Here is a 108,668-nt window from a genome sequence, read left to right on the forward strand (position 1 = left end):
CGCCCTCATTGCCGCAGGTGTTGCCTGGCTCGGGGCCACCAGTCAGTCCCGCGAGGCGAATCGTCGTGACCGTGTCACGAACAGAATCGAGGCGCTCGCAGGCATCCAAGCCGCCGTGCTCCTGATCATACGAACCGGTGTCACTCTCCGCCACGTAGAGGACAACGCAGAGAACCGACAGGCGTACACACTTGCCATCGGCGCCGCCTTGGTCGACAAGATTCGGCTCATTGCCCTCGGTGGCTACGACACGGTCGAGCACGCCGCGGACGAGGTCATGACAGCTGTCACTGCACTGACCAATTCGCCCGACGACGCACCATCGACCGACGAGGTGAGCGACAAGTTGGCCAGTCTGACCACAGCCATCGCCGACGCGGTCCGGAAAGAAGACGGCAAGAAGCGATAGCCTTTTGCCGCCATGCGGTCAACAAATAGTGCCATATACGCCACCGTACTGGATTTGCGATAGCACCGGTGCTACTATTTCATATGGCCAACGTGGGCAAGATTGAAACCAAGATGCGGGAGTCCGCCGCGAACGTGGCGTACAGCGACCTCGTCAAGGTGTGCGACCGCCACTTCGGCGAACCTCGTCAGGGCGGCACTAGCCACGCCGTCTACCGGACCCCATGGGCTGGCGACCCTCGCGTAAACATCCAGAAAGGCCGAGACGGCAAGGCCAAGGCCTATCAGGTCAAACAGGTACTCGCGGCCATCGCAAAACTGAAGGGAGATAAGTGATGTCGAACCACTACACCTACCGGGCTGAATGGTCGACCGAGGATAATGAGTACGTCGGCCTGGTCGCTGAGTTCCCAAGCCTGTCCTGGCTTGCCGAAACCGCCGCCGAGGCGGTCGCTGGCGCAGTAGATCTCGTCGACGGCATCCTCGCGGACATGGCAGAGACCGGCGAAACCCCGCCCGCACCGTTCGCCGAACGGCGCTACAGCGGCAACCTGTCTTTCCGCACGAGCCCCGCCCAACACCGCGCCTTGGCCATCGAAGCTGCCGAGCAAGGCGTCTCCGTCAACCAGCTCCTGGTCTACAAGACCGCGGGCGCAGGCGCAGCAGTAGCGGCCGCCGCCGTGCCACCGGAACCGGCGAAGCCGGATGTCACATTCCCTGGCGGGTACACCGTGCCGGCCGCCGTGGTGGAACACGTCGTTCGGACGGTACCTCGAGTCCCGGTTGCGGGTATTAGCTGGAAAGACCTGCCGGAGTCTGTTCAATCGGCAATCTCCGCGCAGATCGAAGGGATTGGCGCTGTCGCGCTCAAGGCCGGTGGGTCTCACATCCCTAGCTTCGACTTCGATTTCGACCTGTTGCCTGCGAACTTCGCAGAGACGGCGGCCGCATCCCATGGCATGAAGGAAGCGCTTCGGGTTGCGCTCGAACACTCGAGCTTCGCAGAGACCTTCCAGAAGATCATGAGCGATACCCGAGAGTCGCTGAAATGCCACGATGAGTAACCCTGACGCCAGAATGCGGCGAGACGGTCCCAATTGGGCCGTCCCGCCGCATTCGGTTTGCGCTACTTGCTGCCGACCTCAATCCGGCCGCCAGGCAAATAACCGTTCGCCGCGCCAATCGTCAGCGCATAGGCGTTGGCCAGCTTCTCGATGGTCGTCGCGTTGCCCGTCGACTTCGCCTCCGCGGCGATCGATTTGAGCAACGCAAGCTTCGCGGCCTGCCCTGCTTCCTGAATCTGGTCGGACACAGTCGCTTCCTCTGATGCCACGGGTGTGGCCCCCTTCCACTTCGCTCATGTCACCGCAGAGATGCGCGGTGCCGTCAGACCGTACAGCCGAAACGGTGCAAGCTGGCAGGGATTCCACAGGAATGCTCGGGCACGGTCGACTAGAGAGAAGCACTACACCCAGCGATGTACGAAGGGGCCGTACGTACGGGCCGCTCTGGATAAATGGGCTGGTCAGGCGGGGTGATGGCCCAATGTACGGGGAAAGTACGGAATCTGACCCCATCGACGACCTGACCAGCCCTGTTTGTGCAGGTCAGCGTCTAGTAAGCCATGAACAGAATCATTTCCCGGTCGTACTCGCGACCGGGGTGCTGCTCGGCGAGATGGGTCTGCGCCTTCTCGACCAGATCGTCCTCGTCGCTACCGGAGATCGCCTCGCCGCAGGGGCAATTCAAGTGTGTCTTAGCCATACACATCACCTTCGCATACGCATGATGGTCGGTATGGAGATTTACGACGTCATGCGCACGACCGGGGCCGTCCGTAAGTTCAGCGGCGAGCCCCTGTCCGACGAAGTGCTCGAACGGATCCTCGACAACGCCCGCTTCGCCCCGAGTGGCGGCAACCGGCAGGGCGCGCGGGTGATCGCGGTGCGTGACGTCGAGACGCGCAAGAAACTGGGCGAGCTCTCCAAGCCCGGCGCCAGGCAGTACGTCGCACAGATCGCCGCCGGCGAAGGCCCCTGGAACCCGTTGCGGCCCTGCGGCGTTGACCCCGCCGTCGTCGAGGCCACTCCCGTCCCCGACGGCATGGTCACCGGCACCCTGCTGGGCGCCGAGGTCGTCCTCGTGGTGTGTCTGGACCTGGGCGTGGCCGCGGCGTTCGATCAGCACCTGGATCGCATCGGCGTGATCAGCGGGGCGTCGATCTACCCGTTCGTCTGGGGCATCCTGCTCGCCGCCCGCAACGAGGGCTTCGGCGGCGTGTTGACGACCATGGTGGTGGCGCAGGAGCCCGCGGTGCGCGAACTGCTCGGCATCCCGGACAACTACGCGGTGGCGTGCATGCTGCCACTGGGCAAGCCCGTCAAGCAGGTGACGAAGCTGACCCGCCGTCCGGTGTCGGAGTTCACCACCCGGGACCGGTTCGACGGCCCGGCGCTCTAGAACCTGGCGTTGATCCTGTGCTTACGGCGTCAGCTACTCGACAAAAGTCACCGTGAGCGCGGAGTCAACGCTCAGGCCTTGGCCGCTTTGGCCGCTGCCTTCATCTGCTTCTTGTAAGCGCGGACCTGGTCCAGTGAGCCCTTGTCGACGACGTCGGCGACGGACATGTGCGTGCCCTGCTTGCCGTAGTCGCCGGCCGCGGTGCGCCAGCCCTCGGGCGTGACGCCGTACTGCTTGCCCAGCAGCGCCAGGAAAATCTTGGCCTTCTGCTCACCGAACCCGGGCAGCGCCTTGAGCCGGCGCAGCACCTCTTTGCCGTCGGGGTCGCCGGTGGTCCACAGCGAGGCAGCGTTGCCGTCGTACTCGTCGACGATCACCTGCGACAGTGCTTGCACCCGCTTGGCCATGGATCCCGGAAACCGGTGCACCGCAGGGGTTTGCGCGAACAGCTCGGCGAATTTATCGGGGTTGTAGTCGGCAACGACGCCGGCCTCCAGCCCACCGAGGCGGTCTTCGAGTTTCTTCGGCCCCGCGAACGCCACTTCCATCGGAATCTGTTGATCAAGAAGCATTCCGACCAACAACGCGAACGGGTTGGACTCGAGCAGTGCGTCGGCGGACGGCTCCTGAACCAGCTGCAGCTTCGACATCACGCCAGTTTAGGACCCCGGTAGCCGCAGCCCGATTACGACGGTTCAGAGTTTCTGCTTCAGTGCGATGTGCGAACGTGTAGGCCGGTAACCGGTTCACATGCCTGTAGGGGGACGGACATGAGACGTGCAGTCGCAGCTCCTATCGCAGCGATCGCTGCCGCCATTGCCCTGGCCGGCGCGGCCAGCGCCATACCGGACCAGGGCACGCCGCAGTTCGACCAATACATGCAGGGCCTGGAGCGCAACGGCTACAACCTGAATCCGGATACCGCGTGGCGCGTGGCGCACCAGGCGTGCATCGGCGGCCTCCCCGGCTACATCAATCTGGAACTGGCCGCTCAGGGTGTCATCGGCCCCGGCGCCCAGCAGCGGGTGATGGACGTCGCCAGAAAGTACGCCTGCCCGGTCGAATAGGCGCACTCACGCGTCGGCGAGCAGGTCTTTGAGTTCAGCGCGGCCGGCCTCGTCGAGCGGCAGCAGCGGCGGACGCGGAGCCCCGGCATTGCGCCCCAACAGATCCAGCCCGGCCTTGACGGTCGTCGGCAGTCCGCCCGCGACGATGAAGCGCAGCAGCGGCGCGAGATCGTCGTAGATCTCCTGAGCGCGAGCCCGATCACCGCGCCGCACCGCGTCGTACAGATCGAGGCACGGCTGCGGACGCAGATTCGGTGCGGCGGTGCACCATCCGGACGCGCCGGCCAGCAGGGCGTCGAGCACCAGCGGGTTACTGCCGTTGTAGAACGGCAGCGTGCCGCCGGAGAGCTCCTTGATCCGCAGCATCCGGGTGAGGTCGCCGGTGGACTCCTTGACCATGCGGACGTTGTCGATGTCGTTGAACATCCGCACCAGCAGTTCGGGTTGCATGTCGATACCGCTGGTGGCGGGGTTGTTGTACACCATGATCGGCAGGTCCACGGCGGCCGAGATGCTGGCGTAGTGCTGGAAAATCTCCCGCTCGCCCAGCTTCCAGTACGAGATCGGCAGCACCATCACGGCGTCGGCGCCGGCCTGCTGCGCGTACCGCGCGCGCCGAATGGTGTTGCCGGTGGTCAGATCTGACGCTCCGACGATGACGGGAACCCGGCCGTCGACGGTGCCGACGGTGGCGTCGACGACGGCGTCGAACTCGTCCTCGGTGAGGTACGCCGACTCGCCGGTGCTGCCCAACGGGGCGATGGCGTGCGCGCCGGTGCTGACCAGTTGCTCGACGACGGCCGCCAACGTGGCGGTGTCGACGTTGGCGCCGTCAGCGGTGAACGGGGTGATGGGGTAGGCGATGATGCCGTGGATATCGGTCATGAGGTCGTGTCCCTTCTGGGTACGTCAGTTGTCGAGGGCGTCGGCGTGGCGCACCAGGGCACGCCGTGCGTAGTAGGCGAAGTTGGCGACGCTGCGCTTGGGCGTCAGCGTCCAGTCGTGGGCTTCACGGGCCAGCCGGTCGGGCAGCGGGGCGATGGTGCCGGCGGCCATGGCGGCCAGCTGGAGCTTGGCGCCGCGTTCGATGAGCATGGCCAGCGAGCAGGCTTCCTCGACGCTGGCCCCGGCGACCACCTGACCGTGGTGGGCCAGCAGGATTGCCTTCTTGTCCCCCAGTGCGCCGGAGATGATCTCGCCTTCCTCGTTGCCCACCGGCACGCCGGGCCAGTCCGCCAGGAACGCGCAGTCGTCGTACAGCGGCGCGATGTCCATCTGCGAGACGATCAGCGGAACTTCGAGCATCGACAGCGCCGCGACGTGGAACGGGTGCGTGTGCACGATGCAGTTCACATCCGGCCGGGCTCGGTAGATCCAGGAGTGAAAACGGTTGGCGGGGTTGGCCATTCCGCCGCCGTCGAGGACGTTGAGATTCTCGTCGACGAGCAGCAGGTTGCCTGCGGTGATCTCGTCGAAGCCCAGGCCGAGCCGCTGGGTGTAGTAGGTGCCCGGCTGCTCGGCGCGGGCGGTGATCTGCCCGGCCAGGCCCGAGTCGTGTCCGGCGTCGAACAGCGCCCGGCAGGTAAGCGCCAGCTTCTCGCGGACGTTCAGGTTGGACTCCGCGATGTGGCGGTTCAGTCCGTCCTCGGCGCGCTGCATCAGTTCGCCCTTGGAGTCGTGCATCGTGTCGGTCATCGGAACTCCCCTCAGCTTCGGTGCGTGGCCGCACCTCTATGACACATTGCCGACCATAGGACACAACGTGTCATACAGTCAATGAGATATCCTCACTTCCGTGAGTGGCTTGTTGCGTGCGGTGCGCCAGCAACGCGGGATGACGCTGGAGGAGCTGGCAGCCGGCACCGGGCTGACCAAGAGCTACCTGTCCAAGGTCGAGCGGGGCCAGAGCGTGCCGTCGATCGCCGCGGCGCTCAAAATCTCCCGAACGCTCGATGTGGATGTGGCGCAACTCTTTTCCGACGATCCGGAAGTCAGCACGTTCACCGTCGAACGCGCCGCCGATCGCGGCACCGCCCGCAATCACGCGATCGCGTCAGGGATGCTGGGCAAGGCCATGTCGCCGTTCGTGGTGCGGCCCGGCCGTCAGTTCGCCGCCCATGCCCACCCGACGCATCCCGGTCAGGAGTTCGTGTTCGTCCACTCCGGGACCGTCGAACTCAACTACGACGGCCGTCTCGTGGAACTGGCAACGGGCGACAGCGCCTATTTCGACGCCGCCACGCAGCACAAGCTCCGCCAGGTCGGCGACGACACCGCCGTCGTGGTCGTGGTGACCTCGCCGGCGCCACCCCGCACAGTCCGGTGACCGAGGAATGCCAGCGCGTCCCGCCCGCGTTGCCCTACCCGTGCTCCAAACTCGAACCGTGACCTCGCGCCTTGGCTTTCCGCTGCTGGCCTATGCCTTCGCCGCCATCATGTTGGGCACCACGCTGCCAACGCCGATCTACGCGCTGTACGCGCACGAACTGCACTTCGCGGTCCTGACGACGACGGTCATCTTCTCGGCGTACGCCATCGGCGTGCTGGCCGCACTGCTGCTGTTCGGCCGCTGGTCCGACGCCGTCGGGCGACGCCCGGTGCTGATCGCGGGGGCGCTCGCCGCCATCGCGAGCGCCGTCGTCTTCCTCTACGCCGACAGTGTGCCGTTGCTGCTGGTGGGCAGGTTGTTGTCCGGGTTGTCGGCGGGCATCTTCACCGGCACGGCGACGGCCGCGGTCGTCGAGTCCGTGCCCGAGGCCCGCCGGGAGCAGGCCGCGGCCGGTGCCACCATCGCCAACATCGGCGGGCTCGGCGCCGGACCCGTGGTCGCCGGCCTGCTGGTGCAGTACCTGCCGCACCCGTTGCAGCTGCCGTTTCTCGTGCACATCGTGTTGGCGGTGCTGGCCATCGTGGCGGTCTGGCTGGTCCCGGAGACCTCGAGCCGCACCGGCCGGATCGGTTTCCAGCGGTTGTCGGTCCCCGCCGAAGTCCGGGCGACGTTCGTCCTCGCAGCCACTGCCGCCTTCGCGGGCTTCGCGGTGATGGGCCTGTTCACCGCGGTGGCGCCGTCCTTCGTCAGCAGCGTCATCGGCATCGACAACCACGCCGTCGGCGGCGCCGTGGCCGCATCGATCTTCGGTGCCTCGGCCGCCGCTCAGCTCGCCGGCCGACGCCTCCATCCCCCGCGGGCCGTGGCGCTGGGCTGCGCGATCCTGGTCGCGGGCATGGCGACCCTGGCTGTGGCACTGCAGTTTTCGTCACTGGCGGGGCTGCTGGCCGCGGCCGTGGTAGCCGGCGTCGGGCAGGGCATCAGCTTCAGTCGCGGACTGGCCGCCGTCGTCGAAGGCACCCCGACCGAGCGTCGCGCCGAAGTCAGTTCGACGTACTTCGTGGTGGCCTACGTGGCCATCTCGCTGCCGGTCGTCAGCCTCGGGTTCGCCGCCCAACGTTGGGGCCTGCAGGCAGCCGGGGTCAGCTTCGCCGTCGTCATCGCCGCCCTGGCGGCCGTCTGCCTGGCCGCTGTCCTGTGGCAGGAACGCCGCAGGTCAGCGTAATTTGAGTAGCAATACCTAGGGGGTCGGCCCTTACGTTCGAAGGCATGACCACCCGCGTCTTTCCTTCCGCTGCCGAGATCGCGCAGCGCACGCCGGTCGACCGCGACCGCGCCATCGACGTCATCCGCATCGTCTCGCTGATCGGCGTCGTCGCCGGTCACACCATCATGGCGACGAGCATCATCGACAACGACGTCTTCCGGTGGGGCAACCTGCTCACCACGTCGGTGGTGTTCCAGGCGCTGACCTGGATTTTCCAGATCATGCCGCTGTTCTTCTTCGCCGGTGTCGCGGCCTCGGCCGCGTCATACCGCAGCGGAATGAGCTGGGGCGGCTGGCTGCTCAAGCGCTGCACCCGGCTGTACCGGCCGGTGTTCTACTACCTGGCGTTCTGGGCCGCGGCGCTGCTGATCCTCAAGCCGCTGCTGCCGATCCACGTCTACGAACCCATCGCCGGCATTAGCATCCAGCTGCTGTGGTTCCTGGGCGCCTACGTGATGGTGCTGGCCGCGGTGCCGCTGCTGATGCGGATCACCACCCTCGGCCAGCTCGTCGCTGCGGTCGCCGGCACCTACGCCCTGGTCGCGCTGGTCGATGCCATCCGCATCAACGACCACTCCTGGTCCGCGCTGGGCTACGTGAATTTCGTGGTGTGGCTGATCCCCGGCATGTTCGGCGTGGCGTACCGCCGCGGACTGCTGACCACCGCAGCCGCCCTGCGCGTCGGCCTGGCCATGCTGGCGGTCAACGTCGCGATGGTCTGGGCCGGCCCCTACGAGCTGAGCCTGGTCGGCATCGAGACCCAGCACATCAAGAACATGACGCCGCCGTCGCTGCTGCTCGCCGGTCACGCAATCATGATGTGCGCGTTCGCCATTGCCGCCGCCCCGGCCATCAGCCGCTGGGCCGCCCGGCCGCAGGTGTGGCGCCTCGCGGTGATCGGCAACACCGGCGCCATGACGCTCTACCTGTGGCACATGCCCGCACTGCTCGGGATGCACCTGGCCTTCGATCTGGCGGGTCTGCCCCGCTACCCCGGCCAGCCGCACTTCCTGGTGCTCAGCGTCTACCAGGTGGCGCTCATGGCGGTACTGGTCGCCGGGCTGTTCCTGCTGCTGCGGCCGCTGGAGAACAACCCCCTGCCGCTGTGGGACGGCGGCCGGGTCTCTGAACCCGGTTGGCGCAGCGCGGCCGTCGGCACCCTGCTGGTCGTCGCCGGTGCCGCCACCCTGGCGTCAGTCGGCTGGGGCCTGAAAGACACCGGCCTGCAATGTGTTTCGGTGATGCTGGCGGCGCTCGTCGGGGCCCGGCTGCTGGCCCGGGATTAGTCGATCTCCGCGAGCACACATAAAACTGTCCCTTTTCGTGGGAAAAGGGACAGTTTTATGTCTGCTCGCGAAAGGCGCTAGCCGCTCTTGCGGCGGAACTCCCGGCGACCCCCACCGACGGCACCGTGCGACTTGGATTGCTTGGCCCCACGATCCTGGTTTGCGGCGGCGCCGGCGGTACCGGCCTTCTTACGCTCGAGCGCCTCGCGAAACTTCCGCTTGGTCTCGTCGGGCGATGCTGAACCTTCGTCGGAGTTCTCGGCCATGCACGCAGCGTAGCGCGTTCAGCGCACGCCCGGAGGCAGCCCGTACAGGTGGGTTATCGGCATGGTGAGCAGCACCCGACGGTCGGCGACCATCGCCCGCCGATAATCGTCCCAGTCCGGATGCTCACCGGAAATATTGCGGTACAAGGTAATCAGGCCCTCGACGGTGTCGTCGTCAGGCGCCGCGGCCGGCGGACTCAGCACCGCGTCCCCCTCGGCGACCGCATACGCCCAGCCGTCGTCGGATCGGACGTAGATCGACGCCCGGGCGTCCCGCCGCAGATTACGGGTCTTGGCCCGGGGCTCGGTGATCGACACCCCGATGGTGACGGCCCGTGGGTCGAAGTAGTAGGACACGTTCGACAACTGCGGTCGACCGTCGCGTTTGATGGTGGCCAGCACGCCCAGCGAATTGTCGCTGATCAGCGCTAGCAGCTTGTCTTCGAAGACCTGACGGGTCATGGCACCCAGCGTACGGCGCAACTGCCTACCATTGGGCGTCATGACGGAGTTCGGATGACGCGCTACGCGGTGTTTCTGCGCGGCGTAAACGTCGGCGGGGTCAATCTGAAGATGGCCGACGTCGCGGCCACCTTCCGACAGGCCGGCTTCGATGACGTGAAAACGCTGCTGGCGAGTGGCAACGTGGTGCTGTCCAGTTCCGCGAAGGCAGCTGGAGTTCGCACGAAAGCCGAAGCGGCACTGCGCGAATCATTCGGGTACGACGCCTGGGTGCTGGTGTACCCGATGGACGAACTCCAGTCCATCTCGGCGGACTACCCGTTCGAGCGCGAGGTCGACGGCCATCATTCGTACGTGACGTTCGTCAGCGACCCGGACGTGCTCGACGAGCTCGCGGCGCTCGACCCGGTCGGCGACGAACTGATCAGTCGCGGGCGCGGCGTCCTGTACTGGCAGGTGGCCCGCGGCGACACCTTGAGTAGTGCGATCAGCAAAACGATGGGCAAGAAGCGCTACAAGTCGTCCACCACCACCCGCAATCTGCGCACCGTCGAGAAAGTGCTGGCTTCGGTAGGTTCGAAACCGTGAGTTCAACTCCGAAGATCGACGGCAGCGCACTGACCGGCGTATCCGAGACGGCACTGATGACCCTGCAGGTCCGCGCCAGCGAAGCCCGCCGACCGGACGGAATCATCGACGATCCGGTGGCGGTCGAGCTGGTGGACCGCATCGACTTCGATTTCGCCAAGTTCGGCTATTCGAGCCGCCCCGACATGGCGCTGCGCGCGTTGGCGTTCGACCGCGCCACCCGCGACTATCTGCGCGACCACCCGAAGGCCACCGTGGTGGCGCTGGCCGAAGGCTTTCAGACCAGCTTCTACCGACTTTCCGCGGCTGAGCCCGATCCGCAATTCCATTGGCTGACAGTCGATCTACCGCCGATGATCGAGGTTCGCAGCAAGCTGTTGCCGCCATCGGACCGGGTTTCGGTGTGCGCACAGTCGGCGTTGGATTACAGCTGGATGGACCAGGTCGACACGTCCGAGGGCGTCTTCATCACGGCCGAAGGCCTGCTGATGTACCTACAGCCCGAGGAGTCATTGGGGCTGATCGCCGAATGCGCCAAACGGTTCCCGGGCGGACGGCTGATGTTCGATTCACCGCCCGCACTGTTCGCCGGACTGGTCGGACGCGGGATGCGGACCTCCTTGCGCTACCGGGTGCCACCGATGCCGTTCACCCTGTCGGCAAGCCAGGCCGCGCGATTGGTCGACACCATCCCCGGTGTGCGCGCAGTGCGCGACGTCGAACTGCCCGCCAGCCGCAGCGCGATACTCAACGCCATGATGTGGACGGCGCAGCGGCTCCCCTCGTTGTTCGACGCGGTCCGGCCCGCCATGACCCTGCTCGAATTCGGCTAGCACTCCCGCGCGAAGACGGACCCAGTCGGGCAATATGACCGGATGGTTGCGCTCTCCTGGAAGCCGGTAGGACCGGACGCCGCTGTCGTCGCGCCCGACGAACGACTCAGCTGGCCCCGCACCATCGGTATCGGCGCACAGCACGTGGTGGCGATGTTCGGCGCCACCTTCCTGGTGCCGGTGCTGACCGGCTTCCCACCGGCCACCACGCTGTTGTTCTCCGGCGTCGGCACAATTCTGTTCCTGCTGATCACCGGAAACCGGCTGCCGAGTTATCTCGGATCCAGCTTTTCGGTGATCGCGCCGGTGACCGCCGCGGTCGCGTCGCACGGAACCGGTAGCGCGCTGGGCGGTTTGATCGCCGTGGGTGTGCTGCTGATCCTCGTCGGCGGGGTCGTGCATCTGGTCGGCACGCACTGGCTGGATGTCACGCTGCCGCCGGTGGTCACCGGCGCGATCGTCGCCCTCATCGGGTTCAACCTGGCCCCGGCGGCGAAGCACAATTTCGAGAAGGGACCGCTGGTCGGCCTGGTGACGCTCGTGCTGCTGGTCGCGACGCTGGCGTTCTTCCGCGGCATCATCGGCCGGCTGGCCATCTTCCTCGCCGTGATCATCGGCTATCTGCTGGCGCTGGCCCTCGGCGAGGTCGACACCGCGGCCATCGCTGCCGCCCCGTGGATCGGCCTGCCCGAATTCCACGGTCCGTCATTCAGTGTCACGGTCCTGCCGATGTTCCTGCCTGCAGTCATCGCGCTGATCGCCGAGAACATCGGGCACGTGAAATCGGTGGGCCAGATGACCGGCCGCGATCTGGATCCGCTGATGGGCCGGGCGCTGGCGGCCGACGGAGTCGCCACTGTGCTGGCCGGAGCGGGCGGTGGCTCTGCCACCACCACCTACGCCGAGAACATCGGGGTGATGGCCGCGACGCGCATCTACTCCACCGCCGCGTACTGGGTCGCCGCCGTGGTGGCCGTCGTACTGTCGTTGTGCCCCAAGGTCGGTGCCGCGATCTCCGCCATCCCGCCGGGCGTGCTGGGCGGCGCGACGATCGTGCTCTACGGTCTGGTCGGCATCCTCGGGGTGCGGATCTGGCTGACCAACCACGTGGATTTCTCCCAGCCGATCAACCAGATGACCGCCGCCATCCCGCTCATCATCGGTATCGCCGATTTCACCTGGCAGGCCGGACCATTGACGTTCACCGGTATCGCGCTGGGTTCCATTGCGGCGCTGGTGATCTACCACGCCATGCGCGGGCTGACCGCCGTCCGCGGCGGTACGAGTCAGCCGGCCCAGACGTCCTCGACGTAGCGGTCGGTGTTGACCAGGCCGGTGAGCCAGGCGCGGGCCGCGTCATCATCGGCGCCGGTCCGGCTGCGGTAGATGTCCTGGAACGCCGCGCGCACCGCGGGCGCCATCCGGGCACCGTCACCGCACACGTAGACATGGGTGTCGTTGTCCGGGTTGCCGAGCATGTCCCAGACCTCGTCGGCGTCCGCGGCGATCCGGTCCTGCACGTACCTGACCTCATCACCGGCCCGGGAGAACGCCGGCCGCATCCGGACGATGCCAAGACGTTCGGCGTCCTCGGCCTCGTCGCGGAACAGGTAGTCCACGTCGGGATGACGCACGCCGAAGAAACACAGGGCGGCGGTGAACGGCTCCCCCGCTTCCAGCGCACCCAACCGGTCTCCGATGAATCCCCGGAAGGGAGCGACGCCCGTGCCGGCACTGACCAGGATGACGTTGCGGGTCGGGTCGGCGCCGGCCCGGAAGGCCTGGCGCGCCGGATCGACGCGCATCCGGATCTGCTGTCCCGGAACGGAATCCGCCAGGTAGCTGGATGAGACGCCGCGGAACAAGCCGGAGCCGGATCTGGCCGGGCCTTCCAGCACCCCCACCACCAGCTCGACTTCCCGGACCCGACGCCGGGACGACGTGGCGATCGAATAGTGGCGCGGAGACATCGGTTCGAACAGTTCCAGCAGCTCTTCACGGCTGAGCTGCGTGGCCGGGAATTCCGCCAGGCACTCGGTGATACTCAATGCGCGCGCCTCGGGCTCGTCGGCCAGTGCCGTCAGTGCGGCACGTTCCGGCGGGCACGGGTTCGCCGCGGCGAGCCGGAGCAACTGGCTACGGGTGGCCGGCTTGCGGAGCTCGAGGAAGTGCGTAAGCAGTTCGCGCACAGTGACTTCCCGGTCGATCGGGATGGCCCGCCGCGTGCTACGCCGTGGGTTGATCGAGATGCGGCGATCGAGGCGCAGGTCCAGCAGTTCACCGACCTCGCCGACGAGCGCGGGGGTGTTGTCGGGCAGCACGGTGAGGTGGTCGCCAGTCTGGTAGCCGACGCCGTCGGGCAGGGCGATGCGGATCAACCGCTTGTCCTGCCCGAACTCGGAGCCGGTGTCCACCAGCGGAATGTTGTCCAGCACAGTGGCCGGCTGCACCTGGTAGCGGGCGTCGATCGCGGCGGTGACGGGTCCATCGATGGCGCGCAGATCGTAGAGCGACTCGTCGGCCACGGGTTCATCCGTGGCAACGGCGCCGAAGACGCCGCCGAGCGCATTCCACAGTGCCACAGAGAAGTCCTCCACCACACCGGCGAAGTCACCCGAGGTGTCGGCTTCGACCATCGGAAGGAGTTGTACGGCACCGAGTTCCGCGAGCCGCGCGTCGATGCGCCGGGGTATCGCCATATAGGTCTCGGCCCAGTTGCGGTCTCCGACACCGAGAACCGCGTACGGCACCGCAGGTGCCTGGGTGGCGGCGCTGTCCAGCCAGTCCACGAACGCGCGGGCGTCGTCGGTCGGCATCCCGTTGTACGACGCGGCGACGATGACCACCGCACCCTGGTCCGGCAGCGCGCCGGTCGCGGAATCCAAAGCGGCGACGGTTGTTTCATAGCCGAGGTCGACGGCTTCGTCGCCGAGTTGCTGCGCCAGCGCCCGGCAGTTGCCGAGGTTCGACCCATGCAGCACAAGCAGTTTCGTGCCCGACGGCACGGCCGCGCGGGATTGCGTCACCGGCGCCGCCAGCACGGCCGCGGGCGCCTGCCGACGGTCCTCCGGGGTGCGGCGGATGAGCTTGAGCTGGAAGCCCTCCGGCTTGCGCAGCAGGTCGCTGTGGGTGCGCAGGGTGTAGTGCTCGACGTCAACGAACCGGTAGCGGTGGACCAGTGTCGCGATCGCCATCGTCGCTTCATGGAGCGCGAACTGGCGCCCGATACACGACCGCGCGCCGGTCCCGAACGGCTTGAACAGGTTGACCGGACGCTGCCCGGCGCGATCGGTGTCGAATCGGTCCGGGTCGAAGATCTCGGCGTTGTCGCCCCACTCGGGCTGGCGGTGCAGCGACGACGTCAGCACCGTCACTGCTTCACCCTGCCGCACCGGATACTTGCCACCGATCACGGTGTCCGCCAACGCCATTCGATCGAACTCCCGCACCGGCGGGGACAGCCGCAGCGTCTCGTCGATGATCTGGCGGATGTAGGTGAGCTTGCCGATCTCGTCGAAGGCCGGCACGTGGTCGTCCTCGGGGCCGAAGAGCGCGTCGACCTCCGTCTGCGCCCGGTGCAGCACCGCCGGGTTCTTGACGATGCTGTACAGCGCGGTCGGCATCACCGTCGACGTGGTGTCCTGCCCGGCGACCAGGAATGTGGCGATCTGGTTGCGGATGCTGTCGTCGTCGAGGATCGGGGCGCCGTCGGGTCCCGGTTGCAGCATCAAGGCCAGCAGGTCGTCGACGTCCACCTCACCGGCGCGGTGCTGGGCGATGAGGTCGGCGATGAAGCTGAACAGCTTGCCGCGCTCGGTCTGGAACACCGCTTGGTCACCGTTGGCACCGGCCAGCACCTGGTCCAGGGTGGCCGCGAAACTCGCGGGGATGTCGGCGAGTCCGTCGTGCTGATAGGAGTCGAACCGCGCGCCGAACCCGGCCAGGCCGACGGTATCCATCGCAAGCTTGGCCAGGTCACCCGCGACGTCCACGGTGCGGGCGCCGACGGCCGCGTCCCACTGCTCGATCAGCTGCCGGTTGATGTCCAACATCGCCGGGTGATAGCTGCGCAGTCCGCTGAAGCTGAAGCCGGGGATCAGGACGTCGTGGGCCTCCTGCCAGCCGTCCTCGCCGGGGTAGGCGGTGAACAATCCATTGCCCACCACCGGACGGAACCTGGCTAACCGGTCCGTCAGGGCCTTGGTGAACCGGGTCTCGTCGCACAGTTCGTCGACCAGCGCCAGGGAGCAGGCGTACAAGCGGCGACTGGCACCGAAGTCGGCGTAGAACAGCGGGCCGTATTGCTCGGTCAGCAAATCCAGTGGTAACGAATAAGGCCGTCCGGGCACAGGCCCGGACGGCAATTCGACGCCTACAGCTGAAGGGACACCAGGGATTTCGGGCGGTACAGCTGGCGACTCCATACTTCCCGTCGCTTCGCTCGCCTTAGATGTCTCCACTCACGCCAGCGTAAACGTCCGCGACGAGTGCCGATCAGGAAACCGGCACGCGCTCCCGATCTTCTGCCCGCTCCGCGGCGGCGAACCGCAGGTTCGGGTCGGCGACCGGTCCGTTGCGCAGCACCTCGCGGTCAAGGTTGTAGTTCATCGACATGGTCCACGGTCCTTCGACGCCCTGCCGCGGCAGCGTGTCAGCGACTCGCTGCACGTACCCGGCAGCGAAGTCCAGCAGTGGCTTGGTCTCCATTCCCGCGCCGTCGAACACCGGTCGGACACTGTCGAAGCCGCCCTCGTCCATGTGGCTGAGCAGTCGGCAGAAGTGCTCGCACAGCAGCCCGACCTTGAGCGTCCACGAGGAGTTGGTGTAACCGAAGGCAAAGGCGAAGTTCGGTATGCCCGACAACATGATGCCCTTGTAGGCGACGGTCTCGGAGAGGTTCACCGCCTGACCATCGACAGTCAGCGACATCCCACCGAACAGCTGGACGTTCAAACCCGTTGCGGTGACGATGATGTCCGCGTCCAGGTGCTGCCCGGACTCCAGCTCGATGCCGGTCTCGGTGAAGGTGGCGATGCGGTCGGTGACGACCGATGCCTTGCCGGCGCTGATCGCCTTGAACAGATCCGCGTCCGGAACCGCGCACAGCCGCTGGTCCCAGGGGTTGTAGGCGGGGCTGAAGTGCTCGTCGACCGGGTATCCCGCGGGCAACTGCTTGGCATTGATCGAGCGGATCAGCTTCCGCGCCACGGTGGGGAACTTCTGGCAAAAGGTATACACCGCACGCTGTTTCGCGATGTTCTTGCGACGGGCCAGCGCGTAGCCGCGGTCTGCGCCGAGCAGGCGACCGGCCGCATTCGCGAAGGCATCCTTGGCCGGCACCGGCATGATGTAGGTCGGCGAGCGCTGCAGCATGGTGACGTGCGCGGCGGTGGCGGCCATCGACGGCACCAGCGTCACCGCCGTCGCGCCGCTGCCGACGATGACGACCTTCTTGCCGGTGTAATCGAGGTCCTCGGGCCAGTGCTGCGGGTGCACGATCTGCCCCGCGAAGCGGTCGCGGCCGGGGAACTGCGGGGTGAAGCCCTGGTCGTAGCGGTAGTAGCCGCCGGCGCAGAACAGCCAGTTGGCCGAAATTTGCACCAGTTCGTTGGTGTCGGTGCGCTCGACGTCGACGAGCCAGCGCGCGGTGTCGCTGTCCCAGGCCGCGCCGAGGACCTTGTGGTGGAACCGGATGTTGCGGTCAATGTTGTTCTCGCGGACCGTCTCTCGCAGGTAGGCGAGAATCTTGTCGGCGGAGGCGATGGCGTCCTCGTCGCGCCACGGCTTGAATTCGTAGCCGAAGGTGTGCAGGTCGGAGTCGGAGCGAATGCCGGGGTACCGGAACAGGTCCCAGGTCCCGCCCGTCGCGCCGCGGGACTCCAGGATGGCGTACGACCGTCCCGGGTGTTCTTGCTGCAGGTAGTAGGCGGCGCCGATGCCGGAGATTCCGGCGCCGACGATCAGCACGTCGACCTGGGTGGTGGTGGCGGTGTGCTCCATTGCAGACTCCCTGTTGGCGGTGGTGGGCGTGGTAACAATGTTGGCGCCGCCGACCCCTCAACTGAAGGTCAAAACATCTCAACTTTCGTGATTGGTGGTGCATTTCGCACCTCGCGCGATAGTCTGGCCCGGTGGCCGAACCGCGACCGTCACCGCAGGTACGCGAGCTGATCCGGCAGTGCGCACAGGTCGTCGTCAACGCCCGGCCGGAGTGGCTCGACGAACTCGACCAGGCCGTACTGGGCGCCAACCCCGCCATCGCGTCGGACCCGGAACTGGCAGCGGCCATCAGTCGCAGCAACCGGTCGAATCTGCTGTTCTGGGGCGCGGCCAACGTGCACGACCCGGGCGCACCGGTGCCACCCAACATCACCTCCGAGCCGATCGCCGTCGCCAGGGAGCTGGTCCGTCGCGGTGTCGATTCGTACTCCTTGGACGCTTACCGGGTCGGCGAAGGCGTGGCGTGGCGACGCTTGATGGACATCGCCTTCGAATTGACCTCGGACCCGGCAGACCTGCACGAGATGCTCAACGTGTGCTCGCGGTCCGTCAGCGAGTTCATCGAAGCCACCCTGGGCGCCATCGCCGCGCAGATCGAACTCGAGCGTGACGAGCTGACGCGGGGCAGCCACGCCGAGCGGCGCGAGACGGTCGCGCTCCTGCTGGACGGCGCGCCCATCCCCCGACAGCGCGCCGAAAGCCGACTCGGTTACGGGCTCGGCGGCACCCACACCGCTGCCGTCATCTGGACCGACAATCCGAATGGCGATCTGTCCCAACTGGATCGGGCTGCCGAGGCATTCGGACGAGGCGGGCGCGTACGTCCGCTGACCGTGTCGGCCAGTACCGCCACGCGGTGGGTATGGGCACCGGGCGCACCCGACGTCACCACCCTGGCGTCAGCCGCCGGCCCTGAGGTCCGCATCGCGATCGGTTCCACCGGCCCCGGGGTGGACGGCTTCCGGCGCAGCCACTTCGACGCGCTCACCACTCAGCAGATGATGGCGCGGCTGCGCTCGCCGCAACAGATCGCCGAGTACACCGATATCGAGCTGGTGGCGCTCCTCACCGCGGACGCCGACCGCGCGGCGGTGTTCGTCAAACGAGTCCTCGGTGGCCTGGAGACCGCCAGTCCGGAATTACGTTCTGCGGTGCGGGTATTCGTGCGCGAGCAATGCAACGTATCCCGCGCCGCCGGCAAGCTCTTCACGCATCGCAACACCCTGCTGCGCAGACTGGCCCGCGCCGACGAACTCCTGCCGCGCCCGCTGGCCGACAACAGCGTCGAGGTCGGCGTCGCGCTGGACGTGTTGCATTGGCGCGGTTGATAGTTTGTGGGACAAGCCGATCCTCCGCTGCACCACCGGTTCTCGAACATCGCCGAGTCTGACCGCAGGGCGATTTCGACGACGGATTTCCGCCGTCAGGTCAGGCTCGCGCGAACGTGGTGGGCTGCAGCGCCGAACGCAACTGCACGGCGCTTTCTAGGCCAGTTCACCGCCGCCCAGTTGCGTTGGAGACGTCTGCGGATGATCTGAGCAGTTGTCACACATTCGCGGGCGCGGCGGGGCGCTATTCGAACGCCGCGTCCAGGTACCGGAGTGCGTCGGCCTTCAGCACGCCCAACGCCCGGGCGGTGTCGGCGAAGGCGTTCGCGGCATCCACCATCGCCGCGGCGGTCGGGTCGGCGGCGGCGACGAAAGTGCCTGACCTCCCCCGGGTTTCGAGGACACCGGCGGTCTCGAGCTCGCGGTAGGCCCGGGCGACGGTGTTGGCCGCCATTCCCAACGTGCCGGCCAGGTCGCGCACCGTGGGCAGCCTGGTCCCGGCAGGCAGGCGCCCACTACGAATGGCCTCGATGATCTGCAGTCGCAGCTGGTCGAACAACGGCCCCGCGTGCGGATCGAGGCGCACCCACTCCCCGAAATCGGTCATCCGCCGAGTATGACCGACGACGCCGACGCCCAACGTCCCCGCCCGCGAGTGGCCCAGATCACCACAAACCCGATAACGTGGTCGGATGCGGGTGACGGTGTTCAGCGGTGCGGGGATGTCCGCCGACAGTGGCGTGCCGACCTTCCGGGACGCCGAGACCGGCCTATGGGCCAACACCGACCCGTACGAGATCTCCAGTTCAGATGCCTGGCGCCGCCACCCCGAGCGGGTGTTCGCCTGGTACCTGTGGCGCCACCACATGATGGGCAACGTGTCCCCCAATGACGGGCACCGTGCGGTGGCCGCGTGGCAGGACTACACCGAGGTCGACATCGTCACCCAGAACATCGACAACCTGCACGAGCGGGCCGGTAGCACGCGGGTCCACCATCTGCACGGCAGCTTGTTCCAATTCCATTGCGATAGTTGCAAAGCCAACTTCGAAGGCACGCTGCCAGAGATGCCCGAGCCTGCGATCACCGTCGAGCCACCGGAGTGCTACTGCGGCGGTCTGGTGCGGCCCAATGTGGTGTGGTTCGGCGAGAATCTGCCCTCCGATGCGTGGAACAACTCCGTCGCGGCGGTCAGCACCGCGGACCTGGTGATCACGGTCGGAACGTCGTCGGTGGTGTACCCGGCGGCATCTCTGCCGGAAGCGGCTGTGCAGCAGGGTATTCCGGTGATCGAGGTCAACCCGAAGCCGACGCCGTTCTCCGATCAGGCCACGGTGTCCCTGCGGGAAACCGCGGCCACCGCGCTACCCACCCTGTTGCAGCGGTTGCCCGAACTGCTGTCGACGATCAAGCAGGCCTGACGGCCCGTCCCAACGCCGCCTCCGAAAGCGGTACCCAGCCCGGCAGCATCAGCACCCGGCGGGCATCGGCGACCTGGAATCCCGCGCCGACGATGCTCTGCTCGGTTTCCCGGTGTGCGTGACAGTTGCCCGAAATCTTCGGCCAGAACGTCGAATCCAGGAAGGTCTGCACCCGGCCCCGCACCCCGTCGCTGGCGACGTGCTCGAAGTAGCGCAGTTCACCGCCCGGCTTGAGCCGTGAATACATCTGCCGCAGCACGCTTTCCGGTTCGTCGACCGAACACAAGACCAGGGAGCACACGACCGCATCGAAAAGGTCGTCGCTGTCGAAGTTCTCGACGGTCTCGGTGCGGACCGTCACCGGAACGGGTGCGGTCAGCGCCGCTTCCCGGGCCAGCGGCGCCAGCCGGACCTCCGGTTCGACGGCCACCACCTCGGTCACGGTGTCCGGGTAGAAGGCGAAGTTGGTCCCGGTGCCGGCACCGATCTCCAGCACCCGCCCGGTCAGTCCGGCCAGATTCTCCTGACGCAGCTTCTTCATGAACTTGCGCTCGCGCGACGACATCGCGATCCACATCCGGGCGAAGAACGGGTTGTCCACCGAGGTCTCGGTCATCGTCTAGAACCTTTCAGTCGCTCGACCAGCCGGATATCGCATCCGGCCCGCCCAGTCCTCTCACCATGCCACCGAGGCACGCGGCGCTGAGCACCTGGTCTGCGAAGTCCTCGAGATCGCCGAACGGCAGATACGGCCGCGAGATGAACTGTGCTGCCAGACCGTGTGCCACCGTCCACAATCCGAGCGCCGTCACCGTCACATCTCCACGCGGATAACTGCCCTCGTCCATCATGGCCTGCACCGAATCCCGCATGTGCACGAAGGCCGCGGTATTGAGGGCCTCGTCCACGTTGCTGCCCGGATGCCCTTCGGACATCATGGCGATCCGGTAGAGCTCGGGGTTCTGCCGGGCGAAGCGGACGTACGCCAGTCCCTGTGCACGCAACCGGTCGATCGTCGTCGGTTGCTCGGCGGCTACCTGCTGCATGACATCGTCGAGCCGCTCGAAGTACCGGCCGCAGACCGCGTCCAACAAGGCGTCCTTGTCAGCGAAATGCAGGTAGATCGACGGCGGGGTGATGCCCACCCGCTGCGAGACCGACCGGATGGACACCGCCTTCTCCTGATTGGATTCCAGGAGCAATTCAGTTGCTGCGTCGAGGATTTCGTCGCGCAGCTGGTCTCCCGACCCGCGCGGGGCGCGACGCCGCTTGGTCGCGGTCACTGCGCTCCGCACGCCGATGGCACGGGTGGCTCGGCCGCACCGGACTCACTGATACCGATGCGTTTGTGCAGCCGGGCCAGCGGCGCCGGCGCCCACCAGTTCCACCGTCCCATCAGGTGCATGAAGGCCGGCACCAGCACGGTCCGGACCAGGGTCGCGTCCACCAGAACGGCGATGGTCAGCCCGAGACCGAACATCCGCATGAACGACACCTCCGCGGCGATCAGCGCGCCGAACGATATCGACATCACCAGGGCCGCGGCGGTGATCACCCGGCCGGTGTGGGCCAGCCCGAGCGCGACGCTCTCGTCGTTGTCCCTCTCGACCAGCCAGAACTCACGGATGCGCGCGACGAGGAACACTTCATAGTCCATCGACAGTCCGAACGCGATGCAGAACAGCAGCACCGGCATGTTGGATGCCAACGTCCCGGTGGCCGTGGTGCCGAGCGCGCCCAGATGGCCGTCCTGGAAGATCCAGACCAGTGCACCGAACGCCGCGGTGAGCGAAAGAACGTTGAGCACAACGGCTTTCACCGGAAGCACCACGCTGCCGGTGAGCAGGAACAGCAGCCCGAGCGTGATGACGGCGATGGCGGCCAGCACCCACGGCAGCCGATCGGTGACAGCCTGCACGCTGTCGTGGCTGATCTGCGCCACGCCGGCGAGCTGCACCGTGCGCCCGTCCGGTCCCTTGACCGCGTGCACCGCGTCGAGTTGCGCCTGCGACGCGTCGGAGAACAGCGGAGCGCTGCTGCCGATGGTCAGGAAGGCGCTGCCGTCGACGATCGCGGCACCGGGACCGGCCGGCCCCACCTTCCGTCCGCCGACGAAAGTTCCGGTCGGCGCGGTCACTTCGGTGACAGCGGCGACGCGCGAGAGGTCGGCGGCGTAGGCATCGAAGGCTGCGGGAGCCAGTCCGGCGGCGTCGGGAATGACGGCCGTGATGTCGGTGGCCGAGTTGTTGGCGAAGTCGTTGCGCAGCTGGTCCCCCACCTGGTGCGCGGACGCGGTTGTCGGCAGCACCCGCTCATCGGGGAAACCCCATTTCGCGCTGAGGAAGGGTGCGCCCAGGACCAACAGCAGCGCGACGACGGCCAGACCGGCTGAGACCGAACGGCGCATCACCGCTTTCGCGGCGCGGTACCAGAACATCTCCTGCACCGGCTTGGGTGTGGTGTTGCGCCGGAACAAATGCGGCAGGCTGAGGGCGTCGAGCCGGTCGCCGAGCAGCCAGATGGCGGCCGGGGTGACGATCACCGCGGCCGCGGCGGCGAACGCGACCGTCGCGATGCCGGCGTAGGCGATGGACGTGAGGAAGTACATCGGGAACATCAGCATCGCTGCCATCGACAGGCCGACCGTCGTCGCCGAGAACAGCACGGTGCGGCCCGCGGTCACCATGGTGCGGATCAACGCCTTATCCCTGGGCTGCCCCTCGGCCACCTCATCGCGATAGCGGCTGATGATCAACAGCGTGTAGTCGATGGCGAGGGCCAGCCCGAGGGCCGTGGCCACATTGAGCGCGAACACGGATACGTCGGTGAAGAACGTGATGGTCCGCAGCACCGCGAGCGTGCCGGTCATGGCCAGGCCGCCGACCAGAATGGGGAGCGCGGCGGCGACCAGTCCGCCGAACACCCAAACCAGCACCAGGAAGCTGAGCGGTATCGCGATGGATTCCATGACGAGCAGGTCGTGCTCGGTCTGGGTGTTGATCTGGGAGTAGACCATGGCTCCACCGCCGGCCTTGACGGTGACGCCCGGCCGGTCGTGCACCACCTGATCGGCGAGCTCCTGGGCGTATTTCTGCGCGTTGTTCTCGCCGCCGTTCATCCCGGCCACGATCAGCCCGGACTTCCCGTCCTTGCTGATCAGCTCCCCGGCCGCAGCCGGGGGCACCGTCCAGGCCGAGGACACGTAAGCGACGTGGGGTGAGGCCTTGAGATGGTCGACGATGTCGCGGGCTGCCGCGGAGGCGGCCGGCCCGTGCACCCCGTCGGACGCGGTGACGGTAACCAACATGGGCATGTCGCCCTGGTGGAACTTGGTGGCCAGTAGCCGGCTGGCTTGTGAGGACTCCGCCTTCGGGTCTTGGAAACCGCCCGCGGGCAAGGTCTTGACCACCGGGACGCCGAAGATTGCCGCAGCGATCAGGACCAGCCCTGCCAGCGCCAGAATTCTCCTCGGCGCGGCGATGGCCAGCAGCGCAATGCGGTTCAGCATGGATTCCCCTTCACGAAACACCGCTAAGTTAACGACGATAACTTAGGCGTGTCAACAGTCGCTCACCGTGGTCACGAGATCTATTGACGTCTGGTTCACCCGGCCTACCAGGCACTATCTGCGTGATCGCCGTCATGTTTGCTACTGGCCAGTGAACTAAGCCGCGATCAGGAGCCCATACAGCGCATCAAGATCACCCGTGGCCTTGTGGAATGTGAGCTACCCACCAGTTACTTAGGGGTCCGGGTTGGCCAACCTACCCACCGGTAAGAATTGCCAGCGTTTTCCGAATCGTGACTCAAAGATTTCTTAATAGCGACCCATAGCCTCATAGACATGTGGATCGACGACACCAACGCAGATGTCATCAAAGTAGATTTCGATGCCCTGTACCACGGGGACGTCCTGATCGAGGGTGACACGTCCGAGCAGTTCCCCGACCTCGCCGAGGCCGTCTGATTCCGCGGGTCCACCCGCGAGTCTGACGCCGCGCTGAGGCGCTACCGTCCGTGCGCCCTAACGGCGCACAAGGACTCGTAGGGGTAATTACCAGCATCAAAGCCGCCGACCGATAAGGTCGGCGGCTTTTTGTGCGTCCGGGGCATGCCACCCCAAAACGACTGAGGGCCGCGACTCCAGTGGAGTCGCGGCCCTCAGCGCAGTTGTGCCGGTTAGACGGAAGCCAACTCGGCTTCGCCGGCTCCGACCATTCCGGCCAGGCGACCGGTGATGATTTCCTCGGCTTCCCCGACGATGCGGCTGATCAGCTCGTCGCAGGTCGGGATGTCGTGGATCAGGCCCATGACGGTGCCCGCGGTCCAGATACCGGCGTCGACGTCGCCGTTCTCGAACACCTTGCGGCCCCGCACGCCGGCCACCAGATCCTTGACGTCCTCGAACTGGCCACCGCCCTTGAGGATTTCCACCACCTCACGCGAGACGGCGTTGGACGCCACGCGCGCGGTGTTCTTCAGGCTGCGGAAGATGAGCTCGGTGCCCCGCTCGTCGGTCGCCACGATGGCTTCCTTGACGTTCTGGTGGATGCACGACTCGACGGTGCACATGAACCGCGTGCCCATGTTGATGCCGTCCGCACCGAGCGCCAAAGCCGCCACCAGGCCACGCGCATCCCCGAAACCGCCCGAGGCGATCATCGGGATCTCGATCTCCTTGGCCGCGGCCGGGATCAGCACCAGGCCGGGCACGTCGTCCTCACCGGGGTGACCGGCGCACTCGAAACCGTCGATGCTGATGCCGTCGACGCCCAGGCTCTGGGCCTTGACCGCGTGGCGGACCGAGGTGCACTTGTGCAGGACCTTGATGCCCGCATCATGGAACATCGGCAGGTGCGGGCCGGGGTTGGAACCGGCCGTCTCCACGATCTTGATGCCGGCGTCGACGATCACCTTGCGGTACTCGTCGTACGGCGGCGGGTTGATCGACGGCAGGATCGTCAGGTTCACACCGAACGGCTTGTCCGTCAGGTCGCGGGTCTTGGCGATCTCGCCTGCCAGATCAGCCGGCGTCGGCTGCGTCAGCGCGGTGATGAAACCCAGACCGCCCGCATTGGCAACGGCGGCAACCAGTTCCGCGCGACCGACCCACTGCATACCGCCCTGGGCGATCGGGTGCTCGACACCGAACGTCTCGGTGAACTTCGTAGAAATTGCCATCAGCTGTGCTCCTTGCTCTTCGCGCAGGCGCTCATCGCGGCGCCATCCGGATCGCACCGTCGAGACGGATGACCTCGCCGTTGAGCATCGGGTTCTCGATGATGTGCTGCGCCAGGAAGCCGTACTCGTCGGGGTCACCCAGGCGGCTGGGGTGCGGCACTTGCTGCCCGAGGGAAGCCTGAGCCGCTTCGGGCAGCGAGCCCAGCAGCGGGGTCTTGAACAGACCGGGGGCAATGGTGCAGACGCGGATCAGCTCACGCGACAGGTCGCGGGCGATCGGCAGGGTCATACCGACGACGCCGCCCTTGGACGCCGAGTACGCGGCCTGACCGATCTGGCCGTCGTACGCCGCCACCGAGGCGGTGTTGATGATGACGCCCTTCTCACCGTCGACCGCCTCGGTCTTGGCGATGCGCTCGGCCGACAGGCGGATCACGTTGAACGTGCCGATCAGGTTGACCTCGACCACCTTGCGGAAACCGGCCAGCGGGAACGCGCCGTCCTTGCTCAGCGTCTTGATGGCGTTGCCGATGCCGGCACAGTTGACGTTGATCCGGACCGGGCCCATCTCCTCGGCCGCATCCAGCGCCGCGGCAACGCCGGCCTCGTCGGTGACGTCGGTGGCGACGAACTTGGCGCGCGGGCCCAGCTCGGCGACGACGTCCTCACCCTTGAGGTCGATGACGACGACGCTGCCGCCGGCGTCGAGCAGACGCTTGGTGGTCGCCAGGCCCAGGCCTGACGCGCCACCCGTCACGACAGCTACGGAATCTTTGATCTGCATTGATGCAATCCCTTCTTGTTACGGAAATCTGCTGCGGCCTCAGGCCCAGTCGTGAAGCACGGACTCGGTGTCAGATCCGGGCACGCGCGGCGGTGTCGGAGTGGCCGGCACGGTGCGGGAGAACCGCGGTGCCGGCATCGGCTCGAGGTTGCCGCCGTCTTCGGGAGCGAACCGGAAGAAGGTGTCGCGCTCGGCGATGTGCGGCTCGGTCTCGACCTCGGCGAAGCTGAGCACGGGGCTGACGCACGCGTCCGAACCGGTGAAGACCTTGGTCCAGTGGTCGCGGGTCTGCGCCTTGAAGGCGGTGGTGAAGATGTCGCGCAGTTCGGGCCACCGGGCGACGTCGTTCTGGTCGGGCAGGGCTGCCGGATCCAGTTCCAGCTTGGCCAGCAGTTCGGCGTAGAACTGCGGCTCGATCGAGCCGACTGCCATGTACTTGCCGTCGGCGGTCTCGTAGGTGTCGTAGTACGGCGCACCGGTGTCGAGCATGTTGGTGCCGCGCTCGTCGCTCCACATGCCCTGCCGGCGGAAGCTCCACATCATCTGCATCAGCACGCTGGAGCCGTCGACCATCGCGGCGTCGACCACCTGGCCCTTGCCGGAGGTCTGCCGCTCGAACAGCGCCGACAGGATGCCGACCAGCAGGAACATCGAGCCACCGCCGAAATCGCCCGCCAAGTTCAGCGGCGGCACCGGGCGCTCGCCCTTGCGGCCGACGGCGTGCAGCAGGCCGTTCAGGGAGATGTAGTTGATGTCGTGGCCGGCCTGCAGCGCGCGCGGGCCGGTCTGGCCCCAACCGGTCATGCGGCCGTAGATCAGGCGCTCGTTGACCTTCGCACAGTCCTCGGGGCCCAGACCCAGACGCTCGGTGACGCCCGGCCGGAAGCCTTCGATGAGGACGTCGGCCTTCTTGATCAGGGACAGCACTAGCTCGCGGCCTTCATCACTCTTCATGTCGGCGGTGACAGAGCGACGGTTGCGCAGCATGGAGTCGGCGCTGGGCTTGCCGGACTTGCTCGGGCGTTCCACGCGCACCACGTCGGCGCCCAAGTCTCCGAGAATCATCGCCGCGTGCGGGCCCGGGCCGATGCCGGCCAGCTCGACAACGCGCAGTCCCTGCAATGGTCCAGCCATTTTCATGCACCTCTTGGTAGATCGTTTGATCCCAGTCGTGTTGACCGCGACATAGCTTACTTGTATAACGAAGTCTGTCTAGTGCGGGCATCTGGCCCGCCCATGAAACTGGGGTACTGAATGACTTACACCGGATCCGACGATCTGACCGTCTCACTGGACGACGGCGTGTTGTCCGTGACGCTCAACCGGCCGGACACGCTGAACTCGTTGTCACTGAACATGCTCGAACTCATCGGCGATGCGGTGCTCCAGGCCGCGACCGATCCCGCGGTCAAAGTGGTCCGCCTCGGCGGCGCGGGTCGCGGCTTCTGCTCCGGCGCGGGCCTGAGCCCCGAGGACCAGGACGCCAAGAAGTTCGACGCGGCTGCCGTTCTGAACGCCGCGAACCGCGCCGTCGCCGCACTGGTGAACCTGCCGAAGCCCGCGGTCGCAGTCGTGCACGGCGTCGCCGCCGGTGTGGGCGTCTCGCTGGCCCTCGGATGCGACATCGTCCTGGCATCCGAGAAGTCGTCATTCCTGTTGGCTTTCACCAAGATCGGGCTGATGCCCGACGGCGGTGCCTCGGCCTTGGTCGCCGCGTCGATCGGGCGGGCCCGGGCCATGCGGATGGCGCTGCTTGCCGAGAAGCTGCCCGCCGCCGAGGCCTACGCCGCCGGACTGGTCAGCTCGGTGCACGCCGCCGACGACCTCGACGCCGAGGTGGATCGGGTGCTCGCGGCGCTCAAGTCCGGTCCGGCCGTGGCCCTGCGCAAGACCAAGCAAGCCGTCAATGACGCCACCCTGACCGAGCTGAACAACGCGTTCGCCCGCGAAACCGCCGGGCAGATCCAGCTTTTGCACGCCGCCGACTTCATGGAGGGCGTGACGTCCTTCCAGCAGCGGCGGCTGCCGGTCTACTCCGACGTCTAACCGGTGATTTGTGCACGTTTTTCCGCGCCTACCGCGGAGAACGTGCACAAATCGCTTGACGGGCGCGGGACGATGGATTGGTGAGTTCCCAGTTCGACGTCGACACGCCCGAACCGCGGATCACTGACCGCTGGCGGGTATTCGCGCCCTTACGTTTCCGCGAATACCGTCTGCTCATCGCGGCCGTCTCACTGTCCATCTTCGCCGAGGGCATGTGGACGGTCGTGGCCGCGCTGCAGGTCATCGCGCTGGACAACGATCCGGCCGCGCTGTCTCTGGTGGCGACCTGTCTGGGTACCGGCCTGGTGTGCTTTGTGTTGGTCGGTGGCATCGCGGCCGACCGGCTGAACCGACGCAACATCATCATCACCGTCGAGGTCGTCAACCTCGCCGCGGTGACGGCCGTCGCTGTCCTCAGTTCGACTGGGGCGCTGCGTGTTTGGCACATGGCCGTGGCAGCGGCGTGCCTCGGCATCGCGGCCGCGTTCTTCTTCCCCGCCTACAGCGCGCTACTGCCCCGCATACTGCCGCCCGAACAATTGTTGGCGGCCAACGGCATTGAGGGCGTGGTGCGCCCGGTGCTCCAGCAGGCGATCGGCCCGGCGGCCGCCGGTGTCCTCGTAGGACTGACCTTCCCGAGCGTCGGCGCGACCACCGTTGCGGTGTTGTTCGGCGTGGGCCTGGTCCTGCTGGTGGCCACCAGGCCAAGCACCGTCCGGGCCGACGAGGAACCGGTCGAGCACAAGCACGTACTGCACGATCTGCGCGACGGTTTCAGGTTCATGACCCGCACCCCGTGGCTGTTGTGGACGTTGCTGGTCGCCAGCGTCTACGTGCTGGTGGTGCTGGGACCCATCGAGGTGCTGGTGCCGTTCATCGCAGAACGACGCTTCGAAGACGGTCCGCGCGCCTACGGGTTCATCATGGCCGGATTCGGCATCGGCAGTGCCGTTGGCGCGCTGGCGGTTTCCTACGCCCGGATGCCACGGCACTACCTGACCGCGATGATGGCGATCTGGGGTCTGGGCGCGTTGCCATTGGCCGTGGTCGGCAGCACGTGGTCGTTCCCGGTCATGTTCGCCGCGACGTTCCTCGTCGGCATCGGCGAGGGCGCCAGCATGGTGATCTGGGGAACGCTGCTGCAAATGCGGGTACCGACCGAGATGCTGGGCCGGGTCTCGAGCCTCGACTTCTTCGTCTCACTGGTGTTCCTGCCGGTGTCTTACGCGATCGTCGGCCCGCTGTCGAAAATCGTTCCCATGCAATGGATTTTCGTGGTGTCCGGCGTCCTGCCGGCAATCCTGACGGCCTTCGCGTGGGTCGTGGCGAAGATGCGGGCCGACGAATTGGCCCACCCGCTCTAGGCTTCGGCGTGATCCGTAACTGTCGGCGCTACGCGGATCACGCCGAAATCCCTAGCCGCGGTGCAGTGTGAGCAGGTGCTCGTAAACCTGGCCGTTGATGCGGTTGTGGTTGATCTCGTCTTCGGTGAGCTCACGCCGAATCTTGCCCGGCACGCCGGCGATCATCGTTCCCGGCGGCACCACAAACCCCTGCGGCACAACAGTTCCGGCCGCCACCAGCGAACCCGCGCCGATCCGCGCGCCGTTGAGCACGATGGCGCCCATGCCGACCAGGGCACCGTCCTCGACGGTGCAGCCGTGCAGGACCGCGTTGTGCCCGACGCTGACGCCGGCGCCGACCTTCACGGGGAAGCCCGGGTCGACGTGCACGGTGCAGCCATCCTGGATGTTGGAGCCTTCACCGATCTCGATGGGCTCGAACTCGGCACGCAGCGTCGTGCCGTACCAGATGCTGGCCCGCGCGGCGAGCGTCACCTGGCCGAGCACCGATGCGGTCGGCGCGACCCACGACTCGTCGTGCAGCTGCGGGGCATGGCCCTGGATGGGAAGAATCAACGGTCCTGACATGCGGGCCATGTTAGGTCGCACCCACTGACGGCCGGGAGTGTGGCGCAATCTGTGCGGTTCGTGTCGGTTCCGCCACTGGCCTACCCGTGGCGCCACCGGCACAGTGATGCGGTGACGCTCACCTCGACGACAGCGCCGACGCGCGCCGCGTGGGCCGTGGCCGCGGTCAGCTTCCTGGCCATCCTGGCCGCCGCGGGCTTCCGGGCTGTGCCCGGCGTCCTGATGGACCCGCTGCACCACGAGTTCGGCTGGTCGCACGCCACGGTGGGCCTCGCGATGTCGGTCAACATGACGCTGTTCGGGGTGACCGCCCCGTTCGGGGCCGCGCTGATGGACAGATTCGGCGTCAGGCCGGTGCTGTCGGTGGCGCTGGGGCTGATCACGGCCGGTTCGGCGTTGTCGGTCCGGATGACGACCGGCTGGCAGTTGGTGGCGTGCTGGGGCGTGTTGGTCGGCATCGGCACCGGATGCATCTCGATGGGCTTCGTGGCGACCATTGCCACCCGCTGGTTCGACGAACGTCGCGGCCTGGTGACCGGCGTGCTGACCGCCGCCAGCGCGACCGGACAACTGATCTTCCTGCCCGTGGTCGCCGAGGTCGCGACCCGGCACGGCTGGCGCTTGGCCTGCCTCATCGTCGCCGCGGCCGCATTCGCGGTCATCGCACCCGTCGTCATCGTCATGCGCCACCACCCGCCCATGCCGGTCACCGCACCGACGAACGGCTTCCGGTCGGCGCTGGACGGGCTCGTCATCGGCGCCCGGGTGCCCGCGTTCTGGCTCCTGGCGGGCAGCTTCGCGATCTGCGGCATGACCACCAACGGGCTGATCGGCACCCACTTCATCCCTGCCGCCGGCGACCACGGCATGCCGACGACGGTCGCCGCGGGTCTACTGGCCACCATCGGCGTCCTCGACGTGGCCGGCACGGTCTGTTCGGGCTGGCTCACCGACCGGGTCGATCCGCGACTCCTGCTCACCGTCTACTACATCGGACGCGGGATTTCCCTGATGCTGCTGCCTTCGCTGCTTTCCCCGCACGCCGACCCGGGCACCTGGGTGTTCATCGTGTTCTACGGCCTGGATTGGGTTGCCACGGTGCCGCCGACGATCGCGCTGTGCCGCGACTACTTCGGTGATCGGGCCCCTGTGGTGTTCGGCTGGGTGTTTGCCGCGCACCAAGTGGGCGCCGCGGTCGCAGCGGCCGCGGCCGGCTGGCTTCGGGACCTGCAAGGTAACTATGACCTGGCCTTTCAATTGGCCGCGGGCCTGTGTGCGGTGGCCGCGGTGCTGTGCTTCAGCGTGCGAAAAGTGCAGGTCAGCACCGCGTGACCTCACCGGACCACCGGTAGCTGATTTTGCTGTTTCGCAGCGCCAGCCATTACCATTCGACGGGCGCCACGCCCCGGCTGGGGTCTCCCCGATCGGTCCGTGTGCGCGACATGAACAGCTGAGGAGCCGAACCATGAAGACTCGCACCAGCAGATTTCTGGGCGTAACCGCGGCCGTCGCCGCCCTGACGGCGTCGCTGCCGCTGGCGGTGTCCGCCTACGCAGACCCGCCACCGCTGCCGCCGCCGACCAACAAGACGCCGGACCCCAAGGGCCCCGGCTGCGACCAGGTCAAGGTCGGCATGCCCGATCTGAGCACGCTGACCAACAAGCCGGTGAGCGCCGCGCTGGCCAGCATCCCGTCGATCAGCACCTTCAACTCGGCGATCTCCGGCGGGCTGAACCCCGACGTGAACATCACCAGCGTGCTGGACAACGGCCCGTACGTGGTGTTCGCACCCACCAACGCCGCCTTCGAGGCACTGGACCCGGCCAAGCTCGCCGCGCTGAAGGCCGACCCTGCCGCGCTGACGAGCCTGGACTACTACCACGTCTTCCTGGGCGTGCTGGGCAATGACACCGTCAAGGGCCAGCGTCCGACGCAGCAGGGCACCCAGATCAAGGTGACCGGCGACGGCGGCGACATCAAGGTCAACGACACCGCCAAGCTGGTCTGTGGCGCGATCGAGGCGAGCAACGCCCGCATCTACATCATCGACACCGTGCTGGACCTGGCGGACGCCCCGACCCCGGTCACCGCCGCGGGCAGCGGGACCTCCACGTCGGCCACCACGACCACGTCGACCTCGGCGGCGCCGAGCACCACCGAATCGGCTCCGGCCACGACGACGTCGGCCGCGCGGTAGCCAGCCAGACAAACGAAATCGGCGCCCCCGCACCACATTGTGCGGGGGCGCCGATTGGCTTTTGGAGGACTTACAGGCCCAGATCGCGGCCGATGATGTCCTTCATGATCTCGGTGGTGCCACCGAAGATCGTCTGGATGCGGGAATCGCAGTAATCGCGGGCCACGCGGTACTCCATCATGTAGCCGTAGCCGCCGTGCAGCTGCACGCAGCCGTCGATGACCTTCTTGGCGGTCTCGGTGCAGAACCACTTGGCCTTCGCCGCCTCGACGGCGGACAGATCACCGTCGACGACGCCCTGCAGGCACCGGTCGATGTACCGCTCGCACACGTCGAGCTCGGTGTCCATCTCCGCAAGCAGGAAGCGGTTGTGCTGGAAGTTGCCGATCGACTGCCCGAAAGCCTTGCGGTCCTTGGCGTACTGCAGTGTCTGGCGCCAGGATTCGCGCGCGCCAGCGATCGCCGAGATGGCGATGCCGAGCCGCTCTGACGGCAGGTTCTGCATCAGGTGGTAGAAGCCGCCACCTTCTTTGCCGAGGATGTTCGCCGCCGGCACGCGGACGTTCTCGAAGTGCAGCTCCGAGGTGTCCTGCGCGTGCAGGCCCATCTTGTCCAGCTTGCGCCCCCGCTCGAAGCCGGCCATCCCACGTTCGACGACCAGCAGCGTGAAGCCCTTGTGCCCGGCCTCGGGGTTGGTGCGACACACCACGACGACGAGGTCGCAATTGATGCCCGACGAGATGAATGTCTTGGAGCCGTTGATGATCCAGTCGTCCCCGTCGCGGACGGCGGAGGTCCGGATGCCGGCCAGGTCACTGCCGGCGCCGGGCTCGGTCATCGCGACGGCGAGGATCAGCTCACCGCTGGCGATGCCCGGCATCCACCGCGCCTTCTGCTCGTCGTTCGCGAGGTGCTTGAAATACGGTGCGACGACGTCGTTCTGGAGGCTCAGCGACGGCGCGGGGCCGCCGTAGCGGGCCAGCTCCTCGTCGATCACGGCATTGAACCGGAAGTCGTCGGACCCACCGCCGCCGAACTCCTCGGGCATGTTGAACCCGATCAGGCCGTACTTCCCAGCGGCGAGGAACGCCGACCGGTCGACCATGCGCTGTTCTTCCCACTTCTCGGCATTGGGGACGAGCTCGCGCTCGATGTACTGCCGGGTGGATTCCCTCAGCGCTTCGTGTTCGTCTTCGAAAACTGTCCGCTTCATTACTATTTCGCTTTCCAAACGGGCTCGCGCTTCTGCGCGAAGGCCAACGGTCCTTCTTTGGCGTCCTCGGACTGCAGCAGGGTGACGAACTCGCGGTTGGTGCGCTTCCAGCCGTCCTTCTCGCCGGTCACCACGCCGTCGTCGGCGCCGTAGGCCACCCGCTTGCTGGCCTGCACGGCCAGCGGCGCGTTGGACGTGATCCGTTCCGCCAGCGCCAAAGCCGCGTCGACGACGGTGCCGTCCGGCACCACCTGGTTGATCAGGCCCCAGCGCAGCGCGTCGGCGGACGTCATCGGCTCACCGGTGAACAGCAGCTCCAGCGCCACCTTGCGCGGCAGCTGCTCGACGATGCGGAACACACCGCCGGCACCGGCGATCAGTCCGCGTTTCACTTCCGGCAGGCCGAATTTCGCGCTCTCCTCGGCGACCACCAGGTCGCTGGCCAACGCCAGTTCCGAACCGCCGCCCAGGGCGGTGCCGTTGACGGCCGCGATGGTGGGCTTGTCGATGAAATGGCTGACGTAGCCGGCGAAGCCCCAGTCGGTGTGGTCCGGGTGGAAGAGGTTCTCGCCGCGCGACAGCGCCTTGAGATCCGCACCGGCACAGAATGATTTGTCGCCGGAGCCGGTGATCACGACGGCCCGGATCTCGGGGTCGTCCTGCGCGGCCTGCAGCGCGTCGCCGACACCGATGCTGACGGCCTGGTTGACCGCGTTGCGGGCGTCCGGCCGGTTGATGGTGATCAGCAGGACGTTGCCGCGACGTTCCGAGAGCGCGCCGGGTTCGGCGGCAACAGAGGTCACAACAGCTCCAGGATGGTCGCGTTGGCCTGGCCGCCACCCTCACACATGGTCTGGAAGCCGTACTGAATTCCGTTGTCCCGCATGTGGTGCAGCAGGGTGGTCATGATGCGGGCGCCGGAACCGCCGAGCGGGTGGCCGAGGGCGATGGCGCCGCCGTTGGGGTTCAGGCGGTCCTCGTCGGCGCCGATGTCCTTGAGCCACGCCATCGGAACCGGTGCGAAGGCCTCGTTGACCTCGAAGACGCCGATGTCGCCCACGCTCAGGCCGGACTTGGCCAGCGCCTTCTGAGTGGCAGGGATCGGGGCGCTCAGCATCATCACCGGGTCGGCGCCGGCCAGGACCCCGGTGTGCAGCCGGGCAAGAGGCTTGAGGCCCAACTCTTTTGCCTTCTCCGCCGACATGATCAGCAGTGCCGCCGAGCCGTCGGAGATCTGCGAGGCGTTTCCGGCGTGGATGACACCGTCTTCCTTGAAGGCCGGCTTGATCGCGGCCATGGCCTCGACGGTGCCGCCGCGACGGATGCCGCCGTCCTCGGAGACGATATTGCCGTCCTGGTCCTTGATCGCCACGATCTGGTCTTTGAAGACGCCGGCATCCTGTGCGGCAGCGGCTTTTTCGTGCGAGCGCAGCGAGAACTCGTCGAGCTGGGTGCGGGACAGGCCCCACTTCTCGGCCATCATCTCGGCACCGGTGCCCTGGTTCGGGGTTTCGGTGTAGCGGGCGCGGAACGCCTCCGGGTAGGGGTGGCCGCCGTTGGCGAGCGACGAGCCCATCGGGGTGCGCGACATCGATTCGACGCCACCGGCGACGACGATGTCGTAGTGGCCGGCGACCACACCGGCCGCGGCGAAGTGCACCGACTGCTGACTGGAGCCGCACTGGCGGTCGACGGTGACACCGGGGACGGTCTCGGGCCAGCCGGCGGTCAGCACCGCGGTGCGGGCGATGTCGAGGGCCTGCTCGCCGGCCTGCATGACGCAGCCCCAGATCACGTCGTCGACCAGCGCGGGGTCGACGCCCGCGCGCTGCACCAGCGCGTTGAGTACCTGAGCCGACAGCTCGGCCGGATGCACACCCGACAGGGCGCCGTTGCGCCTTCCGATGGGTGACCGGACTGCCTCGACGATGACTGCTTCTGCCACGGACTTCTCCTTCAACGATGAATTGACACCCGTAAACACGCTTTATCAGTGAACATAGAACAGTAGGTTTACTAGGTCAACCTACTAGTTGGTAGGCAGGCGCCATTTCCGCGAATGAACGGCTAATGCCATCCCACATGGTTTACTGAGTTGCCTAACACGAGGCCAGCACATTCGGTTCAAGGAGGGCCCAGATGGCGCAGACTCCGCCGTTGTCGCCGATGATCGACCCACGTACTGTGCCATCCTCGACGAGCGGCCCCATCCGCTCCCCCAAAACCGCGGAACTGGTGGCCGGCACCTTGCGCCGCATGGTCGTCGACGGCCAGCTCAAGGAAGGCGACTTCCTGCCCAACGAGGCCGAGCTGATGGCGCACTTCGGCGTCAGCCGCCCGACGCTGCGCGAGGCCGTTCGCGTCCTGGAATCCGAGCGCCTGGTGGAGGTGCGGCGCGGGTCGCGCACCGGTGCGCGCGTCCGGGTGCCCGGCCCGGAAATCGTCGCGCGGCCGGCGGGCCTGCTGCTGGAGCTGTCCGGAGCCACGATCGCCGATGTGACCATCGCCCGCTCCAGCGTCGAGCCCACCGTGGTGCGGCTGCTGACCGAGCATGGCGACACCGAGGTCTTCGACGAGCTCGACACCATGCTGGCCGACTACGTCCCGTCCGGCTACGAGTCCGGCCGTATGGCCGAAACGACCGGCGACTTCCACCTGCGCATGGTCGAGCTGTCCGGCAACGCGACGCTGGCCATCATCGCCGGCATGCTGCACGAGATCACCGTCCGCCACATCGCGTTCGCGATGCGCGAGAACCGCCCGATGTCCAAGGCGGACTACGACATCCTGATGCGGTCCTACCGCCGGCTCATGACGCTCATGCGGTCCGGCAATGCCGCAGCCGCCGAAGCACATTGGCGCAAGCACCTCGACACCGCGAACAGCCTGCTGTTCGAGGGCATGGAGAACCTCAAAGTCCGCGACGTCATGCGCTAGTCACGCCGTAGACCGGCACGTCGTCGGCCCACGGCTGGCGGCTGGCCATGTCGCCCACCTTCACGTAGCCACTCTCGAACTCGCCGGTGGCGGCGTCAACCAGGCGGTACTGCTGCGTCTGCCGGTGGATGGGCTGCGCGTCGAGCATGACGATCCGCACCTCGCCCGGCTCGAAGTGGCACCGCTCCTGCAGCGCCGCGACGAGTTGTTCGTTGGACATGTGGCCGTCGCCGAAGTTCCAGCCGATGGCGGTCGAGACGATGCGTTCCCCGTCGGTCAGGGTGTAGTCGTCCTCGTGGTACCCGGCCATCGCGCGGTGCGCGAGCGTGAACAGCGCGCGGCCGTGCGTGTTGAAGGCGCGGAACGCATATCCCATGTACATCGGGATCTGCGCGGCTTCCTTACTGCCGTAGAACTTTTCGAGCTGCGCGGCGGGCATGCTGGCGATCGCGACGATGTTCTTGGCGATCTTCTCGTCGGCCGACGGCTTGATGCACCACAGCGACGTGTCCCAGTTGCCGGCGTAGTACCGCATGCCCGGCAGGAAAGACACCTTGCGCGGGAACAGGTTTCCGATCACGACGGTGCCCGCGACGACCGCGAACAGCACGATGGGCCACGGCGACGTCAGGTCCGTCAGCCCGATGTCGGCATGGCCGACGAACAGCGTCACGACGCAGAACATCATGAAGACGTTCCACTCCAGCGGCACACCCATCGGGATCGCCGACAGGATGCCGAAGTGGAAGCACAGCATGACGAACGCGGCGACGTACGTCGGCCAGCCGCCGCCCGAGAAGAACAGCACCAGCGGCACCCCACCCTCGATGAGAGTGCTGAAGTGCGCCATGAAGCGCGACGGCCGGCCGGGACGCAGGTCGTCCGGGAAGTGCTCGAAGAACGCGCGCTTGATGAACTTGGGGCGCAGCACCGGGTTGTTGCTCATCATCGTGGAGATGACGAACGGGAAGTGCTGGTTGAGCTTCGAGGTCGCGGCGCCCAGCCAGATCACCATGCACACCAGCTTGGCCGCGATGATCAGGTCGACCCCGTAGCCGGCGAACAGGAAGGCGGCGGTGAACGAGCCGTACACCTCGCCGCGGGCGGCCAGGAAGATCACCTTGTCTCTGAGGCCGAGCACCGCCAGCACTCCCAAGATGGCCCAGATCTGCCACATCGGGAGCACACCGACGGCGGTGCGCAGTCCCGGCATCGGGCCGGTGCCGTCGGAGCACAGGGCGACGACGAGCAGGACCAGCAGCGCGCCGTAGAGCAGCACATCAACCGGCCCGCGGGTGTCACCCTTGGTCAGCGGGACGCGGCCGGGCCACGGCGGCAGACGAATGGTCTTCGGCCGTAGCCAGTACAGGATGGAGCCCAGCGGCGGGAAGAACCGGTTGTTCAGCGGACCGAACCCGCAGCCGAGGCCGACCACCTCGAACAGCATCGTGTACAGCACGACCTTTTCGAAGACGATCGGCTCGGTCCACCATGTCGCGACGTCGGTGAAGCCGTCGATCCCCTTGGTGGACAACGCGATAAGCCAGCCACCCAGGATGTACAGGCCGATCTTCACGACGTAGAACAGGTGCAGCGCCACCGGTGTGCCGAAGCCCGTCTCGGCCCAGTGCCGGGCCATCGGCACGATCTTCTCCGCACGGGTGCCCTTGCTCCACTCCGCGAAGTCGATGACGGGAGTGTCCTGTTTGAGAAAGCCCATACCCGTCAGACTAGAACGTGTTCTAGATTTCCTTTCGCGAACAGACGCAAAACTGTCGATTTGGGCGCGAAATCGACAGTTTTGCGTCTGCTCGCGGGGAGACCGCTAGACCTTGGCGGGCGGGCGGAAGAAGATCAGCAGCTGCCCGATGCCACCGGCGAGCCCGAGCCCAACGGCGATCGCCAGCCCGCACCAGCCGTGCAGCAGGTGATAGAAGCTGCTGCCGTGGAACAGCAGGCAGTCCAGGCTGTAGCGGCCCGCGCCGGTACCCGCGATGGCCACCGCCGCGACACCCAGCACCAGGTTGTACTCCCAGCCGGATTTCACGATGAAGAAACCGTTGTCGCGGTGCACGGTCCAGGCCGCCACGACCATCAGCGCCACGAAGCCCGCGGCGGGGATCGGCGTCAGGAAGCCGACCGCCAAGCCCAGGCCGGCCAGAATTTCGGTGCTGGCGGCCAGCCGGGCGTGCAGCAGGCCCGGCTTCATGCCGATGCTGTCGAACCAGCCGGCGGTACCCGGGATCCGGCCGCCACCGAAGAACTTGTTGTACCCGTGCGCAGCCATGGTCAGACCGAGCACCACCCGCAGCAGCAGGATCGAGAACGCGTAAGCAGTCACGCGTCGAGACTAAGCCCCGGAGTCCAGAACCGCCGACAACCGTTCCACATACGAATCGACATCCGGTAAGGCCGACGGGGACGCGTGCACGCTGATCGTGACGATGTCCCCGATGCCGTGCACCCCGTGCGTCAAGCCCATCATCGGGGACAACGCCGGGCACGCGGTGGACAACACCACCCGGCATCCGCCGAACGTCAGATCGGCCGGACCCCGGTTGACGCTGGACACCACGGTGTTGCCGGCCGCCGTCGTCGACCGGGTGTGTGGGTCGAAATGCCCAAGCCCCCAACGCAATACCGGCGCCGGCACCGCCGCGGAGGCGGCATCGCTCGCCGTAACCGCGGGATGCTCGAAGCGCTGTCGCCGCTGGGCGAGTTCCGCTTCGATCCGGACCGCCCGCTCATGGAACGGCAATTGCGGATGCAATGCCACGCTGACGTTGCCGTAGTGGTTGTAGGCGTGGCGGGTGCTGGCCTTGGCCATGGGCACCTCGGCTCCGAGCGCGGTGACGCCGCCCAACTCGGCGGCCAGCGCCTCCGAGATGGCCGCCAGCACGCCCACCGTCACCGTCGGCCCGGGCAACTGAGCACGGTGACGGACCACCGCCCGCAGCACGTCGGGCCCCTCCGGCGCGTTGTTGGTCGGCTGCAACGGCCACGAATCCGCCGGTGCGGCAACAGCACCCGACTCGGTGTCCTGCACGAGTCGACGGTGAGCAGCGCTGGCTCGCCACGCCAGATACGGCAGCGCCCACGTCCCCCACCGCGGCTCGACCACGGCGGGCACTTCCTGGTCCCGTCCGAAGATTCGCCCGACGAGGGCCGTCGCCCGCCGCCCGTCGGCAAGGGCGTGCGACATCTGCACGACGACGACCGTGCCCGGCCCTGTCGTCTCCGGCATCCCGGTGACGCCGGCGAACACGTGCAGCCGCCACACCTGCACCGCGGCATCGAGTTGGTCACCGGCTGCCACGCCGCGGATGGCGTCGAGGCACCCGGACCAGGAGGCGTCGTCGAGTTCGTGCACAACGACGGATTCCTCGGCCAGGTCGCACCGCACCCACGACGGATAGCGCCAGGAATCCGAATCGTCTATACGTACCAACAATTCTGGGCAGGCCGCGACGTTCCGCCGCACCGCTGCGAGCGCCTCGTCCAGGTCGGCGGGCATACCGTCGAACCCGCACACCTGAAACATGTCGTTGGGGATTTTCGCCGACATCCAGAAGCTCTGGGCGTCGGCCGCCGCCATCGGGTTCACGTCCACCGCCCCGGGATTTGTGCACGAAAATCCGCGCCGGCCGCGGAAAATCGTGCACAAATCACGACGATCACACCGGTTCGAAGTTGGCGATCAGCCACTGGCCCCCCAGTCGTTCCAGGGTCACCCGTGCGCTGGTCGGCGTACTGGTCGGCGGCTGGTCGCCGACGCGGACAGTCTGGTTGACGAACACCAGCACGACGGCGTGGTTCTCGTCGACCGACACCGCGGCCGCGGCCGGCACCGATGTCGCCGCCGAGATGTGCCGCTGTTCGGCGCCGGGGATCACCGACTTGGTCAGCGTCGTGTACTCGTCCAGGAACGGAGTGGTGAGCAGCTTGCGCGCGTCGGTGAGTTGTTGACGGACGGTGTCCGGTTCGTACGACAGCAGCGCGACCGTGCCGTCGCGGGCCACCTTGATCACCGCCGCCTGCTCGGCCTCATTGCTGTGCCTCGCGGTCAGGTACCACAGGCCGCCGGCAGCGGCCGCGAGCAACACGGCCAGCGTCGGCAGCACCCGGTAGGCGATCACCCGCCCCCACTCGATCCGAGGCTTCAGCGGTTTCGCTTGCGGCACAGCATCATCGGCCGCCGCCGGTGCCGCCGCAGCGGACTCGGATTCGGTCACCTCTGACTCTTCCGATTCCGGCTCTTCGGATTCCGGCTCCGCCTCGAGCTCCGTCGACTCGAGCTCGGTCTCGGCCGCCTCGTCGGGCTCGTCCATCCCGTGCTTGCTCATTGGATCGGCTCCACGTTCGACACCTTGGCGCTGTCGCCCGCCTTCTGCATCGTCAGCCGCACGCGCCAGTAGCGGTCCCGTTGCGGCGGACCGCTGCCGACCTCGGTGTGCACTTTGACCGCGACCAGCACCACACCGCTGGTGTCGTTCGCCGATTCCACGCCGGCCTCGGTGATCGTGCCGGACGACACCGACTGCTGCTGCTTCACCGAGTCGACGACGGCCGTCGAGCGCTGTTTGAATTCATCGAAGTAGGCGCCGGTCGAGGTATCCAGGGCCCGCTTGATGTCGTCGTCGACGTGCCGGTAGTCGATGGTCGTGAGATTGGCCGCGGACTGCTTCCCGGCGGTCAGATACATCTCGTGCAGGGCATCATCGCGACGCGACTGCAGTTCGCGCTGACCGAGCCAGGTCACCAGCGCGCCCAGCGCAACCACCACCACAACACCCACGACCAATGCCGCGATGACACGGCTATCCCGTTTGGGCGCAGCCTGTTTCAGGAAGGCGAGGGCTTCATCGTCGGAAACGGCCGGTTTGTCGTCGGCGGCGTCCGGCGTCGGTTCCACGGCGCTCGCGTCTGCGTCGTCCACTTCGTCGGGATTCCTGTGCCGCCCGTGCTCGTCAGCCATGTGCCTTCCTCTCGCCGCGCACCCGGCGTGGGCGGCGACACCTCGGCCGAGTCTAGAGACCACCGGGTGACGAGGGTCGTGTTCGGTTCAGTTAGCACAGCTCGGTAACGTGCAGGAGAAGTGACGAGAGGATTCCCAGTGAGCACCGATGAACGCACTTCCCCCGCCGATGGCGGAAGCAATCCACAGACGGTGCAATTCCGCGGTATCGACGAGCTGACCCTGGTCGCCGACGAGTGGAACCGCGACGCGGAGATCGCCCAGGACAAGCCCACCATCCTGATGCTGCACGGCGGTGGTCAGAACCGGCACTCCTGGAAGAACACCGGCCAGATTCTCGCGGACGCCGGCTTCCACGTCGTCGCGCTGGACAGCCGCGGGCACGGCGACAGCGACCGCTCCCCCACGGCGAACTACTCGCTGGAGACGCTCACCGGCGACACCTTGCAGGTGATCTATCAGATCGGCCGGCCGGTGGCCCTGATCGGCGCCAGCATGGGCGGCCTGACCAGCCTGCCGGTCGCGCACGAGGCCGGGCCGGAGCTGGTGACCAAGCTGGTCCTGGTCGACGTCGTGCCCCGATTCGAGAAGAGCGGCAGCGCACGAATCCGCGACTTCATGTTCAGCGGCATCGACGGCTTCACCTCGCTGGAGGAGGCCGCCGACGCCGTCGCGGCGTACCTGCCCCACCGCGCCCGCCCGCGCAGCGTCGAAGGGCTCAAGAAGAACCTGCGGCTGCAGGACGGCAAATGGTTCTGGCACTGGGACCCGGCGTTCCTCACCGCGCCCGACGACGATCCGTTCGAGCGCGCCGAGATGCTCGAGCACGCCGCGATCAACCTTGAGATCCCGATCCTGCTGATCCGCGGCAAGCTCTCCGACGTGGTCACCACCGAAGGCGTGCAGGACTTCCTGCAGAAGGTGCCGGCCGCGCAGTTCGTCGAACTATCCGACGCCGGGCACACCGCAGCCGGTGACGACAATGACGCGTTCACCGACGCGGTGGTGCAGTTCGTCCGTCAATGACCCGATAGTGGGCCGTCGCCTCGATACTTGAGCGGTGACGGTAGAGCTGGTCGCCATCTGCGTGCTCGCGGTGGTCGTTGTCGCCGAGGCGATCGTGGTGCGGGTGACACGCGCCCGGTTGCGCGCCGCGCGGCAGGAGATCGAGGAGTTGCGCGCGCCGTCCGAGCCGCGCACCAACCTGCTGCTGGCCGGCGGGCGGGCTGCGGTCAAGACGATGTGGCAGACCGCCAACCTCATCAACAAAGAGGGTTTCGGCGGCGCGATGTGGTCATCGATCGAGGAGCTGGCCGGCTGGGCCGAGGTGGAGCGGCCGGACCTGGCCAAGTTGGCGCCGACCGGTCGGGTGGCGATCGTATTCTCGGACATCGAGGGGTCCACCGCCCTCAACGAGCGCATGGGCGACCGGGCCTGGGTGCGGCTGATCGACCACCACGACAAGCTGGTCAGCCGGTGCGTCAAGAAGCAGTCCGGGTACGTCGTGAAGAGTCAGGGTGACGGTTTCATGATCGCCTTCGCCGAGCCCGAGCAGGCGGTGCGCTGCAGCATCGACATGCAGCAGCAATTGGCCAAGGCCCCCAATGGCATTCGCGTGCGCATCGGCATTCACACCGGAAAGTCGGTGCGCCGCGGCGACGACCTGTTCGGCCGCAACGTCGCCATGGCGGCCCGCGTCGCGAGTCAGGCCGACGGCGCCGAGATCCTGGTGAGCAAAGCCGTGCGAGATGCCTTGTCCGGCTTGGGTTCCTGCGCCGACATCAGCTTCGACAGTGGCCGGACGGCAGAGCTGAAGGGCTTCACCGGAGACCACCGGCTCTACGCGGTGGACTGGCCGCTGGACTCGGCCAGCCGCTGATGTAACCGCGCGCGAATATCGTCGGCGGTATACGACTCACGTTTGCGCTGATCCCGCGCGACCAACACGCCACCGGCGACCACGCCCGCGACACCCGCCATGCCAACCCACTTCCACAAGCCACGCATGGCTCGATTCTGCCTTCCTGGACGAGCGAAGCGACGGGGAATGTTTAACTGCCCACATGACTGGTAACGCAGTGACGTTGGAGCGGGCGCTGGCCGAGACCCGGACCGGCGATATCTGGTTGTTCCGCGGGGCTTCCAAGCCCGACCGTGCCATCCAGGCACTCACGAATGCGCCCGTCAACCACGTCGGCATGACGGTCGCCATCGACGATCTGCCGCCGCTGATCTGGCACGCCGAACTCGGCGACAAACTCGAATGCCTGTGGAGCGGCAGCCACCACCGCGGCGTGCAACTCAACGACCTGCGCTCCGCCGTCGAACGGTGGGTGTACGTGTACGGGCAGCGCTGCTGGCTGCGGCAGCTGACGCCGTACGCCACCCGCGAGCAGGAAGACCTGGCACTCAAAGTGGTGGCCCGCATGGACGGCACCGCGTTCCCCACCACGGCCCGGTTGACGGGTCGGTGGTTCCGGGGGCGGGCACCGGTGATCAGCGACTACACCCGCGGAATTCCGGTGGTGCACCAGAAGGTTCGCGAAACCGCCGAGAAGGACAAGAACCGTCGACGGGCGGCCGGACTGGAGACCGCGTACTGCGCCGAGACGGTGGCCATCACCTACGAGGAGATGGGGTTGCTGGTCACCGAAAAGCGCGAGAACTATTTCGATCCGGGGTCCTTCTGGAGTGGTGATTCCCTGTCGTTGACGCCGGGATATCAGCTGGGCAGCGAGATCGAAATCCTGGCTTGACCTGCGGCCGAGAAATTCGTCGAAAAATTGTAATCGGCGTCGATTCTGTCAAGCCGGGACTAGTATTTGTGCGCAAATTCCCAGTAAATGGACAGCTTGCAGGAGGCGTCATGCGAATGAAAATCGCGCTCGTTGCACCATGGATTGCCGCGGCCGCGATCGGCGGCGCAATAAGCCTCGCTCCGATGGCCGGCGCCGACCCCGATCCCGATGTGCCTTATGGCGGAGACGAATTCGACCTGCCGCAGCAAGGCCCGAACCCCTACGACTTCGGATTCCACGAGTCGAATCACGACGAGAAGGACACCTCCGCCGGCGCCACGGACGTGCCGTACTGATTTCCGCCGAACCTGAGCTTGTGCGCGAAAGTCGGCAGCTTCTTCGCACACAAGCTCAGGTTGGAGCGCTCCGCTAAAGCAGGCGCTTCGGGTGCATGCCTTCGACCTGCCCGATGAAGGGCGGATGGATGCTGTAGCCCAGCATCCGGCGAATGTCTTCCGACACCCGGCGCACGGTGTCGCGGGTCATCGACAGCGTGAACGCCTCTTGCGGCCGCAGCCACGGCTCGCAGTACTGCGCGGTGAGGGCGAGCCGCGGACGGTCGGTGCGGTTGGCTCCGCCGCCGTGCCACAGCGTGCCCGGGAAGAACACGCACGAGCCGGCTTTCATCACGACGGGCCGGCGCTCGACGTCGTCGCCGGGCAGTCGGTCGTCCCACAGCTGACTGCCGGGCACCACATCGGTGGCGCCGTTGTCGGCGGTGAAATCATCGATGGCCCAGATGGTCGCGGCGCCCAACGCGGCCCGGGGACGCGGCAGCGGATAGAAGCCGTCGTCGGTGTGCAGCATCTGGGCCTGCTCCCCCGGCAGGATGTTGATCACCTGGAGCATCGACAGCAGATAGTTCGGCAGGAACATCCGGTCCAGTAGCGCGAGCACCCGCGGATGGTCGGCGATGACGTCACACGCCGAGGTCTTGTTCAGCACGCTGTAGATCCGCTGCGTCGAACGCCCCTCGAATCCGTTGCGGCCGTGCCGATCCAGCATCGGCGTCACCGCGGCGCGAATCTCGTCGAGCTGCGCGGGGCTGAGCAGGTCGGGCAGGATCACGTACCCGTCGCGCGCCATCGCGGCGAGGTCGGCCTCCACGAGCGCGGGATCGACCGTCGCGCCGCTGCTTTCGGTTCGGCGATACGTGCCGGCCAGATCGCCGCTCAGGTCCGCCAACGATGACACTTCAGTGCTCATTTGCCCCACTCCCGCCGAAACATAACTGAATTCTGTTATGTTCGGACTATGGCACGCGCCCCGATCGGACGTCAACAACTTCTGACCGCCGCCCGCGACGAACTGGTCCGCGGCAACGGGGTGCTCGAACTGAGCGCGCTGACGCGTCGGGCACAGCTGAGCACCGGCGCCCTCTATCACCACTTCGGCTCCAAAAGCGGTCTGCTCGCAGCGGTTTACGACGACTTCTACCACGGGCTGCGCCATGCCATCGCCGACGTGCACCTGCCCGTCGACGCCGACTGGGGTGTCCGGGAACGCGAGCGCACCCGGCGTTTCGTCGCCTATCACTTCGACGATGACCTGGCGCCGATCCTGCTCGGCCGCGCGACGCTGGACCCCGAACTCGCCGAGCTCGAAGCCGTCCACCTGCAGACCATGAGCGAGGTCGCGGCCGACAACATCCGCAGTGGACAAGCCCTCGGTCAGTTGCCCGACGACATCGACGCGGCCAGCGCCGGAGCATTCGTCATCGGCGGCCTGCGACACAGCATCGCCCAGCAGTTACGTGCCACGCCCAGGGCCGACCCGGACCTGGCAGCCGAACGGCTCTGGCACCTGACCGCCGCAGCCCTCGGCATTTCTTGACCCGCCGAGCGGCCAGTTATCGCACGCAATTTCGCCATTCTCGTGTCGTAACTGGCCACTCGGCGGACGGGATCAGACCGTCCCGCGCGCGGCCCACGCGGTGGCGGTGACGGTGAACGGCCCGGCGCCCAGTCGTTCGCGCGCAACGGTTTCCAGACTCTCGCGGGCTTCGCCGTCAAGCCGCTGCACGTAATCGCCCGCGGGGCCGACACCGAATGTGTACGGCTCCCACCACTCGTCGAAAGTCGGGTGCACAACGTGGATGGCGATGGCGTCTTCGTGCACGTCGCGCAATCCTGCGGTTTCGAAGATCTCGGTCAGGTGCCCCCGGTTCGCACCAGAAAGGAGCGCTTCGTCCTGCGCATCGGGATCGATCACGTGAACCGCATCCCAGAACGGCGCCAGCGCACCCGTGGGCCCGTCCCAGGCGCAGGCCGCGACGACGCCGCCAGGCCGGGTCACACGGGCCATCTGACTGATGCCGACCACGGGGTCCGCCATGAAGTGCACCACCAACTGCGCGAGCGAGGTATCGAAAGTATCTGCGTCATAAGGTAATTCCTCTGCCGTACCGATGCGCACATCGATGGCGGGGAAACGTTCACGAATCGCGTCGACGAACGGCGGCGACGGATCGATGGCCGACACCTCGGCTCCGACCGACAGGGCATGAGCCGTCAGCGCGCCGGGGCCGCAGCCGACGTCGAGCACCTTGCTGCCCGCGGCGATCCCGGCGAACGCGCCGAAGACCGTCGCGAGCGGCTCGGCATACCGGCCCATGTAGCGGCCATAGGCGTCTGGCGAGACGACGAAGCTCACCGGCAAATGCTAGGCCGCCTGCGGCCGCGGCGACAGTGGGCGCGACCAGGGGTTCACCGCCGGCGCTGCGACACGACCACACTGGGGGGTGGACCACCTTCAGGAAGGCAGCCATGAACGACAGCGAGGTGCGGGGTGCGCTTGCAGCCCACTGGGCAGCGTCCGACATCAACGACTTCGACGCGGAACATCGCATCTACCGATCCGATGCGGTCCTCGAATACCCGCAGTCCGGTGAACGTATCCGCGGCCGCGACAACATTCAGGCATCACGCGAAGCACAGCCCAATGCCAAGCGCTTCACGGTGCGGCGGATTGTCGGCACCGGCGATCTCTGGATCAGCGAGCTGATCATGACGTACGACGAGCACCCGTACTTCGTCGTGAGCATCGCCGAATTCGAGAACGGTGAAATCATCCGGGAAACACAGTATTTCAGCGATCCGTTCGAACCCGGGCAGTCGCGCGCCCAGTGGGTCGAACAGATGGACTGATTGACCGCTAGACCCCGAACCTGGCTTTGGCCTCGTCGGTGACCGGAGTGAACAAGTTGATCAGGTTTCCGTCGGGATCGCGGAACAGCAGCGCCCGGTTACCCCACGGCATGGTGGTCGGCTCGGTGACAACCTCGTCCAAGCGGTCGCGCAGCCGGTCATACTCAGCGTCGACGTCCGCCACGATGAACTCGATGATGGCCGTTCGGTTGGCCGCCGGCTCGGCGGAACCGGCCCCGAACAACGGGACGGTCTTGTCGCTACCGATGGCCAAAGTTCCCACCGGCGTGGGGATTTCCGCGAACAGTTCGTTGGCCCAGACCGCGTCTGATCCGGTCACCAATTCGTAGAAGCCGACCAGGCTCGGCACGTCGGCGGTGATGATGCGGGTGGAAACAAGCTTCATGGCCCGCAGGCTATCGGTGGGCACCGACAACTTCCTTGAGCGAGCGCTAGATGGTTGTCACCTCGGGACCGTCGCGGAGTTCGATATCGCGGAAGGCCCCGACGGCCGACTGATGCTGGTTGAGGCTGACGGCGATCAACCACACCGCGACGATCGCTGTCGGAGCCTCGCCGCCGATGGCGGCGCGAGCGTCGGCGAGCACGGGCCGTTCATCGGTGACCCAATCACCCAATTCAGCGGTGCCGCTGCGGACCACGATGTGGGTTTCGCGATGCCGCCAATGGTCGAGTGGGCACGGATAGGCCAGGCCCGGGGGCAGTGTCGCGCTCCACTGCCAGGTGAGGTCGCGCCCGTTGTCGAACTCGACGGCGATGCTCACGTAGTCATGGGTGAACATCGTGTTCTCCGGCAACTCGGACGGCAGGCGGTCGACGCGCCATGACCACCGCAGACGAACCTGATCGGTCAGAGGCACCTGCACGGGGTACCGGATGATGCCGGCGGTGTCGTCGCAGTTGACCGCGATGCCGTCGGCGGAGTCCGCATAGACGTCCTCGTGCCCGAGCAATGGATGGTGCGACCAGCCGGCCGGTGGCGCGGGTGGCGCCGCAAGACGCTCGTGCTCAATCCGGCACAATCCCGAAGAGTCCAGGGGTGCAAGCTGTTTCAGTGTGCTTTCGGGGTCGCTGGCCCTCGGCCACACGACCACGACTGCGGTGAAGCCGCCGCGGATCGCACCGAACGGGATGCGGTCTGTCCGGCATTCACCGTCGGGCTGCAACTCAGCGGGTAGTCGTCCGCCGAACAACACTTCGCCGTCCCGGTCGGCGGTGAACGTGAACGTGGGACGCGCGCTCATCTGGACAGGACCGTCACCGACCCGGCAGAGCATCCCGAAACTTGGCCCGGCCCCGATGCTCCGCGGCATCATCGCGTAGGCCCGGCCCCATGCCAGCCAGGTCACGCGATCGCCCTGTTCGACCCGCACCCCGCTGGACGTCCACGGTCGACGGTTCACCGGAATGTCAACGAGGCGTTCATCTGTGGCGAGGCCGACGAAGTGACTGAGCAGTTTCGGCCCATCGACGTGGGCCCCCTCAGTAGGCGGCCGGCCACCGGCCATCGCTTTCGCGGAGGTCAGCGAATCGCGAAGCACCGCACGCACTGACGCATCTCTGAAGACGTCCACGGAAACTATTGAACGCTTCCCCATACCCGTCGCCAAGTGCATGATTGATCGACACAGGGAGGGGCGTGTTGCCGTGCCGAATCAATGGTCGGGCGTAACCATCGACTGTGTCGATCCGGTTGTGATGTCGACGTTCTGGGGACAACTGCTCGGTATCGAGCCTTCCTACGAACACGGCGACGACCCGGGCTGGGCGACCCTCGGTTCTCGGGAAGGTCCGACGCCGCGGCTCACCTTCCAGCGCGTGCCCGAGGTGAAGGCGACGAAGGTTCGCATTCACCTCGACGTCGAGGTCGAGGACATCGATGAGGGCCGTCACCATGTCGAGGACCTCGGCGGGCAATGGTCAGGGACGCGCCACGACTACGACGAGGGCGTCGTGCTGGTCATGTTCGACCCCGAGGGCCACGAGTTCTGCCTGGTGCAGTACTTCAGGGATCAGAGCGAGTTCACGAGCAGCACATAGACGAGTGTTCCCGCGCCGACGCTGAGCAGGGTCCGCCGTCCGCCCAAAAGGTGGGCCGCCACGGTAATGGCCACCGCAAATGCCGCGAACGCCAAGTGTTTTCCGTCGCCGGAGACCGAACGGAAGGTGCTCGCCGCGAGAATCACCACGATGCCGACGGGCATCCAGGCGGCCATCGTGTTGACGAAGCGCGACTTTCGCAGTGGCTGCAGGATCGCGAACGGCACGGCGCGCAACGCCAGGTTGATGGCGAAGACGGTCCCCAGCACGGCCGCCAGGTACCCCAGGTCAGGCATCGACGACCGCCTGCCGCCGGACCAACGCGTAGCGCGCGACGAGCGTGGCGATGAACAGCAGCAGCCCGACGAACAACGCCGCATGAGGCGCAACCACCACCGCGATCGAGAAGCTAAGGGCCGCAAGGAGAAGCGATGGCACGCCGTCGCGGGAGCGGCAGGCGTCGAGCGTCAGAGTGACGAACAAGGCGCACAAAGCGAATTCGAGCCCTTCGATGCGCGCGGGCAGCATCGAACCGAGCAAGACGCCCGTCAAACCGCCACCGACCCAATAGATCTGGAACGCGGCCTGCATCGAGACCAGGCGCCACGACGTCCAGCCGCGCGGGTTGGCGGCGGTCACCGCGTACGCCTCGTCGACGAGGGTGTAGACCGAATAGGCACGGGCGAACCGGTTGCGCACCACGTGCAGCGGAAACGTGAACGCGTAGAAGACGTGACGGAAGTTCACCAGGAACGCGGTCAGTGCGATGGTCGCGAGCGGGGTGGCCGCGACGATCAGGCCGATCAGCAGCAGCTCCAACGACCCGGCGAAACATGCGATGGACAGCGCCGGGGCGACCCACCACGGCAGGCCCGCCTGGACGACCAGAAGCCCGAAGGCGACGCCGATCGGATACATGCCGAGTCCGGCTGCCAGCGATGCCCGCACGCCCGCGGCGACCTCCGCTTTCCGAGACGTCACCACCAGAGCATCCATGACAACAATGATCCCAGGTCAGCAGCAGAATTTGGTTGCTACTTACTGCGCTAGCGGGCCGGTGTGAGCAATAATTGGTCATGGACAGCCTTGACACAGCAATAATCGACGTCCTGCGCGAGGATGGCCGCATCGCGAACGTCGCCCTGGCCGAACGCGTCGGGCTCACGCCGGGGCCGTGCCTGCGGCGGGTTCAACGGCTCGAGGCCGACGGCGTCATCGTCGGCTACCAGGCGCAGATCTCACCCGCGGCCGCCAATCAGAGCTTCGAGGTGCTCCTCGACGTCGAGATCACCGACTTCGACATGAAGAGCATCGAGACCTTCGAGGCCAAGATGGCCGCGTATCCCCAAGTGCTCGAACTGCATCGGCTGTTCGGGTCGCCGGACTATCTCGTCCGCGTCGCCGTCGCGGACCTGCCCGCCTACGAGCAGTTCCTGACGAGCAAGGTGCTTGCGATCCCCGGCATCCACCGCGTCTCGTCGCGGTTCCCGATGAAGACCATCAAGTCGCTGCGGCCGCTCTGACTACGTCGAGCGTGCGGTTTTACGAGGAATTCGCCGCGTTTTTCCGCGTAAACCCCCACGCTCGAACCACTTTCAGCGAGGCCTGTAATGCAGGTAGGCGACACCGTCGTCGAAAACCCGGTGCTCGACGAGGTTCAGGTCGAGCACCACATCGTCAGGCAGGGCGCGCAGACCCGCGCCCACGACCTTGGGTACGACGAAGAAGTGGAAGTCGTCGATCATGCCGGCACGGATCGCATCGGCCGCCGTAGTGGGTCCGAAGATCTCGACCGCTCCCGGTGCGTCGTCCACGATCTGGCGCAATTCGGCCAAGGTCAGTTCGGGAACGAGCCGGGCTCGACTCGTCCCGAGGTCTTCGCGCGTCAGCGTCGACGACACGGCGATCGTCTCGATGTCGCGCCACAGCCGGGCGAACTCCAATTCCTCAGGGGTGGCATCTTCGTCCGCCGGGAAATTCTCCCAATACCGCATCAGCGCAAAGGTTTTCCGGCCCAGCACCTCGGTGGAAACACCTGCGATGCGTGCGAGATGAACGGCAAATACCTCGTCACCCGGGCCGGACCAATCGAAGTCGCCGTCGGCGTCAGCGACGTAGCCGTCGAGAGACACCGTCGCGGTGAAGTTCAGAGTCCCCATGCCGGGCAACCTACTCCGCCCGACATGGAATCAGCCCTAGTGAACGAGCTTGAGCCCGACAACGCCGCCGATGATCACCGCCAAGAACACCACCTTGAGGACCGAGGTGGTCTCATCCCCGGTGGCCATCGCATAGACGACGGTGAGGACTGCGCCGATTCCCACCCAGACGGCGTAGGCGGTCCCGACCGGAAGGTCGCGCATGGCGTAGGCCAGGCCGGCCATGCTGGCGATGAGCGCAACCCCGAACACGATGCTCGGCGAGAGCCGGGTGAACCCTTCAGACTTGCCCATCGCTGTCGCCCATACCGCTTCGAGGACGCCGGAGATGACGAGAATTACCCACGACATGATGTTTCTCCCGGGCCGTCTTGTCGCACACCGGGTACGGCACCCATCGTCCGGAAGCCATCGTTAAGGCTCTGTTACCAAGTTCTCACAGGCGCAGGCGGGTGGCAATGTCAGACTGGTCACCACCGTCCGCGTGACTACGCCGAGCGTGGAGGTTTAGGAGGGATTCTCGGCGGTTTTTCCGCGCCAACCCCCACGCTCGACGGCTCAGTTGACGCCCATAATCAGACGATGATCGCCACCCGCCTGACCGATCGCCTCGGGATTGCGCACCCGATTGTTTCCGCGCCGATGGCATTGGCCGCGGGCGGTGCACTGGCCGCGGCGGTCAGCCGGGCCGGCGGGCTGGGACTAATCGGCGGCGGATACGGCGACGCCGAATGGATTCGTGCGCAATTCGCGGCGGCCGAAGCTGAGCGGGTCGGCGTCGGGTTCATCACGTGGTCGGCGCAGCGCTCGCCCAGCGTGGTGGCCGAAGCCCTCGAATTCGGCCCGGCCGCGGTGATGTTGTCGTTCGGCGACCCCGCGCTCTTCGCGGATAAGGTGAAAGATGCTGGCGCCATGCTCATTTGCCAATGCCAGAACCTCGGCCACGTCGAACGCGCAATACAGGTCGGTGCCGATGTTGTGGTCGCACAGGGCACTGAGGCCGGTGGCCACGGTTCCTTGCGCGGGACGCTGAGCCTTGTTCCTGAGGTCGCTGATTTCGTGGCCCAGCGCTCCCCCAAAACCCTGCTCCTCGCAGCCGGCGGCATCGCCGACGGGCGGGCGCTGGCCGCCTCTCTCCTCTTGGGCGCCGACGGCGTGCTGGTCGGCACGCGGCTATGGGCTTCCGACGAGGCGCTGGTACATCCACGCCACCACCAAGCGATCGTCGAATCCAACGGGGACAGCACAATTCGCACGACGACGGGCGACATCGCCCGCGGCATTGATTGGCCGGCCGAATTCACAATGCGCATGCGCCGCAACGCTTTTACCGACCGCTGGCACGGCGACGAAAAGGCATTGACAGCAAACGCCGACGTCGAGGGCCCGCGATACAGCGCCGCCTTCGCCGACGGCGATCCCGACAACGCCGGGGTCGTGTTCGGCGAAGCCGCCGGGCTCATCCACTCGATCGAACCCGCCGGCGCGATCATCGAGCGCATCGTCGACGAGGCGGCGCAGCTGCTGAAGTCCGGCGCGGACTACACGTTGGGGGCGTGACTCCACCACCTTGCGGCACCGACAGGCGTCGGCCCAGGGACGGATCGCCCCAGCGCGCTAGCTGCGGTTGGCTCTCACTGCCTCGTGGATCAATGCCTTGAACGCGTCCGCGTCCAGTTCGTCGCCTTCGTGCAGATCAATGGCGCGCCGGACTCCCGCGTCGAGACTCGCGTTGAACAACTGACTCGGGTCCTTCAGGGACGCGCCTTTGGCGAACGTCGCCTTGACCTTGTCCTTGTACGTCTCCACCGTGCAGATCAGGCCGTCCAGTGAAAACGTCGGCACACCATCAGGATTGGACGGTTTGCGCCATTTGGACTCTTCGACGACGTCAGGTTCGGCCTGTTTGATCAATGACCGCAGCTCGTCGACTCGATCGCTGCGCCAATCGCCACTCACAGCCGTCAATCTATGTCATCGAATGTGCGGAAGATTGCGAGATTTCGCGAAAATCTCGCAATCTTCTCCACTCTCGGCGCATTGCCGGGGCCTACACGTTGAAGCGGAACTCTGTGCTGGGCGTTTGCCACAGCTTATTGCGTTGGTTGCGTTAAGAATTGGCAGGTCAGGGCGTTGGCGGTGTTGGCTGTCATTTGCGGTGAACGGAGCTACTGCGGACGGTTTGCGGACGCTTGGCACCGGAGAGAGAGCGCACGCTGGCCGTACGAGGCGCGAGCCGGGCCCTCTACGGGGCACCCCCCACCCCCTCGTCCATTCCTTCGGACCGGCATCTCTCGCGAGCGGATAACCAGCGGACGTAGTTGTCAGGGTCGCAATGGGCAGATAGAACGTTGGCGCGCCATGCGCGCAACGCAACTGCGAGCGTGCGAACGTATCCGATGTGGCAAGCTCAAACCGCGCTATCGAAGGTCCATCCTCCGCACAGATTGTTGATGCCTTGCGGGCGGCGGGATGGCTGCTTGAGCAGGAAGCCGACACCGCGCTCGTCAGCCGCGGCTACGCAACTTCGGTGGGAGCAGCGTTCCCCGACCCTGACGACCCCACAAAGTCGCGAGAGATCGACGTGATGGCTTACAAGCGTCTGCATTCGGATGAAGAACTGCGCGTATCGGTCGGTATTCGCTGCCTCGTCGAATGCAAGCAAACTTCGAACCCTTACGTGTTGATCGGCAAACCGACCGACGAGTTCGAACGAACCCGACCTCGGTTAGAAGAGGTCTACAGATTCGATCAAGTCGTCATCCGACGGGAACCTATCGGAGCCAACGCAACTCGCCTGTACAACACGGACGCTCGAACGTACCTCCGCCTGAACGATCTGCGGGAAGCACCCTGGAATCATGGCTTCTTGGCCAATCAGATGACTCGACTCGAACGAAAAGCGGAGTGGATCGCTGACAATCGGGGCATCTTCGACAGCCTCGTCTACCCGCTCGCGAAGGCTACGCAGCACTACCGGAGTCAACGCCAGACCAGTCGAGTCGTTCACGACAGATCACGCGATTGGGCATCAATCCAGTTCCTCTATCCGATGGTTGTTACTTCCGCTCCGCTGTACAAGGTCGACGTCAGCGCAGAGCCGTACGAGCCCAAACTTGTTGACTGGGTGCCGATGGTTCGAGAGATTCGATCAGGCACGCTAAACGGTCGCTACGTAATCGACACAGTCCACGCAGGTGCGCTCGGCTCATACCTAGACGAACACATCGGCCCGTTCGCCGCCGATCTGCAACGCCTGGCGCAAGATGATGCTGAACGCTTCATAACCTCGGGCTACGAGGAAGGGTGAGTCAGATTCGGCGAGCTGACAGCTTCCTGACGCAACTATCATTCTCAGCGCACCGCTAACGCACGGTACACAGTTGCGCGACTGACACCGAGTGTCGCCGCGATGGTGCTCGCAGGCTCACCACTGGCGTGCATCCGCTGGGCAAGCGCGGCCTTCTGGGGGTCCAGCGCTTTGGGTCGACCGATGGTCTGTCCACGTGCACGACGGGCCTCACGGGCCGCTGAGCGCCGTTCACGACCCAACTCCAATTCGAGCTCAGCCAAGCTCGCCAAAACCCCCGCCACCATGCGGCCAGTGGCGTTCGACGTGTCGATGCCCTCGCGTAGGGACCGCAGCACAATCCCGCGCTCCCCCAGTTCGCGGATGGTGGACATGACCTCGGCGGCGTTGCGGCCCAGGCGGTCGATACCAACGACCACGATGGCATCACCCTCACGGGCGTAGTCCAACAGAGCGGCCAGGCCGGGACGTTGTTCACGGGTCGAGGTACCCGAGAGCTTGTCCGAGTAGACGCGGGCCGTATCGACACCCGCAGCGGTCAGCGCATCAACCTGTTGGTCGAGCGACTGGTGACCAGTGCTGACGCGGGCGTAGCCAAGGACGGTTCCGGTGGCTGCCGGGGCAGTGGTAGCGGGCATGCGAACAGTGTCGCAAAAGTCTCATAACAACTCAATATGAGACAAGTGTTTTGAACCAACTTCTGAGACAGTGCGAGCTGGCAGTTTCTTGTACACAACCGCTCTCGCTACCGCTGTCTCAATTCTTTAGTTTCGAGACACCGAGTGGGTCGTCGTCCATGGGCGAAACACCGAAGTCATCGCTCCGCCATCCAACCTCGCTTGCGGACCAACCTTGTCGGTCGTCTCAAGAATTGGCGTTCGCACGCTAATCCATCAGTAATGAAATAGGCTGCAAGACACTAGAGGAGGGAGCCGTATGGCGAGCACAACCTCGCGGCGTGGCATCGTCGTCGTTCGGCTAACTTTTTGGGTCACCTTCGGCGTCATCGTCGGATTACTGCCCATAATCATTGTCAGCATCCAGACGGGCATGTCTCATGAGTTCTCTATCGTCGATGTTTTGGGTAAGGGTGAACTTTTTGTCGCAGGCGCTGTGATCGCCGGCGGTGCCATTGGTGAATTGATATCAGCAGGTATCTCACGCGATTACAGTGGAACTCAGACCGGCTTCAAGGTGCTGGCGGTCTTCATTGGCTTCTTCAATCTGTTGGCGCTACTGGCGAATTCCATCGGATATACCGTGCATTCGGATCCATCGACAATCACCGGCACGTCAATAGCGTTCTTCCTCGCGGCGATTGTCCCAAGTGGGGTTACGATGGCGATGGTGGCAGCATGAATGAAATGGCCGCATCTGCGATGGCGACCGGACCGTCGACTCTCGCGTATGTGTTTGCAACTGTGAGCGTGGTCGGCACATCATTGACGACTCTATTGACCTATCTCTGGATGCGGCGTCGAGAGCGCCCCGTTTTTCAAACCACCATAAAGATTATTACTCCGCGGGGCGGCCAGATGGAGTTGGAGATTGATCCGCTCGCAAGCGATGAAGACGTTGCCCAGCGAGTCGTCCAGGCGCTACACAAATCACGGAGCGCGGATAATGTGTGAGTGGCCTAAGGGCAAGCCGGACAGAGTTACGTCGACGCAAGGTGGTCGCCGCAGCCTCAACATCCCATTTAGTCATCCTTGTAGCGCAGCCGGTCCTTTGCCCAGTCTTCGACCCACCTGTTCGTCTCGTCTCTGATCGTCTTCACGTGAGGTGTGGCGAACCATATGACAAAAGCTCCGGCTAGGGTGCCTAGCACCAACACGGGACTCTGGAAATGATCACTGTAGCCAATGACCCCTGCTGTTCCTACCGAGGTGAGCCCCTGTATCAGGTTCGATACCGAAGCAAGTTTCTCGGGCTTTGAGCCATAAATCGGCAACGGAAGCTCAAGCACGACTTCCGTCATCTTAAGGTCGTCTTCATCAGCGACGCTTAGGCCGAACTTAGAAACACTCTGCTTAACGAATATGTCGACCACTTGTCGCTCGAGCTCCGGGCCGAATAAAAAGGGAAGCATGTCGCGAGTCTTTTCAGCGCTATATGTCAACACCGAATTGAGCGCGGGCACGAAGTATTCGAACGAGCCAGACTTACCCAAGCCATAGTTCTCCACCAAGAGCTCGGCGAGCTCGCCATACACGGCACTTAGACGTTCAGCGCGAACGGATTCCAGCCGATCAAGTTCCGAGGCGAGCTGCTGCTCGATCCCTGACGCGTAGCTACTGGTTGACGAAACCAACCGCATGTCGCCATCCAACGCGGCGGCGTATATCCGACTCTTTGCGTCTTCAATGTCATTCCGCAGTTCGTCGACGGCAGCGTAGTCAAATTCAAATTCATTTGATAGCTGCTCAATCAATTCCCGATGATCCCGCTCATCACGCGTAAGTTCGACTGAATTACACCTCAGCTCAATGGGGATCGTGGTGTTCTCCAGCAGCACGGCTGTGGTCATCGACCAGGTCGTAGTCGTTCGATTATCGTGCGATAAAACAGACCCCTGCGTCATCTGCCCTCCGAGATCGATAAACTCGATAACACCAGACCACCTCGCGCTGGCAGGTCCATTTCTACAACCAACGCGGATAGCGTCGAACTTTATCAGGCAGAAGGTGTCGTCGGCCCCCATTCGCCACGCAGGACAGCGCCGTTTCGACTGGCCACAATTGGACATCCGACACCAGTTCAAAGTCCCAGACTTCCGCATGCCCGATGAGTAGCCCATACACACCGAACACGTGACGGGGGTGTATCGAACCTCGAGGACGGTTGCATCGTTACCGCTCGTCAGGCTGCCGCGAACAGGTACACGTTTTCGAAAAATTGCGGGCGAGGCAGATCCACTCCTGACGGCGGGACTTCGTCGGCTCGCCGCTAGGAGCGACCCGCGCACCCGCATCAATCATGAGGTCGAGATGAGTGACGCCCCCTGGTGCGGGAGCGTCGCCGCTGTCGAAGGCCAGCAGCTCGCCAATGAACTGCGTGAGCGACTGCCCAAAGACGCCGCCGAGACCTCAATCAAGGAATTGGCCCTGACCCGACAACACCATGAATCGTGGGAGAAACGATTCGGCGAGGTGGTCCGAAGCTGGCGACAAGACCGGAACTGGTCTCAGGATGAAGTCGCCGAACGCCTGCGGCATCAGGGGTTCGAGATGCACCAAACCACGGTCGCCAAGATCGAACGCGGAGCGCGCCCGTTGCGGGTGGCTGAGGCGGCGGCACTCGCTGAGGTGTTCGAGATGCCGATCATGGCGGTGTTCGAGCTATCACTGCCAGACGACCACACAACTCAGCTTGAGTCGCACCGCATAGAAGGAGGTTCCCCAGTTTCAGTGGACACCTGAGATAGCGGGACGGTGTCCTGCTGGAAGGATGTCGATATGTCGCGGACGCGTCGGTCGTTCACACCGGAGTTCAAGGTGGAGGCTGCTCGTCGGGTGATTGACAGGGGCCGGCCGGTCTCGGAGGTGGCCCGCGAACTGAACCTGCACGAGAGTCTGCTGGGCAAGTGGGTGCGTCAGGAGAGGGTCCGCGACGGGGTGGCCAGCGATGCCCGCCATGGGCCGCCAGAAGGCGATCTGACGGCCCGTGAACGCGCCGAATTGGTGCGGCTGCGTGCGGAACTGGCCGAGAAGGACCGAGATATCGCCTTCTTGAAAAAAGTATCGGCGTACTTTGCGGCACAGCAACATCGGTGAGTCGGTTTGAGCTCATCGCCGCGGAGTGCGCCGACCACGACATCGCCACACTGACCGAGCTCCTCGACGTCTCACGCTCGGGCTATTACGCCTGGGAAGCACGGCAGCGACGCACCGAACCCACGCCGCGGCAGCAGTGGCGCCGCGATCTCGAGGTCAAGATCCTGGCCCACTGGCAAGAATCCCGACGCACTTACGGTTCACCACGGATCACCGCCGACCTGCACGCCGCTGGGGTCTCGGTGTCGGTCAACACCGTCGCGGCGATCATGGCCGAGATGGGCATCGAAGGCATCAGCCCGCGCACCTTCAAGGTCAAAACCACAGTCGTCGACCCGGCGGCGTCTTTCCCACCCGACCGGGTGGGCCGGGTCTTCGATCAAGGCCGCCTCGATGCGGTATGGACCTCCGACATCACCTATCTGACCTGCGGTGAAGGCGATGCCTACCTGTGCGCGATCCGCGACGAGCACTCGCGACGGGTGCTGGGCTGGTCGGTGGCTGACCACATGCGCACTGAGCTCGTCGAGCAGGCGGTGGACGCGGCGGTGTTCACCCGCGGCGGGTCGGTGGCCGGCACCATCTTGCACTCGGACCGGGGCAGTCAATACACCAGTCACGACTTGGCCACAGTCTGCTCCGATCACGGCCTGCGCCGCTCTATGGGGGCCACCGGCATATGTTGGGACAACGCCGGGTCCGAATCACTGTGGTCGACGGTCAAGCACGAGTACTACAAGCGGCATGCCTTCACAACGTATGCGAATCTTGCTGCGGGACTTGACAATTACCTTCGCTACTACAACCATGACAGGCGGCATAGTTCACTGGGAATGATCTCACCTATCGACTTCGAGATCACCGCACGGATCAATCAGCAATCAAGCTAACCGTGTCCACTTTTTCAGGGGAACCCCAGAACTTGAGCAAGCGCGTAAGCGCGTCGATGAAAGTCGAGACACCCTGTACAGCATTGCCCAACACCACGCCTCTTTGTTGGCGGAGGTCGAAAAGATCATCCTGCGCATGAATGACAAAGTCAGCGGGGTGTCCGATGACTCAGAGACGTAACCGGCGCAGCAGCGTCGAGAACCGCTGGACCAAAACAATCCGCGACGCCGACGGCAATGCTCGGTCAGTACCCAGCGCCAACCATGGCAAGGGAAAGCAATGGCGCGCAAGATATGTCGATTCAGAGGGCCGCGAGCACGCAAAAGGGTTCCGTACGAAATCAGAAGGCCAGCAGTGGCTCAACAGCATCGTCGCCGCGCAGGAAACCGGCAACTACATCGACCCCAGGCTGGGCAAGGTCACATTTCACAGCTACTACCGGGAATGGTCGAAGTTGCAGATGTGGGAAACCAGCACGGTGAAAGGCATGAACTTGGCCGTGAACTCGGCAACCTTCGGCAATGTGCCGTTCGCGGATTTGAAGCCATCTCACATCGAGGCATGGGTTAAGTGGATGCGCGAGAAGCCGCTAGAGCCGTCCACGATCAAGACACGCTTCAACTATGTCCGCGCAGTTATCCGGGCGGCAATCGGCGACCGATTCCTCGCCCATGACATCTCCGCCAAGGTGACCCTGCCGCGACGCCCGAAAGCCTCAGAGGCAATGGCGATACCGACACCCACCGAGGTCGGCAAGCTCCTCAGTGAAGCGGAAGACCACTTCGCCGCCTTCGTCGCCCTCTGCGCATTCACGGGCACTCGGTTAGGTGAGGCTGCCGCTCTGCGCGTCGGAGACATCAAGTTCCTCTCCAAGGAAATTCGGATCGAACGCCAGGTCCAGAGAGCCAACGGGGGCGTTGTAGAAATTCGGCCACCCAAGTACGGATCGGTGCGCACGGTTTACGTGCCAGACGAGGTGCTGCACATCTTGAGCGAGCACATTCGCCTGCACCTGCCCGATAGCAGCCCGGACCGATGGATGTTCCCGGGCCAGGGTGAACACCCTCTCCATCAGAACTCGGTTGGTTACCTATGGCGCAAGGCACGGACGGCGGCAGGTGTCGACTACGTGCTCCACGATCTCCGGCACTTCTATGCCTCTGGACTCATCAACGAGAACTGCGACGTGGTGACGGTCCAGGGAGCACTTGGACACTCGTCGGCGACGGTCACGTTGAACACATACGCACACCTGTGGCCTAACGCCAACGACCGGACGCGAAAGGCTGCTGCCAATCTCTTCCAGGCGGCGGTTAACCCTGCTGCGGACGAACTGCGGACGGACAGCCAATAAATGCCCGATGACCTGGCCTTCTACACGTTGAAGCGGAACTCCACCACGTCACCGTCGACCATGACGTAGTCCTTGCCTTCCATCCGGACCTTGCCGGCGGCTTTGGCGGCGGCCATGGACCCGGCTTCGACGAGGTCGTTGAAGGCCACGATCTCGGCCTTGATGAAGCCCTTTTCGAAGTCGGTGTGGATGACGCCGGCTGCGCGGGGTGCGGTGTCGCCCTGGTGGATGGTCCAGGCCCGCGATTCCTTGGGGCCGGCGGTCAGGTAGGTCTGCAGCTTCAGCGTCCGAAAACCGGCGCGCGCCAACGCATCCAGGCCGCGCTCGGTCTGGCCGATGGACTCCAGCAGCTCGGCGGCGGACTCGTCGTCGAGCTCCAGCAGCTCGGCCTCGATCTTGGCGTCCAGGAACACGGCCTCGGCCGGGGCGACCATGGCGGTCAGCTCGGCCTTGCGCGCCTCGTCGGTCAGCACCGACTCGTCAGCGTTGAAGACGTACAGGAACGGCTTGACGGTCATCAGTTTCAGCTCGCGCAGGACGGACCAGTCCTTGCCCGTGGAGAACAGCGTCTTGCCCTCGTCGAAAATCGCCTGGGCGGCCACCACAGCTTCGAGGACCGGCTTGCGGTCCTTGTTGGTGCGGGCTTCCTTCTCCAGCCGCGGCAGCGCCTTTTCCAGCGTCTGCATGTCGGCGAGGATCAGCTCGGTCTCGATGACCTCGATGTCGGACTTGGGGTCGACGCGGCCGTCGACGTGCACGACGTCGTCGTCGGCGAAGGCGCGCACCACCTGACAGATGGCGTCGGCCTCGCGGATGTTGGCCAGGAACTTGTTGCCCAGGCCCGCGCCCTCGGAGGCGCCCTTGACGATGCCGGCGATGTCCACGAACGTGACGGGCGCCGGGACGGTCTTCTCGGAGCCAAAGATTTCGGCGAGCTTGTCGAGCCGCGGGTCGGGCAGCGGCACCACGCCCTCGTTGGGTTCGATCGTTGCAAACGGATAATTAGCCGCGAGCACGTCATTACGTGTCAACGCGTTGAACAGCGTCGACTTTCCGACGTTCGGCAGACCGACGATTCCCAGGTTCAGACCCACGAGTTCACTAGTTTAGGAGACGCCACACCGTCCCAACGCCCGCCTGTAGGCACTAAGGCCCAGATTGCCGGTACGGTCTAGGAGTGTCAGCAGAGCATCATGGGCCCGAAGCCGCCCTCGATCGCCGCTCGGCGCTGCCCAGCATCCCGGGAATCCCCTGGTGGGGAGGCCTTGTGCTGGCGGTCACAGCCACTGCGATCGGGTTCGCCTACGACGCCGGCACCGGTGACAAAGAACTCAGCGCTTTCTTCACGTTCTGCTACGTAGCCGGCTGTGTACTCGCCGTGCTCGGCGTGCGGCGGTCCGGGATTTTCACCGCGGTCATCCAGCCACCGCTGATCCTTTTCGTGGCCGTGCCGGGCGCGTATTTCATGTTCCACAGCGACAAGATCGCCGGCATCAAAGAGCTGCTGATCAATTGCGGGTATCCGCTGATCGAGCGCTTTCCGACGATGTTCTTCACCGCGGCCTCGGTGCTGGTGCTCGGTCTGGTCCGCTGGTTCGTCCTACCGCAGTTCCTGAGCTACGAGGAAGACGACGACGAGGCAGTCGCCGAGGCCAAGCCGCGCCGCGCCCGGCGTCAAGCCGAGGACGAAGACGCCGTCGCACCCGCCGGTCTGGCCGCGACGCTGTCGGCCAAGCTCACCAAGCTGACCACCGGCCAGACGCCCCGCAGTGCCCGGACGCGCGCCACCCCGTCGCGTGGTACGGCGGCAGAGTCGTCCCGCCGCGGTACCGCTGATCCGCAGCGCGCGCCGCGTCCGGCCCGGGCTCGTGCGCACGCCGGCGACACCGAGCTGATCGATCCCGTGCCCGGACAGCTGCGCCGGCCACAGCGGCCGGCCCGTCCCCGCCCGGCCGCCACCGATTCGTATGCCGTTCCCGACGAGCCGCGGCGTCGCCCGCGTCCGGCCGCCGAATCGCGCGAGCCGCGTCGTACCCCGCCACAGGACCGCTATGACTACCGGGAGCCGCGGGAACGGGATCGCTACGAGCGCCCGACGCAACGGCCGTCCGCGTCCGAACCGCGCCGTCGTCGCTACGCCGACGATCCGTACGAGCCCGGCGACCGTTACCAGTCCCCTGCTCGTCCGGCGCGGAGCGCGCCGCCCAGCAGTGCCCACCACCCGGTCTCGCGCGTGCGGTACCGCGGAGCGGACGACGATGCGGCGGCGGAGCCCCTCGCAGAGCGCCGCCCGCGCCGCACCTGGGACGCCGACGCCTGACGGCGTAGCCGCTTGGGTCAGCGCCCGCCCGGACCAGTGCCGGGCTGGGCCTAGTGCCGGGCCGGACGAATCTCGCGCGGCAGCGCGAACACCAGCGTCTCGTTCGCGGTGGTGACGGGCTGCACGGTGTCGTAGCCGAATTCGGCGAGTCGCTCCAGGACGCCGCGCACCAGGATCTCGGGCACCGAGGCGCCGGAGGTGACGCCGACGGTCGTGACGTTCTCCAGCCAGCCCGGGTCGATGTCCTCGGCGTAGTCGACGAGCTTGGCCGCGTTCGAGCCGGCGCCCAGCGCCACCTCGACCAGACGAACCGAGTTCGACGAGTTGCGTGAGCCGACGACGATCACCAGCTCGCACTCCGGGGCCATCGCCTTGACCGCAACCTGGCGGTTCTGGGTGGCGTAGCAGATGTCGTCGCTGGGCGGGTCCTGCAGCGTGGGGAACTTCTCCCGCAGCCGCCGCACGGTCTCCATGGTCTCGTCGACCGACAGGGTGGTCTGGGACAGCCAGATGACCTTGTTCGGATCGCGCACGGTCACCTTGTCGACGGCCTCGGGGTTGTCGACGACCTGCACGTGCTCAGGTGCCTCACCTGCGGTGCCGACGACCTCTTCGTGGCCCTCATGGCCGACGAGCAGGATGTCGTAGTCGTCGCGGGCGAAGCGCTTGGCCTCGTTGTGCACCTTCGTCACCAGCGGGCAGGTGGCGTCGATGGTCCGCAGATTGCGCGCCGCGGCTTCCTCGTGCACCGTCGGCGCGACGCCGTGGGCGGAGAACACCACGATGGCGCCCTCGGGCACCTCTTCGGTCTGCTCGACGAACACCGCCCCGGCCTTGGCCAGGGTGTCCACCACATAGCGGTTGTGCACGATCTCGTGCCGCACGTACACCGGAGCACCGTGCTTCTCCAGCGCCCGCTCGACGGTCTCGACCGCGCGGTCCACGCCCGCGCAGTAACCTCGGGGCTCGGCGAGGAGCACCCGCTTACCGGTTTTGCTCATCGCGGCTCCGGCAACCGAAACGGTGGCGCCGGGAATGCCCATGTTGATGGTCGGTGGCATATGTCGAGGGTACTGCTCAAGGGTGCGTATCACCGCTTCGCCAGAGCCAGCCGTACTCTGGCAAGCATGTCTACTGCGCCCTACGGAGTCCGGCTGCTGGTCGGCGCGGCTGCGACCGCGCTCGAGGAGACCATCCGGCTCCCCCAAACGATCCTCACCTACCCGATGACGCTGGCCAGTCAGCTCGCCCAGCTGGTCATGAAGATGCAGCAGGACCTGGCCGAACTCGTCAACAAGGGTGACGAGACCCTCGAGCAGTGGTTCCCGCCGAAGGACGAGCAGCCGGAATGGGCCACGTTCGACGAAGATCTGCTGGACGCAGCCCCGACTGACGGTGCGGCCGACACCGAGCTGCGCGACGGCGCCCGCCTCACCGAGGGCCGCTTCGCGCTGTACACCGACTCGCCGAAGGCAGCGACCAACGGCTCGGCCACCAACGGTGCCAGCACAACGACTGCGATCGAGCCGGCAATTGTGACCGACCTCGACTACGCGGCCCTGACCCTGGCCCAGCTGCGGGCCCGGCTGCCCCAGCTCAAGGTCGACGACCTCGAGGCGCTGCTCGCCTACGAGAACAACACGAAGTCCCGCGCGCCGTTCCAGACGCTGCTGGCCAACAGGATCACCCGCGCGACCGCGAAGTGATGCGGTGACAGCTGCCGAGATACCGAACTCGGCCGAGAACCCATGGCCGGTCCGGGCGGTATCCACCCGGGTGGCCAAGTACATCGACCGGCTCGGCACCATCTGGATCGAGGGCCAGCTCACCGAGCTGAAGTTGCGGCAGTCGACGGCCTGGATGGTGCTGCGCGACCCGGCCGCGGACATGTCGCTGTCGGTCAGCTGCCCCCGCGCCCTGGTCGACGACGCCCCGGTGCCGCTGTCCGAGGGCACCCAGGTGATCATGCTTGGCAAGCCGCAGTTCTACACCCGCAACGGCTCATTCTCGTTGCGCATCAGCCAGATTCGCGCAGTCGGCATCGGTGAGCTGCTGGCCCGCATCGACCGGCTGCGCCGACTGCTGGACGCCGAGGGCCTGTTCGATCCGCGACTGAAGCGTCCGATTCCGTTCCTGCCCAACACCATTGGCCTGATCACCGGCCGGGCGTCGGCCGCCGAACACGACGTCGTCTCCGTCGCCCAAAGCCGTTGGCCCGCAGTCCACTTCGATATCCGCAACACCGCAGTCCAAGGCACGAACGCGGTGCCGCAGATCGTCGAGGCCCTGCGCGCGCTGGACGCCGAACCGGCCGTCGACGTCATCGTGATCGCCCGCGGCGGCGGCAGCGTCGAGGACCTGCTGCCGTTCTCCGACGAAACCCTGTGCCGCGAGATCGCCGCCTGCACCACCCCGGTGGTCAGCGCCGTCGGGCACGAACCGGACAACCCTCTGTGCGACCTGGTCGCCGACCTGCGGGCGGCCACCCCGACCGATGCGGCCAAACGCGTCGTCCCCGACGCTGCCGCCGAGCAGGCACTGGTGACCGACCTGCGCCGGCGCAGCGCCCAGGCCCTGCGCAATTGGGTGCACCGCGAGACGCGCTTCATCGAACAGTTGCGCGGCCGTCCGGTATTGGCCCAGCCGCTACAGGCACTGGATGCGCGCGGCGAGGAGATCACCCGGGCCGTGACGGCCGCGCGTCGCGACATCCGGCGGCTCATCGCCACCGAAACCAATCACGTGGGCCACCTGTCGGCCCGGCTGGCCACCCTGGGCCCGGCCGCGACGCTGGCCCGCGGTTACGCCGTGGTGCAGAACCTATCGGCGGCCGGCACGGTCCTGCGGTCGGCACAGGATGCCCCGGCGGGAACCAGACTCCGAATCCGAGTGGCCGACGGCGCCGTCACCACCGTGAGCGAAGGAATATATGACGAACATTAGTCAGCTTGGCTACGAAAAGGCCCGCGACGAACTGATCGAGGTTGTCCGCCAACTCGAAGCGGGCGGGCTCGACCTCGATACCTCGCTCCAGCTCTGGGAAAGGGGCGAACAACTGGCAAAACGGTGCGAAGAGCATCTGGCCGGCGCCCGCAAGAAAGTCGAGGATGCGCTCGCCACGGGCGCCGACGACGAAAATTGATCGGTGCGGTAATTTTTGCAGCGCCCTGTTAACTGGAACACGTTTCAGTTATGCTCCTGCACCATGCGTGATGCTTCCCTGACCACAGACCTCGGCCGTGTGCTGGTAACCGGTGGGTCCGGCTTCGTCGGCGCCAACCTGGTGACCGAACTGCTCGACCGCGGCCACCGCGTCCGGTCCTTCGACCGCGCCCCGTCGCCGCTGCCGGAGAACCCGAACCTGGAGACGCAGGTCGGCGACATCACCAACGTTGACGACGTCGACGCCGCGGTCCTGGGCATCGACACGATCATCCACACCGCGGCGATCATCGACCTGATGGGCGGCGCGTCCGTCACCGATGAGTACCGCAACCGCAGCTTCGGCGTGAACGTCGGCGGCACCGAAAACCTGGTGAAGCTGGGCCGGGCCGCGGGCGTCAAGCGGTTCGTCTACACCGCGTCGAACAGCGTCGTGATGGGTGGCCAGGACATCCAGAACGGCGACGAGTCCATGCCGTACACCACGCGCTTCAACGACCTGTACACCGAGACCAAGGTCGCCGCAGAGAAGTTCGTGCTGTCGCAGAACGACATTGAAGGGGACGGGTCAGGCCTACTTACTTGCTCGATCCGGCCCAGTGGCATCTGGGGCCGCGGCGACCAGACCATGTTCAGGAAGGTGTTCGAGAACATCCTCGCCGGCCACGTCAAGGTGCTGGTGGGCAACAAGAACATCAAGCTGGACAACTCCTACGTGCACAACCTGATCCACGGTTTCATCCTGGCGGGCGAGCACCTGGTGCCCGGCGGCACGTCACCCGGACAGGCCTACTTCATCAACGACGGCGAACCGCTCAACATGTTCGAGTTCGCCCGTCCCGTCGTCGCCGCGTGCGGCCGCAAGCTGCCCAACTTCCGCGTCTCTGGCAAGCTCGTGCACCGCGCGATGATGGCCTGGCAGTGGCTGCACTTCAAGTTCGGCCTGCCCGAGCCGCTGATCGAGCCGCTGGCCGTGGAGCGCCTCTACCTGAACAACTACTTCTCGATCGCCAAGGCCAAGCGCGACCTGGGCTACGAGCCGCTGTTCAACACCGAGCAGGCCATGAAGGAATGCATGCCGTACTACGTCGAACTCTTCCGTCAGATGGAAGCAGCCGACACCAAGTAGCGGCCGGCCCGTCACCTTTCCCCGCGAGCAGACGTAAAACTGTCGAATTCTGTTGGAAATACGACAGTTTTGTTGGGGGCACCTCCCGCTTGCGGGGGACTGCTCGCGCTGGTTTCAGCGGTAGAGGTGCACCGGGTGCTGTGTTGATTTCTCGATGTTCGCCGAGGCTGCCAGCAGCAGATCGGTGCCGAGCGCGATGAGTGCCCGGGCCGCCGCGATCTCCTCGCCGACCAACGGCGCACTCGGGTCTTTGGGATTGCGGTAGGCATCCCCCGTCGTCGAGAGCGTGTCGTCGCGGAGCCGGGCGTGCGCGCTGGCGTGGGTGTGGACGTCATCTTCGTAGAACTCGATCTCGACGTGCCACTTGTTGGTCAGATCCTTGTCGTACATGTCGATCACCTTCCCGCTTCAAGCGTGCACCTCGGACCGCCTGATGTCGACAAACAAGGCCCTTCGCGTTGAGTTGCCAGCACACATGCAATTCACGCTCGGCCCGCGCTACCCACGCGTGCGCAGCCGGCTGGAAACGTGGCTACTACGCGGTGAATGCGCGGGGTGCGCAGACCGCCGTGAGGAACTCTGCGATGGCGTGCTCAGACAACTTCCGCACCACATCAGCTTCGGTGACGATGCCAACGAGTCGACGACCTTCGACCACCGGCAGCCGGCGCACCTGGTGCAACGCCATGACGTCCAGCATGTACAGGATGCTGGCGGTGCTGGGAACAAAGTAGACCGGCCCCTGGGCCAGCTCACCGACCAGAGTGGTGGCAGGTTCCTTCCCTGCCGCAAGGCATTTGACGGCGATATCCCGGTCGGTAACCATGCCGCGTAGATGCTCGTCGTCAGCGCAGATCGGCAGTGCGCCGATGCCCAGGTCGCGCATCCGAGTAGCGGCAGCGCTTACCGTTTCATATTCATTGACGCAGATAACGCCACTATGCATGATGTCGCGCGCGTTGGTCATCATTGTGCCCCCCGAGGCTCGGCGATAGAACACGCCCGGTGAATTCTACGCCGGCGTCACGGTTTCGTCCGAAGTTCCTCAGCACCACCAGCCAGATCAAGATCACACCAGAAACGAGCGTCTATACCGCCGGGCAACTGAACGGATGCCAAACCCGCGCCGGAATCCTTGACCCATCCGTAAAGTCGAACGGGCACAGGAAAATCCGTTTCGACCGAGGAGCTCCGCAATGCCCGACGGCAAACCCAACATCCTGGTGATCTGGGGTGACGACATCGGCATCAGCAACCTGAGCTGTTACAGCGACGGGCTGATGGGCTACCGCACCCCGAACATCGACCGCATCGCCGCCGAGGGCATGCGCTTCACCGACTCGTACGGCGAGCAAAGCTGCACCGCCGGCCGGGCGGCGTTCATCAGCGGGCAGAGCGTGTACCGCACCGGAATGAGCAAAGTCGGCATACCTGGCGTCGACATCGGTTGGGCCGCAGAGGATCCCACCATCGCCGAACTGCTCAAGCCGCTGGGCTACGCCACCGGGCAATTCGGCAAAAACCACTTCGGCGATCTGAACAAGTACCTGCCGACCGTGCACGGGTTCGACGAGTTCTACGGCAACCTGTACCACCTCAATGCCGAAGAAGAGCCCGAGCAATACGACTACCCGCACAAGGACCAGTTCCCGCTGCTGTACGAGAAAGCGTTGCCGCGCGGGGTGATGAACTGCAAGGCCACCACCGAGGTCTCGTCCGAGCCGGACGACCCGAAGTTCGGGCCGGTCGGCAAGCAGACCATCGAGGACACCGGGCCGCTCACCGCCAAGCGCATGGAGATCATCGACGACGACATCGCCGACCGCACCGTCGACTACATCAAGCGTCAGCACGATGCGGGCAACCCGTTCTTCGTGTGGTGCAACTTCACCCACATGCACCTCTACACGCATGTGAAGCCGGAGAGTCGCGGGCAGGCCGGGCTGTGGCAGTCCGAGTACCACGACGCGATGATCGACCACGACAAGAACGTCGGCACGGTGTTGGACGTCCTGGACGAACTGGGCATCGCCGACGACACCATCGTCATCTACTCCACCGACAACGGCCCGCACCGCAACACGTGGCCCGACGGCGGCACCACCCCGTTCCGCAGCGAGAAGAACACCAACTGGGAGGGCGCCTTCCGGGTACCCGAGCTGATCCGCTGGCCCGGAAAGATCAAGGCGGGCACCGTTTCCAACGACATCATCCAGCACCACGACTGGCTGCCGACGCTGTTGGCCGCCGCCGGCGACCCCGACATCGTCGAGAAGCTGAAAGTAGGGCACACGGTGAACCTGCGCGGCGCCGACATCACCTACAAAGTCCACATCGACGGGTTCAACCTGCTGCCCTATCTGACCGGCGAGGTCGAGCACAGCCCGCGGCGTGGCTTCTTCTACTTCAACGACGATGCCGAGCTGGTGGCGATGCGCTTCGAGAACTGGAAGATCGTCTTCGCCGAGCAGCGCTGCCAGGGCACGCTGCGGATTTGGGCCGAACCGTTCACACCGCTGCGCGTCCCCAAGCTGTTCAACCTGCGCACCGACCCATACGAGTACGCCGACATCACGTCGAACACGTACTACGAGTGGTTCCTGCGGCGCGACTTCTTCGCGTTCTATGCGACGGCCATGGCCGCGGCGTTCCTCGAGACGTTCAAGGAGTTCCCGCCGCGGCACCCACCGGCCAGCTTCAGCATCGATCAGATCGTCGAGAAGCTCCACCAGTTCTTGGCGGCAGATTAGGTGCTCGAATCATGGAATGACGGCCCGACGAAGGCGGCGCTCGTCGACTTCGTCGGGCGGGTCACCACCGAAGGCCCGGATTACGTTGCGCCGCAGGACCGGATTGCGGTGTTCGACAATGACGGCACGCTGTGGTGCGAGAAGCCGGCCTACATCCAGCTGGACTTCCTGGTGCGCCGGCTGGCCGCGCAGGCCGCCGCCGACCCGGCACTGACGGACCGACAGCCATACGCAGCGGCTGCGTCGGGAGATCTCGCGTGGTTCGGCGCGGCCGTCACCAAGCATTATCAGGGCGACGACAGCGATCTGAAAGTCCTTGGTGCCGGTGTCCTTTCGGCCAACGAAGCAATCAGCGTCGATGACCTCAGCGAGCGGGTGACGGGTTTCTTCGCCGAGGTCCGGCATCCGACGCTGGACCGGCCGTACACCTCATGCGGCTACGTGCCGATGATCGAGCTGCTCCGGTACCTGGAGTCGAACGGGTTCACCTGCTACATCGTCTCCGGCGGTGGACGGGACTTCATGCGGCCCGTCACCGGCAGCATGTACGGCATCCCGCCCGAGCGCGTGATCGGCAGTTCGGTTGCGCTGCAATACAAAGACGGCGACCTGTACACCACCGCCCAGCCCGAATTCCTCGACGACGGACCAGTGAAGCCGGCCCGAATCTGGAGCCGCACCGGGCGCCGTCCGATCTTCGCCGCGGGCAACTCCAACGGCGACATCGAGATGCTCGAATACTCCCACGGCTTCCGGCTGCTGGTGCTGCACGACGACGACGCACGCGAATTCGATTACGTCGCAGGGGCGGAACGGGTGCTGGAGCTGGCGAAGACCGAGGGCTGGACCGTCACGAGCATGCAGTCGGACTGGGCCGAGGTGTTCCCCCGTTGACCCAGGTCTGGATCCCCGGACAGACCACGACGCTGGGTTCGGACGAGCACTACCCCGAAGAGGCCCCGGCCCGCGAGGTCACCATCGCAGGCTTCTGGATTCAGCCGCACCAGGTGACCAATGCGGACTTCGCGGCATTCGTCGAAGACACCGGCTACGTCACCGTCGCCGAACGGCCGCTCAACCCCACCGACTATCCGGGCGCCCCGGCGGAGAATCTGCAACCCGGCTCGATGGTGTTCCGCCGCACCCCCGGCCCCGTCGACCTGCGTCATCTCAGCCAGTGGTGGACGTGGACGCCGGGCGCGTGCTGGAACCACCCGCGCGGCCCGAAGTCGTCGCTGCGGAACCGGGAGCGCCATCCCGTCGTGCATGTGGCATTCGAGGACGCTGCGGCGTACGCCGACTGGGCCGGGCTGGCCCTGCCCACCGAGGCGCAGTGGGAGGTCGCCGCCCGCGGCGGCCTGGCCCGCGCCACTTACACCTGGGGCCCCGAACCCGAGCAGCCCGGGCAGCGGCTGGCCAACTATTGGCACGGCGAGTTCCCGTACCTGCCGGACACCGGCTACGGCCAGACCACGCCGGTGGGCAGCTTCGCGGCCAACGGCTACGGCCTGTTCGACATGGCCGGCAATGTCTGGGAGTGGACCACCGACTTCTACGGCGCCACCCGCGACAGCGGGCCGTGTTGCGCCGCGGGCAGTTACGACCCTGATCAACCGGGGACGCCGGTAGCCCGCCGGGTGATCAAGGGCGGGTCGTTCCTCTGCGCGGACAGTTACTGCCTGCGCTACCGGCCGGCGGCCCGTCGTCCACAAGCCGTGGATACGGGGATGAGTCACATCGGCTTCCGGTGCGTGCGGAACGGGTGAGGTAGCCGAATCAAAGTGGATTGCGGCCGGCGAAGGCGATGACCCGCTGCGTCGGACTGGCGTCGCCACCCAATTCAACCCCCGGACCGAACAAGCCCTGAGGTTGTAGAGCGGGCACAAGTGCTGCACCCACGCCCTCTGCCAGCGCAGCCTCAGCGTCATCGAATTCGACCGTTTGTCCCACAGCGACCGCAAGATCCCAGCTATGGATGAGTGTCGAGTAGGTGATGATGCTGATCGCCTCGGCCGCCGGCATCGATCCGAGCACCGTGGTGACCGGATGCTGCCAGTCACCGATGGTGGCCCACGCACGTTGGGAACGGCCGATCGACTGCTCAGCAACCGCCAACGGGTCCGACCCCAAAATATCAGCGCCACTGAACAATTCCGCTTCCGTCGGCCCGCAGCCGCCATCGACGGCGGCCGCAAAAGCATCGATCGAGGAGATGGTGTGGCTCAGCAGCGACCGCACCGCCCATCCCGCGCACGGGCTCGACAGGTCGAGGTCCGACGCCGTCAACGTCGACACGAGACCGACCAGTCGGGCATCGGCCCCCGAGAGCAATTCAACAGGTCCCATCAAAACGCCACCTAACGTTAGTAGTTGATAGTTACCGTTATTGTTCTACGTGATAGCGCCTAACGTTGTCAACGGAGTGCTACCGTTAATTCGGTGGCAGCCACATCGAGACTGGAGCGCGCGCAGCGCGCCGGTTTTCCCGTGGCAGGAGAGCCATTGGCCGTGGATTTGGCCGACACGATCATCACGGTGACCACTCCGGCCACCGACCTGCTCGCCGACGAAGCGGCCTGCCGACTCTGGTGGGACCTCCAGCGCGACCGCCTGCCGGACACCGCGTCGGCGCCGCCGCTGCGACAGACCATCGAGTTACGCGAGGCCATTCGCGAAATCCTCGACGCCCAGATTGCCGGCACACCGCCGAGCCGTGCCGCAGTAAGTCACGTGAACCAGTCCGCCGCCGGCGTCCTCCGCACGAGGAGGCTGGTGCGCGTCCCCGCTGGATGGGCATCGGAAACCGAATACCACCCGACCACCGACCAGTCGCACCAGCTTGCTGTCGCGCTCGTAGCAGACAGCCTCATCGACTTTCTGGTCGGACCGACGTCACAGCGACTTCGCCGTTGCCAAAACCCTGCGTGCAGTATGCTTTTCGTGGCGCAGGACGCGCGCCGAAAATTCTGCACGCAAAACATCTGCGCCAATCGGATGCGTGCGGCGCGGCACTACCAGCGCCACCACTGACGGCTACCATGCCACCCTGCGTACACTGCGGCCACATTTGAATGCTGCAAGCACCAAGGGTTTTCGGCTGCTATGTTGCACGACGATGCCGACCGTGAGACAGAAGGTCAGTCCCGCAGTGGCGCAAAGGCGAAGTCGCGCAGCCCGTCTCGTGGATGTATTGCCGCAGTGAATCCGAGTTCCTGTGTGGCGCATACGGGATCGGCAACGATATGCCGGACGTCGCCGCTGCGATACTGACCGGTGACCTTGGGCGGCGGAGCGTTGCGGGCAACGCACAGCTGCTCAGCCACTTCACGAATCGCGATCGGGTGTCCGGAACACACATTGAACGCTGTGAAGCCGCCGTGGTCGTATGTCGTCGCGGCGACGTTGGCCGCGGCCACGTCGTCAACATGGACGAAGTCGCGCATCTGTCCACCGTCTTCGTAAACGTCTGGGACGGAACCATTTTCCAAGGCCGAGCGGAAGATGGCCGCCACCCCGGAGTACGGCGTATCCCGGGGCATCCCCGTGCCGTAAACATTGTGGTAGCGCAATGCGACCACCGACCCGCCCACCGCATCAGCCCAGGCCAGCGCATAGTGCTCCTGCGCCGCCTTACTTGCCGCGTAGAGGCTGCGCGGCCGCAGCGGGGCGTCCTCGCCCACCGTGCACCAATGCAACTCTTCGCCACCCCACGGACAGCGGTGCTCGAATGTGCCCGCGTCCAGGTCCTCCCGGCGGCGCGGCAACGGCTCAACCAGACCGTGTTGCGCACATTCGTAGCGCCCCTGGCCGTAGACCACCATCGACGACGCCAGCACCAGACGCCGGCAGCCCGCGGCGTACATCTGGGCCAGTAGCACCGTCGTGCCGAAGTCATTGTGACTGCCGTAGGACGGTGCGTCGGCGGCATTGACGCCCACGCCGACCACGGCAGCCTGGTGGCAGACCATGTCGATGCCCTTGAGCAGCCCGGCCAATGCCTCGGCATCGCGTACGTCCTGTATCCGGCAGCCATCGGGCGGCAGGGCACCGTCGCCATGCGCAGCGCTGAGCATGGCGTCAATGGCGACAACCTCGTGCCCGGCGGCGGTCAACGCTTTCCAGATGCGCGAACCGATGAAACCGGCGGCGCCGGTCAGGAGTACCCGCACGGCGCTGTCAGCAGCCGTCCGGGCAGACGACATCAACGAGGGCAGACGCGGCTCCGCCGTCCAGCTTTCGAACATTGCTCACCGAGCACGCGGTGAGCGGAGCCGTCGGCGTCTGGTTGATCTGCACGAGATAGCCTTCCGCTCGCAGATCGTTGATCACCGCGTCCGCCGGCGCGGCCGCTGCGACCGGAGCGAACGCCACCATCGCAAGAGCGGCTGCACCCACGCCCATGATCACTGACTTCATCACAGCACTCTTTCGTCGTCTTCCAATAGAATTCGTGTGCAACAACGCGGTCCTCACCGGCGAGAACCGCCCGCCCACGGCGTCAATACCACTGTAATGCAGTAACTTTCGTGAGATTCTTACCGATTGGTGACCATCCCGACGAGTACCCGGCCGGGCTGCGATCCCGCTGTCGATCAAGCGCCCGCGCCGCCGGCAACCGCCCTCACCGCAGCGAGAATGTCATCGATCGGCGGGATGTCGGCCGCAGTGACGGCGTGATGGGCGTAAACAATGCGTCCGTCACGGTCCACGACGAAGGTGCCGCGGCCCTGCAGAATATCCGACGTAACCTTGCCTGCGCGGCTACCCGAGCGCAGCACGCGGATCAGGCGCATCGGAGAGAACATGGCATACCGCCCGATCGAAAAGCGCTCGAGTTCAGTGGCACGCTCGAGCTCCTGCCGCGGGTCACTGAGGCAGTCGGCGGTGAGGCCGCGCTGCGCACAGGACGTGCACACTGTGTCGATGTCATCGCGATAGACGATGGCCACGCGGGCGCCTGCCGCCGCAAGTTGCTCGGCGGCCTGTTCGAGGTCGCGGGCAGCCTGTTGACAGAACGGGCACCACAACCGGTGAAACGCCACCACGGCAGGTCCCGTCGCAATCAACTCCGCGACCGTGACGTCCCCGTCCGCCGATATCACGGCGATATCGACCGGAAAACGTTCTCCGACAAAAAGATTCACTGCGCCCTCCGAACGAATGTCAAGTGAATGACTGGCGGCAGCCACACTCAAGCTTTCTGTACTCTACAGTACAACGTTGATCGCTTGATACCGTCATCGAGTGATCACCGAGCCGACGACCGACCGTGGCCGCGCGACGGTGGCCCGGATATTGGAGGCGGCATGTGTCTTGTTCGCCCGTCAAGGAGTACGGGCGACGACGCTGGATGAGATCGGCGGCGCCGCCGGTGCCGGGCGTAGCCAGCTGTACCACTTTTTCGCCGACAAGGCGGACTTGGTTTCCGACGTGGTCCGGTTCCAGGTCGACCGGGTGCTGTCCGCGGTCGAGCCGTCATTCGACAACGTCAACACAGCCGCCGATCTCCGCGCCTGGTGCACCGACGCACTCCGCGCACACACGTCTTCTGACGATCCCATCCGCTGCCCCATCGGATCGCTGGTCTACGAACTCGACCGCTCCGCCGATGGCCCGGCCCGCGCGGCGCTCAGGGCCGGGTTCGGCCGCTGGGAACAGGTCATCGCCGACGCCTTCCAACGGGTCGCCGTCGATGGCGGATTGCTTCCCGGCACCGATCCAGCTGTCCTGGCTGCTGGTCTACTCGCCGCCTATCAGGGCGGCATGTTGCTGGCGGACGTCAGTGGCGATGTCGCACCGCTGCAACACGCGCTGGATACGGCATTGGCAGCCGCCCTGGGGCCGCCGCCGAAACGAAGGCGATCCCGGTAGCACCGGTCCTACACCCTCAGCGCCAGTTGCGAAATGCGTCGATGAGCCGATGCCGGAACTCCGGGTCAAGTTCGTCGGTGCCGATCTTGCCGACGGTGGCGACGGTGCTGCGGAACTGCTGGAGGTAGTTTTCGCAGCCGTCGCATTCGAGCAGGTGCATGTCAAAGCGTGCCCGGTCCTCCAGATCAAGGCTGCCGTCGAGGTAGGCAGTCACCAACTCGACAAGCTCGTTGCAGTCCATCGGGTTGGTGGTCATGCGGTATCCCTCAAATAGTCCTCGAGCACCTGCCGGACGGCGGCTCGGCCTCGGTGGAGCAAGACGCGCTGATTGGCAGCGCTGATCTCGAGCAGTTCGCAGACTTCGTCGGAGTCCAATCCCAGCATGTCACGCATCGTCACCACGACGCGCTGGCGTTCGGGAAGATTGTCGAGTCCCCGTCGCGCCACCATGATCAATTCCTTGCCGAGGACCGAACCCTCAGGGGTGTCCGGAAACGGGGCCGGCACTGCGGTCGGCAGCCAATGGCCGGGATGCGGGTCGTCGGTGCCGCGAAAGCGGGCCGGGTCGACGGTGCCACCAGTGAACGCCGTCACCGCCAGATCGGCATCCCGCCGCTCACGGATACCCCGGTTCTTGGCGATATTGATCAGAATCGCGAAAAGCCAAGTACGCAACGACGACCTGCCCTCGAACGAACCGATCCCCTTGAGCAACGCGATCCAGGTGTCTTGCACGACGTCTTCGGCGATCTCACGGGAGGGTACGTAACCCTGTGCGACCCGTAGCAGCGCCGGTGTATGCCGGTCCACGAGTTCGGCGAAAGCCGACTCGTCGCCGCGTTGCAACGCGGCGACGAGCGCACCTTCGTCACCTGCGATCCTGGTCATGATGACCGGGAGCATAGTCGCTCAGCGGTACTCCGGATTGGTGAAGTCGTACCGGCAACCGGCGTCCCATCCTGATCGCACATTGCCGTAGGCGGGGATGCCGCCGCCGGCGCGCAGCATCCGTGCCAGGTGCATCAGGTTCCACGTCATGAACGTGGTGTTGCGGTTGGTGAAGTCGTTCTCCGGCCCGCCCGAGCCCGGGTCCAGATAGGACGGGCCCGGACCCGCTTCACCGATCCAGCCGGCGTCGGCCTGCGGCGGAATGGTGTACCCGATGTGTTGCAAGGTGTAGAGCACGTTCTGCGCGCAGTGCTTGACACCGTCCTCGTTGCCGGTGATCAGGCAACCGCCGACCCGTCCGTAGTAGAGGTACTGCCCGGCGTGGTTGAGCAGATGCGAGCCGCCATAGAGCCGTTCGTGTACTTGCTTCATCACAGAACTGTTGTCGCCCAACCAGATCGGGCCGGCGAGCACCAGAATGTCAGCGGCCAGCACCTTGTCGAAGATCGCCGGCCAGTCGTCGGTCGCCCACCCGTGCTCGCGCATGTCGGGCCACACGCCGGTGGCGATGTCGTGGTCGACGGCGCGCACCACCTCGACGGCGACTCCGTTGGCTGACATGATGCGACTGCTGATGTCGATGAGACCATCGGTGTTGCTCACCTCGGGCGACCTCTTGAGTGTGCAATTGATGAACAACGCACGCAGACCTTCGAAGCCGACAGGGTTGTCAGGCACGTTCGCCCTCCCGCCCGGCATGCAGCGCGTCGGCCAGTGTCCAGGCCGCAAGGCCAAGCAGTGCAACGTCTTTGATCAGGAACTGGCCCGTCATCGACAGCGCCGGGAAGCCGCCGGCCGCCGACTCGCCGATCCCGGGCGTGGTGAACAGGAAACTGATGGTCGCAACGAACAGCCCGACCGCGACCAGGCTGCCGACAGCCGACACCTTCGGCCACCACGGCTTGACGGCAAGCAACACCGCAGTGCCAACCTCGAGCACGCCGAGCAGCGACGAGAACGTCGTCACGGAGAAGATGTCGTACAGCCAGCTCATGAACGGGCTGTGCGCGACGAGCGGCTGAATACCTTGCGCCTCATACGAAGTGAATTTCAGTAAGCCGATCCACCCGATCACGATGACAAGCCCGTAGCGAGCGAGATGGCCGGCGATTCGACTCACTATGGCCTCTGTTGTCGATGATTCAACCCGGGCCCGAATGTTCGTCGCGGTCATTGGTTTACCTCTTTCGGCTGTCTCGCGGCGGCCTGCCCGCCGACGATCACAGAACTGAGTGGGTCGCCGGCGCCCGAACGTTACGGCTGCCCGACTTCTGGCCGCGCGTACTACGGGCGTGTGGGCCGCAGGACAGGCACATCCGGCGGCCCACACGTAACGCTGGCGTCCTAGAACGCCATATCTCCGGTAACGCGAACCGCTTTCATCATCGAGCCACCCATCGGCATCGACCACGTCCCGTATGCCATCGGCGGCGCCTGATGGAGTTGCCGGTCGAGCCGCATCTGGCGGACGCTGTCCTTGAATGCCTGACTACGTGCCATGACCGCATCGGTCACCTTGTGATTACCGGGAGCACTGTTGTCCATGACCCCGGTCATCGTGTGGTCCGGACGCACTACCCAGCTGGCACGTGCGCCGTCGTGGGTTGCGGTGTACAACCCTGCGGGAGCCGCCACCGACGACGCGGTGAATTTCACCGACGCCACCCGGGGCTCGTTCATCGTCACCTCGCCGGTCAGCCTGCCGCCGTCGAACGATGCCTTCAGATTGTCGCCATACATGGACATCAGATCCATACGGCCGTCCTTTTGAGTGCCGAAAAAGTAGGCCTCGTCGTTGCTGCCGTTGGTTGCGTACGCCACCACATTTGCGCCCTCAACGGCGACAGCCATCGCCATAGTGTCGCCCCGCTCCTCGTGGACATCGGCCATGAACGTCACGGAGGCCGGCATCGCGGCGGGTGCGCCAGTAGATGCGGGCCGTTCCGTGGCACCGGTCGAACACGCGGTAATAAGTCCCAGCGCGACGATCGCGGACGATCCTGCGCGTAATGCACTGATGCGCTTTGCCATATTTGTTGAGCCTTTCGTTCGGCTGGCCGCCAAGAGCGGCGACGTGAATCAGCTGTCGGTGGGTGTGGCCCGACGGCCCGGTCGTTACGGGGAAAGTCCGCCGGCAACCGCGCGTCACAAAATCGTCAGAAAGTCCCGTCGCGCGGCGATCCGTAACGGAGTGGGCCTTCGCCAACACTCAATCGGCGAATGGGCCACGACCCCAACAACCAAACGAGGAGCGCACATCATGAGCAACACCGTCACACCGAGCTTGGGCAAAGCCGCCCGCTGGACCGTCATCGCCGGCGCCGCCGTAGCCTTCGCGGCCGCGCCGAACGCCTCGGCCAACCCACCGATCCTGCCCACACCCGGCGACGGACCTGCCAGCACCGCTGTCCAGGAGTTGCAATCCGCGGGCTACAACGTCTCGTTCAACTGGCTCGAAGGGCACCCCAACGTCCCGTTGTCCGAATGCAAGGTCACCAGCATCTCCGGCCTGCGCGTAACGATGCAGGCAGACGGCATGACACTCATGGAACCCGCGCGGTTCGACACCGCCTACGTCGATATCACCTGCCCGAACGCAAAATAGGTCTCACGCGGCGCAGCATGCCGGCCGGCATGCTGCGCCGCTACAACACGCGCTCGAACCACACCTGGTCGCGCACGGCAATCCCGTGTGATGCCGTGCCGGCCGGGTAGCCCGAGTGCGGGCCGAAGGCGTCATACACTACGCGACCGAGCCGGAATCCGCAGCGCTGGTAGAAACGTAGATTGCCAATATCTGCTGTCGCAGTGGCCAATTGGACTCGTCGGGCACCGCCGGCGCGGGCGTCATCGATCACCTGCTCGAGCAGGCGGCGCCCGACGCCGGCACCGCGGTGCGGCACAGCGACGGCCATGTTGGCCACCTCCCATGTTTCGCCGTGATCACTCACGATGACTTGGATGTGTCCGACGACTTCGACCGATCCGCGCATGGCGACCCATACGCGCCCTGCACCGACGTAGCCGTCAAGTTTGCGCTCGGAATCTTCGGCCAGCCGGAACAGATCGATGAGAGCCCGCCGGTCTCCGCCGAACGGCACGATCCTCACCGGCTCTGCAAAATCCGTGCCTGCGGTTTCACTGCTGACGCACGTTCCCTGCGCAGACACCAACTTCCAAGTACCGCTCCCATTTTCACCGCAGCCTGACGCCTGGATCGAGCCGTCAACCGGCTTTATCAACATGGCGCGGGTGTACAACAGTTGGAAGCCGCGACGTTGTGCGTTCTCTTGCGATTTGGAGCCGGGCGCCGTGGTGATCACAGCGATATCGCAACCGGCTTCCGCGGCATCGGCCAGGCGTCGTGCCAATAGGGCGTTCTGTATTCCGCGGCGACGATACGCGGGAGCGGTTGCTGCACCGGTGAATTGAGCAATGCCGTCGGTCACCATCATGCTCGCGCCACCGGCAATCACGCCGTCACACAAACCGATGTACATCGTGGCGCCGGCATCGTAGAAGTCGCGTTCGTCCCGCTCGATGACATCGTCGGAGAATTGCTCATGGAAACCCACACCCTCGTCGTCAGGATGAGCCGTGCCAGCTACCACGACATCTACCCAGGCATCGAATTCTTCTGGGCTGCATACCCGTACGTCGATCCCCGGTGAGGTCGCCACCGGTGGCACACGGTCAAGGCGCCGACCGAGGACGCACTCGTTTGCGACGAGCTGATAACCGCGGCGCGACAGCAGTAACGCGACCTCGCGGTCGGCGAGACTGGAAAGTTCTATCTGCGTGGGCGTTTCGCGTATCGCATATTCCAGCTCGATAGCGGCGAGAGCTGCCGGGTCCAGTGCACCATCGAAACCCAGTCCGACCACTTTGTTCATCGGTGAGCCAGGTTCAGCGAAACATGCCATTCCGCCACCCAGCGGAGTGGCGAATCCCGATCTGTCGCGCTGCCGGGCGGGTGCACTCGCGAGTGCAATGAGCTGCGCCTCAGCGTGTTCGATTCGGCCGGCCAGAGACGTACTGCAGAACAATGATGTGTTGCCGTCCATGGTCAGCCACCCGAGCTCTGCTTCGCGGCGGGTGGCACCCGACGACCGTCGAGCGCATCACCCAAGGTCCAGATGGCCACTCCGATGAGCACCAGATCCTTCAGCAGAAACTGGCCTGGTAGAGCGCCCAAAATCGGGATCGGGCCCGCATGCCCAACCACCAGACCCGGCGTGGTGAACAGGAAGCTCAGCGTTCCGACGAACAGCACCACCGCCATCGCGCTGCCGACGGCGGACAGCAGTGGCCACACCCGATGCAGTGCGATCAGCACCGCGGCGAGGATCTCGGCAGTACCTAGCGCCATCGCCACCGCACTGTGACTGAGCACCAGGTAGATCCAGGACATCAGCGGGTTGTGCTCAATCAGCACGTGGGCTTCCATCTTGACGAACTTGCCCACACCGATCCACGCCAGGACGAGGACCAATCCGTACCGGGCCACTGCCTGACCCAACCTGCTGACACGGCTCGATATGGCCGCGGGTTGAACAGACAACGGCTCGTCCTTCCACGATGCGATGAACGCCCACTCCGGGCGACCAATCAATAATGTACTTACTAGTACAGTAACAGTACTGTGCAGTACATTACTGGTCGGCAACCGCGCCATTCATGGACGCCACGACCGCAGCGTGCAAAGCCGCGGCAAGTTCCTGCTGATCGGGCAGCCCGTCGACTGTCGGGTACAGCCGACAGGCGATCGCTGACTGCGATTCAACCGGCGGCCACGGGTCTGCGCCATTGATCAGAATCGTTGGAGACCCGGTGAAACCCCGCCGGACTGCGCCGGCAGGGGTATCAATCACCGTGGTATGCACAGTGATGTGGCCCAATCCAAGTCGGTCAAGGGTTACCCGCAACAGCGCATTCGCAAGTGCGTGGCGCGGGCAGTCGACGGTGACCAATAGCTCTATCCGCAAGTTGGACACAAGCTCCGAGCCATTCACGAAGGTCCCATCGTACTCTCGAATTCACAGGCGGTGGGCACAGGTGCGCTCATCTCCCGGGTGGCGGAGGAGGAGGCGTCGGGCAGCATGAGTCGTCCATCATCGCGTGCAGCATCATCTCGCAACAATTGGCCATCTCCGTGGGATCCATTGGGGAATCGGTCCTTTCGACAATCCAGGTCCGGACGTGCTCCGGTACCTGACACCATCGTGAACGTTCTCCCATGATGGAAGGTCAAGGAGTCACAGATGCTCATCAGTGAAGTCGCCCGGCTCAGTGGCGTCCCCGCGAAGACATTGCGGTTCTACGAATCGCAGGGACTGCTTCCGTCACCTCGACGACTTCGCAATGGTTACCGTGACTACAGTCCGGACGTGGTGGGACGGCTGCGATTCGTCCGCAGCGCGCAAGGCGCCGGGCTGACCCTGGCCCAGGTGCGCGACATTCTGGACCTGCATGATCAAGGTCTAGCACCGTGTACCCGGGTGAATGAGCTACTGACGCAACGACTGGCAACCGTGCAGACGCAGATCAGCGAGCTGGCTGCTTTGGAGAGGAGGCTGAAGGCACTTTTGGGCCGGACCCGCGGTGACCAATCTTCATCGACAGTCGACGTGTGCTGGATCCTGGAATCTCCCGCGTGACGCTTCGATGGGTCATCGAATCGTCACCGTTTCACCGGCAGCCCACTCTTAGGCTGGCAGCCGTGAACATTCGCCGAAGGACAGCAACGGCCGCCGTCGTAGGGCTGACGCTCGTGGCCGTCGCGTTCGCGGTACCGCAACTGCACCTGGGGATCGTCACCCCACTGATCAACAGCACCCCAGCCCAGATCCGCAGTTTCGCACAGACTGCACCCATCTTCGGCTGGTGGAACGCGCACATCGGCTGGGGTACGGCACCGGCAGTGCTGATCGCAACAGCCGCGGTGCTGTGGGGACAGACGGTCGCCGCGCGATTACCGTGGCGCGCAGTACCACTGACCGCATGGACGGTGTCGTGTGCCTGGGCCTTCTCGTTGGCCATGGTCGACGGCTGGCAGCGGGGTTTCGCAGGGCGCCTGACGGCGCAGCACGAATATCTCCGGCAGGTGCCGACCATCACCGACATCCCTGAGGCATTGCGCACCTTCTCGTCCAGAATCCTCGATTACCAACCACATTCGTGGATCACACACGTTTCGGGCCACCCACCCGGTGCATTGCTGACCTTTGTGTGGCTGGATCGCATCGGGCTGGGCGGCGGCGCCTGGGCCGGCCTCTGGTGCCTGTTGATCGGGACCAGTGCCGCGGCAGCCATCGTCGTGACGCTGCGCGTCCTGTCCGGCGAGGCGACGGCCCGAGCCGCCGCACCCTTCGTTGCAGTCGCCCCGACCGCCATCTGGATTGCCGTGTCCGCCGACGGTTACTACGCCGGTGTCGCCGCCTGGGGAATCGCTCTACTGGCGCTCGCGACGCGTAACCGACACCCGACCCTCACCGGCGCCGGCGCGGGCCTGCTGCTGGGCTGGGGCATCTTCCTGAACTACGGCCTCGGCCTCATGGCGATACCGGCCGTCGCGGTGCTGATCACGGCGCCGGACCTCCGCACAGCGGTCCGGGTCCTCGCGCCCGCAGCGGTGGCGGCGCTGGCCGTGCTCGGCACCTTCGCTACGACGGGCTTCTGGTGGTTCGACGGTTATACCTTGGTACAGCAACGGTATTGGCAAGGTATCGCCTTGAACCGCCCATTCCAGTACTGGTCGTGGGCGAATCTGGCTTCTGTGGTGTGCGCCATCGGACTAGGCAGCGTTGCCGGATTGAGCCTGGCTTTCGATCGCGCCGCGCTCCGCCGCCGAAGCGGCATCCACCTGTTACTACTCGCCGCGCTGTTGGCGATCATATGTGCCGACCTGAGCATGCTGAGCAAGGCTGAGACCGAACGGATCTGGCTGCCGTTCACGGTCTGGCTGACCGCCGCCGGCGCACTACTGCCTGCGCCATCACGGCGCTGGTGGCTCGCCGCCAACGTCATCGGCGCGCTGGCCCTCAACCACCAGATTCTGACGAACTGGTAACAGCCGTCTGGCCACCAGATAGCCGGGCACACACACCCACACCACGGCCAGCGAAATCCACAGTCCGGCATGGTAATCACGATCCAGTGCGGTCATGTTGTCCAGATGCATGCCCGGCTTGTCGAAGACCGGGATCGCAAGCAGGCCAAGCACCACGGAACACAAAGCGGCCACCGCGACCGGCGCCTGCCAACTCACCGGAAGTATCCGGCGTGCCGCGAAGCCCAGTGCCACACACAGCGGGGCGAACACCACGTCGTGCACGGCGACCGCGACCAACGCCCACACTGCCATGCGCATCATGATCACCGGCGGATTCTCGAACACCAGGGTCGCGCCGTACCCGGCCAGCGCCAGCCCTGAGATCATCAGCAGCACCCGAGTGGCCCTCATTGCATCACCTCGATTCGGGACAGCCATTTCGTTTGCAACACACCGGGTCTCGACGGCGCGATGAGTCGGCATGGGTATCCGTGGTCCGGATGCAGCGTTTCCCCATTGAGCTTGAGCGCCACCAACGTCTGACCATCCCGGGCATGCCGCGCAGGCAGCACGGTGCGCGAATAGGGGCCGGGCGGCTCCAGCGAAACCATCCGCACGTCGGCATGCGGCGACCCACCCACCATGGCGATCAGGTCCGCGAGCACGACGCCGGTCCACTCGGCGTCGGCGCTCCAGCCTTCGACGCAGGCGATCGGCAGGTGGAATGTCCGCTGCGGCATGGCATTCAATTCCGCCACCGAGAACGCTCGACTGCGGGCGCCGTTGACGATGGTGAGCCGATAGGCCGGCGACGCCGCAGCCTGCAGCACGCCGGCCGCGATCGCGGTGCGGTTCACCGGAATGCCTTGCGGCCCTTTACCGGAGCGTGGCGACAGCAACGACAGCTCGCGCAACCATCCGACACTCTGCCCGGCTGTGGCCAACGTCGCGACTGCAACGGCCGCACCGGTGCCCCACAACACGCTGCGCCGCGTCGGACCAACGGCACCACCGGCCGCGACATCGCCGAGCGGTTCGCCAAGGGCCCGCCGGATGACCGGCAGCTTCACCGCGATGTGCACCAGGACCGCGCCCGCCGCGAGGTAGGCCACCGCGTAATGCGCCGTGGTGAAAAAGAATCGGAACACGTACCACTGCGCGATGTTCAGCAGCCCGGTGGACAGCTCGAACAACATCGCCCCGACCAGCACCAGGATGGAGGCGCGCTCGAGCTGTTTGGCAACACCGCCAATGATGGGACGTTCAAACAGCTTGGGCCACACCGACCACAGCTTGACCACGGTCAGCGGTATCGCCGCGATACCGGAGGCGACGTGCGTGCCCTGCGTCAGCCGGTACAGCCAGACCGGATGCGCGGGCCAGTAGAACCACGGTTGCGGATGCTGAATGAGGTGGCTGATCAACCCGGTGCCGAAACACAGCGTGACCGCGATGCCGAGCATCATCCCGACCCGCGCGGTGACGGCGGTGCTGCGCAATGTCGTGCCGCTCATCGCAACGCCAGACTCGCCAGCATCCGGTCCCCGACCGGATGCATATCGACGACCTTCAGGCCGGCGTCGCCGGCGATCCTGGGCGCACTGTCGACCCCGACCGTCGCCCACCGAAACCACGGCCCAACCGTCCGCGCCGATTCCAGTCGCACCCATCGAGTGATCACTCCAGTTGGGGCCGAGTCGAATTCGGCGATGCACAGGCCTCCGCGCCGCAGCAGATCAGCAGCTCGGCGCAGCACGCGCGTCGGGTCACCGCCCAGCCCGACGTTTCCGTCCGCCAGCAGCACGGTCTGCCAGCGGCCCATGCCGGGGAGCGGATCGAAGACATCGCGGCGCAACGCCGGAGCGCCGCTGCGCCGGGCAAGTTCGACGGCGGTGGCGGACTGGTCGACGCCGAGCGCCGGCACGCCGCGCCGGATCAGATCGGCCACCAGCCGACCTGGTCCGCACCCGAGGTCGATGGTCGGCCCGTCGCACAATGCCAGAACTGCCCGATCGAACCTTCGATCCGCCCGCCGACCGCCCAGCCAGTTGTGCACGGGCAGACGTTGCCGACTGCCGTCGTCCTGGCGGACCCAGCACCGCTCCCCTGCCAGAGCTCGCTCATACAAGTTTCCGAACACGTCACACCCCGATCGCAGCGGTCAGGCTCCGGAACCGACTGCCTTGCGGACAGCACGCGCGCACGGCGGCGATGTCGTCCATGACGTCGACATCGCGCAGTTCGACCACGAGATCCACTGCCAGGCCGGCGTTCGCCAAAGCGTCCTGTGTCCGGGCCCCGGTATCGGATTGCGACATCGGCACCATACGCAGACTGTCGGCACCTACTCCGTTGTGCAGGCCCAGCAGCCACCAGCCACCGTCGCTGGCCGGCCCCAGCACCGAATCGGCGCGAAGCAATCGAAGTGCGCACGCCGTCAGCAGCGCAGCAGTGACCTGCGGAGTGTCCATGCCGATCTGAAGCACCGGGTATCCGAGACACGCCGCATCGTGGTGCGCGTTGGCCAGGCGCTCGCCAAAATCGTTGCCACGCTGCGGAACAACGGTGAAATCCGCCAGCCGGTCCCGGATCACGGCGGCGCATCGTGCCGCGGCAAGATCTCCGGTCAACGCCACCACGCGCGCGGCGACCGGCGCCTCGGCCACCGCGTCCAGGGTGTCCAGCAGCGCGGCAGCAGCGAGATCAGCGGCTGTCTCCGCACCCAACGTGCGGGCCAACCGGGTCTTCGCCAGACCAGGTACCGGAGCCTTGGCCACCACCAGCACAGTCACGGGAACAGTCATGAAATCACCCGCCAAAAGTCCAGTGCGGCAAAGAAACTGCCACGCAACGAACCGCTCACTTTCGACTCGCCGCCGGTGCGCGGGCCATAGCTGACATCGGTTTCAACCACCTGCCAGCCCGCCTGCCCCGCACGCACCAACAGTTCCAGCGGATAGCCGAATCGACGATCCGCGATACCGAGACCCAGCAGCGCCTCGCGCCGGGCCACCCGCATGGGCGCAATGTCGTGCACCGGCAACCTGTAGCGGGTCCGCAATCGCCAACACACCACGGCGGTGCCCAGTCGGGCATGCCAGTGCCAACGTAGTCCGGGAACCGCGCGGCGCCGCCCGATGACCAGGTCGGCACCACGGTCGAGCATCGCAACCAGATACGGCAACGCCCGCGGGTCCAGCGACCCGTCGGCGTCGAGCACCGCAACCGTCGACGTCTGCGCTGCGAGCACGCCGGCATGGACCGCCGCGCCGTATCCAGGCTCCAGTTCGGTGATCACGTCGGCGCCATGGGCGCGTGCCACCGCGGCCGTGCCGTCGGTGCTGTTGTTGTCGACCACCAGAGCCCGGTATCCGTTTGGGAGGACGGCCAGAATCGCGGGCAGCGACTCGGCCTCGTTCAGACACGGCAGGATCACCGTGATCGCAGAGCTGGACATCATCCGACGGTAAAGCGGGCCGTGCGCCGCAGCCAAGGGTCAAATGATGACGAAACTGTGACATAGGCGCTGGTAGAGACCATGACCGGAGCTGTCGGCGGGCTAGGCTGTCGGGTGTGACGAGGGTACTGATCGCAGATGACGACCCCGTCGTGCGTGACGTGGTGCGCCGGTATCTGGAGCGCGATGGACACGATGTGTCGATCGCGCGTGACGGCAATGAGGCGCTGGCGCTGTTGAAGACCGAGCGCATCGACATGGCGGTGCTGGACGTCATGATGCCCGGACCCGACGGGCTGACGTTGTGCCGCAGCATGCGCCGCGGCGACGGCTACGGACTGCCGGTGATGCTGTTGACCGCGCTCGGCGAGGAAGACGACCGGATCGCCGGCTTGGAGGCCGGCGCCGACGACTACCTCACCAAACCATTCAGTCCCCGCGAGCTCGCCTTGCGTGTGCGTTCGGTGCTACGGCGGGTGCCCGCTCGAGATCTGGCTGGGCCCTTGGAGATCACGAACGGTGCGCTACAGGTGTCGACTTCCGCGCATTCGGTGACCATCAACGGCGTCGCGGTGAGCCTGACCAACCGTGAATTTGACCTGTTGGTGTTTCTGCTCACCCATCCCGGCACTGTGTACTCCCGCGACCAGCTTTTGAAACTGGTGTGGCAGTGGGATTTTGGCGATCAGTCGACGGTGACGGTGCATATCAAGCGGCTGCGCGCGAAACTTGGTGATGCCCACCGGATTCAGACGGTATGGGGGCGCGGCTATCTGTGGGGAGACGACGACCATGCCGGCAACTGACCTGTGGGAGATCATCGGTTGGGCACTGGCCTGTTCGGTTCCCGTCGTGGTAGCCGGCGGCGTGTTGATCCACCTGGCTCGCTCCTGGTCGCTGGCGGTCAGCATGGTTGCCCTGGTACTGATTCCGACCCTTGCGACCTTCACCGGCGTGCTCGGCGCCAGCGGCTTCATGATCACTGAGACTTTCGAGCGGATCGCAGTGGTGCTGGTGATCGTCGCCGTGGTGACCATTCCCGCGGCAGTGATGCTGGCCCGCTACCAAGCGCGAAGGACGGTGTGGGAACAGGAGATTCGGGCCTCCGAACGCGCCGCCGAGCAATCGCGGCGTCGGCTGGTTGCGTTTGTCAGCCACGACTTGCGCACCCCGCTGGCCGGCATTCGCGCGGTGTCTGAAGCGATCTCTGACGGCCTCGTGGACAGTGCCGAGGTACGCGCACACGCCAAACACATTGAGCAGGAATCGATTCGATTGTCCGAGATGGTCGACGACCTGTTCGAGATGTCGAAGATCAATGCCGGCGCGGTCCAACCGGCGCACGACACCGTCGCACTCGATGAGGTGGTCGATGATGTGCTGGCTGCGCACCGAATCGCCGCGGAGCGGGCCGGAGTACAGCTGGCCGCTCAGCTGCCGGCATATCCGGTCCGCGTGATCGGCAGCGACCGAGCCCTCGTTCGGGTGTTGTCCAACTTGGTCGCCAACGCCATCGCCCATACCCCGGAAGGGGGCCGCGTCGAGCTGACGCTGGGTCGCGACGCCGACGGCGCCTGGGCCCGCGTCGACGACACGGGAGTAGGCATCGACGAAGCTGATCTGGCGAGAGTGTTCGACGTCGCCTACAGGGGGTCCAACGGCCGCGTACCGCGCGCCGATTCGTCGCTGCCGAGTGGGTCCGGTTTGGGACTGGCCATCGCAGCGGGCCTGGTGCAGGCCCATCGCGGCACCTTGTCGGCCCACAACCTCGACACAGGTGCACGTTTCGAGGTGCGACTGCCACTCGCCGACGGCATATGAAGGCATATTTATCGCGCCGAGGCTTCATCGGCCTCACGGCCGCGGCCGGCCTGAGCGCCGGCCGGTCACCGTCAGCGTCGGCCGCTCCGGGCCGACCTGGCCCCATTCGGGCCGTCGCCTTCGACGCGTTTACCGTGTTTGATCGCAGGCCAATCGACAGTGCCGCCGAGGACATATTTCCTGGCGCCGGAACGACATTGATCGAAGCATGGCGAGTCCGGCAATTCGAATACACCTGGTTGCGCACCTTGTCGGGTACGTACACCGACTTCTGGACCGTCACCGAGGATGCGCTCGAATTCGCGGTACAGCAGTGCAAACTGCGGCTCAATCCCGCCGGTCGCGAACAGTTGATGGGCGCTTGGCTCAGATTGACACCATGGCCAGATGCCCCGGCTGCGGTCCGCACGTTCAAGGACCGCGGGCTACACCTCGCTTTCCTATCCGACGCCACCGTGACGATGCTTGACTCCTGGGTCACGAACGCAGGGCTGGACGATGTCTTTTGCCCACACTTGAGCACCGACCGCGTCAAAGCGTTCAAACCCGACCCCCGCGCATACCAGCTGGGCGAAGATGCATTCGGCATCCCGCGCACACAAATCGCATTCAGCGCGCACGGCGGCTGGGACGCGGCGGGCGCCGCAGCATTCGGCTACCGCACCTTTTGGGTCAATCGCAGCGACGCGCCGGCCGAACGACTGTCGGCAACCCCCGAAGCCACCGGCGTCGACCTCACTCAGTTGGTCGAGTTCGTCGACGAACGCTCCTGACTGGAACGCGAAGCGAGTACGCGCATCGGCCACAGATGTGAACAGATTATACAATCTGTTCACACCGCGGCGTCTGGGCCGGGTCCGCCGTCGATCACGCCAGGAGAAACCAGTGAGCACACAGCGCAACGCCCTCGTCGTCGGTGGGGCATCCGGTATCGGCTGGGCCACCGCCCAAGGCCTCGCCGCGCAGGGCTACCGCGTCACCATCGCCGACCGGAACGCCGAACTCGCCGAATCCCGCGCCACCGAACTCGGCGCACCGCACACGTCGGTCGTCGTCGAGGTGACCGACGAGGCCTCCGTCGCTGCCGTCTTCGAACAGGTCGGTGAGCTCGACGCCGTCGTCAGCTGCGCCGGATTCTCGACCTTCGGACTCATCGTCGACATGCCCGTCGAGGATTTCCGGGCCGTCGTCGACTGCTGTCTGACGGGCTCGTTCATCGTCGCCAAGTACGCCGGCCGCCAACTCCGCGAGGGCGGGTCGTTGGTGTGCATCTCGTCGCTCAACGGACGCCAGCCGGCCATCGGCATGAGCGCCTACAGCGCCGCCAAAGCCGGCCTGTCCATGCTGACCGAGGTGGCCGCATTGGAGTTGGGCCCCAAAGGAATTCGCGTCAACGCCGTCGCTCCCGGTTTCGTAGCCACCCCACTGACCGAAGGCGCGGCACTGATCCCCGGCGTCGTCGACGAGTACGTGGAGAACACCGCGCTGGGCCGCGCCGGCACCCCCGAGGACATCGCGAACGCCGTGCTCTTCCTGTGTTCGGAGCAATCGTCGTGGATGACGGGCGAGGTGCTCGACCTCAACGGCGGCGCGCACCTCAAGCGCTACCCCGACATCATGAGCCACCTGCTGAAGCTGGCATCCGGGTAGCGATCGGCAACAAATCCGACAGAATCACCCGCATGGACACCGATTTCACGGTCACCCAGAAGCGGGCACTCGCCATCGCGACGGTCATGGCGGTCGGGTTCGGCGCCTATTTCCTGCGGAGCCAGTTCATGCTGGTCATGGTCGCCGGGGTAGTGGCCTACCTGTTCACCCCGTTGTTCCGCCGGCTGTCGACGCGGCTGAACACCGGGTTGTCGGCCACCCTGACGCTGCTGGCCGCGCTGGTCGTGGTGGTCGTGCCGATCAGCGGGGCCGTCGCCATCGGCATCGTTCAGATCAGCAGCATGATCCGCAATGTGTCGGGCTGGGTGAACCGCACCGACATGGGGGCGCTGGGCACCCGCTCGCTACAGGCCGTCAACGACCTGCTGGCACGAATCCCGTACCTGCACGACGTGACGCTGACGAGTGAATCGCTCCAGAAATGGATCGTCACGTTCGCGCAGCGCGCCGGCGCATGGGGCCTGAACGTGCTGCAGGACGCGGCGGGCGGACTGTTCGGCGCGCTGGCCGGTGCGGTGATCTTCCTGTACGTGTTCATCTCGCTACTGGTCAACGGCGACGAGGTGGTCCTGCTGATCCGGCGGCTCAATCCGCTCGGCGAAGAGGTCACCGATCTGTACCTGGCCAAGATGGGCGCCATGGTGCGCGGGACGGTCCTCGGCCAGTTCGTCATCGCCCTGGCGCAGGGTGTGGCAGGCGCGATTTCGATCTATATCGCCGGATTCCACGACGGTTTTTTCATCTTCGCGATCCTGCTGAGTGCCCTGTCGGTGATTCCGCTGGGCGGTGGCATCGTCAGCATCCCGTTCGGCATCGGCCTGGCATTGTTCGGCAATGTCGGCGGCGGACTGTTCGTGATCCTGTTCCACATCCTGGTGGTCACCAATATCGACAATGTGCTCCGGCCGATCCTGGTGCCCCGCGCGGCCCGGTTGGATTCCGCGCTGATGCTGCTGTCGGTGTTCTCCGGCATCGCGATGTTCGGTTTCCTGGGACTGGTGATCGGCCCGGTGCTGATGATCGTCGTCGTCACCACGATCAGCGTGTATCTCGCTGTGTACAAAGGCGTTCCGCTGAGCGAACCGGAACCCGACGAACCCCGGACACCGGGGCGCCTATCCCGGCTCAGCGCCGCACTGTGGGCCCGAATGCGCGGATCGCAACCCACTACCGCAGTGGCGGTGCCTGCTGCGTCGCCTCCGCCAGCGTCCGATAGTCCACCGGCCCCGCCGACCCACTGACCGCGACCTGCGCCGGGCCGGTCGACCCGTCGAGCTTGGCGGTCCAGATCGGCTCGGTGCCCTGCTGGTCTTCGCCCGCACCCTCGTAGACCACCCAGTGCACGCCGCCCAGATCCTGGGCACCGGTCGGGTACATACCGCTGTGGATCGAGGCGACCAGCTTGTCCTCGTCGGCGTTGCTCTGCGTCAGCGCCACGAACATGCCTGCGGCGGTCAGATACCCCACCTTGGACGTCAGCGCCCGCGTCGGCTGTTTGGTGACGGGGTCAACGCGACCCGCCTCGATGCTGCCGCGGGACCCGGAATTGGCGTGCCACCCGGACGGCAGCTCGGGCACGCGGATCGGGATGTGCAGCACCGCTGCGTCGGCCTTGAGGGCGGCCGGGGCGTCGTACTGTGGCGCCGGACCCTTACCCGGCCCCTGCGGCGCGAACGAGCACATCCCGAGCATCCCGGCCAGCGCGATACAGGCCACCACCAGCGGAGCGATCGACCAGAACATGTCCCGGCCGTCCTGCAGCAGCCGGTCCTTCGCCGGGCGCGGCACCGGCACCGACTGGCCCTCGGCGACCACCTCGGGTGCGGGGAGCGGCTGGCCCTCAGGTTCCGGGGATGATGACGTCACGGTGCTCAGTATCCCAGCTCCCCGACGCGCACTGGCTAATGGGACAATCTGCGCATGACGCCTTCGCGCCGGGAAGCCCCAGACCGCAACCTCGCACTCGAACTCGTCCGGGTCACTGAAGCCGGGGCCATGGCCGCCGGCCGCTGGGTTGGCCGCGGCGACAAGGAAGGCGGTGACGGCGCGGCCGTCGACGCCATGCGTGAGCTGGTCAATTCGGTATCGATGCGCGGTGTCGTGGTCATCGGCGAGGGCGAGAAGGACCACGCCCCGATGCTCTACAACGGCGAAGAGGTCGGCAACGGCGACGGTCCCGACTGCGACTTCGCCGTCGACCCGGTCGACGGCACCACCCTGATGAGCAAGGGCATGCCCAACGCCATCTCGGTGCTGGCAGTCTCCGAGCGCGGCACCATGTTCGACCCGTCGGCCGTCTTCTACATGAACAAGATCGCCGTCGGACCCGACGCGGCCGACGTCATCGACATCACGGTGCCCATCGGCGAGAACATCCGCCGGGTCGCCAAGAAGCTCAACGAATCTGTGGCCGACGTCACGGTGTGCATCCTGGACCGGCCCCGGCACGCCCAGCTGATCAGCGAGGTCCGCGAGGCCGGCGCCCGCATCCGGCTGATCTCCGACGGCGACGTCGCCGGCGCCATCTCCGCCTGCCGCCCCGAGTCCGGCACCGACATCCTGGCCGGCATCGGCGGCACCCCCGAGGGCATCATCGCCGCGGCCGCCATCCGCTGCATGGGCGGCGCGATCCAGGCCGTCCTCGCCCCGACCGACGACGACGAGCGCCAGCGCGCCCTGGACCGCGGCTATGACCTGGACCGCGTGCTGACCACCGAAGACCTGGTCGCCGGCGACAACGTCTTCTTCTGCGCCACCGGCGTCACCGACGGCGACCTGCTCAACGGCGTGCGTTACTTCGCCGGCGGTTGCACCACCCAGTCGATCGTGATGCGCTCGAAGTCCGGCACCGTCCGGATGATCGAGGCCTACCACCGGCTCTCCAAGCTCAACGAGTACTCCGCAGTGGACTTCACCGGCGACCTGTCCGCTGCACACCCCCTGCCGTAATTCCGTTCACCTCAACAAAAGGGAGCACATGTCCGACAACGATGTCGAATACCGCATCGAGCACGACACCATGGGCGAGGTCCGGGTGCCGATCAACGCCCTGTGGCGCGCGCAGACGCAACGAGCGGTGGAGAACTTCCCGATCTCGTTCCGCGGCCTGGAGCGCACTCAGATCCGCGCGCTCGGCCTGCTGAAGGGCGCCTGCGCGCAGGTCAACAAGGACCTGGGTCTGCTGGCCGCCGACAAGGCCGACGCCATCATCGCCGCCGCCGGTGAGATCGCCGACGGTCTGCACGACGACCAGTTCCCCATCGACGTCTTCCAGACCGGTTCGGGCACCAGCTCGAACATGAACGCCAACGAGGTCATCGCCTCGATCGCGGGCCGCAACGGCGTCGAGGTCCACCCCAACGACCACGTCAACATGTCGCAGAGCTCCAACGACACCTTCCCCACCGCCACGCACATCGCGGCGACGGAAGCCGCTGTGCGCCACCTGATCCCGGCACTCGAGGTACTGCACGAGTCGCTGGCCAACAAGGCCCGCGCTTGGCGCACCGTCGTCAAGTCCGGCCGCACCCACCTCATGGACGCCGTGCCCGTCACCCTGGGCCAGGAGTTCGGCGGCTACGCCCGCCAGGTCGAGGCCGGCATCGAGCGCGTCAAGGCGACGCTGCCCCGCCTGGGTGAGCTGGCCATCGGCGGCACCGCCGTCGGCACCGGCCTGAACGCCCCCGACGGCTTCGGCGCCAAGGTGGTCGAGGTGCTGGTGAACCAGACCGGCATCGCCGAACTGCGCACCGCCGCAGACTCTTTCGAGGCGCAGGCCGCCCGCGACGGACTCGTCGAGGCCTCCGGCGCGCTGAAGACCATCGCGGTGTCGCTGACCAAGATCGCCAACGACGTGCGCTGGATGGGCTCGGGCCCGCTGACCGGCCTCGGCGAAATCCAGCTGCCGGACCTGCAGCCGGGCAGCTCGATCATGCCGGGCAAGGTGAATCCTGTTCTGCCCGAAGCGGTTACCCAGGTGGCCGCGCAGGTCATCGGCAACGACGCGGCGGTCACCGTCGGCGGTCTGTCCGGTGCCTTCGAGCTGAACGTGTACATCCCGATGATGGCGCGCAACGTGCTGGAGTCCTTCACGCTGCTGTCCAACGTGTCCCGGCTGTTCGCGTCCAAGTGCATCGACGGCCTCGTCGCCAACGAGGACCACCTGCGCACGCTGGCGGAGTCGTCGCCGTCGATCGTGACGCCGCTGAACTCGGCCATCGGCTACGAAGAAGCCGCCAAGGTGGCCAAGGAAGCCCTCAAGGAGAAGAAGACCATCCGGCAGACGGTCATCGACCGCGGCCTGATCGGCGACAACCTCTCCGAGGCCGAGCTGGACAAGCGGCTCGACGTGCTGGCCATGGCGAAGGTCCGCGACGAGCGCTAGCGCGAGGAGCCTCCAAAACAGTCGGCGATCAATTTCGCGTCGAAAATGCCCCTTCCTCGGAAGGGGGCATTTTTGTGCGCTCTGACAGAGCCCTTCTCACAACTTGGGTGAAGCCAATGTGAACAGCTCCTTACTGGACAGATGCTGCCGGGAAACGGGATTCGACCGTGTATTTGCGATCGTGTTGCAATGGCGGCCGACCTCACTGATTCGTATCGAGGTACCCGGCTGGACACCGTCCCGTGCATGACGCACGGGCGCTACCACATGCCGCACACACACGCCGTGGAGCCGATGCCCAAATCCCAGGCTGATGTCCTCAAACTGGTGACGACCTCACCGGGGCAACGGAACGCCGACGTGCTGCAAGCCAGGTTGTTCATCGAACTGCTCGAAGAAGAGCTGGGTGAGCTGCACCTGCAGCTGGCGGCAACGGAGCGCCGGGCGGCGAAACAGGGCGCCGACAAGCACCTCGAGGTGCTGCGTTCGAGGATGGCCGACATCATCGCCATGGTTGACGCAATCGTCGACCGCTTCCCCACTGCCTAGCGTTCCCTCGCGAGCAGACACAAAACTGTCCATTTCCAGGCGAAAACGACAGTTTTGTGTCTGCTCGTGGAATTACTGACCGTTGTTCGAGCCGCCGGAGTTGGCGCCCGGGATGTCGGTGATCGGGATGTTCGGCATCGGCGGCGGCGACGGCGTGTTGGGCAGCGTCGGAATCTCCGCCGGCGGAATGTCGGTGAGCCCGTTGACCGGCGGGCCGTTCTCGCGGCTGCCGTAGCTGGTGCCCGGCTCACGATGGCCGACCATGTGGCTGACCGTCACCAGGTGGTAGCCGTTGGCCTTGAGCACCGGGATGAACTGCTGCACCAGGTCGACCGTCGACGAGTAGGTGTCATGGAACAACACCACCGAATTCGGCTTGATCTGCGTCATCAGCATGTAGCGGGTGGCCGCGGTGTTGGAGTCATTGGCCCAGTCGAAAGGGATGACGTCCCAGTTGATGTCGGCCAGGCCCTGCTTCTTGGCCTCGGCGAGCACCTGGTCGTTGATCAGACCGCCCGCGGTGCGGACCAGCTTCGGCCGCTGCCCGGTGGCCTTCTCGATGGCGTCACTGGCCTTGCTGAACTGGGCCGGGATGTCCTCGGGCGGGATGGTCGTCATGTTGGGGTGTTCCCAGGTGTGCTGACCGAGTTCCATCCCGGCGTCGACGACGCGCTTGGCGCCGGCCGGGTTGGCGGCGACCTTGTTGCCGATCTCGAAGAACGTCGCCTTGGCGTCGTTGTCCTGCAGGATTTTCAGCAGCCGGTCGGTGTACGGGCTGGGACCGTCGTCGAAGGTCAGCGCGATGCACTTGTACTTGCTGCAGTCGACTTCGTCGGCCTTGGCGACATTTCCGGTCTGGCACCCGACCACGACGATCGTCACGCCGGCACACACGCCGAGGACGGTTCGCCAATAGGACCAGAACGGGCTCTCGGGTCGGCGTGGCACGGGAGAAATGCTACCGGCCGCGGCTGACTGGTCCCTGACCCCGGCGTAGTGGGGGCTAGCACTACCGCCGAATGTGCGGCTAGCGCCATGGTGCCGGAGTTTCTCGTCGAGCAGGGTTGACCACACACAACATCGGAATGAAGGGAGCATTTCATGAGTTCGACGGTTCGCGAGGATCTGATCCTGTCGCAGGCGGTGATAACCGCAGAGGTGCGGGCGCCGTTTGATCACGTCGACATCGCGCGGTGGTTGAAAACCCTCCCGACACACGAATATCAGCGGTGCGCCCCGGGCGACCACAAGGCGGCCGGCTACACCGTCGACGACGACGGAACCCCGATGTCCATCAACGTGGAGATGATCGGCACCGGATTGGTGGTGCAGCAGTACCGGTTCGAGGTCGCCGAGCCGCACTACTGCCGGATGGTTTCGCTGTCGGATGTGTTGACCCCGCTCGGATGGACCAGCACGCAGGTCATCTGGGAACTGCGGATGGAGCAGCTCGACGGTGACCGCTGCCGCTACACCAACTCGGTCACCTCGCACCCCACCGAGCATTTCTTGGAATTCATCGCCCAGCACGGGCAGACCTTCGCCGAGGCAGCCGCCGCCCGTCAGGACGCCTCCGGACGCCACTGCCGTGTCGAGACCCCGCGGTACGCCCAGAGCATCGCCCGCTGGGCGGCCGACCGCGCCGCAACCGCCGCATAGTCACCCAACCAGGCAAAGGAGACTTCGCATGCCCTCAGCAGTGCTGTTTGACCATCCCGGCGACCCCGGCGTTTTGCACTGGCAACCCGTGGACCCCGTTCTGCCCGGCCCGGGCGAGGTGGTGATCGCTGTCGAGGCCGCCGGGATCAACAACGCCGACCTGCTGCAGCGGCGCGGACGGTACCCGGTGCCGCCCGGGGCGCCGCGGCCGCTCGGGCTGGAATGCGCGGGAACCATCGTCGCGATTGGCGAGGGCGTCACCGGTTGGTCGCCGGGTGACCAGGTGTGCGCCCTGCTCGACGGCGGCGGCTACGCCGACCAGGTCGCGGTGCGCGCAACCCAGCTGATGCCGATCCCGCAAGGGCTGAGCATGATCGAAGCCGCCGCGATCCCGGAGGTGGCCTGCACGGTGTACTCCAATCTCGCGATGGTCGCCGGACTCACCCGCGGGCACAGCGTGCTCATCCACGGCGCCGGTGGCGGCATCGGCACGTTCGCCATTCAGTGGGCCGCCGCCATCGGTGCTGACGTCATCACGACCGCCGGCAGCGACGACAAGGTGCACGCCGGGCGAGACCTGGGCGCGCGCACAGCGATCAACTACCGCACCGAAGACTTCGTCGCCGCCACGCTGTCCGCCACCGGTGGTCGCGGGGTTGACTCCATCCTCGACGTGGTGGGCTCGAGCTACCTGGACCGCAACCTTGAGTGCCTCGCACCCGACGGGCACCTGGTCGTCATCGGCGGTTCCACGGAGCCCGCGATGTTGGACCTCGGCCTGCTGATGGCGAAGCGAGCCAGCGTCACCGCCACGATGCTGCGGGCCCGCCCCGCCGAGCAGAAAGCCACGATCGTCGCGGGCGTCATCCGGGAGGTACTGCCCTTGTTCGAGACAAAGGCCATCCGCCCGATGGTCGACACCGTCGTACCGCTACGCGACGCCGGGCAGGCTCACCGGTTGATGGAGTCCGGAAAGACCGTCGGCAAAGTCATCCTCGACAATCACGTCACGGCAGGGTGCCGGGGCTGATCTCCTCGAGCATCTCGGTGACCAGCGCGGCGATCGGCGACCGTTCGCTGCGCATCAGGGTGATGTGCGCGAACAGCGGGTGGCCTTTGAGCTTCTCGATCACCGCGGCGACACCGTCGTGCCGGCCGACGCGCAGGTTGTCGCGCTGGGCGACGTCGTGCGTGAGCACCACCCGCGAACCGCTGCCGAGGCGAGACAGCACCGTCAGCAGCACGTTGCGCTCCAGCGACTGCGCCTCGTCGACGATGACGAACGAGTCGTGCAGCGAGCGACCTCGAATGTGCGTGAGCGGCAACACTTCCAGCATTCCGCGGGACAGCACCTCTTCGAGCACGGCCGGGCTGGCCAGTCCTTCCAGGGTGTCGAAGACGGCCTGCGCCCACGGGCCCATCTTCTCGCTCTCGCTGCCCGGCAGGTAGCCGAGGTCTTGTCCGCCAACGGCATACAGCGGGCGGAACACCACGACCTTGCGCTGGGTGCGGCGCTCGAGCACCGCCTCCAGGCCGGCGCACAGCGCCAGCGCCGACTTGCCGGTGCCGGCCTTGCCGCCGAGTGAGACGATGCCGACGGATTCGTCGAGCAGCAGATCGAGGGCGACGCGTTGTTCGGCTGACCTTCCCCGGAGGCCGAACACTTCGCGATCACCACGGACCAGCTGCACCCGCTTCTCGGCATTGACCCGGCCGAGCGCGTGCGACGTACCGCCGAGCAACCGAATCCCGGTGTGGCACGGCAGATCCCGCGCCTCGAGAATGTCGACCTCGCCGTCGGCGAACAGCGTGTCGATGTCGTCCGGCGCGGCATCCATCTCGGTCATGCCCGTCCAGCCCGAGGTGATGACATCCTGGGCGTGGTATTCGTCGGCGATCAGACCCACCGCACCGGCCTTGACGCGCAGCGGAATGTCCTTGCTGACCAACGTGACTCGCTTGCCTTCGGCGGCAAGGTTGGCGGCGCAGGCCAGGATGCGGTGGTCGTTGGTGTCGGTGCGGAAGCCTGAGGGCAGCACCGACTGGTCGACGTGGTTCAGCTCAACCTGGAGCGAACCACCTTGTGTCCCAACGGGAATCGGTTGATCCAGCCGTCCGTGCTCCAAACGCAGGTCGTCGAACATGCGCAGCGCCTGCCGGGCGAACCATCCCAGTTCGTGGTGATGGCGTTTACCTTCCAGCTCGCTGATGACCACCAGGGGGACAACCACTTCGTGCTCGGCGAAACGCGTGCAAGCCCAAGGATCGGACAACAGCACGGAGGTATCGAGCACATAGGTACGGACCTGCGAATCAGACACGTGGCGCTCCTCGGCCCGTGCGGCCCCACACGAGTACTTCGGTGGACGCAGCGGTACCTGGACCGGGGCCGGTCCCAATCTCTAATCGGGTACCGCCCGGATAGCAGAGCAGTTCGCTAGCCATCACCGGCGACGCTACTCCCGGCTACCGCCCCACGCTGACGGCGCGCCGTGACTGTTTTGTGACGTCTAGATGAACTGAGCGAGCGACGGTTCGTCGCCCAGGCCCCACGCCTTGATGCGGTCGGAGATGACCGTACGCAGCGCCGCGGCATCGAAGATGCCGGCGTCGGCAACCACCTGGACTTTGTCCTGGTAGGCGTCGATATCCGCACCGATGACCTCGAGGCCCGCGACCCGGGCGGCGATGGCGGCGATGGTCTCGTCGCGGTGCGTCTCGAGCAGGTGGGTGACCAGGTTCGCGAAGAACTCCTCGTGCCGCTCTTCGTCACGCGCGATGCGGCCGGCCATGGCGGCGAGCACGGGCTCCTCGATCTGGGCCTGCAGGTTACGGGTGAAGACGGCGTGCGCACGCTCGAAGAACGCCATGAAGACCAGCGTCTCGATCTGGCTGAACTTGTCGGCCCGGTAGCCCTTCATGGCGTGCGCGACGCGGACGTCCTCGTTGGCCGTCGGGTCGATCTCGCGGCACACCACGAGGTAGTTGCGCAGCGCGATGGCGTGCAGGTGCTCCTCGGCGGTCCAGCGGCCCAGCCAGCGGCCCCACTTCTCTTCGAGGATGAAGTGCTCGACCAGCTCACGGTGGTAGCCCGCGAGGTTGTCCTTGGTGATGAGCAGGATTTCCAGCGCATCGGTGACCGGCTTGGGCAGCGTGACGCTCGAGGCATCCCAGTCGGTGCCACCGAGGAAGGCGAAGTTCTCGCCCTGCTCGAACGGCACGTAGTCGTGGGCGTACCAGGCTTCCTCGGTCCCGAGGTGCCGGGACAGCTCGTGGCCCACGACGGGATCGAGCTCAAGGGTCAGCGCGTTCGCAACGGGTTTCGCAGCCATGAAAGTAACTGTAACCCGAGTACACATGTTTTTGAAATCAGCCTCGCCGAACGAACGTGGGGCCTATGACCGAAATCTCGCGATTTCTGCGGCCACAGGCCCCACGTTCGGCGTCAGGGCGTCAGAGCGTCAGACCCGGGTACAGCGGGTTGGCGTCCAGCATCTCGGCCGAGGCCGCGCGGACGCGGTCGGCGGTGCCGTCGGCCAGCGTGTACTTGGCCTTGGACGGCCCATTCGACGCAGCGGTCGGCTGGGTGTTCGACAGCACGTCCACCACCAGCTCGGCGACCTTGTCGAACTCGTCGGCGCCGAAACCACGCGTGGTCAGTGCCGGGGTGCCAAAGCGGATGCCGCTGGAGTACCAGGCGCCGTTCGGGTCGTTCGGGATCGAGTTGCGGTTGGTGACCACACCGGCGTCCAGCAGCGCGGACTCGGCCTGCCGGCCCGTGAGCCCGAAGGACTGCACGTCCAGCAGCACCAGGTGGTTGTCGGTGCCGCCGGTGACCAGCGTCGCGCCACGCTTGAGGAAGCCGTCAGCCAGCGACTTGGCGTTGTCGGCGACGTTCTGGGCGTAGGTCTGGAACTCGGGCTGGCGGGCCTCGGCCAGCGCGACGGCCTTGGCGGCCATCACGTGCGACAGCGGGCCGCCGAGCACCATCGGGCAGCCCTTGTCGACGGCCGGGGCGTATTCCTCGGTCGCCAGCACCAGGCCACCGCGCGGACCGCGCAGCGACTTGTGCGTCGTCGTGGTGGTGACGTGGGCATGCGGCACCGGGTTCTCGTCGCCGGTGAACACCTTGCCCGCGACCAGACCGGCGAAGTGCGCCATGTCGACCATCAGGGTGGCGCCGACCTCGTCGGCGATCTCGCGCATCTTGGCGAAGTTCACGCGGCGCGGGTAGGCCGAGTAGCCGGCGACCAGCACCAGCGGCTTGAACTCGCGGGCGGCAGCGGCGACGGCGTCGTAGTCGATGAGGCCGGTCTGCGCATCGGTGCCGTAGCTGCGCTGGTGGAACATCTTGCCCGAGATGTTCGGGCGGAAACCGTGGGTGAGGTGGCCGCCGGTGTCCAGCGACATGCCCAGCAGGCGCTGGTTGCCCAGCTTGCTGCGCAGCTTCTCCCAGTCTTCCTCGGACAGGTCGTTGACGTGCTTGGCGCCCAGCTCGGCGAGGCCGGGGGCCTCGATGCGGGTGGCCAGGATGGCCCAGAACGCGACCAGGTTGGCGTCGATACCCGAGTGCGGCTGCGCGTAGGCGTACGGGGCGCCGAACAGCTCACGGGCGTGCTCGGCGGCCAGCGCCTCGACGGTGTCGACGTTCTGGCAGGCGGCGTAGAACCGGTGCCCGACGGTGCCCTCGGCGTACTTGTCGGAGAACCAGGTGCCCATGGTCAGCAGCACGGCGGGCGACGCGTAGTTCTCGCTGGCGATCAGCTTCAGCGAACTGCGTTGATCCTCAAGCTCTTTCCGGGTCGCCGCGGCGACGCGGGGCTCGACCTGCTCGATGACCCGCAGCGCCGCCTGGTAGGCCTCGCTGGCGGTGGCGGCGTAGCCGGCACCCAGGCCGGACTTGGACACGGAAGCGTCTGCGGTCATGCGTTCAGAATAGTGCGCTGGTCTCTGCGCTCCTGCCCCAGGATGGCTAGCCCGTGGGCGGGTACGGCGGCTGCACAGCGGCGAGACCTTTGGTGAGCTTGGAGAACAGCACGCACCACGCGACCGGCCCAGCGATGATGCAGCCCCACCAGAGCAGCCCGCTCACTGTTTCCGACCAGGACGGCTCACCGAGCAGTTTCATCAGGATCGACGGATAGGTAGGACCGTCACCGCCATCGGGAGCGAACAACCCGAAGCCGAACATCGCCGACCATAAGGCGACCTGTGCGCGCGTCTGCCCGACTGTGAGGTCCCGCCCGGGTAGCCGGCGAATCATCCTGGTGGTCGCCAACAGACACGCCAGGAGAAGAGGCGAGAAGAAGATCGTGAACAGCGCTATCCAGCCCAGCGGCACGAAAAGTCCCCGCCCGATCGCCATCCACGCCACCAACAGGATGTTGAGTGGCATGGCGCTGCCCGCGCTGTCCCGCGGCAGGGTCGACACCGTCCGGGCCTAATTCCGCAAGGACGACGGGATCAGCGGCTCGTCGAGCAGGCGGCCGAACCGCGCGGTGAGGGTGACGTCGTCAGGCCGGGCATCGAGCCAGCCCCGCAGCAGCCGGTAACCCTCGACATACGTCGACGTGTAGGCGCGCCACAACGGCGACGACAGGAACCGCATGGACTGCCGCGCCCGCTCGGGGCTGGTCAGCAGCCAGCGCTGCAGGAAGGCGACGACGTCGTCGGCGTCGCGATGTTCGTCGTGCAGCATCAGCGCGGCGTCCTGACGGACGTCGGCCAGCGCGGCGCTCGCCGCGGAGATCGCCTCGGCACGTTCGCCGTCGAAACGCAGGCCCAGGTCGGCGTAGATTTCGGCGGCCCAGCTGCCCCAATTGTCGGGCACCGCCGCGTGCAGCGCCAGGTCCGCAAGGCCCTCGGCCATCAGGCACTGCGGGGTGTTGACCAGGAAGATCGTCTGCTCGGCCTGGCCGCCCAGCTCGACGAGGCCGGCTTCCTTGCGGCAGTGCTCGGTGTGGTGACCCGGGTACGACTCGTGCGCCACCAGCCGCGGCAGGTTCGACATCTGCTGCTTGAGGTCGGCGTTGACCGCGACCGTCGATCGGAAATTGCCCTCGTAGTAGTTGAAGCCCGACCACGGCTTGTCGGTGACGATCTCGTAGTTGATCGTCTCGGTGTCGGGCAGCGGGAAGTCCGCCCGGACGCGGTCGCGCAGCGCCGAGGAGAACGCGTAGATGCACTCCTCGAGCCGCTCGGGCGGAATCTCCTCGCCGGATCGGTGGGCCTGCATGCGCTCGACCAGCGGGCCGCTGCCGCCCAGCGCCTCGTCCAGCGCGCGGTGCGCCTCGCGGTACCGGTCCTCGTCGCCTTTTGCGATCGAGACGTCGAAGTAGTCGCGGACCTCGTCGACGAAGCCGACGTCCTCCCCCGCGAACTTGCGCCCCGCACAGTCCAGGGCCCGCAGATGGGCCTTGAGATAGTCCGCCCGCTGCGGGTTCAGGCCGGAGCCGTCGACCTCGCCGTGTAGGCGGCGCGCCTGCCGGGCCAGCGCCGCGGGGTCCGGCGCGGCCTCGTCGGCGACCGCGGCCCGCAGCGCGGGGTCCCCGGTGAAGGAGTCGACGTAGCCCTCCTCGATGCGGTCGAACCGCAGACCGAGCAGCAGGTATTCGCGGATCAAGCCGTCGGCGGCGGTATCGGTAACCGGCATCGGGATGTGCCCAGTGCTCATATCCGCCACGTTAGCCGGTACCCCCGCGTTCACCGCGCGGCAATTGCTGCAAGACTGGGCGCATGCCGCGGCCGAGCGAGCCGAGTCCCTACGTCGAGTTCGACAGGCGCCAATGGCGCGCGCTGCGTATGGCGACTCCCCTGAAACTCACTGCTCATGAACTGCTGGGCCTGCGCGGTATGGGCGAGCAACTCGACCTGCTGGAAGTCGAAGAGGTCTATCTGCCGCTGGCCCGTCTGATCCACCTTCAGGTCGCCGCCCGGCAGCGCCTCTTCGCGGCCACCTCCGAGTTCCTCGGCGAGCCCCAACAGAGCCCGGACCGGCCGGTGCCGTTCATCATCGGCGTGGCCGGCAGCGTCGCCGTCGGCAAGTCGACCACCGCCCGTGTGCTGCAGGCGCTGCTCGCCCGGTTCGGCCACCACCCGCGCGTCGACCTGGTGACCACCGACGGCTTCCTGTACCCGAACGCCGAGCTGATGCGGCGAAAGATCATGCACCGCAAGGGCTTTCCGGAAAGCTATGACCGTCGTGCGCTGATGCGCTTCGTCACCGCAGTCAAGTCGGGCGCCGATCAGGCGTCCGCCCCGGTGTACTCGCACCTGATCTACGACATCGTGCCCGGTGAGAAGGTCGTCGTCCGGCATCCCGACATCCTGATCATCGAGGGACTCAACGTCCTGCAGACCGGGCCGGCCCTGATGATCTCGGACCTGTTCGACTTCTCGGTGTACGTCGACGCCCGCATCGAGGACATCGAGCAGTGGTACGTGTCGCGGTTCCTGGCGATGCGCGCGGGCGCGTTCGCCAATCCACAGTCGCACTTCCACCACTACTCGACACTGACCGACGAGCAGGCGATCTTCGCCGCCCGCGACATCTGGCAGTCCATCAACCTGCCCAACTTGATCCACAACATCCTGCCGACCCGGCCGCGCGCCACCCTGGTGCTGCGCAAAGACGCCGACCACGCCATCAACCGGCTGCGTCTCCGCAAGCTCTAGGCCCAATCCCGCGAGCGACCGTGTTTGTACGGCGACACGCGGTTCTCGGCGTGCATTTTGAGCCCCTTCGCGGCGGGCGAGCGGGCGATCAGCACACCTGGATCAGCACCCTGCACGCGCGTCTGACGCCATCGCCGAACGCAACTGGGTGGCGGAAAATCGACCCACGATCCGCCCTGCGGTTGCGTTCGAGGCCGGGTAGGCCCGGGGCCCACAGGGGCATGATTTGTGGGGTCAGATCCGGCGCAAGCCGATGTACTGGACGCCGCCGATGACCGCGGTGTACGCGGCGCCGCCGAACAGCAGCACGTAGCCCCACCCGGTCAGCGGCCAGACTCCGGCTACGGCGAGCCCGGCCGAGCCGACGGTGTACAGCGCATTGGCACTGATGGTGGCAATCCCGCCGGGACGTATCCGATCCAGACCCGCCAGCCAATACACCACAACGCCGTACGCCAGGAAGCCCAGCCCGAGCCCCAACTGCACCTCCGTGGGCACGCCGGTCAGTGCCGCCAACCACGCCGCGACTGCGACGAATGGGAGGCCGGCGATGCCGACCAGCACCGCATCCAGCCGCATGGCGAAGCGCAGCAGTCCGTCCGAGCGGGCGAGGACGGGTGACGGGATTGTGGCCATGAATCCTCTTTCTGGAGAGCCGAATTGTGCACGATCTTCCGCGGCAGGCGCGGAAAATCGTGCACAAATCCCCGGTGGTCAGGCGCGGCGGACACCCTGGTACTGCAGCTCGGCCATCGCCAGTGTGTAGACGGCGCTGACGATCATCATGGCCACGCCCGTCGTCGTCAGCGGCCAGACGTCGTCGACGATGGCCAGAATCGCGGCGATGGTGAAGACCACGTTGGCGATCGCGACGGCGATGCCGGGACGGCGCACCGCCGCCATGGTCGACAGCCCGTAGACGACGGCACCGTAGCCGACGAGGACCGCGGCCAACACGTAGACGGCCGACTGCGGGATACCCGACTCCGCCGCCACGGCGCCGGCCGAGGCCGCCATGATGACGCCTGCGGCGCCGCTGATGAGCGCATCGGCCCGCAGGGCCAGGCGAAGCAGGCGGTCGGACCGGACGCGGACGGGAGAGGTGATGGTGGTCATGGATTTTCCTTTCGGGTTGGTTGTCGAGTGGCCACTTATGGCGCGGTTTTCGGCGAAATCCGGGCCATAAGTGGCCACTCGGCGTACTCGGGAAGGCCGGTGCGGGGACGTCGACTGCAACCTCTTTCAGTGACGCCCCCGCCCGGCGGGGAGGGAGTCACGCCAGACGACGCACTCCGAGGTATTGCAGCCAGGCGCAGCCCAGGCCGACGGCCATGATCGCCAGCACCAGGACGTTGCCTGCCGCGGTCAGCGGGAGCACCCCCGAGGCCAGCACCCCGAGCACCGCGACGGTGCCGACCAGGTTGCCGATCAGCACGCCGGTCCCGACGCGCCGAATCCGGGGCACCGCGGCCAGGACGTACAGAGCAAACCCCCAGACGACCAACACGGCGCCGATGATCCATTCGGACGTCGCCGACAGCCCCGACAACCGGGACAGCGGATCAGCGGTGAAAGCCATCAGCAGGCCGGTCAGCGAGCACAGCGTGCCGTCGACCCGGAGGGCGAAACGGAGCAGGGAATCGGAACTGTCGGACAGTGGTCGGGTGTGGAGTCCTGGGTTGATGGCGGTCATGGCGGTCGCTCCCTTGCGGTGCCGGTGTGGGGACACCCATGACATTGCCCGGACCGTGCTGCTTGGTCTGCACCAAATGCTGCCGAATACTGCCAGGCACTGCCAACCGCAGGTCAGCGCCCTGCGGGGCCTAACTCGACGTTGATACCGGAGTACCGCGCAAGTCGGCGGCGATCACCCGGGCGGCTGCGTTCTGCCAGTTGTGCAGCGACCGCTGCGGCACTTCGGTGACGAACCACTGCCAGGCCTGGCGGGCCACCGGGTCCAGCCCGGAGGCGGTGGCGTTCTGCGCGTAGGCCCGGACGCCGACGACGTACGGGAAGTACAGCGAGTTGTAGTGGCGCCACTGCTCGGTGGTGCCGAAGTCGCCGGCGTCGCGCGGCTTGAGCGCCGCGATGCGATCGGCCAGCAAATCCTTGAGTTCGTTGGCGCGCTCCAGCGGCTGGTCGGGTGCGCCGCGCCGGGCCAGCCGGTCGTCGATCACCGGCAGGGTCGTCAGCGGCGATGCGACGAGCTTCGAGAGGTCGGCGTAGTGGCCGAGGGCGCGTCGGGTCAGGCGGACGAAAGTCTCGTCATCGACGTGGTCCAGCGGATTGGTGGCGCGCAGCGGCAGCGCCGCCTCGGTGCGACGCAGTGCGGCGCGGTCGGCCCGCAGATCCGGTTCGCGGGCGAACGCCAGCCGGTCCAGCAGCCCCGACAACGGGTCGGCCAGGACGTTGATCGCGATCGCCACCGCGAGGCTGGTGAACAACAACACCATCAACGCCACATGCTCACCGGTGACCGCCAGACCGATCAACACCTGCCCGCCGAACAGCACCGACACCGCCATGCTGCCGACCAGTGAGCGGCGCAGGCCCGCACGCAGGGCCTGCCCCTCGTCGAACGCGTCCCACCACGCCACGGCGATACCGAGCAGCAGCACGTCGAACGCCGCCGAGGCCAGCACCACCCAACTCGGCAGGAGCCCCAGCGGGATCAGCAGGATCGCATTGCCGAGCCCGAAGAAGATGGTCGCCGCCACCACCGGTGGGACGATCTTGCGCGACGACGCGCCACGGCGCAGCCGTCGCACCGCCAGCACCAGGGCGCCGAACGCCGACAAGGCGATGGCGCCGACCATGACCCAGTGCCCGGGCCGCAGCGGCGGGTGCACTCCACCGGATATCCCGGCCCCCACCAACGCGATGACGGCCACCGCCGCCACCACAAAAAAGCCCCACCGGCTCCGTGTCGAATCGACCGGCCGGGACAACTCGAGCAGCACGGTGAGCCAGGCGATGCCGGGCAGCACAGCCAGGTACGCCTCGATGTGACTGAGCAGACCAGTGGGTGCACCGCTGCCCAGCCGGATCGCGTCGACGGCGACCACCACGGCGAAGCTGCACAACCCGACCGCGGACCACGCCAGGATGGGCTTGCGGGGATCGCGCGCCAGCAGATACAGCCCGAGCCACCAGCTCAGGGCGAAGACCACTGCCGACAGCGCAGCCATGTCTTCAGTTTGGCACGAACGCTATTTTCCGTAGCGGCGGTTCCGCAGCGTGTAGTCGCGCAGCGCACGCAGGAAGTCCACTCGCCGGAACGCCGGCCAGTGCGCGTCGGTGAACCACATCTCCGAATAGGCGCTCTGCCACAACAGGAATCCGCTGAGCCGCTGTTCCCCCGAGGTCCGGATGACGAGGTCGGGGTCGGGCTGGCCGGAGGTGTACAGGTTCTCCGAGATGCCGTCGACGGTCACCGCCTCGATGAGTTCTTCTGCCGTCGCTCCGTTGGCGAGTTCCTTGCTCAGCAGGGTGCGTACCGCGTCGGCGATCTCCTGCCGACCGCCGTAGCCGACGGCGACGTTGACGTGGAACGAGCCGGCGTCGCTGCGCTCGGTCGTCGACTCCACCGCGTCGCGCAGGCGCTTGGCCGGTTCCTCACCGAGCAGTTCGAGGTCGCCGACGGTGCGGACGGTCCAGTGCTTGTCGGGCGCGCAGATCTCTTCGACGACGTCGGTGATGATCTCGATCAGCGGCGCCAGCTCATGCGGGTCACGCTGCAGGTTCTCGGTCG

The 108,668-nt window shown here is 65.9% G+C and carries 129 protein-coding genes and 1 riboswitch (1 of these 130 running past the window's edge); of the genes, 59 read left to right on the plus strand and 70 right to left on the minus strand.

Annotation, left to right across the window (positions count from 1 at the left end; genetic code table 11):
- Positions 1 to 115: 115 nt before the first annotated feature.
- From A7G45_RS30730 to A7G45_RS32820, 3 genes are all read left to right on the plus strand, one after another.
- Positions 116 to 409: a hypothetical protein gene (locus A7G45_RS30730; protein ID WP_260943081.1), complete on the plus strand. Its 294-nt coding sequence runs from the start codon at positions 116 to 118 to the stop codon at positions 407 to 409.
- A gap of 83 nt (positions 410 to 492) precedes the next feature.
- Positions 493 to 744, plus strand: a complete 252-nt coding sequence (locus A7G45_RS30735) for a toxin HicA (RefSeq protein ID WP_260943083.1) — start codon at positions 493 to 495, stop codon at positions 742 to 744.
- Positions 744 to 1,472, plus strand: coding sequence for a type II toxin-antitoxin system HicB family antitoxin (locus A7G45_RS32820; RefSeq protein WP_377041961.1), 729 nt, complete (start codon positions 744 to 746; stop codon positions 1,470 to 1,472). Before A7G45_RS30735 ends, A7G45_RS32820 begins: the two co-directional genes overlap by 1 nt.
- Before the next feature lie 62 nt (positions 1,473 to 1,534).
- Here A7G45_RS32820 and A7G45_RS30745 read toward each other — a convergent pair whose 3' ends face one another.
- On the minus strand, positions 1,535 to 1,720 hold the full coding sequence (locus A7G45_RS30745) for a hypothetical protein (protein WP_260943086.1): 186 nt from the start codon (positions 1,718 to 1,720) through the stop codon (positions 1,535 to 1,537).
- Between the two features lie 302 nt (positions 1,721 to 2,022).
- Complete coding sequence (locus A7G45_RS30750) at positions 2,023 to 2,172, minus strand: DUF1059 domain-containing protein (RefSeq protein WP_071289247.1); 150 nt, start codon at positions 2,170 to 2,172, stop codon at positions 2,023 to 2,025.
- A 33-nt stretch (positions 2,173 to 2,205) separates the two neighbouring features.
- Between A7G45_RS30750 and A7G45_RS30755 the strand changes: the two genes are divergently transcribed.
- Positions 2,206 to 2,868, plus strand: a complete 663-nt coding sequence (locus A7G45_RS30755; protein WP_260943088.1) for a nitroreductase family protein — start codon at positions 2,206 to 2,208, stop codon at positions 2,866 to 2,868.
- 71 nt (positions 2,869 to 2,939) lie between these two features.
- Here the strand turns inward: A7G45_RS30755 and A7G45_RS30760 are convergent, their stop codons facing one another.
- A complete protein-coding gene (locus A7G45_RS30760) occupies positions 2,940 to 3,518 on the minus strand; it encodes an HhH-GPD-type base excision DNA repair protein (RefSeq protein ID WP_043395583.1) in 579 nt (192 codons plus the stop codon).
- Positions 3,519 to 3,638: 120 nt separating this feature from the next.
- Here A7G45_RS30760 and A7G45_RS30765 point away from each other — a divergent pair, with 120 nt between their 5' ends.
- A complete protein-coding gene (locus A7G45_RS30765; RefSeq protein ID WP_260943091.1) occupies positions 3,639 to 3,935 on the plus strand; it encodes a DUF732 domain-containing protein in 297 nt (98 codons plus the stop codon).
- A 6-nt stretch (positions 3,936 to 3,941) separates the two neighbouring features.
- Here the strand turns inward: A7G45_RS30765 and A7G45_RS30770 are convergent, their stop codons facing one another.
- Together A7G45_RS30770 and A7G45_RS30775 are read right to left on the minus strand one after the other, a co-directional pair.
- A complete protein-coding gene (locus A7G45_RS30770) occupies positions 3,942 to 4,820 on the minus strand; it encodes a dihydrodipicolinate synthase family protein (RefSeq protein ID WP_260943093.1) in 879 nt (292 codons plus the stop codon).
- A gap of 24 nt (positions 4,821 to 4,844) precedes the next feature.
- Complete coding sequence (locus tag A7G45_RS30775) at positions 4,845 to 5,630, minus strand: aldolase (RefSeq protein ID WP_260943095.1); 786 nt, start codon at positions 5,628 to 5,630, stop codon at positions 4,845 to 4,847.
- 100 nt (positions 5,631 to 5,730) lie between these two features.
- Between A7G45_RS30775 and A7G45_RS30780 the strand changes: the two genes are divergently transcribed.
- From A7G45_RS30780 to A7G45_RS30790, 3 genes are read left to right on the plus strand one after another with little or no spacing between them, the layout of a single operon-like run.
- Entirely contained in the window at positions 5,731 to 6,261 is a 531-nt protein-coding gene (locus A7G45_RS30780) for a helix-turn-helix domain-containing protein (RefSeq protein ID WP_260943097.1), read from the plus strand.
- A gap of 7 nt (positions 6,262 to 6,268) precedes the next feature.
- The gene (locus tag A7G45_RS30785) at positions 6,269 to 7,489 is read left to right on the plus strand and encodes an MFS transporter (protein ID WP_276555857.1); all 1,221 of its coding nucleotides are present in this window, start codon (positions 6,269 to 6,271) and stop codon (positions 7,487 to 7,489) included.
- 44 nt (positions 7,490 to 7,533) lie between these two features.
- Entirely contained in the window at positions 7,534 to 8,817 is a 1,284-nt protein-coding gene (locus A7G45_RS30790; RefSeq protein ID WP_260943102.1) for an acyltransferase family protein, read from the plus strand.
- Between the two features lie 77 nt (positions 8,818 to 8,894).
- On the opposite strand, the gene A7G45_RS30795 is transcribed toward A7G45_RS30790, so the two are convergent.
- Both A7G45_RS30795 and A7G45_RS30800 read right to left on the minus strand, forming a co-directional pair.
- The gene (locus A7G45_RS30795) at positions 8,895 to 9,083 is read right to left on the minus strand and encodes a DUF5302 domain-containing protein (RefSeq protein ID WP_043984755.1); all 189 of its coding nucleotides are present in this window, start codon (positions 9,081 to 9,083) and stop codon (positions 8,895 to 8,897) included.
- 18 nt (positions 9,084 to 9,101) lie between these two features.
- Entirely contained in the window at positions 9,102 to 9,545 is a 444-nt protein-coding gene (locus tag A7G45_RS30800) for a PPOX class F420-dependent oxidoreductase (protein WP_043395606.1), read from the minus strand.
- 54 nt (positions 9,546 to 9,599) lie between these two features.
- On the opposite strand from A7G45_RS30800, the gene A7G45_RS30805 reads away from it, so the two are divergent.
- From A7G45_RS30805 to A7G45_RS30815, 3 genes are read left to right on the plus strand one after another with little or no spacing between them, the layout of a single operon-like run.
- Positions 9,600 to 10,133, plus strand: coding sequence for a DUF1697 domain-containing protein (locus A7G45_RS30805; RefSeq protein WP_260943106.1), 534 nt, complete (start codon positions 9,600 to 9,602; stop codon positions 10,131 to 10,133).
- 56 nt (positions 10,134 to 10,189) lie between these two features.
- Entirely contained in the window at positions 10,190 to 10,966 is a 777-nt protein-coding gene (locus A7G45_RS30810; RefSeq protein ID WP_260943353.1) for a class I SAM-dependent methyltransferase, read from the plus strand.
- Between the two features lie 42 nt (positions 10,967 to 11,008).
- Positions 11,009 to 12,280 (plus strand): uracil-xanthine permease family protein, encoded by a 1,272-nt coding sequence (locus A7G45_RS30815; protein ID WP_260943108.1) that lies wholly within the window; start codon positions 11,009 to 11,011, stop codon positions 12,278 to 12,280.
- Here A7G45_RS30815 and A7G45_RS30820 read toward each other — a convergent pair.
- Positions 12,253 to 15,390 (minus strand): bifunctional cytochrome P450/NADPH--P450 reductase, encoded by a 3,138-nt coding sequence (locus tag A7G45_RS30820; RefSeq protein WP_260943356.1) that lies wholly within the window; start codon positions 15,388 to 15,390, stop codon positions 12,253 to 12,255. The two genes, A7G45_RS30815 and A7G45_RS30820, sit on opposite strands and share 28 nt — an antisense overlap.
- Positions 15,391 to 15,460: 70 nt before the next feature.
- Positions 15,461 to 16,966 carry a flavin-containing monooxygenase gene (locus tag A7G45_RS30825; RefSeq protein WP_260943109.1) on the minus strand — a complete coding sequence of 502 codons (1,506 nt, stop codon included), beginning with the start codon at positions 16,964 to 16,966 and terminating at the stop codon, positions 15,461 to 15,463.
- A 131-nt stretch (positions 16,967 to 17,097) separates the two neighbouring features.
- Here A7G45_RS30825 and A7G45_RS30830 point away from each other — a divergent pair, with 131 nt between their 5' ends.
- A complete protein-coding gene (locus A7G45_RS30830) occupies positions 17,098 to 18,294 on the plus strand; it encodes a PucR family transcriptional regulator (RefSeq protein ID WP_260943110.1) in 1,197 nt (398 codons plus the stop codon).
- Between the two features lie 244 nt (positions 18,295 to 18,538).
- Here the strand turns inward: A7G45_RS30830 and A7G45_RS30835 are convergent, their stop codons facing one another.
- Positions 18,539 to 18,901: an Rv1152 family transcriptional regulator gene (locus A7G45_RS30835; protein WP_260943112.1), complete on the minus strand. Its 363-nt coding sequence runs from the start codon at positions 18,899 to 18,901 to the stop codon at positions 18,539 to 18,541.
- An 85-nt stretch (positions 18,902 to 18,986) separates the two neighbouring features.
- On the opposite strand from A7G45_RS30835, the gene A7G45_RS30840 reads away from it, so the two are divergent.
- Positions 18,987 to 19,715: an NAD-dependent deacylase gene (locus A7G45_RS30840; protein ID WP_043395629.1), complete on the plus strand. Its 729-nt coding sequence runs from the start codon at positions 18,987 to 18,989 to the stop codon at positions 19,713 to 19,715.
- Here A7G45_RS30840 and A7G45_RS30845 read toward each other — a convergent pair.
- From A7G45_RS30845 to A7G45_RS30855, 3 genes are read right to left on the minus strand one after another with little or no spacing between them, the layout of a single operon-like run.
- Positions 19,702 to 20,331, minus strand: a complete 630-nt coding sequence (locus A7G45_RS30845; RefSeq protein WP_043395632.1) for a class I SAM-dependent methyltransferase — start codon at positions 20,329 to 20,331, stop codon at positions 19,702 to 19,704. The two genes, A7G45_RS30840 and A7G45_RS30845, sit on opposite strands and share 14 nt — an antisense overlap.
- 13 nt (positions 20,332 to 20,344) lie before the next feature.
- Positions 20,345 to 20,998 (minus strand): TetR/AcrR family transcriptional regulator, encoded by a 654-nt coding sequence (locus A7G45_RS30850; protein ID WP_260943114.1) that lies wholly within the window; start codon positions 20,996 to 20,998, stop codon positions 20,345 to 20,347.
- Positions 20,995 to 23,223, minus strand: a complete 2,229-nt coding sequence (locus tag A7G45_RS30855) for an MMPL family transporter (RefSeq protein WP_260943116.1) — start codon at positions 23,221 to 23,223, stop codon at positions 20,995 to 20,997. The genes A7G45_RS30850 and A7G45_RS30855 overlap by 4 nt, the downstream gene beginning before the upstream one ends.
- Positions 23,224 to 23,559: 336 nt before the next feature.
- Here A7G45_RS30855 and A7G45_RS30860 point away from each other — a divergent pair, with 336 nt between their 5' ends.
- Entirely contained in the window at positions 23,560 to 23,682 is a 123-nt protein-coding gene (locus A7G45_RS30860) for a hypothetical protein (RefSeq protein ID WP_020099274.1), read from the plus strand.
- A 212-nt stretch (positions 23,683 to 23,894) separates the two neighbouring features.
- On the opposite strand, the gene A7G45_RS30865 is transcribed toward A7G45_RS30860, so the two are convergent.
- From A7G45_RS30865 to A7G45_RS30875, 3 genes are read right to left on the minus strand one after another with little or no spacing between them, the layout of a single operon-like run.
- A complete protein-coding gene (locus tag A7G45_RS30865) occupies positions 23,895 to 24,896 on the minus strand; it encodes an NAD(P)H-dependent flavin oxidoreductase (protein ID WP_260943122.1) in 1,002 nt (333 codons plus the stop codon).
- 31 nt (positions 24,897 to 24,927) lie between these two features.
- Positions 24,928 to 25,680, minus strand: coding sequence for a 3-hydroxyacyl-CoA dehydrogenase (locus A7G45_RS30870; RefSeq protein WP_043395639.1), 753 nt, complete (start codon positions 25,678 to 25,680; stop codon positions 24,928 to 24,930).
- A gap of 39 nt (positions 25,681 to 25,719) precedes the next feature.
- Positions 25,720 to 26,814, minus strand: a complete 1,095-nt coding sequence (locus A7G45_RS30875) for a CaiB/BaiF CoA transferase family protein (protein WP_043395642.1) — start codon at positions 26,812 to 26,814, stop codon at positions 25,720 to 25,722.
- 120 nt (positions 26,815 to 26,934) lie between these two features.
- Here A7G45_RS30875 and A7G45_RS30880 point away from each other — a divergent pair, with 120 nt between their 5' ends.
- Both A7G45_RS30880 and tet(V) read left to right on the plus strand, forming a co-directional pair.
- Positions 26,935 to 27,726, plus strand: a complete 792-nt coding sequence (locus tag A7G45_RS30880; protein ID WP_260943126.1) for an enoyl-CoA hydratase — start codon at positions 26,935 to 26,937, stop codon at positions 27,724 to 27,726.
- An 80-nt stretch (positions 27,727 to 27,806) separates the two neighbouring features.
- Entirely contained in the window at positions 27,807 to 29,090 is a 1,284-nt protein-coding gene (gene tet(V) / locus A7G45_RS30885; protein WP_043395646.1) for a tetracycline efflux MFS transporter Tet(V), read from the plus strand.
- Positions 29,091 to 29,141: 51 nt separating this feature from the next.
- On the opposite strand, the gene A7G45_RS30890 is transcribed toward tet(V), so the two are convergent.
- The gene (locus tag A7G45_RS30890; RefSeq protein ID WP_043396016.1) at positions 29,142 to 29,657 is read right to left on the minus strand and encodes a gamma carbonic anhydrase family protein; all 516 of its coding nucleotides are present in this window, start codon (positions 29,655 to 29,657) and stop codon (positions 29,142 to 29,144) included.
- Positions 29,658 to 29,768: 111 nt separating this feature from the next.
- On the opposite strand from A7G45_RS30890, the gene A7G45_RS30895 reads away from it, so the two are divergent.
- Together A7G45_RS30895 and A7G45_RS30900 are read left to right on the plus strand one after the other, a co-directional pair.
- The gene (locus A7G45_RS30895; protein ID WP_260943359.1) at positions 29,769 to 30,989 is read left to right on the plus strand and encodes an MFS transporter; all 1,221 of its coding nucleotides are present in this window, start codon (positions 29,769 to 29,771) and stop codon (positions 30,987 to 30,989) included.
- Positions 30,990 to 31,122: 133 nt separating this feature from the next.
- Positions 31,123 to 31,854 carry a fasciclin domain-containing protein gene (locus A7G45_RS30900; RefSeq protein WP_260943130.1) on the plus strand — a complete coding sequence of 244 codons (732 nt, stop codon included), beginning with the start codon at positions 31,123 to 31,125 and terminating at the stop codon, positions 31,852 to 31,854.
- 70 nt (positions 31,855 to 31,924) lie between these two features.
- Here A7G45_RS30900 and A7G45_RS30905 read toward each other — a convergent pair whose 3' ends face one another.
- From A7G45_RS30905 to A7G45_RS30915, 3 genes are read right to left on the minus strand one after another with little or no spacing between them, the layout of a single operon-like run.
- Entirely contained in the window at positions 31,925 to 33,067 is a 1,143-nt protein-coding gene (locus tag A7G45_RS30905; protein ID WP_260943132.1) for an acyl-CoA dehydrogenase family protein, read from the minus strand.
- A 2-nt stretch (positions 33,068 to 33,069) separates the two neighbouring features.
- Positions 33,070 to 33,870, minus strand: a complete 801-nt coding sequence (locus tag A7G45_RS30910) for a crotonase/enoyl-CoA hydratase family protein (protein WP_043395655.1) — start codon at positions 33,868 to 33,870, stop codon at positions 33,070 to 33,072.
- The gene (locus tag A7G45_RS30915; protein WP_043396021.1) at positions 33,867 to 35,012 is read right to left on the minus strand and encodes a thiolase family protein; all 1,146 of its coding nucleotides are present in this window, start codon (positions 35,010 to 35,012) and stop codon (positions 33,867 to 33,869) included. Before A7G45_RS30915 ends, A7G45_RS30910 begins: the two co-directional genes overlap by 4 nt.
- 194 nt (positions 35,013 to 35,206) lie before the next feature.
- On the opposite strand from A7G45_RS30915, the gene A7G45_RS30920 reads away from it, so the two are divergent.
- The gene (locus A7G45_RS30920) at positions 35,207 to 36,004 is read left to right on the plus strand and encodes a FadR/GntR family transcriptional regulator (protein WP_260943137.1); all 798 of its coding nucleotides are present in this window, start codon (positions 35,207 to 35,209) and stop codon (positions 36,002 to 36,004) included.
- Here the strand turns inward: A7G45_RS30920 and A7G45_RS30925 are convergent.
- The 5 genes from A7G45_RS30925 to A7G45_RS30945 all read right to left on the minus strand — a co-directional run bounded on the left by A7G45_RS30925 (position 35,994) and on the right by A7G45_RS30945 (position 40,979).
- Complete coding sequence (locus A7G45_RS30925) at positions 35,994 to 37,724, minus strand: DUF3556 domain-containing protein (RefSeq protein ID WP_260943139.1); 1,731 nt, start codon at positions 37,722 to 37,724, stop codon at positions 35,994 to 35,996. The two genes, A7G45_RS30920 and A7G45_RS30925, sit on opposite strands and share 11 nt — an antisense overlap.
- Before the next feature lie 105 nt (positions 37,725 to 37,829).
- The gene (locus A7G45_RS30930; RefSeq protein ID WP_260943141.1) at positions 37,830 to 38,345 is read right to left on the minus strand and encodes a DoxX family protein; all 516 of its coding nucleotides are present in this window, start codon (positions 38,343 to 38,345) and stop codon (positions 37,830 to 37,832) included.
- Positions 38,346 to 38,354: 9 nt separating this feature from the next.
- Positions 38,355 to 39,599 carry a WS/DGAT/MGAT family O-acyltransferase gene (locus tag A7G45_RS30935; RefSeq protein WP_260943143.1) on the minus strand — a complete coding sequence of 415 codons (1,245 nt, stop codon included), beginning with the start codon at positions 39,597 to 39,599 and terminating at the stop codon, positions 38,355 to 38,357.
- Between the two features lie 79 nt (positions 39,600 to 39,678).
- Complete coding sequence (locus A7G45_RS30940) at positions 39,679 to 40,347, minus strand: Rv1363c family protein (protein ID WP_260943145.1); 669 nt, start codon at positions 40,345 to 40,347, stop codon at positions 39,679 to 39,681.
- Positions 40,344 to 40,979 (minus strand): Rv1363c family protein, encoded by a 636-nt coding sequence (locus A7G45_RS30945; RefSeq protein ID WP_260943148.1) that lies wholly within the window; start codon positions 40,977 to 40,979, stop codon positions 40,344 to 40,346. Before A7G45_RS30945 ends, A7G45_RS30940 begins: the two co-directional genes overlap by 4 nt.
- Before the next feature lie 138 nt (positions 40,980 to 41,117).
- Here A7G45_RS30945 and A7G45_RS30950 point away from each other — a divergent pair, with 138 nt between their 5' ends.
- On the plus strand, positions 41,118 to 42,005 hold the full coding sequence (locus tag A7G45_RS30950) for an alpha/beta fold hydrolase (protein WP_260943152.1): 888 nt from the start codon (positions 41,118 to 41,120) through the stop codon (positions 42,003 to 42,005).
- Between the two features lie 34 nt (positions 42,006 to 42,039).
- Positions 42,040 to 42,858, plus strand: a complete 819-nt coding sequence (locus A7G45_RS30955) for an adenylate/guanylate cyclase domain-containing protein (RefSeq protein ID WP_110788963.1) — start codon at positions 42,040 to 42,042, stop codon at positions 42,856 to 42,858.
- Here A7G45_RS30955 and A7G45_RS30960 read toward each other — a convergent pair.
- A complete protein-coding gene (locus A7G45_RS30960) occupies positions 42,819 to 42,986 on the minus strand; it encodes a hypothetical protein (protein WP_260943154.1) in 168 nt (55 codons plus the stop codon). The genes A7G45_RS30955 and A7G45_RS30960 overlap by 40 nt on opposite strands.
- 56 nt (positions 42,987 to 43,042) lie before the next feature.
- Here A7G45_RS30960 and A7G45_RS30965 point away from each other — a divergent pair, with 56 nt between their 5' ends.
- Both A7G45_RS30965 and A7G45_RS30970 read left to right on the plus strand, forming a co-directional pair.
- Entirely contained in the window at positions 43,043 to 43,735 is a 693-nt protein-coding gene (locus A7G45_RS30965; RefSeq protein ID WP_043395672.1) for a hypothetical protein, read from the plus strand.
- A 110-nt stretch (positions 43,736 to 43,845) separates the two neighbouring features.
- The gene (locus A7G45_RS30970) at positions 43,846 to 44,073 is read left to right on the plus strand and encodes a hypothetical protein (RefSeq protein ID WP_043395675.1); all 228 of its coding nucleotides are present in this window, start codon (positions 43,846 to 43,848) and stop codon (positions 44,071 to 44,073) included.
- Positions 44,074 to 44,146: 73 nt separating this feature from the next.
- Here the strand turns inward: A7G45_RS30970 and A7G45_RS30975 are convergent, their stop codons facing one another.
- On the minus strand, positions 44,147 to 44,983 hold the full coding sequence (locus A7G45_RS30975) for a phytanoyl-CoA dioxygenase family protein (protein WP_260943155.1): 837 nt from the start codon (positions 44,981 to 44,983) through the stop codon (positions 44,147 to 44,149).
- Between the two features lie 48 nt (positions 44,984 to 45,031).
- Here A7G45_RS30975 and A7G45_RS30980 point away from each other — a divergent pair, with 48 nt between their 5' ends.
- Positions 45,032 to 45,610, plus strand: coding sequence for a TetR/AcrR family transcriptional regulator (locus tag A7G45_RS30980; RefSeq protein WP_043395680.1), 579 nt, complete (start codon positions 45,032 to 45,034; stop codon positions 45,608 to 45,610).
- 72 nt (positions 45,611 to 45,682) lie between these two features.
- Here the strand turns inward: A7G45_RS30980 and A7G45_RS30985 are convergent, their stop codons facing one another.
- Positions 45,683 to 46,429, minus strand: a complete 747-nt coding sequence (locus A7G45_RS30985; protein ID WP_260943158.1) for a class I SAM-dependent methyltransferase — start codon at positions 46,427 to 46,429, stop codon at positions 45,683 to 45,685.
- Positions 46,430 to 46,542: 113 nt separating this feature from the next.
- Between A7G45_RS30985 and A7G45_RS30990 the strand changes: the two genes are divergently transcribed.
- On the plus strand, positions 46,543 to 46,923 hold the full coding sequence (locus A7G45_RS30990) for a nuclear transport factor 2 family protein (RefSeq protein ID WP_260943160.1): 381 nt from the start codon (positions 46,543 to 46,545) through the stop codon (positions 46,921 to 46,923).
- 7 nt (positions 46,924 to 46,930) lie between these two features.
- Here A7G45_RS30990 and A7G45_RS30995 read toward each other — a convergent pair whose 3' ends face one another.
- Together A7G45_RS30995 and A7G45_RS31000 are read right to left on the minus strand one after the other, a co-directional pair.
- On the minus strand, positions 46,931 to 47,329 hold the full coding sequence (locus A7G45_RS30995; protein WP_260943162.1) for a VOC family protein: 399 nt from the start codon (positions 47,327 to 47,329) through the stop codon (positions 46,931 to 46,933).
- Between the two features lie 46 nt (positions 47,330 to 47,375).
- Positions 47,376 to 48,518: a DUF3047 domain-containing protein gene (locus A7G45_RS31000; RefSeq protein ID WP_260943164.1), complete on the minus strand. Its 1,143-nt coding sequence runs from the start codon at positions 48,516 to 48,518 to the stop codon at positions 47,376 to 47,378.
- A 73-nt stretch (positions 48,519 to 48,591) separates the two neighbouring features.
- Here A7G45_RS31000 and A7G45_RS31005 point away from each other — a divergent pair, with 73 nt between their 5' ends.
- A complete protein-coding gene (locus A7G45_RS31005) occupies positions 48,592 to 48,984 on the plus strand; it encodes a VOC family protein (protein WP_260943166.1) in 393 nt (130 codons plus the stop codon).
- Here A7G45_RS31005 and A7G45_RS31010 read toward each other — a convergent pair.
- A complete protein-coding gene (locus A7G45_RS31010) occupies positions 48,957 to 49,280 on the minus strand; it encodes a branched-chain amino acid transport AzlD family protein (RefSeq protein WP_260943168.1) in 324 nt (107 codons plus the stop codon). The genes A7G45_RS31005 and A7G45_RS31010 overlap by 28 nt on opposite strands.
- On the minus strand, positions 49,273 to 49,980 hold the full coding sequence (locus A7G45_RS31015) for an AzlC family ABC transporter permease (RefSeq protein ID WP_043984727.1): 708 nt from the start codon (positions 49,978 to 49,980) through the stop codon (positions 49,273 to 49,275). The genes A7G45_RS31010 and A7G45_RS31015 overlap by 8 nt, the downstream gene beginning before the upstream one ends.
- An 80-nt stretch (positions 49,981 to 50,060) precedes the next feature.
- Here A7G45_RS31015 and A7G45_RS31020 point away from each other — a divergent pair, with 80 nt between their 5' ends.
- Complete coding sequence (locus A7G45_RS31020) at positions 50,061 to 50,507, plus strand: Lrp/AsnC family transcriptional regulator (RefSeq protein ID WP_081936680.1); 447 nt, start codon at positions 50,061 to 50,063, stop codon at positions 50,505 to 50,507.
- 72 nt (positions 50,508 to 50,579) lie between these two features.
- Here the strand turns inward: A7G45_RS31020 and A7G45_RS31025 are convergent, their stop codons facing one another.
- Both A7G45_RS31025 and A7G45_RS31030 read right to left on the minus strand, forming a co-directional pair.
- Positions 50,580 to 51,143 (minus strand): dihydrofolate reductase family protein, encoded by a 564-nt coding sequence (locus A7G45_RS31025; RefSeq protein ID WP_043984726.1) that lies wholly within the window; start codon positions 51,141 to 51,143, stop codon positions 50,580 to 50,582.
- Between the two features lie 36 nt (positions 51,144 to 51,179).
- Positions 51,180 to 51,494: a DMT family transporter gene (locus A7G45_RS31030; protein ID WP_043984725.1), complete on the minus strand. Its 315-nt coding sequence runs from the start codon at positions 51,492 to 51,494 to the stop codon at positions 51,180 to 51,182.
- Positions 51,495 to 51,503: 9 nt separating this feature from the next.
- A riboswitch (guanidine-III (ykkC-III) riboswitch) is annotated at positions 51,504 to 51,569 on the minus strand.
- A 156-nt stretch (positions 51,570 to 51,725) separates the two neighbouring features.
- Between A7G45_RS31030 and A7G45_RS31035 the strand changes: the two genes are divergently transcribed.
- A complete protein-coding gene (locus A7G45_RS31035) occupies positions 51,726 to 52,703 on the plus strand; it encodes an NAD(P)H-dependent flavin oxidoreductase (RefSeq protein ID WP_043984724.1) in 978 nt (325 codons plus the stop codon).
- 57 nt (positions 52,704 to 52,760) lie between these two features.
- Here A7G45_RS31035 and A7G45_RS31040 read toward each other — a convergent pair whose 3' ends face one another.
- The gene (locus A7G45_RS31040) at positions 52,761 to 53,102 is read right to left on the minus strand and encodes a DUF1801 domain-containing protein (RefSeq protein WP_043395707.1); all 342 of its coding nucleotides are present in this window, start codon (positions 53,100 to 53,102) and stop codon (positions 52,761 to 52,763) included.
- 442 nt (positions 53,103 to 53,544) lie between these two features.
- Here A7G45_RS31040 and A7G45_RS31045 point away from each other — a divergent pair, with 442 nt between their 5' ends.
- Positions 53,545 to 54,453, plus strand: coding sequence for a hypothetical protein (locus tag A7G45_RS31045; protein ID WP_234711368.1), 909 nt, complete (start codon positions 53,545 to 53,547; stop codon positions 54,451 to 54,453).
- Positions 54,454 to 54,497: 44 nt separating this feature from the next.
- Here A7G45_RS31045 and A7G45_RS31050 read toward each other — a convergent pair whose 3' ends face one another.
- Positions 54,498 to 55,091, minus strand: a complete 594-nt coding sequence (locus A7G45_RS31050; protein ID WP_043984722.1) for a recombinase family protein — start codon at positions 55,089 to 55,091, stop codon at positions 54,498 to 54,500.
- Between the two features lie 298 nt (positions 55,092 to 55,389).
- Between A7G45_RS31050 and A7G45_RS31055 the strand changes: the two genes are divergently transcribed.
- Positions 55,390 to 55,812, plus strand: coding sequence for a hypothetical protein (locus tag A7G45_RS31055; RefSeq protein ID WP_043984721.1), 423 nt, complete (start codon positions 55,390 to 55,392; stop codon positions 55,810 to 55,812).
- Positions 55,809 to 56,084, plus strand: coding sequence for a hypothetical protein (locus A7G45_RS31060; protein WP_043984720.1), 276 nt, complete (start codon positions 55,809 to 55,811; stop codon positions 56,082 to 56,084). Before A7G45_RS31055 ends, A7G45_RS31060 begins: the two co-directional genes overlap by 4 nt.
- Positions 56,085 to 56,152: 68 nt before the next feature.
- Here A7G45_RS31060 and A7G45_RS31065 read toward each other — a convergent pair whose 3' ends face one another.
- A complete protein-coding gene (locus A7G45_RS31065) occupies positions 56,153 to 56,980 on the minus strand; it encodes a hypothetical protein (RefSeq protein WP_131630677.1) in 828 nt (275 codons plus the stop codon).
- A gap of 283 nt (positions 56,981 to 57,263) precedes the next feature.
- On the opposite strand from A7G45_RS31065, the gene A7G45_RS31070 reads away from it, so the two are divergent.
- The 4 genes from A7G45_RS31070 (at position 57,264) to A7G45_RS31085 (ending at position 60,471) form a co-directional block, all read left to right on the plus strand.
- Positions 57,264 to 57,872 (plus strand): helix-turn-helix domain-containing protein, encoded by a 609-nt coding sequence (locus A7G45_RS31070; protein ID WP_260943180.1) that lies wholly within the window; start codon positions 57,264 to 57,266, stop codon positions 57,870 to 57,872.
- 36 nt (positions 57,873 to 57,908) lie between these two features.
- The gene (locus A7G45_RS31075) at positions 57,909 to 58,226 is read left to right on the plus strand and encodes a transposase (protein WP_260932170.1); all 318 of its coding nucleotides are present in this window, start codon (positions 57,909 to 57,911) and stop codon (positions 58,224 to 58,226) included.
- Complete coding sequence (locus A7G45_RS31080; RefSeq protein ID WP_260932168.1) at positions 58,223 to 59,116, plus strand: IS3 family transposase; 894 nt, start codon at positions 58,223 to 58,225, stop codon at positions 59,114 to 59,116. The genes A7G45_RS31075 and A7G45_RS31080 overlap by 4 nt, the downstream gene beginning before the upstream one ends.
- Before the next feature lie 164 nt (positions 59,117 to 59,280).
- Positions 59,281 to 60,471 carry a tyrosine-type recombinase/integrase gene (locus tag A7G45_RS31085; protein WP_202813114.1) on the plus strand — a complete coding sequence of 397 codons (1,191 nt, stop codon included), beginning with the start codon at positions 59,281 to 59,283 and terminating at the stop codon, positions 60,469 to 60,471.
- A 20-nt stretch (positions 60,472 to 60,491) separates the two neighbouring features.
- Here the strand turns inward: A7G45_RS31085 and ychF are convergent, their stop codons facing one another.
- Positions 60,492 to 61,565, minus strand: a complete 1,074-nt coding sequence (gene ychF, locus A7G45_RS31090) for a redox-regulated ATPase YchF (RefSeq protein WP_260943183.1) — start codon at positions 61,563 to 61,565, stop codon at positions 60,492 to 60,494.
- Positions 61,566 to 61,648: 83 nt separating this feature from the next.
- Between ychF and A7G45_RS31095 the strand changes: the two genes are divergently transcribed.
- The gene (locus A7G45_RS31095; protein WP_260943185.1) at positions 61,649 to 62,791 is read left to right on the plus strand and encodes a DUF6542 domain-containing protein; all 1,143 of its coding nucleotides are present in this window, start codon (positions 61,649 to 61,651) and stop codon (positions 62,789 to 62,791) included.
- Positions 62,792 to 62,841: 50 nt separating this feature from the next.
- On the opposite strand, the gene A7G45_RS31100 is transcribed toward A7G45_RS31095, so the two are convergent.
- Positions 62,842 to 63,852 carry a 4-hydroxy-3-methylbut-2-enyl diphosphate reductase gene (locus tag A7G45_RS31100; RefSeq protein WP_260943187.1) on the minus strand — a complete coding sequence of 337 codons (1,011 nt, stop codon included), beginning with the start codon at positions 63,850 to 63,852 and terminating at the stop codon, positions 62,842 to 62,844.
- Positions 63,853 to 63,918: 66 nt separating this feature from the next.
- Between A7G45_RS31100 and A7G45_RS31105 the strand changes: the two genes are divergently transcribed.
- From A7G45_RS31105 to A7G45_RS31120, 4 genes are all read left to right on the plus strand, one after another.
- Positions 63,919 to 64,497: a lipid droplet-associated protein gene (locus tag A7G45_RS31105; protein ID WP_260943189.1), complete on the plus strand. Its 579-nt coding sequence runs from the start codon at positions 63,919 to 63,921 to the stop codon at positions 64,495 to 64,497.
- A 4-nt stretch (positions 64,498 to 64,501) separates the two neighbouring features.
- Complete coding sequence (xseA, locus tag A7G45_RS31110; protein WP_260943192.1) at positions 64,502 to 65,734, plus strand: exodeoxyribonuclease VII large subunit; 1,233 nt, start codon at positions 64,502 to 64,504, stop codon at positions 65,732 to 65,734.
- Positions 65,721 to 65,933: an exodeoxyribonuclease VII small subunit gene (locus tag A7G45_RS31115; RefSeq protein ID WP_043395723.1), complete on the plus strand. Its 213-nt coding sequence runs from the start codon at positions 65,721 to 65,723 to the stop codon at positions 65,931 to 65,933. The genes xseA and A7G45_RS31115 overlap by 14 nt, the downstream gene beginning before the upstream one ends.
- A 63-nt stretch (positions 65,934 to 65,996) precedes the next feature.
- Positions 65,997 to 67,082: a 3-beta-hydroxysteroid dehydrogenase gene (locus A7G45_RS31120; RefSeq protein ID WP_071289037.1), complete on the plus strand. Its 1,086-nt coding sequence runs from the start codon at positions 65,997 to 65,999 to the stop codon at positions 67,080 to 67,082.
- Between the two features lie 114 nt (positions 67,083 to 67,196).
- Here the strand turns inward: A7G45_RS31120 and A7G45_RS31125 are convergent, their stop codons facing one another.
- Complete coding sequence (locus A7G45_RS31125; protein WP_043396041.1) at positions 67,197 to 67,472, minus strand: dsRBD fold-containing protein; 276 nt, start codon at positions 67,470 to 67,472, stop codon at positions 67,197 to 67,199.
- 145 nt (positions 67,473 to 67,617) lie between these two features.
- Entirely contained in the window at positions 67,618 to 68,049 is a 432-nt protein-coding gene (locus A7G45_RS31130; RefSeq protein ID WP_043984821.1) for a CBS domain-containing protein, read from the minus strand.
- Between the two features lie 229 nt (positions 68,050 to 68,278).
- Between A7G45_RS31130 and A7G45_RS31135 the strand changes: the two genes are divergently transcribed.
- From A7G45_RS31135 to A7G45_RS31145, 3 genes are read left to right on the plus strand one after another with little or no spacing between them, the layout of a single operon-like run.
- Positions 68,279 to 69,832 carry an arylsulfatase gene (locus A7G45_RS31135; RefSeq protein ID WP_260943195.1) on the plus strand — a complete coding sequence of 518 codons (1,554 nt, stop codon included), beginning with the start codon at positions 68,279 to 68,281 and terminating at the stop codon, positions 69,830 to 69,832.
- Positions 69,833 to 70,726 carry an HAD family hydrolase gene (locus tag A7G45_RS31140; RefSeq protein ID WP_260943197.1) on the plus strand — a complete coding sequence of 298 codons (894 nt, stop codon included), beginning with the start codon at positions 69,833 to 69,835 and terminating at the stop codon, positions 70,724 to 70,726.
- Positions 70,723 to 71,598, plus strand: coding sequence for a formylglycine-generating enzyme family protein (locus A7G45_RS31145; RefSeq protein ID WP_260943199.1), 876 nt, complete (start codon positions 70,723 to 70,725; stop codon positions 71,596 to 71,598). The genes A7G45_RS31140 and A7G45_RS31145 overlap by 4 nt, the downstream gene beginning before the upstream one ends.
- Before the next feature lie 10 nt (positions 71,599 to 71,608).
- On the opposite strand, the gene A7G45_RS31150 is transcribed toward A7G45_RS31145, so the two are convergent.
- Positions 71,609 to 72,178 carry a TIGR03086 family metal-binding protein gene (locus A7G45_RS31150; protein ID WP_260943201.1) on the minus strand — a complete coding sequence of 190 codons (570 nt, stop codon included), beginning with the start codon at positions 72,176 to 72,178 and terminating at the stop codon, positions 71,609 to 71,611.
- A 93-nt stretch (positions 72,179 to 72,271) separates the two neighbouring features.
- Here A7G45_RS31150 and A7G45_RS31155 point away from each other — a divergent pair, with 93 nt between their 5' ends.
- Positions 72,272 to 72,862: a CGNR zinc finger domain-containing protein gene (locus A7G45_RS31155; protein ID WP_082762317.1), complete on the plus strand. Its 591-nt coding sequence runs from the start codon at positions 72,272 to 72,274 to the stop codon at positions 72,860 to 72,862.
- Between the two features lie 107 nt (positions 72,863 to 72,969).
- Here A7G45_RS31155 and A7G45_RS31160 read toward each other — a convergent pair whose 3' ends face one another.
- The 3 genes from A7G45_RS31160 to A7G45_RS31170 form a co-directional block, all read right to left on the minus strand.
- A complete protein-coding gene (locus tag A7G45_RS31160; RefSeq protein ID WP_260943361.1) occupies positions 72,970 to 74,001 on the minus strand; it encodes an NAD-dependent epimerase/dehydratase family protein in 1,032 nt (343 codons plus the stop codon).
- 7 nt (positions 74,002 to 74,008) lie between these two features.
- Complete coding sequence (locus tag A7G45_RS31165; RefSeq protein WP_260943204.1) at positions 74,009 to 74,248, minus strand: hypothetical protein; 240 nt, start codon at positions 74,246 to 74,248, stop codon at positions 74,009 to 74,011.
- 176 nt (positions 74,249 to 74,424) lie between these two features.
- On the minus strand, positions 74,425 to 74,976 hold the full coding sequence (locus tag A7G45_RS31170; RefSeq protein WP_260943206.1) for a redoxin domain-containing protein: 552 nt from the start codon (positions 74,974 to 74,976) through the stop codon (positions 74,425 to 74,427).
- Positions 74,977 to 75,076: 100 nt separating this feature from the next.
- Between A7G45_RS31170 and A7G45_RS31175 the strand changes: the two genes are divergently transcribed.
- Complete coding sequence (locus A7G45_RS31175; RefSeq protein ID WP_260943209.1) at positions 75,077 to 75,703, plus strand: TetR/AcrR family transcriptional regulator; 627 nt, start codon at positions 75,077 to 75,079, stop codon at positions 75,701 to 75,703.
- A 16-nt stretch (positions 75,704 to 75,719) separates the two neighbouring features.
- Here the strand turns inward: A7G45_RS31175 and A7G45_RS31180 are convergent, their stop codons facing one another.
- From A7G45_RS31180 to A7G45_RS31200, 5 genes are all read right to left on the minus strand, one after another.
- A complete protein-coding gene (locus tag A7G45_RS31180) occupies positions 75,720 to 75,959 on the minus strand; it encodes an anti-sigma factor family protein (RefSeq protein WP_260943211.1) in 240 nt (79 codons plus the stop codon).
- On the minus strand, positions 75,956 to 76,591 hold the full coding sequence (locus A7G45_RS31185) for an RNA polymerase sigma factor (protein WP_260943213.1): 636 nt from the start codon (positions 76,589 to 76,591) through the stop codon (positions 75,956 to 75,958). The genes A7G45_RS31180 and A7G45_RS31185 overlap by 4 nt, the downstream gene beginning before the upstream one ends.
- A gap of 21 nt (positions 76,592 to 76,612) precedes the next feature.
- Entirely contained in the window at positions 76,613 to 77,329 is a 717-nt protein-coding gene (locus A7G45_RS31190) for a flavodoxin family protein (protein WP_377042170.1), read from the minus strand.
- Positions 77,322 to 77,825, minus strand: a complete 504-nt coding sequence (locus tag A7G45_RS31195) for a YkgB family protein (RefSeq protein WP_260943216.1) — start codon at positions 77,823 to 77,825, stop codon at positions 77,322 to 77,324. Before A7G45_RS31195 ends, A7G45_RS31190 begins: the two co-directional genes overlap by 8 nt.
- A gap of 170 nt (positions 77,826 to 77,995) precedes the next feature.
- Positions 77,996 to 78,502: a hypothetical protein gene (locus tag A7G45_RS31200; protein ID WP_260943218.1), complete on the minus strand. Its 507-nt coding sequence runs from the start codon at positions 78,500 to 78,502 to the stop codon at positions 77,996 to 77,998.
- Between the two features lie 37 nt (positions 78,503 to 78,539).
- Between A7G45_RS31200 and A7G45_RS31205 the strand changes: the two genes are divergently transcribed.
- On the plus strand, positions 78,540 to 79,256 hold the full coding sequence (locus A7G45_RS31205; RefSeq protein WP_260943219.1) for a hypothetical protein: 717 nt from the start codon (positions 78,540 to 78,542) through the stop codon (positions 79,254 to 79,256).
- 40 nt (positions 79,257 to 79,296) lie between these two features.
- Here A7G45_RS31205 and A7G45_RS32620 read toward each other — a convergent pair whose 3' ends face one another.
- The 3 genes from A7G45_RS32620 to A7G45_RS31225 all read right to left on the minus strand — a co-directional run bounded on the left by A7G45_RS32620 (position 79,297) and on the right by A7G45_RS31225 (position 81,663).
- Positions 79,297 to 80,715, minus strand: coding sequence for a GNAT family N-acetyltransferase (locus A7G45_RS32620; protein WP_308204189.1), 1,419 nt, complete (start codon positions 80,713 to 80,715; stop codon positions 79,297 to 79,299).
- 2 nt (positions 80,716 to 80,717) lie between these two features.
- Entirely contained in the window at positions 80,718 to 81,212 is a 495-nt protein-coding gene (locus A7G45_RS31220) for a DUF417 family protein (protein WP_260943221.1), read from the minus strand.
- Between the two features lie 91 nt (positions 81,213 to 81,303).
- Positions 81,304 to 81,663: a hypothetical protein gene (locus tag A7G45_RS31225; RefSeq protein ID WP_260943222.1), complete on the minus strand. Its 360-nt coding sequence runs from the start codon at positions 81,661 to 81,663 to the stop codon at positions 81,304 to 81,306.
- A 249-nt stretch (positions 81,664 to 81,912) separates the two neighbouring features.
- Between A7G45_RS31225 and A7G45_RS31230 the strand changes: the two genes are divergently transcribed.
- Positions 81,913 to 82,308, plus strand: a complete 396-nt coding sequence (locus A7G45_RS31230) for a heavy metal-responsive transcriptional regulator (protein WP_260943224.1) — start codon at positions 81,913 to 81,915, stop codon at positions 82,306 to 82,308.
- 62 nt (positions 82,309 to 82,370) lie between these two features.
- Positions 82,371 to 83,720: a hypothetical protein gene (locus A7G45_RS31235; protein WP_260943225.1), complete on the plus strand. Its 1,350-nt coding sequence runs from the start codon at positions 82,371 to 82,373 to the stop codon at positions 83,718 to 83,720.
- On the opposite strand, the gene A7G45_RS31240 is transcribed toward A7G45_RS31235, so the two are convergent.
- Genes A7G45_RS31240 through A7G45_RS31260 form a run of 5 tightly spaced genes read right to left on the minus strand, consistent with a single transcriptional unit; the run spans position 83,646 to position 87,159 of the window.
- On the minus strand, positions 83,646 to 84,113 hold the full coding sequence (locus A7G45_RS31240) for a hypothetical protein (RefSeq protein ID WP_260943227.1): 468 nt from the start codon (positions 84,111 to 84,113) through the stop codon (positions 83,646 to 83,648). The genes A7G45_RS31235 and A7G45_RS31240 overlap by 75 nt on opposite strands.
- Positions 84,110 to 85,216, minus strand: a complete 1,107-nt coding sequence (locus tag A7G45_RS31245; protein WP_260943229.1) for a molybdopterin-dependent oxidoreductase — start codon at positions 85,214 to 85,216, stop codon at positions 84,110 to 84,112. Before A7G45_RS31245 ends, A7G45_RS31240 begins: the two co-directional genes overlap by 4 nt.
- Positions 85,213 to 85,842 (minus strand): methyltransferase domain-containing protein, encoded by a 630-nt coding sequence (locus tag A7G45_RS31250; RefSeq protein WP_260943231.1) that lies wholly within the window; start codon positions 85,840 to 85,842, stop codon positions 85,213 to 85,215. The genes A7G45_RS31245 and A7G45_RS31250 overlap by 4 nt, the downstream gene beginning before the upstream one ends.
- Before the next feature lies 1 nt (position 85,843).
- A complete protein-coding gene (locus tag A7G45_RS31255; protein WP_260943232.1) occupies positions 85,844 to 86,506 on the minus strand; it encodes a TIGR04282 family arsenosugar biosynthesis glycosyltransferase in 663 nt (220 codons plus the stop codon).
- Complete coding sequence (locus A7G45_RS31260; protein ID WP_260943234.1) at positions 86,503 to 87,159, minus strand: glycosyltransferase family 2 protein; 657 nt, start codon at positions 87,157 to 87,159, stop codon at positions 86,503 to 86,505. Before A7G45_RS31260 ends, A7G45_RS31255 begins: the two co-directional genes overlap by 4 nt.
- Positions 87,160 to 87,275: 116 nt before the next feature.
- Between A7G45_RS31260 and A7G45_RS31265 the strand changes: the two genes are divergently transcribed.
- The 5 genes from A7G45_RS31265 to A7G45_RS31285 all read left to right on the plus strand — a co-directional run bounded on the left by A7G45_RS31265 (position 87,276) and on the right by A7G45_RS31285 (position 91,892).
- Positions 87,276 to 87,965 (plus strand): response regulator transcription factor, encoded by a 690-nt coding sequence (locus A7G45_RS31265; RefSeq protein WP_260943236.1) that lies wholly within the window; start codon positions 87,276 to 87,278, stop codon positions 87,963 to 87,965.
- Positions 87,952 to 88,980, plus strand: coding sequence for a sensor histidine kinase (locus A7G45_RS31270; protein ID WP_260943238.1), 1,029 nt, complete (start codon positions 87,952 to 87,954; stop codon positions 88,978 to 88,980). The genes A7G45_RS31265 and A7G45_RS31270 overlap by 14 nt, the downstream gene beginning before the upstream one ends.
- Entirely contained in the window at positions 88,977 to 89,753 is a 777-nt protein-coding gene (locus A7G45_RS31275) for a haloacid dehalogenase type II (protein WP_260943239.1), read from the plus strand. The genes A7G45_RS31270 and A7G45_RS31275 overlap by 4 nt, the downstream gene beginning before the upstream one ends.
- 112 nt (positions 89,754 to 89,865) lie before the next feature.
- Positions 89,866 to 90,630: an SDR family NAD(P)-dependent oxidoreductase gene (locus tag A7G45_RS31280; protein WP_133763427.1), complete on the plus strand. Its 765-nt coding sequence runs from the start codon at positions 89,866 to 89,868 to the stop codon at positions 90,628 to 90,630.
- 32 nt (positions 90,631 to 90,662) lie between these two features.
- The gene (locus A7G45_RS31285) at positions 90,663 to 91,892 is read left to right on the plus strand and encodes an AI-2E family transporter (protein WP_260943241.1); all 1,230 of its coding nucleotides are present in this window, start codon (positions 90,663 to 90,665) and stop codon (positions 91,890 to 91,892) included.
- Here the strand turns inward: A7G45_RS31285 and A7G45_RS31290 are convergent.
- Positions 91,819 to 92,517 carry a DUF4245 domain-containing protein gene (locus A7G45_RS31290; RefSeq protein ID WP_377042167.1) on the minus strand — a complete coding sequence of 233 codons (699 nt, stop codon included), beginning with the start codon at positions 92,515 to 92,517 and terminating at the stop codon, positions 91,819 to 91,821. The two genes, A7G45_RS31285 and A7G45_RS31290, sit on opposite strands and share 74 nt — an antisense overlap.
- A gap of 54 nt (positions 92,518 to 92,571) precedes the next feature.
- On the opposite strand from A7G45_RS31290, the gene glpX reads away from it, so the two are divergent.
- From glpX to A7G45_RS31305, 3 genes are all read left to right on the plus strand, one after another.
- Positions 92,572 to 93,600 (plus strand): class II fructose-bisphosphatase, encoded by a 1,029-nt coding sequence (glpX, locus tag A7G45_RS31295; protein ID WP_043395742.1) that lies wholly within the window; start codon positions 92,572 to 92,574, stop codon positions 93,598 to 93,600.
- Between the two features lie 28 nt (positions 93,601 to 93,628).
- On the plus strand, positions 93,629 to 95,035 hold the full coding sequence (locus A7G45_RS31300; protein WP_043395744.1) for a class II fumarate hydratase: 1,407 nt from the start codon (positions 93,629 to 93,631) through the stop codon (positions 95,033 to 95,035).
- 189 nt (positions 95,036 to 95,224) lie between these two features.
- Positions 95,225 to 95,584, plus strand: coding sequence for a hypothetical protein (locus A7G45_RS31305; protein ID WP_260943244.1), 360 nt, complete (start codon positions 95,225 to 95,227; stop codon positions 95,582 to 95,584).
- A gap of 72 nt (positions 95,585 to 95,656) precedes the next feature.
- Here A7G45_RS31305 and A7G45_RS31310 read toward each other — a convergent pair whose 3' ends face one another.
- The gene (locus A7G45_RS31310; protein WP_043395750.1) at positions 95,657 to 96,532 is read right to left on the minus strand and encodes a polysaccharide deacetylase family protein; all 876 of its coding nucleotides are present in this window, start codon (positions 96,530 to 96,532) and stop codon (positions 95,657 to 95,659) included.
- Between the two features lie 153 nt (positions 96,533 to 96,685).
- Here A7G45_RS31310 and A7G45_RS31315 point away from each other — a divergent pair, with 153 nt between their 5' ends.
- Both A7G45_RS31315 and A7G45_RS31320 read left to right on the plus strand, forming a co-directional pair.
- The gene (locus A7G45_RS31315) at positions 96,686 to 97,243 is read left to right on the plus strand and encodes a hypothetical protein (protein WP_043395753.1); all 558 of its coding nucleotides are present in this window, start codon (positions 96,686 to 96,688) and stop codon (positions 97,241 to 97,243) included.
- Between the two features lie 28 nt (positions 97,244 to 97,271).
- On the plus strand, positions 97,272 to 98,273 hold the full coding sequence (locus A7G45_RS31320; protein ID WP_071289756.1) for an NAD(P)H-quinone oxidoreductase: 1,002 nt from the start codon (positions 97,272 to 97,274) through the stop codon (positions 98,271 to 98,273).
- Here A7G45_RS31320 and A7G45_RS31325 read toward each other — a convergent pair.
- From A7G45_RS31325 to A7G45_RS31345, 5 genes are all read right to left on the minus strand, one after another.
- Positions 98,251 to 99,564 carry an RNA 5'-3' helicase PhoH2 gene (locus A7G45_RS31325; protein ID WP_043395757.1) on the minus strand — a complete coding sequence of 438 codons (1,314 nt, stop codon included), beginning with the start codon at positions 99,562 to 99,564 and terminating at the stop codon, positions 98,251 to 98,253. The genes A7G45_RS31320 and A7G45_RS31325 overlap by 23 nt on opposite strands.
- A 189-nt stretch (positions 99,565 to 99,753) precedes the next feature.
- Complete coding sequence (locus A7G45_RS31330; protein WP_071289755.1) at positions 99,754 to 100,575, minus strand: acyl-ACP desaturase; 822 nt, start codon at positions 100,573 to 100,575, stop codon at positions 99,754 to 99,756.
- 121 nt (positions 100,576 to 100,696) lie between these two features.
- Complete coding sequence (locus A7G45_RS31335) at positions 100,697 to 102,169, minus strand: glycine hydroxymethyltransferase (protein ID WP_260943248.1); 1,473 nt, start codon at positions 102,167 to 102,169, stop codon at positions 100,697 to 100,699.
- 46 nt (positions 102,170 to 102,215) lie between these two features.
- Positions 102,216 to 102,674 carry a hypothetical protein gene (locus A7G45_RS31340; protein ID WP_260943249.1) on the minus strand — a complete coding sequence of 153 codons (459 nt, stop codon included), beginning with the start codon at positions 102,672 to 102,674 and terminating at the stop codon, positions 102,216 to 102,218.
- A 9-nt stretch (positions 102,675 to 102,683) separates the two neighbouring features.
- Positions 102,684 to 103,916, minus strand: a complete 1,233-nt coding sequence (locus A7G45_RS31345; RefSeq protein ID WP_260943250.1) for a DUF885 domain-containing protein — start codon at positions 103,914 to 103,916, stop codon at positions 102,684 to 102,686.
- Between the two features lie 62 nt (positions 103,917 to 103,978).
- Here A7G45_RS31345 and coaA point away from each other — a divergent pair, with 62 nt between their 5' ends.
- The gene (coaA, locus tag A7G45_RS31350) at positions 103,979 to 104,917 is read left to right on the plus strand and encodes a type I pantothenate kinase (RefSeq protein ID WP_133763418.1); all 939 of its coding nucleotides are present in this window, start codon (positions 103,979 to 103,981) and stop codon (positions 104,915 to 104,917) included.
- 234 nt (positions 104,918 to 105,151) lie between these two features.
- On the opposite strand, the gene A7G45_RS31355 is transcribed toward coaA, so the two are convergent.
- From A7G45_RS31355 to A7G45_RS31375, 5 genes are all read right to left on the minus strand, one after another.
- On the minus strand, positions 105,152 to 105,553 hold the full coding sequence (locus A7G45_RS31355) for a hypothetical protein (protein ID WP_043984699.1): 402 nt from the start codon (positions 105,551 to 105,553) through the stop codon (positions 105,152 to 105,154).
- 78 nt (positions 105,554 to 105,631) lie between these two features.
- On the minus strand, positions 105,632 to 106,033 hold the full coding sequence (locus A7G45_RS31360) for a hypothetical protein (RefSeq protein ID WP_260943251.1): 402 nt from the start codon (positions 106,031 to 106,033) through the stop codon (positions 105,632 to 105,634).
- A 157-nt stretch (positions 106,034 to 106,190) separates the two neighbouring features.
- Positions 106,191 to 106,610, minus strand: a complete 420-nt coding sequence (locus A7G45_RS31365) for a hypothetical protein (RefSeq protein ID WP_071289769.1) — start codon at positions 106,608 to 106,610, stop codon at positions 106,191 to 106,193.
- Positions 106,611 to 106,740: 130 nt separating this feature from the next.
- Positions 106,741 to 108,105, minus strand: coding sequence for a hypothetical protein (locus A7G45_RS31370; RefSeq protein WP_260943253.1), 1,365 nt, complete (start codon positions 108,103 to 108,105; stop codon positions 106,741 to 106,743).
- Between the two features lie 21 nt (positions 108,106 to 108,126).
- Positions 108,127 to 108,668: the 3' portion of a (2Z,6E)-farnesyl diphosphate synthase gene (locus A7G45_RS31375; RefSeq protein WP_043395793.1), read on the minus strand. 256 nt of this gene lie beyond the right edge of the window; only the last 542 of its 798 coding nucleotides appear in the window; its start codon lies off the right edge, out of view — the gene reads right to left on this strand; its stop codon occupies positions 108,127 to 108,129.

The sequence above is a fragment of the Mycolicibacterium llatzerense genome, assembly GCF_025331195.1.
Classification (GTDB): Bacteria; Actinomycetota; Actinomycetes; order Mycobacteriales; family Mycobacteriaceae; genus Mycobacterium; species Mycobacterium llatzerense.

Coding starts and splice junctions, on each gene's coding strand:
- A7G45_RS30875 (WP_043395642.1), bottom strand. CDS start 26,814: ATGGCTGGACCATTGCAGGGACTGCGCGTTGTCGAGCTGGCCGGCATC.
- A7G45_RS31150 (WP_260943201.1), bottom strand. CDS start 72,178: ATGGGACCTGTTGAATTGCTCTCGGGGGCCGATGCCCGACTGGTCGGT.
- A7G45_RS30905 (WP_260943132.1), bottom strand. CDS start 33,067: ATGAAGCGGACAGTTTTCGAAGACGAACACGAAGCGCTGAGGGAATCC.
- A7G45_RS31125 (WP_043396041.1), bottom strand. CDS start 67,472: ATGTACGACAAGGATCTGACCAACAAGTGGCACGTCGAGATCGAGTTC.
- A7G45_RS31135 (WP_260943195.1), top strand. CDS start 68,279: ATGCCCGACGGCAAACCCAACATCCTGGTGATCTGGGGTGACGACATC.
- A7G45_RS31260 (WP_260943234.1), bottom strand. CDS start 87,159: ATGTCCAGCTCTGCGATCACGGTGATCCTGCCGTGTCTGAACGAGGCC.
- A7G45_RS30815 (WP_260943108.1), top strand. CDS start 11,009: ATGGTTGCGCTCTCCTGGAAGCCGGTAGGACCGGACGCCGCTGTCGTC.
- A7G45_RS30790 (WP_260943102.1), top strand. CDS start 7,534: ATGACCACCCGCGTCTTTCCTTCCGCTGCCGAGATCGCGCAGCGCACG.
- A7G45_RS30800 (WP_043395606.1), bottom strand. CDS start 9,545: ATGACCCGTCAGGTCTTCGAAGACAAGCTGCTAGCGCTGATCAGCGAC.
- A7G45_RS31020 (WP_081936680.1), top strand. CDS start 50,061: ATGGACAGCCTTGACACAGCAATAATCGACGTCCTGCGCGAGGATGGC.
- A7G45_RS31035 (WP_043984724.1), top strand. CDS start 51,726: ATGATCGCCACCCGCCTGACCGATCGCCTCGGGATTGCGCACCCGATT.
- A7G45_RS31200 (WP_260943218.1), bottom strand. CDS start 78,502: ATGGCTGTCGCCGTTGAGGGCGCAAATGTGGTGGCGTACGCAACCAAC.
- A7G45_RS31180 (WP_260943211.1), bottom strand. CDS start 75,959: ATGACCACCAACCCGATGGACTGCAACGAGCTTGTCGAGTTGGTGACT.
- A7G45_RS32820 (WP_377041961.1), top strand. CDS start 744: ATGTCGAACCACTACACCTACCGGGCTGAATGGTCGACCGAGGATAAT.
- A7G45_RS30945 (WP_260943148.1), bottom strand. CDS start 40,979: ATGGCTGACGAGCACGGGCGGCACAGGAATCCCGACGAAGTGGACGAC.
- A7G45_RS31055 (WP_043984721.1), top strand. CDS start 55,390: ATGGCGAGCACAACCTCGCGGCGTGGCATCGTCGTCGTTCGGCTAACT.
- A7G45_RS31370 (WP_260943253.1), bottom strand. CDS start 108,105: ATGGCTGCGCTGTCGGCAGTGGTCTTCGCCCTGAGCTGGTGGCTCGGG.
- A7G45_RS30995 (WP_260943162.1), bottom strand. CDS start 47,329: ATGAAGCTTGTTTCCACCCGCATCATCACCGCCGACGTGCCGAGCCTG.
- A7G45_RS30975 (WP_260943155.1), bottom strand. CDS start 44,983: ATGAGCACTGAAGTGTCATCGTTGGCGGACCTGAGCGGCGATCTGGCC.
- A7G45_RS31330 (WP_071289755.1), bottom strand. CDS start 100,575: ATGGCTGCGAAACCCGTTGCGAACGCGCTGACCCTTGAGCTCGATCCC.
- A7G45_RS30770 (WP_260943093.1), bottom strand. CDS start 4,820: ATGACCGATATCCACGGCATCATCGCCTACCCCATCACCCCGTTCACC.
- A7G45_RS31335 (WP_260943248.1), bottom strand. CDS start 102,169: ATGACCGCAGACGCTTCCGTGTCCAAGTCCGGCCTGGGTGCCGGCTAC.
- A7G45_RS31025 (WP_043984726.1), bottom strand. CDS start 51,143: ATGGGGACTCTGAACTTCACCGCGACGGTGTCTCTCGACGGCTACGTC.
- A7G45_RS31245 (WP_260943229.1), bottom strand. CDS start 85,216: ATGAGCGGCACGACATTGCGCAGCACCGCCGTCACCGCGCGGGTCGGG.
- A7G45_RS31315 (WP_043395753.1), top strand. CDS start 96,686: ATGAGTTCGACGGTTCGCGAGGATCTGATCCTGTCGCAGGCGGTGATA.
- A7G45_RS30920 (WP_260943137.1), top strand. CDS start 35,207: ATGGCGCAGACTCCGCCGTTGTCGCCGATGATCGACCCACGTACTGTG.
- A7G45_RS31255 (WP_260943232.1), bottom strand. CDS start 86,506: ATGACTGTTCCCGTGACTGTGCTGGTGGTGGCCAAGGCTCCGGTACCT.
- A7G45_RS31205 (WP_260943219.1), top strand. CDS start 78,540: ATGAACGTCACGGAGGCCGGCATCGCGGCGGGTGCGCCAGTAGATGCG.
- A7G45_RS30860 (WP_020099274.1), top strand. CDS start 23,560: ATGTGGATCGACGACACCAACGCAGATGTCATCAAAGTAGATTTCGAT.
- A7G45_RS30825 (WP_260943109.1), bottom strand. CDS start 16,966: ATGGAGCACACCGCCACCACCACCCAGGTCGACGTGCTGATCGTCGGC.
- A7G45_RS31285 (WP_260943241.1), top strand. CDS start 90,663: ATGGACACCGATTTCACGGTCACCCAGAAGCGGGCACTCGCCATCGCG.
- A7G45_RS31010 (WP_260943168.1), bottom strand. CDS start 49,280: ATGCCTGACCTGGGGTACCTGGCGGCCGTGCTGGGGACCGTCTTCGCC.
- A7G45_RS31105 (WP_260943189.1), top strand. CDS start 63,919: ATGTCTACTGCGCCCTACGGAGTCCGGCTGCTGGTCGGCGCGGCTGCG.
- A7G45_RS30935 (WP_260943143.1), bottom strand. CDS start 39,599: ATGGCGGCGGCCGACGCCCAGAGCTTCTGGATGTCGGCGAAAATCCCC.
- A7G45_RS31120 (WP_071289037.1), top strand. CDS start 65,997: ATGCGTGATGCTTCCCTGACCACAGACCTCGGCCGTGTGCTGGTAACC.
- A7G45_RS30925 (WP_260943139.1), bottom strand. CDS start 37,724: ATGGGCTTTCTCAAACAGGACACTCCCGTCATCGACTTCGCGGAGTGG.
- A7G45_RS31050 (WP_043984722.1), bottom strand. CDS start 55,091: ATGCCCGCTACCACTGCCCCGGCAGCCACCGGAACCGTCCTTGGCTAC.
- A7G45_RS31270 (WP_260943238.1), top strand. CDS start 87,952: ATGCCGGCAACTGACCTGTGGGAGATCATCGGTTGGGCACTGGCCTGT.
- A7G45_RS30785 (WP_276555857.1), top strand. CDS start 6,269: ATGCCAGCGCGTCCCGCCCGCGTTGCCCTACCCGTGCTCCAAACTCGA.
- A7G45_RS30880 (WP_260943126.1), top strand. CDS start 26,935: ATGACTTACACCGGATCCGACGATCTGACCGTCTCACTGGACGACGGC.
- A7G45_RS30965 (WP_043395672.1), top strand. CDS start 43,043: ATGACTGGTAACGCAGTGACGTTGGAGCGGGCGCTGGCCGAGACCCGG.
- A7G45_RS31355 (WP_043984699.1), bottom strand. CDS start 105,553: ATGGCCACAATCCCGTCACCCGTCCTCGCCCGCTCGGACGGACTGCTG.
- A7G45_RS30795 (WP_043984755.1), bottom strand. CDS start 9,083: ATGGCCGAGAACTCCGACGAAGGTTCAGCATCGCCCGACGAGACCAAG.
- A7G45_RS31360 (WP_260943251.1), bottom strand. CDS start 106,033: ATGACCACCATCACCTCTCCCGTCCGCGTCCGGTCCGACCGCCTGCTT.
- A7G45_RS30775 (WP_260943095.1), bottom strand. CDS start 5,630: ATGACCGACACGATGCACGACTCCAAGGGCGAACTGATGCAGCGCGCC.
- A7G45_RS31030 (WP_043984725.1), bottom strand. CDS start 51,494: ATGTCGTGGGTAATTCTCGTCATCTCCGGCGTCCTCGAAGCGGTATGG.
- A7G45_RS30870 (WP_043395639.1), bottom strand. CDS start 25,680: ATGCAGATCAAAGATTCCGTAGCTGTCGTGACGGGTGGCGCGTCAGGC.
- A7G45_RS31185 (WP_260943213.1), bottom strand. CDS start 76,591: ATGACCAGGATCGCAGGTGACGAAGGTGCGCTCGTCGCCGCGTTGCAA.
- A7G45_RS30970 (WP_043395675.1), top strand. CDS start 43,846: ATGCGAATGAAAATCGCGCTCGTTGCACCATGGATTGCCGCGGCCGCG.
- A7G45_RS30845 (WP_043395632.1), bottom strand. CDS start 20,331: ATGACCGAGACCTCGGTGGACAACCCGTTCTTCGCCCGGATGTGGATC.
- A7G45_RS31130 (WP_043984821.1), bottom strand. CDS start 68,049: ATGACCAACGCGCGCGACATCATGCATAGTGGCGTTATCTGCGTCAAT.
- A7G45_RS30900 (WP_260943130.1), top strand. CDS start 31,123: ATGAAGACTCGCACCAGCAGATTTCTGGGCGTAACCGCGGCCGTCGCC.
- A7G45_RS31060 (WP_043984720.1), top strand. CDS start 55,809: ATGAATGAAATGGCCGCATCTGCGATGGCGACCGGACCGTCGACTCTC.
- A7G45_RS30990 (WP_260943160.1), top strand. CDS start 46,543: ATGAACGACAGCGAGGTGCGGGGTGCGCTTGCAGCCCACTGGGCAGCG.
- A7G45_RS30810 (WP_260943353.1), top strand. CDS start 10,190: ATGACCCTGCAGGTCCGCGCCAGCGAAGCCCGCCGACCGGACGGAATC.
- A7G45_RS30840 (WP_043395629.1), top strand. CDS start 18,987: ATGCGGGTGACGGTGTTCAGCGGTGCGGGGATGTCCGCCGACAGTGGC.
- A7G45_RS31300 (WP_043395744.1), top strand. CDS start 93,629: ATGTCCGACAACGATGTCGAATACCGCATCGAGCACGACACCATGGGC.
- A7G45_RS30890 (WP_043396016.1), bottom strand. CDS start 29,657: ATGTCAGGACCGTTGATTCTTCCCATCCAGGGCCATGCCCCGCAGCTG.
- A7G45_RS31195 (WP_260943216.1), bottom strand. CDS start 77,825: ATGACCGCGACGAACATTCGGGCCCGGGTTGAATCATCGACAACAGAG.
- A7G45_RS31100 (WP_260943187.1), bottom strand. CDS start 63,852: ATGCCACCGACCATCAACATGGGCATTCCCGGCGCCACCGTTTCGGTT.
- A7G45_RS31275 (WP_260943239.1), top strand. CDS start 88,977: ATGAAGGCATATTTATCGCGCCGAGGCTTCATCGGCCTCACGGCCGCG.
- A7G45_RS31240 (WP_260943227.1), bottom strand. CDS start 84,113: ATGAGGGCCACTCGGGTGCTGCTGATGATCTCAGGGCTGGCGCTGGCC.
- A7G45_RS31085 (WP_202813114.1), top strand. CDS start 59,281: ATGACTCAGAGACGTAACCGGCGCAGCAGCGTCGAGAACCGCTGGACC.
- A7G45_RS31365 (WP_071289769.1), bottom strand. CDS start 106,610: ATGACCGCCATCAACCCAGGACTCCACACCCGACCACTGTCCGACAGT.
- A7G45_RS30835 (WP_260943112.1), bottom strand. CDS start 18,901: ATGACCGATTTCGGGGAGTGGGTGCGCCTCGATCCGCACGCGGGGCCG.
- A7G45_RS32620 (WP_308204189.1), bottom strand. CDS start 80,715: ATGGACGGCAACACATCATTGTTCTGCAGTACGTCTCTGGCCGGCCGA.
- A7G45_RS31230 (WP_260943224.1), top strand. CDS start 81,913: ATGCTCATCAGTGAAGTCGCCCGGCTCAGTGGCGTCCCCGCGAAGACA.
- A7G45_RS30865 (WP_260943122.1), bottom strand. CDS start 24,896: ATGGCAATTTCTACGAAGTTCACCGAGACGTTCGGTGTCGAGCACCCG.
- A7G45_RS31075 (WP_260932170.1), top strand. CDS start 57,909: ATGTCGCGGACGCGTCGGTCGTTCACACCGGAGTTCAAGGTGGAGGCT.
- A7G45_RS30960 (WP_260943154.1), bottom strand. CDS start 42,986: ATGCGTGGCTTGTGGAAGTGGGTTGGCATGGCGGGTGTCGCGGGCGTG.
- A7G45_RS30980 (WP_043395680.1), top strand. CDS start 45,032: ATGGCACGCGCCCCGATCGGACGTCAACAACTTCTGACCGCCGCCCGC.
- A7G45_RS30765 (WP_260943091.1), top strand. CDS start 3,639: ATGAGACGTGCAGTCGCAGCTCCTATCGCAGCGATCGCTGCCGCCATT.
- A7G45_RS30805 (WP_260943106.1), top strand. CDS start 9,600: ATGACGCGCTACGCGGTGTTTCTGCGCGGCGTAAACGTCGGCGGGGTC.
- A7G45_RS31165 (WP_260943204.1), bottom strand. CDS start 74,248: ATGAAGTCAGTGATCATGGGCGTGGGTGCAGCCGCTCTTGCGATGGTG.
- A7G45_RS30755 (WP_260943088.1), top strand. CDS start 2,206: ATGGAGATTTACGACGTCATGCGCACGACCGGGGCCGTCCGTAAGTTC.
- A7G45_RS30820 (WP_260943356.1), bottom strand. CDS start 15,390: ATGGAGTCGCCAGCTGTACCGCCCGAAATCCCTGGTGTCCCTTCAGCT.
- A7G45_RS30940 (WP_260943145.1), bottom strand. CDS start 40,347: ATGAGCAAGCACGGGATGGACGAGCCCGACGAGGCGGCCGAGACCGAG.
- coaA (WP_133763418.1), top strand. CDS start 103,979: ATGCCGCGGCCGAGCGAGCCGAGTCCCTACGTCGAGTTCGACAGGCGC.
- A7G45_RS31015 (WP_043984727.1), bottom strand. CDS start 49,980: ATGGATGCTCTGGTGGTGACGTCTCGGAAAGCGGAGGTCGCCGCGGGC.
- A7G45_RS31320 (WP_071289756.1), top strand. CDS start 97,272: ATGCCCTCAGCAGTGCTGTTTGACCATCCCGGCGACCCCGGCGTTTTG.
- A7G45_RS31345 (WP_260943250.1), bottom strand. CDS start 103,916: ATGAGCACTGGGCACATCCCGATGCCGGTTACCGATACCGCCGCCGAC.
- A7G45_RS31305 (WP_260943244.1), top strand. CDS start 95,225: ATGGCGGCCGACCTCACTGATTCGTATCGAGGTACCCGGCTGGACACC.
- A7G45_RS31065 (WP_131630677.1), bottom strand. CDS start 56,980: ATGACCACAGCCGTGCTGCTGGAGAACACCACGATCCCCATTGAGCTG.
- glpX (WP_043395742.1), top strand. CDS start 92,572: ATGACGCCTTCGCGCCGGGAAGCCCCAGACCGCAACCTCGCACTCGAA.
- A7G45_RS30760 (WP_043395583.1), bottom strand. CDS start 3,518: ATGTCGAAGCTGCAGCTGGTTCAGGAGCCGTCCGCCGACGCACTGCTC.
- A7G45_RS30750 (WP_071289247.1), bottom strand. CDS start 2,172: ATGGCTAAGACACACTTGAATTGCCCCTGCGGCGAGGCGATCTCCGGT.
- A7G45_RS30855 (WP_260943116.1), bottom strand. CDS start 23,223: ATGCTGAACCGCATTGCGCTGCTGGCCATCGCCGCGCCGAGGAGAATT.
- A7G45_RS31115 (WP_043395723.1), top strand. CDS start 65,721: ATGACGAACATTAGTCAGCTTGGCTACGAAAAGGCCCGCGACGAACTG.
- A7G45_RS30735 (WP_260943083.1), top strand. CDS start 493: ATGGCCAACGTGGGCAAGATTGAAACCAAGATGCGGGAGTCCGCCGCG.